The following is a 115,343-nucleotide window of genomic DNA, read 5'->3' as shown; positions in this document are numbered from 1 at the left end:
TAGTAGGTAAGTATTTTCCTGATATGGATTGAAAGTAAATGATTTGATCGTAAGCATATAGGTAAAATTACTGATTTTATTGATTTCTTACTATGGAAAGATTAACTATTCCAAATTTCCCAATTCTTTTCCGCTTGAAGGACCAACATTTCATATCCATTTTTGATTCTGGCTCCCATTTGTTTACCTTTTCGTAAAAATGTAGTTTCCTCTGGGTTGTAAATGAGATCATAACAAAGATGGTTCTCATTTAAAAATTCGTAAGGAATTGTTGGCGATTGTTCTGTATGGGGGAAAGTACCAACAGGTGAACAGTTAATAATCACCGTATGGTCTGCTAGGATAGCAGCATCCAATTCATCATAAGTCAATTGGTCTGCGCTCTTTGTTCTGCTTACGAGAGAATGCATTATTCCAAGTCTATTCAGCGCATAAATTACTGCCTTTGCAGCACCACCATTGCCTAATATTAAGGCTTTTTTATCAAATTGGGGATTGATTAACGGTTTTAATGAAGCCTCAAAACCATAGGCATCAGTATTGTAGCCTTTTAGCTTTGTTGTGCCATCTACAGTATGGCTGATTCGAATACAATTGACGGCTTGAATTGCGCTGGCCTCTTCCGAAAGCTCATCCAAATAATCCATAACTTCAATTTTGTAAGGAATGGTCACATTCACACCATAGAAATCTTTGTTGGAGGCAATTTTTGAAAAATCAGCTATTTGAGGGATGGGATATAAGTCATAATCCACATCGATTATTTGCTCTTGGCGGAATTTTTCTAAATAATATTTTTTTGAAAAAGAATGCCCTAATGGGTATCCTATTAGCCCTAGTTTTTTCATTTAAAGTGGGAAGATTAGATTGTTGGAATATGAATGGCGCTTTTATTTTGATATCCGGTCATACTTTGGCGATGACCGGATATAGTGCCTATACTATATTAATCTTTCGGCTTTGTATATTTTTTGACAATTTCAATAATAATCTGATTTCCCTGAAGCTGTGGGAGATAATCAAAAAGGATATGATACTTATCCGGGTCAGTTGCTAAACCAAGTTCCAAAAAGTTTAGTGCGTCGTTATATTGTCCATTGGCGAATAGATATGCAACAATCCGGTAGTATAACTCTGCCGCATTCGGATTCTGTGTGATCGCATCGGAAATTACATCTATAGCTTCTTCAATTTTACTTTGTTCAAATAGAATTGAGGAATAATCCAGCCATGCATCGATATCAGTTGGATTTAAGCTAACGACTCTTTTATAAGCTTCTTCTGCTAGGTCTATTTGCTGTAATTTATATCGTGCATCGGCGATTGCAAACCAGTAATCTGGATTTGTATCCTCCAGTTCCAATGCTTTTTTATAAAAGTGTAGCGATTCAAAGTAACGTTCTTCGAAATCTAGGGTAACCCCAATGCCAAACCAGGCATCCGCAAGTTCACCATCCAATTTGACTGCCTTTTTATAGTAGTTTCGAGCCTCTTCCATCTGCTCCAGTTTTTCATAACATTCACCTATTGCGCAATAGGTATCAGCACTGGGTTGCTCATATTCAAATGTTTGCTTGTATACGTCCAATGCTTCTTGGTAGCGATCTAAATTGACCAAGGCATTTCCCTTATTGAAATAAGCTGAAGAAAAGTCATCCTTGATCAATATTGCATAGTCATAAGCATCCAATGCTTCTTCAAACCGGCCGATCTTATGATATGAATTTCCCAAGTTATACCACGCGTAGTAGGAGTAAGGGTCTGAATCTATGTATTTCTTATAAAAGGAGATACTTTCTTCCTGTCTATCCAATACGTCATAACAATAAGCCAATTCATAAAGTGCTTCTTGGTAATCCATATTGAGTTCAAGAGCTTTTTTTAGATAAATGATGGCTTTATCATAATTCATTTGGGCCTGAAATATCATCGCAATATGGAAATACACCTCATCCTTATTGTCCAATAAAGGAAGAGCTTTAAACAGCTGTTCCAAGGCATCGTCGAATTTTCCAATACCTCCTAGTATACCGCCGCGGATCAAAAATATATCTCCTTCGGAGGCTTCTAATAGTTCCGCTTTATCCAATGCAGCGAGTGCATTCTGATATTGTTGAATCGTTGAAAACAGTTGCGCTTGTTTCAATAGAAATGTAATATCAAAGGGATGCTGGCTGATTGCGAATTCGGCGACCTGCAGCGCCTTAACAGGATCATTTTTTTCTGCGTAGTAATCAATAATTCCTTCAAAAGCTTTGGAGTCAAAAAAATACTGATCCTCGTTTCGAAGCATTTCCTCATATCTGTCCACCGAGATTTTTCTTTCTTCGGGGTTCTCAAATTCAAAATCCTCTTCCATTCTCAAAAGTTTAAAATCAGTATCCTGTTCTTTAATTCAAAATACTAATTTCTTATCTAATTTAATGGAACTAATTTTCCACAAATTGGATATCGTTCACAAAGTTAAGGATAAATACGTGTAAAATGTAAAAGCCGGCTTAATAGCCGGCTTTTACTATAATGGTATATATTGTATACAATTATTTTTTGATCTCAACGCGACGGTTTTGAACGCGACCTTCTTCAGTAGCATTAGATGCAACTGGATTTTTCTCTCCGTAACCGTTAGCAGTGATGCTTGATGAAGAAACACCAGCATTTACTAAGTATTGTTTTACAGAGTTAGCACGGTCTTTAGATAAAGTCATGTTATAAGCTTCAGAACCTTCAGCAGATGCATAACCATCTAATTGTACAGATGCATTGTTATCACGTAACTCTTTAGCCAATTTGTCTAATGTAGAGTAAGATGAAGTTTTCAATACTGAGCTATCAAATTCGAATTGAATTGGAGCATAGTAACCGTTAGAAGTAGTAGAGCTAACAACTGGCTCTGGGAATTTGATTGGACATCCTGAACCATCTACTGGAGTACCAGCTGGAGTTCCAGGGCATTTATCAAATTTATCAGATACACCGTCACCATCAGCATCAGCGCTTAATGTGTTAACTGTACCTTCTAAAGTGCTTACACGTTGTTTTAATGCTTCAACTTCGTTTCTCAATGAAGGATCTTTCAACTCATCGTACATTGTAGCAACTGGGTTAGCAAAAGTCAAGTTTTGTTTGTCTCTTGAACCTAGAGTGAATTCTAAACCAGCCATTACTGTAGAGAATTTACCTTTGTAGTCTGTACGAGCTGGACCATACAATAAGTTATCATCAGTGAAGTTCATCGTGTAACCTAAGTTCAACGCAACTACTTCAGATAATTTAAATTTAGCACCAACACCTACTGGAACGAAAGCTGTTAATTTGTTGTCGCGGTCGCCTTTGCGTTCGCGATCTCCAAAAATACTTGATCCCCATTTCTGACCATCAGGATTGTTCGCTACATTATATACTTCTGTACCTGTGAAGTCATTATTAGCAAATTGAATAGGATTATTTGCTAATACTCCTAAACCTACTTTAGCATAGAAGTTAACTGCATTTTCTCTTCTCAAGAAATCGATAGTACCTAATTGGAATACACCGTTCAAGCTAGCAGCCCAGTTTACGTCAGTTTGTACCGATTTTGCACCCAAAGAATTTTCTGCAATAGGTCCAGATTGATTGTGATTGTAAGTTTTGATCTTACCACGGTTTGCTTCTAATTCTAAACCGAAAGTGTGAGAGAATTGTTTACGAATAGTTAATCCGTAGTATTCACCAACTTTGTTTTGGAAGTAACCTACTTTTTGTCCAAAAGCATTTGATCCAGGAAGAATTGTGTTTGGTGTAGTAATACCACCTTGCACACCGATAGACCAAGTTCTGTATTGTGATCTACCACCGAATACTTGTTGAGCTTGTGCTGTACCAGCAAAACCTAAAGCGGCAACTAATGTAGCAGCAACAGCTGTTTTTTTAATTGTAGAATAGTTCATACTCTTGTTTTTAAGGTTATTATTAATTTTAATTGTTTTCAAACTTAATTATCTTTTATCAACACTTGGAACAGTACAATTGCCGTGCCAAAGTCTTAAAGTTATGTTAAATATTTTGTTTCCGCTATATTTTGTACTAAATTAAGGATTTAATGTGAAACAACAAAACAAAAATCCGCTACGAAAGTACCAAATTTTTGTTTTGTTTCAATACGTTTAAGAAAAAAATTAAGGTTTTTTTTTCTAAAGCAAATAATGTACAATCAATAGCGACAATCCACCTAACACGGCTGAAACCGGAATCGTTAATATCCAAGCCCATAACAAACTGATTGTGACACCCCAGCGTACGGCCGAAACACGTTTAACGACACCAACGCCTATGATTGCTCCTGTAATAGTATGTGTTGTAGAAGCCGGAATACCAAAATGTTCAGTAATACCTAATGTAACCGCTCCCGCTGATTCAGCACAAACACCTTCCAGTGGGGTAACCTTTGTGATTTTGGTTCCCATTGTTTTTACTATTTTCCATCCACCACTCATCGTTCCAGCTGCAATAGCCGCATAACAAGTTAATGGAATCCATTCCGGCATGTGTTCTGTCGTTGGGACATAACCACCCGCTACCATAGCCACCAGGATAATTCCCATTACTTTCTGAGCGTCGTTACCCCCGTGTGCAAAACTTAGTGCTGCAGAGGAAACAAGTTGTAATATTTTGAACCATTTTTCGGCAACACTTGGTCTGGAGTTTTTCGCCAGATTAATGACCAGTAGGGTAATGATGACGGAAATCGTCATACCTATGATCGGAGCGAGCACGATAAAAGCAATAATCTTTAGGGTAGCATCAATATTGATAGCATGAATTGGATCTGCACCCAGAATAAATGCATAAGCCATACCAGAACCAGCAAATCCCCCGATAAGCGTGTGTGAAGAACTTGATGGTACGCCGTAATACCATGTGAACAAGTTCCAGCCAATTGCTGCTAATAATCCCGCAAAAATTACTTCTAATGTAATGTATTCTTCCAATACTGTTTTTGCAATGGTATTGGCGACCTTATGGTCTGTAAAGTAGAAGTAAGCGGCAAAGTTGAATATTGCAGCCCATAAAACTGCCATTGCTGGCGTTAAAACTTTTGTTGATACAACTGTCGCAATGGAATTGGCTGCATCATGGAATCCATTGATGTAGTCAAAAGCAATTGCCAGGACAATCACGACAACGAGTAATGTTGACATCATAATCTCGTAGAATTTTTGTGCACTTATATCGAATGATTATGCGTTTTTAACTAGAATGCTTTCTAATACGTTAGCAACATCCTCACACTTATCCGTTGCATCTTCCATTGCAGATAACACTTCTTTGTGTTTAATTAATGAAATTGCATCTTTTTCAAACTCAAATAGGTCAGCTACAGCCTTATCAAAGATATAATCTGCTTTGTTTTCAACACTGTTGATTCGCACGCATGAATCTGTAATGTTTCGGATATTTTTTAAGTCTCTAAGCTCATGAATAGCTTTTGACACATGTTCAGTGGCTTCAACCAACAAGTCCGCAATTTCTATCATTGGTTCAGTCGCTTTTTCAACTTTGTAAAGGTCCATTCTGTTGGCAGCACCGTGAATAAAATCGGCTACATCATCCAATGAACTTGCCAAAGAGTGTATATCTTCGCGATCGAAAGGAGTGATGAAATTCTTTCCTAACTCCAAATGAATTTGATGTGTGATATTGTCGCCCTTGTGCTCCAAATCTTCCATCTTGCGCGTAAAATCTTTTTTCTTCTCAGGATTGCTTGAGTTTACAATATCTTTTAACAACTTTGACATCTCGATCAAATTGTTGCCGGCTTGTTCAAACAAAGGGAAGAATTTTTTGTCCTTTGGAACGAAGTACTGAAAAATGCTATTTAAAGACATATCTTAAAATTATTTTTACAAAAGTAATACCTTAATGTTAAGTTAATGTTAACATTGATTTTGTTTAAACACAAAAGTGTCATCATTGTTTAGTTTCCGGCTTGCACGTTTTGTAACGTAAACCCAAATGTGGTTCCGATACCTTCCGTACTGCGCACATTGACATTTTGCTGATGTGCTTCAACAATATGCTTAACGATTGCTAGCCCTAACCCAGACCCTCCTATATCGCGTGATCGGCTTTTGTCAGTTCGGAAAAAACGTTCAAATACGCGGCTGAGATTTTTTTCCTCAATGCCATAGCCGTCGTCTGTAATTTCGATAAGAACCTGCTCAAATAATGGGAAAATCTTAATTTTTGTTGTTCCACCTTCTTTTCCATATTTCAATGAGTTGTCTATCAAATTGTACAGTACTTGATGTATTTTATTGCGGTCTGCCTTCACCCAATGTGGTGTGCCGGCCTTAGGTCTGAATTCGATTTTGATGTTGTGCTGTTTGGCTTTGTCTTCAAGGGATTCTGAGGTGTCTTTGATCAGGTCGACAATATCAAATTTTTCGATATTAAGAACCATTTTGCCAGATTCCAATTTAGATATCTCATCCAGATCAAGAATTAGATAATTAAGGCGATCAAGATTTCGGGCAGCTTTGTTGAGGAAATTTTTTGCCATTTCCATATCCTCTTCCATAAGGCCGTCCTGCAGCGTCTCAATGTAGCCCTGTGTAGCAAAGAGTGGTGTTTTGAATTCATGGGAAATGTTGGATAGAAACTCTCTTCGAAATTTTTCCTGTGATTTTAATTGTTCTATCTCGTTTTTTTTATCTTTTGCCCATGCTTTGACTTCATTTTCAGCATCTGTAATGGGGTCCTCGCTGATATGTTCTCCGATGGCATCTTTAAGATCTTTGCCAAGTTTGAGATTGTGAATGAGTTTATACATGGTGTTGAGACGCCGATATATATACTTCTCAAATAAATAGTTAAATAGAAGAAAACTCGTTACCACCGCAACACAGAAAATGATCAATGCTGTCTGCAGCTCGTGTTTATAATAAAAGCTGATTGTGGATATTGCAACACCAACCGCTGCTGAGTTTGTCAATAATAATTGTCTAAAATTCATTTGTTGAATAAAAAAGGCCCCTAATTTGGAGCCTAAGTTACTTATAATGATATTAATAAATTGTTAAAATTTCCCAATGATGGTTTTAGCTCCTGTAACTTTATCACCAATGTTGACATTGATTTCAGTGCCCAAAGGGAGGAATAAATCTACGCGGGAACCAAATTTGATAAAACCAAACTCATTACCTTGCACCACTTCGTCATTTTCTTTTATATACCATACAATACGGCGCGCTAGGGCTCCCGCAATTTGACGGAAAAGAACCTCTCTCCCTGCTTTATCTTTGACAACGACCGTTGTTCTTTCGTTATCGGTGGATGATTTGGGATGCCAGGCCACTAAAAATTTTCCAGGATGATATTTAAAGAATGTAACCAAACCACTAATAGGATTTCTGTTAACGTGTACATTAACTGGCGACATAAAAATCGAAACTTGAATACGTTTATCGTGGAAATATTCATTTTCTTCAGTCTCTTCGATAACAACAACTTTCCCGTCAGCCGGACAAAGAATGACCCCATCTTCTGGATTGAACACTTTTTTAGGGCTTCTGAAGAACTGAACAACTGTAATAAACAAGAATGCTGATAGGGCATAAATAAACCATTTGACATATTGCGAAGCATCATAATAATCCGCAACTGCATTGATAATAAAGATAAAAAGTACAGCGATTGCTAATGTGGTGTATCCTTCTTTATGAAATTTCATATCTATTTATTTCTGCAAAGATAGTTATTTACTCGAATTGTCTATTTGTCTTTCAATTTTAATTGAATGGGTATATACTTTTCCATCATTCCCCGTTGTAATACTCCCAGAAACTTTAATGAGGTCATCCTGTGGCTTATTCTCTTTATATGTAGGAAAATAGAAGTCAATGCTTTTTGCAATTCCGCTTAAGATTCCATCGAAAGATTCACTCCCCGAATCTGAAACTAACTTAAGGTTTCTCAGATTAGCCATTCCTGTTTTCTTTACCTCCACCAGGTATGAGAAGTTTACTTGTTGGGTAATTTCAATCCCCTTTTTATTGAGATTATCGTTAAATCGTTTCGCGAGGAAAGCATAAAAGTTAGCATAGTCATCAAAGCTGCACGATTTGCTATTAAATAGTTCTGCCCGCATGAAATAGTCATAAGGGAGGATGCTTAGCGACAAAAAATCTTCACTGTTAAGTTCTCCATTGTCATCATACGTTGTCGTAAGCACACCATTTGAAAACCGTTGTGTCATAGCATACACAGGCTGCTGGCCAACATTATAAAAATACGTATTCCAGTTTCCCTGGGGCTTGCCATTTTTCACCTTCCCTTTACGTAGGTAAAAATCAAACCCAAATTCGGTAAAGCCTTCAAAAGGAATGGAAAATTCATAATTGCCCTCACCATCCGTTACTTCTTGCCTTCCCCTATTGTCCCAGTAATCTTTAATAAAGTAGCCTTGCTCGCTATATGTAATGGTTAACAACGGCTTTCCGTCAGGATAGTAAAATTTCCAGTCACCAGTAGGAAAATTATTTTGGAAAGTTACCTCCCATTTTAATACGCCGTTTGGATGATAAGCTTGAAACAAACCTTCTTTTTTACCGTCTGTGTAAGTTCCGACGAGTATTCTATTACCATTGGGCGCAAAATCGCGAAATTCACCGTCGAATGACTGTTTAGTGAAGTCGAATTTACTCACACGCTCAATGGATTTAAACTCGCACTCTTTCGACACCAGATAGTAGTATTTGTCGAAATAAAAACGAATCAGCCCCTGATCTAATTTTTCGTAGAATACAGGCTTCTCATCCTGTGCGTAAAGGGTTGTAAAACTGCACACAGAAATGAATAACAATAGATGGATGAGTTTTTTAATCATAATATTAGTGCGCTTCAAGCCAATTTTTGCCCTCTCCAATTTCTACAACCAAAGGTACATTTGTTTTGATTGCATTGGTCATTTTATCCTGTATGATTTCCTTAAAAAGCTGTATTTCGCTTTTAGGTATGTCAAAAACCAATTCGTCATGTACCTGCATGATCATTTTACCCGATAAGCCTTGCTGCTCAATTTCATTTTGAATGGCAATCATGGCAAGTTTAATCAAATCTGCGGCCGAACCCTGGATAGGTGCATTAATAGCATTTCTTTCCGCAAATCCCCGAACTGTCATATTTGCCGAATTGATATCTCTAAGATAACGCCTCCGCTTTAAAATTGTTTCAACATAACCCTTCTCTTTTGCAAACTCGATCGCATCACTCATATATCTTTTTATCCCTGTATATTGGTTAAAATACTCGTTGATGATATCCGATGCTTCTTTGCGTGAGATGCCAAGATTTTGGGAAAGACCAAATGCCGATTGACCATATATAATACCGAAGTTGACGGCTTTAGCGTTGCGGCGTTGTTCAGAAGTAACAGCATCAAAATCGGTATGATATACTTTTGCGGCTGTTGCCCGGTGGATATCATGACCTTGACTAAATGCCTCCATCATATTTTGATCGTTACTTAACTCGGCGATCAGGCGCAGTTCAATTTGCGAATAATCGGCTGATAGAATCACGTTCTCTTCAGATCGTGGAATAAACGCTTTTCTTACCTCTCTACCTCTTTCGGTACGTATCGGGATATTTTGTAAATTCGGATTAGTCGAACTCAGACGTCCAGTTGCAGCAACAGCTTGATTGTAAGATGTGTGAATTAATCCTGTTTCGGGGTTTATTAACTCCGGCAGTGCATCCACGTAAGTTGATTTTAGTTTTTGCATTTGCCTGAAGTTTAAAATATCTTGAACGATGTCTGATTTATGAGCTAACGCCAGTAATACATCTTCTCCCGTTTTGTACTGTCCCGTCTTTGTTTTTTTCGCTTTGGGATCCAACTGCAGTTTATCGAATAAAACTTCACCCAATTGTTTTGGGGAAGCAATGTTGAAATTTACACCTGCTTTTTCAAAAATAGATCCCTCGAGGTTTTTGATGTCCTGCTCCAAAGTTTTTGAAAATTCTTCGAGTGCCGGAACGTCAATTTTTACACCATTTCGTTCAATTTCAGCGAGTATATATACTAATGGGAATTCAACATCCTGAGCGAGTTCTATGGTGTCGGTCTCGATAAGGAGAGGTTGAAATATATTTTTTAACTGTAATGTGATATCTGCGTCTTCGGCTGCATATTCCTTAATTTTTTCAATCTCCACATCGCGCATGTTTCCTTGTTTCTTGCCTTTTTCCCCTATAAGCTCAGTGATGGATACTGGACTGTAATTAAGATAATTTTCTGCGAGGAGGTCCATACCATGACGGGTATCTGGATCAATCAGATAATGTGCAACCATCGTGTCAAAAAGAGGCCCTTTTACTTTTACACCATATCGTGCCAAAAGTAAAATATCATATTTGATATTTTGTCCCACTTTTTCGATGTTCGGATTTTCAAATACTGCCTTAAAAATATCGACTACAGCTTGTGCTCCTTCACGGTCTGCCGGAGTGGGAATATAGTAAGCTCTGGCATTTTCAAAGGAGAATGATAAGCCTACGATGTCCGCAAGATTAGCATCCAATCCTGTCGTTTCCGTATCGAAACAAAAACTATTCAAAGAAGACAGCTTTTCGGCAAGCTCTTTTTGTTTTTCTTGCGTATCGACCAAAACATATTCATGCGCGGTATTATGTATGTTATTTATTGCTGCATTTTCGACGCTTACTTCGGTAACAATTTCGGTCGTGGTAATTGTAGTTGTTGTTGTCGAAAATAAATCCATTTGGCCAGTTGTGGCGGCACTTCTGTCGAGAATGGAGAAATCTTCGCCGAAAACCCGCTTTCCAAGTGTTCTGAATTCTAGTTCCGCAAATAGTGGTTCAAGAATTTCTTTGTTTGGATCTTCCAGTTCAAGTGATTTTTCGTCAAGGTCAATTGGTACGTCCAATAAAATGGTAGCTAATTTTTTAGAGATAAGTCCTTGTTCAGCAAAGTTTTCCACGTTTTCGCGCATTTTTCCTTTGAGTTGATCCGCGTTAGCAATAATACCTTCGACAGATCCGTATTCCTGCACAAGTTTTTTTGCTGTTTTCTCACCGATGCCCGGTATACCCGGTATATTGTCTACAGCGTCACCCCAAAGGCCGAGGATATCGATGACTTGACAGACATTAGAAACTTCCCATTTTTCCAAAATTTCTTTGACACCTTGTACTTCTGCTCCGTTACCCATCCGGGCAGGTTTGTAGATAAAAATATTGTCCGATACGAGCTGGCCAAAATCTTTATCCGGTGTCATGCAATAGACCTGAAAATTTTGTTTTTCAGCTTTCTTTGCTAAGGTCCCGATAATATCATCTGCTTCGTACCCATCCATTGTAATAATCGGGATATTGAAGCCTTCGATTAAACGGTTTATATAGGGAATAGAGGACGCAAGATCCTCAGGCATAGACTCGCGGTGCGCTTTATAAGCTTCAAATTCAATATGTCGGGCGGTAGGAGCTGCGGTGTCAAACACTACTGCTATATGAGAAGGTTGCTGATTTTTCAATACGTCCAAAAGCGTATTGGTAAATCCCATGATTGCTCCTGTATTTAACCCATTTGAGGTAATTCGGGGAGTTTTGCTCAATGCAAAATAAGCTCTATATATAAGAGCCATTCCATCTAAAAGAAATAGTTTTTTCACAAAATTGAATTTTAGTGTCTATTGCAAAGGTAAGAAATTCATTAACGGGTAAGTTTAATAAATTTTTCCGATTTTTGCAGCATGACACATTTAATGCAGCAGGAGTTATGAGAGGATTGGTAACTAAATCGACCGGTAGTTGGTATCAGGTTTTGGGCGAAGATGATCGAAGATACGATTGTAGGATCAAAGGAAAATTTCGCACCAAAGGGATAAAAACAACGAATCCTGTCGCTGTTGGAGACTGGGTTCATTTTGAGGTGGAGCCGGATCGGGAAAGTGCCGTCATTTATGAATTGGAACCTCGTCGAAATTACATTATCCGTAAATCAGTCAATCTCTCCAAGCAAACCCAAATTATAGGAGCAAATTTGGATCAGGCATTTTTGGTGGTTACCTTGGCCTCTCCACCAACTTCCTTGGGATTTATTGATCGATTTTTAGTGACCACAGAAGCATATGGTATTCCGGCAGTAATAATATTCAATAAATTGGATCTGTTCAGTGATGAAGGATTGGAGGTTTTGGCAGACTATAAGGCAATTTATACGGGTGTCGGATATCCCTGCTTTGAGGTCTCTGCCTTAACGGGGATAAATATAGATGTGGTCAAGGAACTGCTTAAGGATAAAATAACATTAGTGTCAGGACATTCAGGAGTGGGTAAATCAACATTAATCAATGCGATTGTTCCAGCATATGGATTAAAGACCGGTGAAATCTCCGACTGGTCTGACAAGGGAAAGCATACGACCACTTTTGCTGAGATGTTCGATCTTCCTTTCGGCGGGAAGCTGATTGACACGCCAGGCATTCGTGAACTGGGCATTGTTGACATCGAGAAACAAGAACTATCTCATTTTTTTCCAGAGATGCGTGCTTTGATGAACCAGTGTCGATTTAATAATTGCAGACATATCAACGAACCTGGCTGTGTTATCATGGAAGCAGTGGAAGAAGGGCGGATCGAAAGTTCGCGCTACGATAGCTACCTCAGTATGTACCATAATGAAGATAGCAGAGCATAATTAACATAAAGGACTTCTTATTTTATCATCAGAAATGCCCCCAAAAAGTGGCTAACTTTTTGGGAACACTCCATACATGGGAAACAATTTCTATTCATGTGATTGAATCCTAATACAAAATGCCTAGCGTATCGCTTGGGTTAAATTTAAAAAGTCACGAAGATAGGTGCACTCTCGCGAAGCGATCGTAAAGAATGGTGTGTCTTTGTATTGTGCTCCCAACTCCTTGAAATATTTATTTTGCATCGCAAAGCGATAGAATGGATTCTTTAAAGGTGAGTCGTAGTATTGCCAACGGGACTCATTGGTATAAACAAAATCCTTCTGCTCACATTTGGCGAGCATAAAAGTGCATTTAGCTTTGAAATCCCTATCTGTACTGAGCGAACGGGCCTTGTTGTACCATTCTTTTGCTGATTTCGTTTGCAGGTAATTCCGTTGCCAGTGAAGTGTAGAAGCTGCGTGATTATCTATAGAAGACCATTCATAAGACACCATCGACCATGCATTTCCATAGGTACTTGTTTGGTAGATTCCTGTTGCCATTTGGAAATAATACTCGGCTTTTTTCTGGTTGTTCTTTTCCGTTTTTATGGCATTTTCCAAGCGTGCCATGCGTTCAGCATATTTTAGCTTAGTGGTGGACTGTTTGCCATATTTTTTTGGGTAATCATTTATAGTGACAATAAACGGATTGGGCTTGAGGTCTTCTTGCTCCTCGCTATACCAATTCTTAATTTCCATTTCCTTATGATCTTTAGGTAGCCCTGCAAGGGTTTTAGCGGCTTTCTGAAAGTCAAGTTCGCGCAAATAAGTCGTCCCTAATAATTCTGTGAGATAGTCTCGATTGAAATGCTTGATATCTTTCAGCAAAAATTTGGATAAGGTCTGCTGCTGGCCGTTATCTGTGAGCAAATTTCTGATCTTTAGTAACGTTTTGGGCGTTAGGCTATTTTCCCAGAAATGCATGGTTGACCATTGCATATTTTCCTCCAGTGAATCCTGCGCAAAACCATAGTTGTAAAAGATGTCAGCTTTCACCGCTGCCAAACTTGCCATGGCCGTATCCTGAGTATTCAAGTAATGTTTTACCACTAGGTTCTGTAAGATATTGCGGCATATTAAGCTATAGTTGCTGTGTTCAAAAGCATTATAATTCCATCTTGGTTCGTTAGTGTCATTTTTACCGTCAAGTTTGGCCTTCTCTTCCAACCAGGTCAATGTTTGGGTCAACTTGATCTCATCCAGTTGCTTGCTATTTTGCCAGTCGGTCAGTTGGGTCAATAAACGGGTAATTTGAAGCTGGTCAACCAATTTAGGGTTGAGTTCGGATTCTTTAATTTCTGAAAGATATTCCTTTGCCAATGTGTTTTCCTTATTTATCCAGCTTAAGTATGCTGCGGTAATAAGTCCTAGTTGCGGTTGCACATATTTTTTATCACGATAGAGCTGCAAGGCAAATGTGCGAACAGAATCCAGGTATTTTTTGGCGTCCCCTTTGTCCTCATTCCTTGAATAATAGGTATAGCTATCTCTATTGAGATAAAAAGACTCGTTCATTTCAGCTTCTATTTTGTTGACTTCGCGACCTAGTAAAACTGCATTTATGGGATTTGCTGGGTCAAGCTGATAACATTCGCTTAAATATTTCAGGGCACGACCGCTATTGCCGAAGCCTATAATGGCGTTAATGTTGAATTTGTCTGCATCATTTTTGGCGTATTGAAAAATCTCGGCATCACTCGCAGTGATATAGTGGAAATTGGAGTAAGCCAATATACGTCGTTCGGGACTCATGGTAAAGAGTTTAGAAAAGAGGTATGCAGCTTTTGCTCCATCACCATTTTTTCGCACAGCACCAGCATAATTCGACAGTGCCCAATTGAGAATGGCATCGTTCCCTTTTACAGGCCGCAGATACTTCTCATAGGTGGTCATACTGTTGGTATACTCATGCCCAAATAGGTATAAACGGGCTGCCTGATAAGCGTAGCGGATATAGAGGAAACTATTTTTTGGGTATTTGGCGATCTGCTGTTCGGCAAGTTCGGCAAATTGTATGATTTCTTTAAAATTTCGTGTATCAGGGTCCCAATAACTATGTTGGATATTGGTAATAGGCTCCTGTTTTTTGGTAAATATAAAATAAGCTCGCTCTGCCTCATGTTTTCCATCAATCAACGTCTTTAAGAAGGTGTTTCCACGAACAGAATCTGGCAAGTTTGACCAAGTAGATTTCTGTTGATTGCTCGCCAAATTGGCCGTTTCAGTATTACTCTTATACATCAATTGTTCGACATCACTAACTTTTACTGCCGATCCAAGATGCTTAACCCAAGCCTCCGCATTAATCAAGCTTTCTTTAACGGGCTCTTCATCACTATAGAGAAATTGGTACGGTATAAATTGAAAAGCCGAAAATCCATTGTCCTCAAGATGCGGCAAGTAATAAGTCGTTTGATTATCATAAGGGTCTATTTCTGGACCGCAGGCGATATTAGTTGCGATCTCTCCGAAGAAGAAAGCAAGTGTTGTGCTAGAAAGCAGCAATAATTTTTTGTAATTCGGCATTGCTATGTTTTGCTAGTGTAGCTTGATCTAAGTGATAAAAAATAATTCGATGTTCTTTTCCTTTCAATTCTCCCTTCAAAAATTTTGCCGTTTGTAAGAGATCTTCTTGGTTGACGGACTCAAATCGGATGATATCATCTTTTTTGAGATTGGCTTTAGGAAGGTCTTTTGTTAAGATGTAAAGATTGGTATTAGGGTTATGGGTGAATAAAGAAGTGTCTTTTATCTCTTCTTCACTGATATGTTTTGAAATGCCAATGTAGTTATTATTTCTAAAGACTACGAACCATTGAAATAAGGGTAAAGCAATGTCCATCTCAATAGGGTAACTGTGTAATGTTCCGCTGAGATAGGTTTTCAGATCTTTTTGGTTTATAATGGAATTCTGAGGGCCAAATTGTCTCAGATTTCCCATGTTATAACACATCAACATGACCTTTCGGACAGGGGGGACTCCACTCGTGACTATGTTTTTGACCTGATGTAGTCTTAATGTTGAGCTTACTAGAATATCTTTCAATGCGGGTAGATGCTGTAAGTAATTGAGAAGATAAAAGAATTTGTCACGCGAAGTTTTTGTCCAGTCGCAATCCAATTGGAGTTCCTTAAAATTCTCCTTTCCTGCCTGTTTTATTTTGGCTACAATAAATGGTACAATTTTATTAGCCAATGCCCGAATCTGAAGACTATCCATTTCCGTAAAAATACGCTGGTTGACAAATACTACGGGGATTACCTGCTGCTCTTTTGGTACGGGTTGGGTAAAGGTGATTGGGCTAATGGGAACGGCCTGTACACCCGAAGGGTCAAAGTCGATATCCATTATTCTCACATAAATAGATTGCGCATTAATTTCTTTTAGCGAGCGACTTTCTACAGTGTCTAACTGAAATACAGTCTTCCAAAAATAAAAACCTGTGTCATGCGATGTATTAGAACAGGATAGTGAAAAAAGTAATGTGGATAGTGCAAGAAATAAATATAGTTGTGATTTACGCAGCATATTTCCTTTATTTAGTCGTATGTCAAACAAAATGGGATTAATTTTGTTTGTTATTCAATAAAATAAAGACGAAATTACGAAGAGATTATGACTTTATGAAGCCTATTTTAAAATGGATCCTTGGTGTTATAGCATTTATCCTGTTGGTTTTGGCTGGGGGTATTTGGTATTTTAGCCACAAGTGGAAGCCACTTTTGGACACAAAACTCAAACAATTGGTGTCACAGGCAACAGACAGTCTGTATTCGATACAATACGATGATATCCATGTCAATTTAATCCTTGGAAATGTAACAATAGATAATTTGCATCTCGTTCCAGATAGTACAGTTTATAGGAAACTCGTATTGGCCCAGAAAGCACCCGACAATCGCTTTGAGGTCGCTGTAAATAGATTAAAAATAAAAAGCTTTGGCATCCGGAGGGTTCTGATGGACAAGGAGCTTTTCTTACATGATATTACAGTGGAGACGCCAAATATCCATGTGATCAATGAGGTTCATAGCTATAATGATACGGTTAGCAGCGGGCCCAAAAAGCCGCTTTATGAGAAGATAAAAGACAATCTTAAAAAAATCCAAGTGGAGGCGGTTAACCTCAATAATATTGATTTTAAATATACTCAGGTCCAAAAGGGAGTTCATCAGGATTTTGAGATTAAAAAGGTAATGGTCCGAATAGATGATGTATTGATAGATTCGACTTCCGAACAAGATAGCCAGCGGTTTTATCACAGTAAAATGGTGGATATTCAAGTACCTGGTTTTACGTATAAAACTCCGGATGGTTTTTATAAGGTGAACTTTGATCAGCTGAAAATCAATAGCAAAAGCCGGAATGTGCTGTTAACAAAAGTTGCTTATCAGCCAACATTGAATAAAGCTGCCTATTACAGGAAGAAAGGTGAAGGAGGAAGTTATATGGTGTTAAAAATGGACACCTTGCTCCTGACAGGCTTCAATTTTGCAGCGCTTTCGCGCGATAAAAAAGTTTACACAAAGCATGCGCTTGTCAAAAATGGAACACTTTCGATTTATAGTGACAAGCATTATAAAAGCGCACCGACCAGCCATATTGGACATGCTCCACACATGAAGTTGATGAAGATATCAACACGAATGGGAATTGATTCATTAATTCTCGAAAATATGGGTATTTCGTATTCCGAAATGAGCGATGAATACAGTCAGATCGGTACAATTACATTCGATCATACTTATGGGACAATATGTAATATCACAAATGACTCCACAAAACTAAAAAAGCAGAAGCTGATGCGTGCAAATCTGCACAGTAATTTTATGAATGCAGGTAGGCTAAACACCAACTTTGTATTTGATATGACTTCCAAAGTGGGCGCTTACACCTACAAGGGAACACTTGGAAAGATGGACCTACCTGTAATAAACAAGATGATTCGCCCATTGTTGAATGTTGAAGTCAAATCTGGAAATCTAAAGCAGATCAGTTTTGATATTTTTGCTAATGATTATCGGAGCAAAGGAACATTTAAAATGGATTATGACGACCTCAAGGTAAATATACTGACTGAGGTCGGCGACGACGGGCGGCGTGAAAAGAAAGGCCTGCTTTCTTTTATGATTAATCAGGTTCTGTTTAATCCCAGTAACCCTGATTTGTATGGAAAATATACGGTTGGGCATATTAATAAGCGGCGCGACCCGAATCATCCGTTTTTTAAAGCATTATGGCAGACTTTATTGGTTGGGATCAAACAATGTGTAGGTCTTGGCCCAGAACGTGAGGCCAAATTGATGAATACCGCTGGAAAGGTTGAAAAAGTCGTGAGTGGGGTGAGCAAGGCGAAAAAGATGATTTCAAGTATATTTAAAAAACATAAAACTCCTGAAGAGCTCCTGAAGGAAGAGAAGGAAGATGAGGCCAAAGCGGCTGCAAAGATTGAAGAGAAACGAAAGCGTAATCGTGAAAAAGCTGAAAAGGAACTTGAAAAAGAAGGTACAGATAATTGATTGCCCGTTTCACGTGAAAAGCTTTCGTAAGCGATGATTGAATGGAGAATTCAGTGGCTATGTTATGCATAGAAGATAGATTTGCATTTTTTGGCAGATTTGTCTAGTTTACGGTATCATGATAGATTCGATTTTAAGTTTTATCCGATTTGTTTTCAAGTACAAAAATGGCCTTGTGGACAAAATCATGTTTTATGCAAGCATGATTTGCGCTGTGATAGTCATCTTTAATGTGGGATATGTCACGGACAAAGTGCTGGGAGAGTTGCTGGGCACAATTATCCATCATCTTTTTTTTATCCTCTTTTTTATGATTGCTCTACGCGAATCGTCGGCCATTTATGCACTTCGAAAAATTGCCGTGGAGCATTATTCGGGAATAGTTATCCTCGCTTATTTTATATTTATTCTCATCGCGCGTTTTTCGGGATTTGGAGCGCTCGCAGTATTTTCCAGAGAACAATGGATCTATTTGGGAATCTATTTAATTTTCATTGCCGAACTGTCCAAAAGTACCCTTTTCTTTGATAATTTTTATTTTAATCCAACCATACTGTTTGTTATAAGTTTCCTGGTGCTAATCTTAATTGGAACAGTACTGCTGATGTTGCCAAGGACCACGGTAGAAGCTCCGCTGTCCTTCGTCGACGCATTGTTTATGGCGACGAGTGCCGTATGTATCACAGGTCTGTCCGTTGCCGATATTTCAACTAATTTTAGTATGTTCGGGCAGACAGTGGTGATTGTTCTAATACAGGTGGGCGGATTGGGCATTATGACCTTCACAGGCTTTTTTGGCTATTTTTTTTCCGGGGGATTTTCCTATAAGAACCAGTTGATGTTTGGTGAAATATTAGGCGAAAATAAGGTTGCCTCAGTGATTAAGACACTACTGACAATGATATTTATAACATTATTGTTTGAGTTTCTTGGTGCAATACTCATCTTCAGTACATTAGACCGTGCAAATTTTCCAAATTTGGGAAGTATGGTTTTCTTCTCGACCTTTCATTCCATATCTTCTTTCTGTAATGCTGGTTTTTCAATTCTATCAGGAGGAATTACCAATGATGCCTATAAATTTAACTATCCTTTTCAACTGGCTTTGTCCGCACTGTTCATACTTGGGGGGCTGGGCTTCGGAATTGTATTAAATTTTTACACCTATATCAAAGAGTCCATCCTGCTTTATTATCATCGCTGGGTGACAAAGAAAAACTATAAACACAAAGCCTGGAATTTTAGTTTTAATTCTAAGTTGGTCTTAGCATGTAACGCGGTTATTATTGTAGCAGCGACTTTATTCTTTTATTTTTTGGAACATGGAAACATACTTTCTCTCGAAAAAGGGCTTGAAGGCGAATGGGCGACTTCTTTTTTTATGGCAAATGCAGCACGCTCAGCGGGATACAATAGTGTCGACCTCAGTTTTGTAACTGCTCCTACCGTCTTTATCATCATGTTTCTAATGTGGGTGGGAGCTTCTCCGGGATCGACAGGAGGTGGGGTGAAAGTAACAACAGTGGCCGTGTCACTGATGAATATTATATCGTTGGCTAAGGGAAAGGAATACATCGAGATTTTCAAAAGACGGATAGCCAATGAATCTGTTCATAAAGCATTTGCAATTATCCTGCTTTCCCTGTTTGTTGTCGGATGTAGCTGCTTCTCTTTGATTTTTACGGATCCGGATAAGAGTATGAAAGCATTACTGTTTGAGGCGCTATCGGCCTATACTACCTGTGGGTTAAGTTTAGGAATCACAGCATCATTAAGTATGGGTGGTAAATTAATTATCGCTATTACTATGCTCATTGGACGGGTGGGAATGCTAACCTTGTTGGTCGCGTTCATTAAAAATTCAAAGCGGAGAAATATTGTATTTCCGGAAGAAAAGATCTTGTTTTAATCAGACTGAAAAGCGTTTTGACGAACTTTTGATTAACTTATCCCAGCAATTAGCCTATAGGTTGAAAGGAAGCTGTATGTCGAAATATAGCTTGGAAATAACAGTAAATTTATTTTAGTTTGGGATATGAAGTATATTGTTTTAGGATTGGGGCACTTTGGACGTTCTTTGGGGGTACACCTAACTGAACTTGGCCACGAGGTGATTGGAGCCGACCGAAAGCTCAGTATCGTTGAACAGTTAAAGGACAAGATAACACACACCGTTTGTTTAGATACAACCGATAGAGAAGCGGTTTCGTCATTGCCGCTTAAAGATGCGCATGCTGTTATTGTAGCTATCGGAGAAGATGAAGGAGCATCGCTCATGACCGTAGCGCTCTTAAAGCAATTGAAAGTAAAACGGATCATTGGGCGTATTGTTTCAGATCTTCAAAAAACTGTTCTGGAGGCAATGGAAATCAACGAGTATATAATGCCCGAAGAAGAAGCTGCCGAGCGACTAGCCATGCGATTGGATAATATTGATATCGTTGATTCGTTCAAGGTTTCGGATAAATATTCTATTGTAGAGACTAAAGTACCGGCCCGTTATGTGGGCATGACATTGCGTGAAGCGAATTTGACCAACATATACAAAGTGATTGTACTGACGACGGTCAAGATCACAGACGTAAAAAAGAATGGCGTGACGAAAGAGCAAAAGGAGGCTTCGGGAATAGCAATATCCGAAACGATGATGGAAGAAGGTGATATTTTGGTTGTTTTTGGCGAACTATCCGATATTAATAAGTTAATTCAAAAAGGAGAATAAAATATGTTATTGACGACAACAAGTACTATCGAAGGGCACCAAATTGAACGTTATTTGGGAATTGTCTCTTCCGAAGTCGTTTTGGGTGCAAATGCAATCAAAGACATGATGGCCGGATTTCGTGATTTTTTTGGAGGCAGATCCAATTCGTATGAACGCGCGTTTCAAGAGACCCGAGAAGCGGCGCTACGTGAGCTTGAAGACCGCGCGCGCGCATTGGGGGCGGATGCTGTTGTTGGCGTCCGGCTGGATTTTCAAACGGTTGGAACAGGGGGCATGATGATGGTAGGAGCGACTGGGACAGCTGTTAAAATGCGATCTTAAAATACAAAGCCCTGAATAATGTTAGGGCTTTTTAGGTATATTAAAGGAAGTCATATTGCGCATTCCGTGTTAATAGCGGGTATAAGTCGCTTTTGTTAGCAATCAATGCGATAATTATAATTGTATATAAAGCCAAATTTATCTAAGTTTGGCTTTTAAGACTTTTAAACAACCTAAGAGGATAAATGAAATCATCTTAATTTATCAGAATCACGTATAATGCGTTCATACCTACAGTGCAATATGAACGGCGAATGAACAATTATATCGTAAGTTGAATAAATTAGGTAGCTTCATCAACTTTAAAGACAAATTTATACGGATGAAAAATTGGTTTAAGGCAAATTCGGCGCATTTGATTGTTATAGCGATATTCATTGTGCTGGTATTTTTTTATTTTACTCCTGTTTGGCAAGGTAAAACACTCGCCCAGTCGGATGTGGTACAAGCACAAGCGGCGCAGAAGGAATTATTTGATTTTAAAGCAAAGGATGGACAAGCACCTTTGTGGACAAATTCCATGTTCGGGGGGATGCCGACCTATCAAATTTGGCAAGAAAATGAAAATAATATTGGTACCTATTTCTTAAAAGCCGTTAAGTTTGCCTTTCCGAGCCCAATGGATACGGTTCTGTTTTATTTGTTGGGAGCTTATTTTCTCTTTAGCGTGTTACGCATCAAGCCCTGGCTGGCTGCGGTTGGCGCTGTAGCCATTGCTTTTACATCCTACAATTTTATCTATATTGAGGCCGGGCACATCACTCGTGCAAATGCAATTGCATTTATTCCGCCTGTTATAGCCGCCGTCATTATGTGTTATCGCGGGAGTAAGTTGTGGGGACCTGTATTATTAGCCTTGTTTCTCTCCCTTGAAATTCGTGTTAATCACTTGCAAACTACCTATTATCTGTTGATGCTTCTTATGGTATATGTGATTTTTACATTCATAGATGCGCTGAAACAAAATCAACTGAGGGCATTTTTTATTGCCTCCGGGAGGCAGGTTTTGGCAGTCGTCATTGCTTTGATGGTCAATGCGTCTATTTTATTACCTACCTGGGAGTATAGTAAATTAAGTACCCGTGGGCATGCCAATATCACAAAGGTGGATAATGCCAATACCAAAGAGAAGGGACTTGATAAAGAGTATGCTTATGAGTGGAGCCAAGGAATTGGTGAGACGATTACCTTTTTGATTCCTAATGCCTATGGCGGCTCGACTGGCGGGCAGTTGAACGAGAAGTCACACGTGGCTAAATTTTTAATGGAAAAAGGAGGAGTCTCGGAAGTCCAGGCGGGGCAGTTTGCAGAAGGCATGCCAACCTATTGGGGCGATAAGCGCTTTACCTCAGGGCCATGGTATTTTGGCGCTGGGATCTTTTTCCTATTTGTTTTAGGTCTCGTTATTGTCAAAGACCGGTTTAAGTGGTGGATTTTGGCAACAACCATTCTAGCATTGTTGCTTTCATTTGGAAGAAATTTTACACTCGTATCGGATCTTTTCTTTGATTACTTCCCCATGTATAATAAGTTTAGGGCGGTTGAATCCATCTTGGTTTTGGTTTCTATTACGGTGCCTATGATGGCAATTATGGCTGTCAACGAGCTGTTGATACGTGCTAAGGAAATCCCCAACTTAGATAAAAAAGTACTGTATACCTTTATCGGAGTTGGTGGGTTCTGTTTGTTGATTGCTATTATGCCCGATCTATTTTTAAACTTTAGAAATGCCGGACATAGCAATCTGATAGAGATGCTCGAGCACAATATAGGCGATAAAGCCTTTGCAACAGAATTAGCAAACCAGTTGGTACTAGACCGCAAAGATATTGCGAGCAAAGATGCCTATCGTTCCTTTTTTATCATCCTATTAACATTCGGTTTTGTATGGGTATTTCTAAAGAAAAAGTTAAGCGAGGGGATGTTATTAGGGGCATTATTGGTGTTGTTCCTGTTTGATTTATGGAGTATTGATAAACGTTTCTTAAATGATAAATCGTTTATGGATAAAGGAACTACTGCACAACAGGTGTTCCAGCAACGTGAGGTAGATCAATTGATATTAATGGATAAAGATCTAAGTTATCGCGTACTTGATCTGACGTCTGATCCATTTTCGGATGCGCGCCCCTCTTATTTCCATAAATCACTGGGTGGATATCATGCGGCAAAATTGATGCGCTTTCAGGAAATTTTGGAAAATCAATTTAATGGGGCTCTGAATGAAGATGTTCTAGACATGTTTAACGTACGTTATTTGATTACGACAGATCCTCAGAATCAGTCCCAGCGTATTGTTAGAAGAAGTACAGCCGCAGGAAATGCATGGTTTGTGGATAAGGTGAATTTTGTAAAAGGGAATGCGGAAGAAATGCAAGCAATCAGTTCTTTTGATCCGCGTAAAGAGGCTTTCGTCAATCAACAATATCAGAATGAAATTAAGGCGAAGACTTCAAGTGCTTCAACAACTGGCCAAATCAAGCTAACGTCTTACCATCCAGATAAAATGCAATATGAATATACTGCAACAAATGATGCATTTGCTGTATTTTCGGAAGTATTTTATGATAAAGGATGGAAAGCATATGTGGATGGGAAGGAAACGCCTATCATTCGTGCCGACTATATCCTGAGAGCGTTACAGTTGCCGGCAGGTCAACATAAAGTTGAATTCATCTTTGATCCAGAGTCGCACAAAATGGGTAATCTATTGACTCTGATCTCCTCCTTCATTCTGGTTGCAGGAATAGGAGCAGCGGTTTATCTCACCTTTAAACGAAATCAAAAGGAAACAGCGGTTTAAAGCTGTTCCTTTTTATGCATGTTAGAGCTTTAGAATAATTTGAGCTGTGGATCGGTTATTCTAAAGCTCTTTCTATGATGTGGTGTAGAGCCGTGTGCCAATACAGCTGTTCTGTGCTTAATTGTAGGATACCCTTTGTTGTTGAGCCAGTCGTAATCTGGATAAGCTAATGCGATGTTGTTCATATACTCATCGCGATAAGTTTTGGCCAGAATTGAAGCTGCTGCGATGGATAGGTACTTGCCATCTCCCTTGACAATACAAGTATGCGGAATTTGCTGATAAGGAATAAACCTATTGCCATCGACAATGATATACTCCGCTTTTGTCTTCAAGAGATCAAGAGCCTTGTGCATCGCTAAGTAGCTCGCATTGTGAATATTTATGCGATCGATCTCTTCAGCAGAGACACTGGCAACTGCATAAGCAAGGGCTTCACGTTCAATAATTGGCCGTAGCGCCATTCTTTTTTTCTCGCTTAGTTGTTTGGAATCATTAAGTAGCTCGTGATGATAGTCTGTCGGAAAAATTACCGCGGCAGCGAAAACAGGTCCTGCCAAACAACCCCGACCCGCTTCGTCACAGCCAGCCTCTATGCACTCTTCCTGATAATATGATAATAGCATGTTCCGTCTTTAAAATAGCCGAAAGTACAAATAATTTTAGAGTTATCTATTGTAACTTCTGTGTGAAGATCGTCCATTTACATTAATTAACACTAATAATCCTTTTTTTTGTAAGAATTTGGAGCATCAAACTATGAATTGGAATAATTTCAATCATACAATTAAGGGTTGTTTCTTTTTGGATCATATTGGTTCATAAACTTAGACAATAGTTTTAGAGTCAAAAGTTTATCAATTATAGCAATATAAAAATACGTATTATGAGAGGCTATATGCTTTTTTTGTTTAGTATGCTGATGGGGTGGACTGTTTACGGCCAGACGAAAAGTGTACAAGGTATGTTGAAAGACGACAAGAATCGAATTGTCGCAGGTGCAACGGTGAAGTTGACATCGAGGTTAGATTCCATGACTACAGGGTCGAATATGGCGGGGATCTTTATCTTTGATAAAGTTAAAGCTGATACGTTTAAAATCACGGTTTCCAACCTTGGATTCGAACGTTTTGAGCAAGAATTTACAATTCCTAAAGGTGAATCAAAGCACATTATTCCAAGTTTAACCCTACATCAGAACTCGCAGATGCTGGAGGAAGTGGTGGTTGATGGAGTGCCTACTGTTGTTGTCAAAAGTGATACCCTCGAATATACGATGAAAGATCTAAAGCTCCGCGATGGGGCTGTTGCCGAGGATGCTTTGAAGAAGTTACAAGGCGTCGAAGTAGATAAGGATGGTAACGTCACAGCACAGGGTGAATCCGTCAAGCGCGTTCGTATTAATGGGAAGGACTTTTTTGGTGGGGATGTTAAGACTGCAACGCAGAATTTGCCGGCCAATATTATTCAAAAAATGCAAGTCATCGACGATTATGGTGATATGGCGAATGTGACCGGTAATAAAACGGGTGATTCTGAAAAGGTATTGAATATCCAAATTGACCCGAAATATAATACAGGTCATATGACCACACTTCGGGCGGGTGTGGGGACAGAAGATCGCTACCAGGCTACGGGGATGTGGATGGGTATGCGCGAAGGCGAACAAATTTCTGTATTGGGAAATTTAAATAATACCAATGCCCCATTATTTGATTTTAGTACTGTAGGTGGCGGTGCGCGTCGTGGCCAAGGTGGTGGCGGTCGCCGCGGTGGTGGTATGTTTGGCGGTTCGGACGGTTTGACTAAAATTGGCTCCATAGGACTGAATTACCGTAAAGACTTTAGTGATAAACTGACAGTTTACGGTAGCTATAGTTTTAGCCATAGCAATAATACCACGCTATCTCAACGTTTTCAGGAAAATACACTGCCAAATATTATGCAGACGGACAGTGTAACATCCAATTCGAACACCATTGGCGATAGCCATCGTTTTGAAGCTAACGTCGAATGGAAGCCAACTACAAAAGATTATATTAAAATTTCACCCCAGTTTGGATATGACAATAGCGATGTAACGACAGGTACCAATTCGCTCACTTACCGTAGTGGGGCATTCAATAATTCGCAGGTTCAAGATGTTTTTGCCAATTCCAGTGCACCGAGATTCGGTATTAGTGGATTGTTCAACCATAAGTTCAACGATAAGGGGCGTAATGTCTTTGTAAACATGAACTTTAACAATGCAAAAACAACGAAAGATCAAAACGCAATTTTAGACAGGCTATTGGCTGATCCCAACAATGCAAATGCTCCTTTAGATTCAATTTATGAAAAAACGATCCTAGAAGCAAAAAATAAGAGTTGGAATGGCGGGGCTTCGGTGAATTATACTGAACCTGTTTCTGAGAAGGGAAAAGTCGAATTTACCTATGACTTAAACAAAAATAAATATGACAATTCGAATAAACAGCAAGGGTTTGATCGAGATGGAAACCTTATTGCAGAAGATCCCAAGTTGAATTTTGATTATAATTATGATTATTCCTTCACAACACATAAAATCGGAGCAAACTATTTGTATAGTGGCGATAAAATAACCTATTCCATTGGAGCAGCGGCTCAGCCTTCTCAATTGAGAGGTGATGCCATCAGCTCAGGATTAGTGGTTCCAATTCGTCGAAATAACATGAACTGGATGCCTATTGCGCGATTTGAGTATAAGTTTTCTAGGCAATCGAATCTTACCGTCAATTATTCCGGAACACCTAACGAGCCTTCGGTCACCCAGATCTTGCCGTTTGATATGAGTACCAACCGGACCAGTATCGTAATAGGTAATGCAAATTTGAATCCGGAGTTCAGCCATCAATTGAACGTCAGATTTCGTAAGAATGACTTTCAAAAAGGAAACAATTTCTTCGCTTTTGTTAATGCTGGGCTGACCAACAATAAGATTGTAAGTTTGAGCAAAAGCTATTTTGATGATTTAATCGATTATCAAACAGGTCAGACAAACTCAACTTTAGTTTCCGAAACCCGTTATCTTAATGAAACAAGCGATAAACCATTTAATGTGAATTCTTTTTACCACTATGGGAAATCCTTAAAGGAAAAAACATATAATATTATGTTGATGGGGGGAATATCCTATAACAAAAATATTGGATATGTATCTACGGAGAAAGATGATGACATCGGTCAAAAGAATGTTGCACGCAACATCGTGTTGAATCAGGGGTTGATGTTTAGATATAACCCTTCGGAAAACCTAGAAATTAATCCAGGCGTTCGCTATCAATTTAATCATACAGAAAACTCAGTGACAAATCGTAATACGAATGTTTCGTCCTGGACGCCAACCTTAATCGGGTCGGTTAATATTACAAAAAATACGATTTTCGGAGCAGATCTATCCAAACAATTCAATAGTGGGTATGGGGCTGGTATCAATGCAAATCCTTTTGTCATAAATACGTACCTGGAACAGAAATTCTTAAGTCAGCAACGCGGGACTGTACGTCTACAGGCATTTGACTTGTTAAATCAGCAAACGAATGTCTCCCGGACCTTCAGTGAATCGATGATTACTGATAGCCGTACAAACCGTTTAGGACGATATTTTATGATTTTATTTACCTACAAATTCCAAAAATTCGCGATGGGTAATCCTGAAGGAGAGAACAGATTGCCAGGTGGAATGAGACCTCCGCGTATGTAATCTGATTGCTATAAGATATAAAAACGGTCATAGTGATTTCGCTATGACCGTTTTGCATTTAAAAATGCCTAGTTTTGTGACGACTTCATGCCCCATACGATTTGAAGATTGAGCAAAGTGGCAAAAATATCGTAAACATGGAGCGCACAAAAAGAGATAAACTAAAAGAAGCTACAGCAAGTTTGTACTGCATGGAATACGAAATTATTAGACTTTCAAACGGAATACGCGTAGTATTTCAATATCAAAATTTACCGGTTACACATGTCTGCATGGTCATCAACGCGGGGTCTCGGGACGAGTCTGCTGGAAAATATGGTGTAGCCCATTTTATTGAGCACCTTTTATTTAAGCGTACTGAAAGACGCTCTACACAACAGATTATAAATCATTTGGAATCCGTTGGCGGAGATTTGAATGCTTACACGACAAAAGAATATACCTGTGTGCATGCCTCTATTCTTCAGCCATATTTAAGTCGTGCGTTAGATCTTTTTGAAGATATCTTTTTTCATTCCACTTTCCCCGACATAGAATTGGATAAAGAAAAATCTGTCATTGTAGATGAAATGGCATCTTATCTGGATAGCCCGGAAGAGTCTATTGTGGACGATTTTGAAGATTTGGTTTTTCAGGGATCGGGTTTAGGGCATAATATTTTGGGTCTGGAAGATCAGCTTCTTGCACTGCAAAAGAGTGATATTGTCGATTTCATGCAGGCAAATTATGATACAAATGAAATGGTCATTGGTATCAGTGGAAATTATACGCTAAAGGAAGTGGAGCGATTGTTGCACAAAGTATTTGGGACCGTGCCTTCAAATACGATAGCACGTCTCCGCAATGACGTCAGACCACTTGTTGAACAGCATGTTGCCGTAGGCAAGCCAATCAATCAGGTGCATTATATGCTGGGTTCTTTAGCTTATAGTTATCGAGATGACCGTAAGACGGGGCTACTGCTTTTAAATAATATGCTTGGTGGAATGGGGATGGGGTCTATCTTGAATCTCTCCATACGGGAGAAATACGGAATAGCCTATACCATTGAATCTAATTATACTATTTTTTCGGATACAGGATTATTTAGTATTTACCTCGGTACTGATGAAGAAAAAGTTGAAAAAGCTAAAAAACTCGTCTTTAAAGAACTTGCGAAGCTGAGCGAGCAACCGCTATCTGAAACTGCAGTAAAAAAGGCGAAGCAGAAATTTATTGGACAGATTGCTTTGACCGAAGAAAATCGTATGAGTATGATTATCTCTGCCGCGAAAAACGTAATGGACTATGATCGTGTCATCTTATTGGACGAAGTAATTGAAAAAATTCAGGATTTGACGAATACAGGGCTGCTGGAAATAGCACAAGATGTATTTGACCCGAAGAAGATGTTGTCGCTAAGTTTTGTTCCCGAAGACTGAATTTAAGGACCGATTTAGACCCTTCAGAGGAGATAAATAATATGAGACCGATGGTCCTACAATAGGAATAATAGCTGGCTGACATGAATTTATATTGCATATAAAAAGCAATTTATCTAAGTTTGCGCTTACGGGAATTCGTTCTTCTCAACCATTGACTGCCGAAGGCAGATTCAATACCTATGGTAGCAGACAAATAAATGAATAAAAAATATAAGGGATGAAAACAGCATATGTATTTCCTGGTCAAGGGGCCCAATTTGTTGGAATGGGGCAAGACCTGTATAATTTAAATGATGAAACGAAAGCCTTGTTCGAACAGGCTAACGATATTTTAGGATTCCGCATCACGGATATCATGTTTTCCGGTACAGATGAGGAATTGAAACAAACGAAAGTAACCCAACCTGCTATTTTCTTGCATTCGGTTATTTTGGCGAAAGCCTTGGGAGAGTCTTTTCAGCCGGACATGGTTGCAGGTCACTCGTTAGGTGAGTTTTCGGCTTTGGTAGCGGCCGGTGCATTGAGCTTTGAAGATGGCTTGAAATTGGTTGCACAACGTGCTAATGCGATGCAAAAAGCATGTGAGCTTCAACCATCAACGATGGCTGCGATATTAGGACTGGAAGATGCTATAGTGGAAGATATCTGTGCTCAGGTTGATGAAGTTGTTGTGGCTGCAAATTATAACTGCCCTGGACAACTGGTTATTTCGGGATCTATCGAAGGTGTGGATAAGGCTTGTGCTTTGTTGACCGAGGCTGGTGCTAAACGGGCATTAAAACTAAACGTAGGTGGTGCATTCCACTCACCATTGATGGAATCAGCTAAAGTCGAATTGCAAGCAGCTATTGAAGCGGTAGAGGTGCTTTCGCCTAGCTGCCCGATTTATCAAAATATTGATGCTAAACCACAGACAGATCCAGTTGTTATCAAGCAAAATCTGATCGCACAGCTAACGGGACCTGTTCGATGGACACAAACGGTACAAAATATGCTGGCTGATGGTGCGACGGCATTTGTTGAAGTTGGTCCGGGTAATGTATTACAAGGATTGGTCAAAAAAGTCGATCGTCAGGCACAAACTTCTGCGGCTTCAGTAACGGGCTAAGGATAAAATCCGATAAAAAAGGTCGTATGATCCATTCGCGGTCGGAAGAAAAATCTTCCGACTTTTTTTGTGCCAGTAACAAGATAAAGTAAGAGTTTTTATTTTGATAGTGACGTATCAAATTGATACCTCTTTCGGCCTTTGTTCGGAGATTGTTCGGTCGCAACCGAACAATCTCCGTTGTATATACGTATGATGTACGTTAAAGAACCGGGCGAAAGGGCGAAGTTGGTAAGCGGGAAGTCTTTAGGGTTATTTATCTTTAAACATCGTATAATGATCTTTCATCACCTGTAAGACAAAATCATTGGGAGTCATTACTTCAGGGTGTTTAACGTCCATGACTTTTTCCAGGCGTTGAACTAAAGCCGTTAAAATTCCCACATCTCTTCTGTCAAAAGCTGTCTGATAAATCTCTTTAATCGAGTTGGCATCTTTGTCACTCAATTTAATTACTTGAGGAAATAGAATGGGGTGATTATCGAACGTTTCCTCATAGATAGTGTCGCTCAATTTTAAGGCTGGTTTTAGACTAATAACAGACGTTTCTCCGGCAATATCCCCAATGCGTTGCCCGTTTTTGGATAAAACTATAGCGGTAATTGCAACCCCGCCCATCGTCATCCAGATATCGATAATAGACAAGCTCCATCTAGACAAGTACTGATAAAAATTGGCCCGGGAGCCGTCGAGTTTGACAACTTTTATTTTCATTATTTTCTTTCCAACCGTTTGGCCGCCAAAAGCTGTTTCGGTAATCAATGTATAAAAAAAAGCCGGTAGAGTCAGTGCCATCATGATCCCATAAAACAGATAGGGGTCATTACTGGTGATATTTAAAGTGTCCAAGAGGAAAAAGCAAAAGAAATAATAGCAGACTATAATGAAATAATCTATTGCAAAGGCTATCATTCTTGAGCCAAGGCTGGCAAGATTATATTCGATTTTTACATTTTGCGCTGTATTTATCTCAAGCTTATTCATCTGTAAATGATTTGGATTTAGTGGCAATATAGAATATATAAGTCAATTTCGCAGTTATTTGTGCTTTTCAATGACGGATATTTCCTATATTTGGTTGAGCCAGTTAAAAAAATTAATGAGAGAAGCATCATTTGTAGAACGAAATAAAGAAAAATGGACGTTAATTGAAAATAATTTGTCAATTAATACAGCAGTTGATCCTGATGAGCTGGCTTCAAATTATATTGAGCTGACCAATGATCTGGCTTATGCGCAAACTTTCTATCCTGAAAGTAAAGTAAAAACTTACTTAAATGAATTGGCGGTGACTGTCCATCAAAAGATTTATAAAGATCAAAAAGCTTCCAATAATAAATTTAAATCTTTTATCACCGACGAGATACCGCAAGCAATTTGGTCTATCCGTAGACCGTTGTTATACTCCTTCTTAATTTTTGTTTTGGCTTCCGTTATCGGCTTTTTGTCCGCTATGTATGATATCGATTTTATTCGGCTTATTTTAGGGGACTATTATGTCGATTCAACGATAGAAAGTATAAAAGCCGGAGATCCTGCTGCGGTATATGGAAAGGGTAGTAACTTTGGATCTGCAATTTGGATTACGATAAATAATGTGCGGGTTGCTTTTATGGCTTTTGCTGCCGGACTATTTTTTACTGTTGGGACCGGGTATGTCTTGTTTAGCAATGGTATTATGCTAGGTGCATTTCATCATATGTTTTTTCAATATGACGTTATGGGGAAGGCTATGTCCGCAATCTGGATTCATGGTACCATCGAGATCTCGGTAATTATTGTGGCCGGGGGTTGCGGATTAGCAATCGGTAATAGCATCTTATTTCCAAAATCTTTCACGCGTTTAACATCTTTTGTCCGTACGGCAAAGATTGCGATGAAAGTGTTGGTCAGCACGATTCCTTTTTTTATTATTGCCGGTACATTGGAAGGCTTTGTAACAAGATATTATAATGTGTCAATTTGGTTATGTTTATTGATCATCATTTTATCCTCAATAGCCGTTCTTTATTTTTATGTTATTAATCCGTATCGACTAGCAAAACGATTTCGATGGAAATAGACTTTGAATTTCAAAAAGAACGGAAGGTAGGGGACTTTGTGCAAAGTTTTATAGATCTTTTTAAATTGATCTATAGGCATTTTGTATCTACTATTTTTGGTTTATCTGCTGTTCCGCTAGCCGGGATTGCCTTGGTTTATTATTTTCTGTCTACAAAAATTACGTTCTCTGCTAATAGTGATTCTTTTGAAGACATCGATGCTCTTACTTGGGCCGGTTTACTTATTGTGGCGCTGATCGCCTTGGGACTGTACGTTTACGGTATTTCTATCGAATATTTTGTACTGCTTAAGGAGCGCAAGAGTATAGCATTTTCGGGTGTGGACGTACTGAAGAATTTTAGATCAAACCTTGGGAAATACTTTATGTTTTTGATTGCCATGGTCTTGGCGTTAATTGTCGTCTTTATTCCCTTGGCCATCGTAGCTGCGATTTGTGCATTTATCCCTTTTGTCGGAAGTTTTGCTATCGGAATATTGGCGTCCATGGTTGGTATTTGGTTGTTTTGCTCATTTTTATTCTATCGCGAAGGCTATTCGGATCTCGGAAGTTGTTTTACAGATGCCTATGTAATGCTAAGCAAAAAATTGATTCAGTATGGTATTGCTACCTATATCGTAAATTTTATTTTCCAAATGGCTGTGATGATGATTTCTATTGTACCATTGGTTATCATGGGGTTACTGTCATTCAACTTCCTCGGAATAGATGCTGCTTTTTTTGACTCATCCTGGGGAAAACTGCTGATGACATTGGGCGGTTTATTTATCACATTATTTACGTTGTTTCTTTATATGTCAGGAGTTTTGGCCAACGGTATTATTTATGAAACAGCAAAGGATCTCAAATTTGGAGAACGGATTTATGGTATGATTGAAGAAATAGGAGGAAAAAGTGAATAAACTCTTGTCTTTTTTGTGCATTGCCGGTTTGTCAATGACGTTTGCTTGTGATCCGAAACCAGAGACCGTAGATTCCGACAGCAAAAGTGCGGATTCGCTCTATGTACAAAGAGATTCTACCTTAGTGACAGACGATTCTGTCGCTATTGACTCGATAATTTTAAAAGCACCAAATGGCCAGCAGGAAAAAGATAAAATTGACCTGTGGGATCCCACATTATTTGATTCAATCCCAAAATATACCAAAGAACGTTCATTTAAAATGGATCCTTATCAGGATATCATCAAAAGATACGAGACGGATGATTTTGTTTATTCAGAAAATATTAAAGATCGCGTAGGCGTATTACAGCGCATCCTTGCGCGGCTCGCGGATTGGATTGGAAGTATCATGCCAGATAATCCCTATAAATTTCGGGAAGAGTTCGGTTATGTATTTGCTTTTTTAGCTGTTATTGCATTGGCGTTTATCCTTTATAAAGTGCTCTACAACAGAAAACAATATTTTATTAAACATAGTGAAGAGGAGAGTGAACTTGACGTTTTAGCGTATGTAGAGCGAAATCTGATGAATAGCAACCTAGAACCTTATATTCAGGAGGCTATTGCCCAAAGGAATTATGCGTTGGGGATCCGATACTTACAGCTATTGAATATCCAGAAACTAGCGCAATCAGATCATATAAAATGGAAGCTGAGCAAAACAAATGCTGAATTTGCAGAAGAGATTCAAAACGAGGAGCTCCGTCGTGGATTTGCTGAATGTACAAGAATATTTGATTATGTCTGGTTTGGTCAATTTGAATTAACAGAGGACAATTTTGCCCAATACCAGCAATTGTTTACCCAATATCAAAATCAAATTAAATGAAGGGATCGGTAAAATTTGGACTGATATTATTGGCTGTTGTTTTAGTGCTCATTGCGCTTATCGATGCCACAAGTAAGAAGCCAATTATCTGGGATCGGACCTTTGATGCAAAAGATAAAAATCCCTTTGGAGCGTATGTATTGCGTCAAGAACTGAAGCATATCATTGATCAAAAGAATACAACGATTGAGCGACCATTGTATGAGTATCTGGATAGCACAAAGAAAACAGACGTTAACCTGTTTTTTTACACCTCCTATTTTTCAATGGGTGAAGCCGCGGAAGATAAATTACTGGATTATGTAAACCGGGGTGGGAAAGCAATGATTGTAGCCGAGGATATTGATAATTACCTATTGGATTCCCTGGGTTTGGAAGCAGATAATTTCTATGGTTTTAAAAAAGGTGTAAATATAAAAAGTCAGTTGCGCGTTCGGCTGATGAATGATAACAATAAAATTCATTACGGCAAATCGGAGCTTGGTGAAGTATTTAAAAAACTTCCAAAAAATGCAACTATTTTAGGTGCGATCACCTATAAAGAATTTGCACTACCTAACTTCGTGGCGATTCAATTTGGCAAAGGAACCATTTATCTGCACCTGACCCCCGATTTATTTGGGAACTATTATTTGCTGAATTCTGCTTCGCAGTATGCTTATGTTGCGAAATCTTTATCTTATTTAAATGATAAACCGCTCGCGTGGTATGATTTTAAAGCAAATATGGATCAGTATCGTACGCCTTTGCGTGTATTGCTGATGAATGATGGTCTTCGGCAAGCTTGGTACGTTTTGTTAGCGGGACTGGTGCTTTTACTCGTTTTTAGAAGTAGACGCGAACAGCGTGCGGTGGCGGTCGTGGCGCCAGAGCCGAATCTCTCGAAAGAATTCTGTGAGACGATAGCTACCTTATATTATGAAAATGGTGCGCCAGGAAACATGGTAGCCAAAAAAATAGATTACTTTCTTCACGACCTTCGGAGTCGTTTTCATGTGGACACACTAACCTTGCGGGAAAATGAGTTCAGTGAAGAATTGGCTGAACGGTCTGGCGTTTTTCTTGCGGAGACACAGGTTTTGGTCAGGTTGATTGTTCGTATGCAGGATGCGAAAGAGCATGACCTGGCTGATCTTAAATTGGTTAATGATACTATAGAAGAGTTTAAACATAAAGCAAAAATGATATGAGTGATTTCGATAAATATATATCTTTTGAAAACCGAATTGATGTATCGGTTTTGTCTGATAAAATGGCTCAGGTAAAGGCAGAAGTTAAAAAAGTAATCGTTGGGCAGGATCAATTGATCGATATGCTCTTGATTTCCATCTTAGCGTCGGGACATTCCCTGATTGAAGGATTGCCAGGGGTTGCAAAAACATTATCTGCAAAATTGGTCGCCAAAACCATCAATAGCGAATTCAAACGTATTCAATTTACACCAGATCTAATGCCTTCGGATGTAACGGGATCCTCGATATTGGATCTGAAAAGCAATGAATTTGTGTTTCGCAAGGGCCCCATTTTTGCAAACATCGTGTTAATCGATGAAATTAACCGGGCTCCGGCAAAAACGCAGGCCGCGCTTTTTGAAAGCATGGCCGAGCAGCAGGCATCAGTTGATGGAACTACTTATCGATTACCCGCTCCATTTGTTGTTTTTGCGACGCAAAATCCGATCGAACACGAAGGAACTTATCGCCTGCCAGAAGCTCAGCTCGATCGTTTCTTGTTTAAGATCAATGTGGATTATCCTGAACTTGAACAGGAACTGGAAATATTAAAGGAGCATCATGCTCAAAAGGCACTCAATAAAGAGAATCAGGTTCAGGCAGTAGTTTCCGCAGCTGAAATTTTGGGGTTCCAAAAATTGATCAAGTCTATTTTTGTTCATGAGGAGTTGTTAACTTACATTGCTCAAGTTATTATAAAGACAAGAACGAATCCAAGTTTGACCCTCGGAGCGTCTCCTAGAGCTTCTATTGCTTTACTGGAATCAGCCAAAGCTTCAGCAGCAGTCAGCGGTAGAGATTTTGTTACTCCTGAGGATATTAGGAGGGTAGCATCGGCCGTGTTAGGACATCGGGTTATGTTGACGCCAGAAAGAGAAATGGAAGGGTTTACTACCGCCTATGTCATCGACCAAATCATTAATTCTGTTGAAATTCCAAGATAATGAAGAAATTAAGTCAGCTCTTTCTAACAAATCAATTTTTCTACTCGCTATTAAGTATAGCAACCCTCTTTACATGGTCTTTTTTTGTTAAGGGGTTGTTGGTTGTAGCATGGATTGTTTTTTGGATATGGCTGGCGATTTTGGTCTTTGATTTTATAGTCTTATTTTCTGGAAAGGGGAAAATAGAAATCACTAGGGTATATCCTGAAAAGCTCTCCAACGGAGATGAGAACCCAATGAGACTGATTGTGCGTTCTTTTTATCCATTTAGTACGAAAGTGGAGATTTTGGAGGAGTTTCCTGTTCAGCTTCAAATTCGCGATAAGGACTTTATGAACCATCTACCGCGCTTTCAGCAATCGGAGATATCATTTTCGCTACGGCCGACCCAGCGGGGGATCTATACCTTTGGACGTTGTATGGCACTCGTGATGCGTCTTGGATTTTTCAAAAGAAGGTTTGTTACTAATCAAGAACAGGAAATACCTTGTTACCCATCTTATATACAATTAAGGAAATATCAGCTTTTGGCAACAAGTAATAGACTGAATGAACTCGGGATAAAACGTATTCGACGGATTGGTTCGGCCATGGAATTTGATCATGTTCGCGATTATGTTCAGGGCGATGACTACCGTCACATGAATTGGAAAGCATCTGCGAAAGTAAAAAAGTTGATGGTCAACCAATATGAGGAAGAGAGGTCGCAGCCAATCTATTCCTTTATCGATTTAGGGAGGGCGATGCGTATGCCTTTCAACGGCCTGAGCTTATTAGATTACGCTATCAATGCTTCGTTGGTTCTTTCAAATGCAACGATATTAAAGCAGGATCGTGCTGGCTTATTAACCTTTTCAAAGGATATCAATGCATTTATACCTGCTGAGAAAAGAAATAATCAGATGCTTAAAATTTCAGAGTCACTCTACCAGGTATCGACTAAATTTGAAGAATCGGAATTTGGAAAACTGTATAGTTATGCCAATGCGCATATCAACAAGCGTTCACTAGTTTTTCTTTACACCAATTTTGAGACCTTAGATTCCCTTAAACGTCAGATAAATTACCTGACTATGCTGAATAGAAGTCATATAATTGTAGTCGTCGTATTTAAAAATGTGGAGGTTGAGGATCTAGCTAAAAGTGTACCCAGAAAGACGATAGATATCTATAATCAAATCATTGCTGAGAAGTTTATCTATGAGAAGCAGCTTATTGTACAGGAGCTTATCCGTCATGGATTTCAGACTATTTATACTGCGCCGGAAAATTTAACCATCAATTCCATCAATAAATACCTTGAAATTAAGGCACGAGGCCTTATTTAATGATCGAGGTGTCTTTGACCATAACTTTCGTCCAGAGATGCTGGTATTTTTCAATTGCTTTTAAATGGATTGGATGTGTCTCATAGTTTGTTATATCTTTAAGATCTTTAAATGTAACAATCAACGTGTAGTCAAAACTATTGTCTACGACAGGTCTCGGGTTTGTTTGAGCAGGTACGCCATAATGAAGTGTTTTGATGACGTCGATTTTCCGAAGTTCCTCAAAAAACTGGGTAAAATTCATTTTATCCTTTTCACTGATATCTTTCTTAAGCCAGAAATTAACCACGTGGACGATGGTATTGGTCTGAATATCTTGGCTCGCGCGAACTGGATGGGCCCATGTTGGGGCAGTCATAAGCACCATAGGTGCCAGAAGAAAATTGCGTCTTTTCATGATTGAAACGGTTTAGAACTATGAAGATACAAAACGTTCCTGATTTCACCAGTATCAATTGTGAGGAAATCGCAAATGGACTTTTTTGTTCGTGAAAATTAGGCAAGTTCATTAAAATACAACGGGGGACATCATGTCCCCCGTTGTATTTTAATGAACTTGGTGTTCTTATAGACCAAATTCTGCTTTTACCTTCTCGATATAATCCAGTTTTTCCCAAGTAAATAGTTCAACTTCAACCTGCTTTTTCTCGCCAGTTGAGCTTTCAAATTCTTTTATTACTTTTTTTGGTGTTCTTCCCATGTGTCCATAAGCTGCTGTTTCCGAGTAAATGGGGTTCCTCAGTCCCAAACGCGTTTCAATTCCGTATGGAGTCATGTCAAATAAATGGGTAATTTTTTCAGCAATTTGACCATCGGTTAAATTTACTTTGCTCGTTCCATACGTGTTTACATAGATTCCCATCGGATCTTTTACACCAATCGCATAAGAAATTTGTACAAGAATTTCATCGGCTACACCTGCTGCCACTAAGTTTTTGGCAATATGGCGTGTCGCATACGCCGCAGACCGGTCCACTTTAGACGGATCTTTTCCAGAGAAAGCACCGCCACCATGTGCACCTCTACCGCCGTAGGTGTCCACAATTATTTTTCGGCCCGTAAGACCGGTGTCTCCATGAGGCCCGCCGATTACAAATTTTCCAGTAGGATTGATATGAAACTTAATTTCATCGTTAAATAACAATTGAAGTTCTGGCTTTAATTGTGCTTTAACACGAGGAATCAAAATAGTTTTGATGTCGTGTGTAATTTTGTCCAACATCGCTTGTTCGGTATCAAAGTCATCATGTTGCGTTGAGATGACAATGGCGTCAATCCTTTTGGGTTTGTGATCATCGCTATACTCAAGGGTAACCTGAGATTTTGCGTCCGGGCGCAAATACTTAATTTCGTTATTTTCGCGACGTAGCTCGGCCAATTCATAAAGTAAGCGATGAGATAGGTCTAATGCCAGAGGCATAAAATTTTCTGTTTCGTTATTCGCATAACCAAACATAATCCCTTGGTCACCCGCCCCTTGCTCCTGCCTTGTTTTACGGTCTACACCTTGATTAATGTCTGCAGATTGTTCGTGGATCGCCGATAATACGCCACAGGAATTCGCTTCAAACATATATTCAGATTTGGTATAGCCAATCTTTTGAATTACCGAACGTGCGATCTTCTGAACATCGAGGTATATGTTTGATTTAACTTCCCCGGCGAGGACTACTTGTCCTGTTGTTACCAACGTTTCAATAGCGACACGAGAATCCTCGTCCCATGCTAAAAAATTGTCTATTAATGCATCTGAAATTTGATCCGCAATTTTGTCTGGATGTCCTTCAGAAACAGATTCCGACGTAAATAAATAAGCCATGCTTTACCTGATTTTAAATATTGGATTTGCGCTAGAATGAATTAACAGCAAAGTGATAAGCGCCGTAATAGCGAAGGGTTTTTAGCACTTTTTTACTGTGGTTGCAATCTCCTTGTCGTTGCTTTTGTGACGCAACAGCACGCAAATCAGTCCACATTCTATTTTTTATGCGACAAAGCTACAATACTTTAAGGATTATTTAAAATCAAATCTATATTTTAATTTAAAAAGTATAGGTATATACTTTAAGATGGGTAAAGATTACATTATTTTAAGAAATTCGTAATTTCCGCTATCTTTGGGATATGTCAGAACGTAAACAAATATTGTTTGTTATTAATCCGATTTCAGGAGGAAAGCACAAGACATCCTTTAAAAAGCAGGTGTTGGATGTGCTTGATCTACAAAAATTTGATCCTACTTTTCAACAGACTGCGAGACCTAATCATGCCTATGAAATTGGTTTGAAAGCAATCGAAGAGGGTTACGATGCGGTTATAGCAGTGGGAGGCGATGGAACAATCAATGAATTGGGGTCAGCTTTGGTTGGGTCTGGAATTCCATTGGGGATTATTCCTGAGGGTTCTGGCAACGGTTTGGCGCTTTACTTGGGGGTACCTATGAATGAAGCTGCTGCTATCCGCCGGATTAATCGTTTTGAATCAATTGAGGTGGACTGTGGTGTTATCAATGAAAGGAGATTTTTTAATATTGCTGGTTTAGGGTTCGATGCGTCCGTGAGCGAAAATTTTGCTAATGAAAATATTCGTGGACCGTTGGGATACATGAAATCAGTGTTTAATGTGCTCAGTAAATATCAACCTGCACATTACAAATTGACCATCGATGGAAAAGTGTATGAAAGACAGGCTTTTATGATCAGTGTAGCGAATTCTCCCCAATATGGAAATAACGCTTATATTGCGCCTCAAGCTTCAGTCAATGATGGTATATTAGATGTCTGTATTGTGCACAAATTTCCACTCTATATTTTGCCAAAGATGATTTTTCATCTGTTTAACAAGTCGGCAGATCAATCCAGTTATGTAGAGATTATTCCCGGGAAGAATATACAGATTGAGGTGGATAAGATTTCGCCGGTACACGTCGATGGGGAACCCATCGAATTGGGAGATAAACTGGATATTTCCATTATGCCAAAAGCCTTAAAAATAATTTGCTAAAATTAAGATAATGAGTAAAAATAAAAAACAGTCTTATGAAGGGGTTGTCTATTCTACAGATGATAACTTCAATTATCAATTATCTGATTTTTTTCAGGAACAGGATACTTTACCAACGAATCAGCAAAACTTGAAAGTACAGCTTGATCGTAAAATGCGAAAAGGGAAAGTTGTTACGTTGATTACAGGTTTTGTAGGAAAAACCGAAGATCTGGAAATTTTAGGTAAATTGTTGAAACAGAAGTGTGGAGTGGGTGGAACTGTAAAGGATGGCGAGATCATCATACAGGGAGAGTTTAAACAAAAGATTTACGAGTTGTTACTTAAAGAGGGGTATCGCGTAAAATTGGTGGGTGGTTAAACAAGTATTATGGCAATATGCAGATTAAATCTAATGAATTGTTTATTAGGCAAGTATGGTTTGTGTACAGACTGTGTGTTTGTTTGGTAATATGAGTAATCACTTACTTTTTGTAATTTAAAATCTTCGATTTTCTTGCATATCAAAAAAAAAATGGCTTTCATTGTAAAATAATTATTGCGAATAAGCGATTTAGCAACGAGAAACAATGATTATATAACGGGAGCTGCTGAGAAAAATAACACACATTAACGGTGTTTCAGTTTAAAAAAACAAATTTGATTTTTTTTACATATTTAAGAGGAATATTTTAAATTTGACATTAGATATTAAATTTGCTTTGCAAATTGATTTCAAAAGCGAACAAGAGTGCATATAATTTAAACAACATTATATATTTAAACAACAGTAAAAAACTAAAAATTAGAAAAATGGCAAACGCACCTAAAACTGCTGCAAAACAAGAGAGCAACAACGGAGGATCTTTCTTTGCTCAAGCTGCAATCATCATCTGTTTCATCGTGGGTTTCTGTGTATGGAAATTTGTGATGGGTAATCCAACTAACTTCGTTGATAACAATCCGGAAAATGCTCCTAATCCAGGTAACTATTTAGGAATGGTTTACCATGCTGGGGCTATCGTACCTGTTTTGCTTGGTTTATTCTTAATGGTATGGGTTTTCTCGGTAGAACGTTTTATCGTTATCAACAAAGCTTCTGGTACTGGAAACGTTGGAAACTTTGTCCGTAAAATCCAAACGTTGATTAATGGTGGAAACATCGATTCAGCGATTGCTGAATGTGACAAACAAAAAGGTTCAGTAGCAAACGTTGTGAAAGCTGGTTTATTGAAGTACAAATCAGTATCTGTAGATCCTGAAGTGAACACTGAAAAAGCGGCTATTGCAATTCAAAAAGAAATCGAAGAAACAACTGCATTGGAAATGCCTATGTTAGAGAAAAACTTAAACGTTATCGCTACATTAGTTTCTATCGGTACATTATGTGGTCTATTGGGTACAGTAACAGGTATGATCAAAGCCTTCTCGGCATTGGCAACAGGTGGTGCTCCAGATTCAGCTAAATTGGCGAACGGTATCTCTGAGGCCTTGATCAATACAGCAACTGGTATCGCGACATCAACATTCGCTATCGTATTGTATAACATCTTTACTGCAAAAATCGATAAATTAACTTACTCTATCGACGAAGCTGGTTTCTCAATCGTACAAACATACGCTGCAAACCACAAATAAGAACTGTGATGAAAATATTTGATTTTTTTAAATTTATTTTATGGAAATCAAATATTAAAATCATCATAGGATAGAAGATTGAGTTTTTAATTTAAAAAGAAGAATTTAAAATGGGTAAAGCAAAAGTAAAAAGAGCCAGTACGTCGATCGATATGACAGCGATGTGTGACGTATCGTTCTTACTGCTTACGTTCTTCGTCTTAACGGCGACAGCGCGCCAACCGGAAGCATTGACGGTGGATACCCCAGCATCGACTACGAAAGATAAGTTACCTGATTCAAATGTAGGTATGATCACAATAGGCGATCAAGGTAAAGTTTTCTTCGGTACGACTGATCAACAGGTTCGCGTAAAAGCACTAGAAAGAATGTCAGCAAAGTATGGCGTTGGCTTTTCGCAAGAAGATTACGATCGTTTCAAATTGATGGAAAACTTTGGTGTACCAATGTCTAAATTGAAGGGTTTATTGGCCTTGGATGGAAGTAAGCGTACAGAAAAAGGCGTGCAAACTGGTATCCCGGTTGATAGTACAGAGAATACTTCAAATGAGCTGTATTATTGGGTTCAAAATGCCCGACTAGCCGCCGAAGAAGTAAATAAGGAAAAGGAGGCATCGGATAAAAACTTCGTGCACCCTGGGCCTTTGAAGATGGCTATCAAAGCAGATGCGAATGAGAAGTATCCTTCGGTTAATTTAGTTATTGAAACATTGCGTAATCAAAAGCAAAACAAATTTAGTTTCATAACAGGCATGCGTGCTGAGGACAAATAATTGACGATTTAATAAGAACAAACGATGGCAGAATTAAATCAGGATAGTGGTAAAAAAGGAAAAGGCGGGAAAGTTAGATCCAAGAAAAATGGGGGTAAGGTAGACCTTACAGCCATGGTAGATTTGGCATTCTTGTTGATTACCTTCTTCATGTTGACCACGTCCTTAAATAAACCGCAGGCAATGGATGTGGCTATGCCAGACAAAAATAAAATTAAAGAACAACAAAGCGATGAACTGCTTACGGCAGATAATCGTTCCCTTACAATTTTATTGGGTTCTGACAATAAAGTCTCGTGGGTATATGGTCAAGTAGCTAATCCGATCGAAGGTCCTACTGTTGCTGGTTATGGCGCAGATGGAATCCGTAAGGTCTTGATGGAGAAAAAGGCTTATGTACCTCGCGTTTCAGGCGGTAAAGACATGATTGTAATCATACGTCCTAGTGAAAAATGTACACAGCGCAATCTAGTTGATATTCTTGACGAGATGAAAATTGTAGACGTTAAACGCTATATGATCGGAAAGATTACACCAGAAGAAGTCGAAGTGTTAAAACGTGACAATATCTATAATGATTAGTTATTAGATTGACACATAAAACTAAAATAAAATGATAGGGTCAAAATTAGATATTTTTAAGAAAGAATGGCTTGATGTCGTTTTTCAGGGCCGTAACAGGGAGTATGGAGCTTACGAGCTTCGCAAACTTGCGCCCAAAGCGACTAACAGGGGGCTTCTTGTCGTTATCGGCATTGTAGCCATAGCTAGTTTCCTTAGTGTGTTTGGAAGTAAGCTGTTCCCGAAGAAAGCTGTTGAGGCACCTCCGGCTGTAACCGAAGTTACGTTGGAAGACCTTGAAGAAATCAAGCCACCAGAACCACCAGAAGAGGAGCCACTTCCACAAGAACCGGAAGAAAAACCTCAACAAGTGGCCATGGATGTACCAAAAGAGGATTTGGTTCGTTTCCCTGAACCTAAAGTAGCTCCTGCTAACAAAGTTGTAGAAGAAGTTGCTTCTCAGGAAGAATTGAAGGATCCAAATAAAACTCCAGCGCGTATTACTTTGAAAGGTAGTCCGACAGGTACTTCGGTTGCACGTGGCGAATTCGGTTCAAAGAAACAAGATGGTGCGATCACTGGTGCTGCAAAAGGAGATCCGAATGGTAATGGAGATGAAATTCTTCCATTTAATGCCATTGAGGTTCAACCAACACCTATCGGTGGTATGGCAGCATTTATGTCTTGGGTTGGGTCAAACTACGAGTATCCAGCAGCGGCAACAGAAAATGGTGTAAATGGTGTTGTTGAGGTATCCTTCGTTGTAGAAAAAGATGGTAGCTTAACAGACATCAATATCAAACGTGATTTGAAATATGGTACTGGCGATGCAGCCGTTAGGTTGCTTAAGAAAGCGAAGAAATGGAAACCGGGAATTCAAAATGGTCGTCCAGTTCGTGTAGCGTATACTTTACCAATTCGATTGAACCTTCAAAATTAGAATGACAAATTTTAATTCTAGTAATAGTTCAAATTATAGACAGAAATCGCCTCTGAAGCGGTTTCTGTCTATTTTAGGACTTTTCATGTTTGGCTTTTATTTTGTTTTGGGCCTTTTGATTATATTCTGGGACAATTTTCCGATTGAAATTAATCCAACTTACAAAACAATTTTTGGCGTCGTATTGATTCTGTATTCATTTATGCGGTTTGTACGGCTTTGGCAAAATAATTTTAATTAAGCGCCACTTTCTTTTAGTTTTAACCAACTCTCTCTTCAAAAGTTAAACTATTCTTTATTTAAACTGTCTTATTTTATGATGTATCGTATGAGAAAATATAAAATGGTTCTTATGATGCTAGGCATCTGTATGGGAGTATTTGTTTCGTGCAAAAATAAAACGAAGAGTACAAAGGAAGGAGAGGATATTCTAACGGGTAAACTTCCGGTTATTGTTGATCAGACTTTGTTGCCTATCATCCAAGAATCTGCCGATGTTTTTGAAAGTTCATACCCAAACTCAAGTTTGGAATTGATCGCCAGGCCCGAGATTAAAGCGGTAAATGCCTTGCTTTCTGATTCAGCTTATGTGGTTGTATTGACGAGAAAGTTGACGAACCAGGAAGGTAGCTATTTTCAGAAGCGCGGTATTCAGCCGAAAATCTTCCAAATAGCTTCCGATGCAGTTGTACTGATCAATAATCGGAATAGTAAAGATACTATTATGTCGCAAAAAGACGTTAAGTCTTTGTTGGAAGGTAATTTAGCAGGGCAACGCTTGATTTTTGATAATGCAAATTCGAGTACACTTCGTTATTTGAAAGATTATTTCAAATTAAACAAAATTGATCCGAAAGCTGTTTCTGCAATGAAGGATAGTGAAGAAGTGATGAAATATGTCAGTGAGAATGCGAATACAGTGGGTGTGATTGGGTACAATTGGTATCTGAAAGCTGTAGAAAAAAATTCGAATTTATTGGAGAAAATTCGTACATTGAGCATCGGAAGTAGTGATCAAGGGGGTGAAAAGGTCAATTTCTATAGACCATCTCAATCGACTATCGCCGATGGCGTATACCCCTTTGTGAGGCCTGTCTACATTATGAATTATCAGCCGAATATGGGCTTAGGTTTAGGTTTTAGTGCTTTTTTGACAGGCGATCGCGGACAGCGTATCGTTTTGAAAGCGGGATTGGTTCCAGCTACAATGCCTGGGCGTGAGATCATTATTAGAGATGAAAGTTATATTAAATAGATAATAAATAGTACAAAAATAGATTATGACAAACAGCAAATTATTATTTAGTCTTTTATTGGCCGGATCTGTGGGCACAGTAAGTGCACAAAGTTTGAAAGATGCTAGAGCAGCCATCGAGGCTGAAAATTATGGTAAAGCGAAAACTATCCTTCAACAGTTAGTGACTAAGCAACCTAAGAATGGAGATAATTATTTCTATTTGGGTCAAATTTATTTGGTAAACGACAGAGCGGATTCTGCCGCTACGATTTTCAACCAAGGTTTGGCCGCTGATCCAAAGGCTACAATTAATAATGTAGGTTTGGGTTATGTTGACTTAATGAAAAAGGATAAGGCAAGTGCGGAATCTAAATTCGCTTTGGCAACGGCAAAATTGGGTAAAAAGGATTATGAGCCATTATTGGAGATCGGTCGTGCATATATTAATGCACCTGAACCTGATTATGCAAAAGCGTTAGAATATCTAACACAGGCGAAGGAAAAAAACAAGAAGGATGTCGCTATTCCTATCGCGTTAGGTGATGCGTATCGCGGATTGAAAGAGGGATCTTTGGCTTATACAAGCTATGGTGACGCTACGGATATCGATCCAAATTCCGTTCAAGCTAAAGTTGGACAAGCGGTAATTGTACGGGGTGCACAAGCTTTTGATGAAGCCATCACGCAATTGGAAGCTATTGCGGCGGAGACGCCAACCTATGCTCCCACCTATCGTGAGTTAGCTGAGACTTACAACCAATGGTCGAGATTGCCAGGTACTTCTGATGAAAAATATGTTGAGTTAAATAAAAAGGGTGTTGAGCAATATAAGAAATATCTTGAAGTTGCTGGTGATAACTCGTTGGAAGCAAAAATTCGTTACGCCGATTTCCTTGTATATGCACGTCAGTACGACGATTTGAAGGTAGTTTCGGAGGAGTTAGCACAAAATCCTTCCGTAGATCCAAAAATCTACCGGTACTTAGGTTATATCGCTTTCCAAAAAGCTAAAGATTATCCAAAAGCATTGGAGTATTTGAATCAGATGTTCAGTAAAATGGAGAAAGATCGTGTAATTCCATTGGATTATATGTATTTGGGTATGTCTGAAATCGCTGCTAATAGTCCAAAGCATGCAGAAGGTGGTGCAGATAGCACAGCCACAGCAGCACCAGTGTTAACGGCAGAAAATACGGCAAATATCCAAAAAGGTATTGCTGATATTAAAAAAGCAATTGATTTAGACAAGGAGCTTTTGGGCGAAACAGCAGAGCTGGCGTTTGCTAAATATCAAGAGCAAGAATTGCAGACAGCGGCCTCTCTTTTCGAACTGGTAGCGTCTTACACAGATAATAAAACATATTTGTATGATGCAAATTATTATGCTGGTGAAGCATACTATCAAATAGGTGCTAAAGAAGATGCAGCTAGTAAAAATGAAGAGCAAGTTGTAGTTAATCAGGAACTTAGAGATAAAGCGATTGCTGATTTACAAAAAGCTCAGACATTCTTGACTGTAATCGAAACTACTGATAATAAAGAAGCACAGGATAAATATTTGATCAATGCGCTTTATTACAAAGCTTTTGCAGCATTGACGGCGGATAATTTGGAACAACCAAAAGGTGATTTCGTAGCGTCATTCCAAAAATTGATTGAAACAATCAATCAACGCGGTGCACAAGAGAAAAATAAGAATTATTTAATCGATGCAAATACGTATATCGGTCTTTACTATTATGTGAAACAAGATCTTCCTAAAGCGAAGGAAAGTTTCCAAAAAGTATTAGCTATAGACCCAGCGAACGAAGCTGTTAAAGGTTACTTGGAAGGTCTAAAGTAAGCTTAAGTAAAATCATTCTAAATTAGGCGTAGATAGTAATATCTACGCCTTTTTTGTTTTGTTTTTTACCATGGAATCTCTATATTTAAAGATAGTTACCAATATAAATTTTAGTTGAGATGGAGCAAGCCAATAGTATGCCGATAGACTACTTGCCGATATTTATACAGCTTTTAGTAGCTGTGGGATTTGGAGTAAGTACGATAATTATTACACATCTTATCGGACCAAAGGTCCGCACAGAAAACAAGCTTGGAGCTTTTGAGTCAGGAATAGAAGTGATCGGTAATGCGAGGCAGCCGTTCTCTATCAAATATTTCTTGGTGGCTATCCTATTTGTGATATTTGATGTTGAGGTCATTTTTATGTACCCATGGGCTGTAAACTTTCGTGATATGGGATTTCAAGGCTTGATAGAGATGTTTATTTTCATGGGACTTCTTTTATTAGGCTTTATCTATGTGATCAAGAAAAAAGCATTAAACTGGGATTAGATATCCTTATTATGATTGGTTTTTGGCCAACAATACTAAACCTATAAATCGACTTTTCATGAGTGATATAAAATTAGCAGAAGCTCCTCCAGGGGTAGAAGGCGCAGGTTTTTTTGCGACGAGTTTAGATAAAGCCATTGGCTTGGCGCGAGCCAACTCATTATGGCCTTTGCCGTTCGCCACATCCTGTTGTGGTATCGAGTTTATGGCAACAATGGGTTCAACCTATGACTTGGCAAGGTTCGGTGCCGAAAGGCCTAGCTTTTCACCGAGGCAGGCAGATATGCTATTGGTTATGGGTACTATTGCTAAGAAGATGGCGCCTGTGCTTAGGCAAGTGTATGTGCAGATGGCTGAGCCGCGTTGGGTAATCGCTGTGGGGGCCTGTGCCTCTAGTGGTGGTATTTTCGATACCTATTCTGTGCTGCAGGGGATCGATGAAATTATACCAGTCGATGTTTATGTGCCGGGTTGTCCACCCCGCCCTGAAGCAATTTTGGATGGCGTGTTGCGTTTACAGGACATCGTGAAGAATGAATCCTTGAACCGGAGAAATACGCCAGAATATAAGGCATTGCTTGAAAAGTACGGAATTCATACAAATAAATAAACGATGGAAAGCAGTTTTTTATTGGATAAGCTCGAAGAGAATTTTCCCGCAAAGATTCAGGAAATTCCGGATGCTCACGATTTATTGACCGTTATGGTTGAAAAGGAAGATCTGATTGAAGTGCTTCGTTTCCTGAAGTCGAGTGGTGAGTTGCAATTTATCCATCTAACCGATATTACAGCAGTACATTATCCGCATTTGGAAAAGGAATTTGCTGTCGTTTATCATATCCATAGTCTAGTTCATAATATACGGATACGGGTGAAAGTGTTTTTGCAAGGCCCGAATCCAGAGATTCCAACTGCGACTGTGGTTTGGAAAGGTGCAAATTGGATGGAGCGTGAGACTTTTGATTTTTTTGGCGTCAATTTTATAGGGCATCCGGATTTGAGAAGGATTTTGAATGTAGATGATATGGAGGTGTTTCCAATGCGTAAGGAATACCCTTTGGAGGATCCAAATCGCGTAGATAAAAAAGATTTGTATTTCGGCCGTTAAAGTATATACTATGAGCGAATTTATTAGCAAGATCACACCTAATCAACCCGTTTTTGAAGATAACGATCCACAAGATGAGTTGATTACCTTAAATATTGGGCCCACGCATCCCGCTACGCATGGCGTGTTTCAGAACGTGGTACAAATCGATGGCGAGCGTATTGTGAGTGGCGTATCGACGATCGGTTATATTCACCGCGCATTCGAAAAAATTGCTGAGCATCGACCGTTTTATCAAATTACTCCATTGACAGACCGTTTGAATTATTGTTCGGCGCCGATCAATAACATGGGCTGGCATATGACTGTTGAGAAGCTTCTTAAGATAGAGATTCCTAAACGGGTGCAATACATGCGTGTTATCGTTATGGAGCTTGCCCGTATTGCAGATCATATTATTTGTAATGGTATTTTGGGGGTAGATACGGGTGCTTTTTCGGGCTTTTTGTATGTGATGCAGGAGCGCGAGTTTATCTATGAAATCTTTGAAGAAATCTGTGGTGCTCGCCTGACAACGAATATTGGTCGTATCGGAGGCTTCGAGCGTGATTTTAACGCGATAGCCTTTGAGAAGATACGTGAATTTCTGAAACGCTATCCTCCGGTATTGCAAGAGTTTGAAGAGTTGTTTGTTCGTAACCGCATTTTTATCGAACGAACGTCGGGTGTTGCTGCTGTAACAGCAGAAGATGCCCTGGATTATGGCTGGTCTGGCCCTATTTTACGGGCAACAGGTGTCGATTATGATGTGCGCGTACAGAATCCTTATTGCTCGTATGATGAATTTGATTTCGATGTGCCTGTTGGTACGACAGGGGATGTCTATGACCGATTTATGGTACGGAATGCCGAAATGTGGCAATCTCTTCGGATTATAGAGCAGGCATTGGACAAAATAGAGAAAGAGCCTAAAGGGGTATTTCATGCCGAAGTGCCTGATTTTTATTTGCCTCCGAAAGAACAGGTGTATACCAATATGGAAGCTTTAATCTATCATTTTAAAATCGTCATGGGTGAGGTGGATACACCAAAAGCTGAAGTCTATCATGCCGTCGAAGGGGCAAATGGTGAACTTGGATTTTATTTAATTCATGATGGTGGACGCTCACCTTATCGTCTGCATTTCAGGAGACCTTCTTTTGTCAATTATCAGATGTTTGCGCCAATGAGTGCAGGAATGCTGATTTCTGATGCCATTATAAATATGAGTAGTCTTAACGTTATAGCTGGAGAATTAGATGCTTAGTGTAAAACAACATAATGTAAATGTAACGTTTTCTCCAGAATTGTTAGCCAAGTTTGGAGAAGTAGTAAGCCGTTACCCCGAAGGAAAGCAGAAATCGGGCTTATTGCCCATTTTACATCTGGTTCAGGCGGAATATGGCTGGGTCAGCGCAGATGCGATGGATAAGGTTGCTGCTTACCTGAATATATTACCGATTGAGGTATACGAGGTGGCAACTTTCTATACCATGTTCCTGTTGCAACCTAAAGGAAAATATGTCCTCGAGATTTGCCGTACAGGGCCTTGTTGTTTGGTCGGTGCAGAGCGTATTATGAAGCATTTAGAGCAAAAGCTTGGTGTGAAGGAAGGCGAGGTCACCAGCGATGGGCTTTTTTCCTGGCGTGGTGTGGAATGTTTGGCTGCCTGTGGCTTTGGCCCAGTCTTGCAGATCGGCCCTGAATATACATTCTATGAGCATCTGACAGAAGATAAAGTCGACGAATTGATTGATAATTTAAAAGCTAAAACAGAATAATATGGCACGTAAACTTTTGTTGACTCATATCGATGTTCCGGGCATCAATACCTTTGAGGTCTATCGGCAAAAAGGTGGTTATGTTGCTGTTGAAAAAGTATTAAAGACAATGTCTCCTGAGGAGGTTGTGGAGGAGGTTAAAAAGTCTGGATTACGTGGCCGTGGGGGAGCGGGCTTTCCGACAGGGATGAAGTGGTCCTTTTTGGCTAAACCCGAAGGAGTGCCCCGCTATTTAGTTTGTAATGCGGACGAATCTGAGCCGGGGACATTCAAAGATCGTTATTTAATGACGCATATTCCACATGCACTTATTGAGGGAATGATTGTATCCAGCTTCGCCTTGGGGGCTCATACGTCTTATATCTATGTGCGCGGAGAGATGATGCCACAGATCAGAATCCTAGAGCGTGCCATTGCTGAAGCTAAGGAAAAAGGGTTCTTGGGTAAAAATATTTTAGGTTCGGGGTATGATTTAGAGATCTATGTTCAACCGGGTGGCGGAGCCTATATCTGCGGTGAGGAAACGGCTTTATTAGAGTCCTTAGAAGGCAAACGAGGTAACCCACGTATAAAACCTCCTTTTCCCGCAATTGCTGGCTTATATAATTGCCCCACCGTGGTGAATAATGTGGAGTCAATCGCAGCGACGGTTCCGATTATAAATTTGGGTGGCGATGAGTATGCAAAGATCGGTATAGAACGTAGTACAGGAACAAAGTTGATTTCTGCGAGCGGAAATATTGTAAAACCAGGTGTCTATGAAATTGAACTTGGTCTGCCTGTGGAAGAGTTTATTTACTCGGACGAATATTGTGGTGGTATTGCCAATGGGAAACGGATGAAGGCTGTGGTGGCTGGGGGCTCCTCGGTTCCTATTTTACCAGCCAACTTAATTTTGAAAACTGCCGCTGGAAATAGTCGATTGATGACTTATGAGTCATTGGCGGATGGCGGCTTCCAGACGGGTACAATGCTTGGATCCGGTGGTTTCATCGTATTTGATGAGGATCAATGCGTGGTACGCAATACGTGGAACTTTGCGCGATTCTATCATCATGAAAGCTGTGGTCAGTGTTCGCCTTGTCGTGAAGGAACGGGTTGGATGGAGAAGGTGCTGCATAAGATCGAGAGCGGCCATGGCTCGATGTCAGACATTGATTTGCTGTGGGATGTGCAGCGAAAAATTGAAGGAAATACAATCTGTCCACTTGGTGATGCTGCGGCATGGCCTGTGGCAGCAGCAATAAGACACTTTAGGGATGAATTTGAATGGCATATCCTTCATCCGGAAGAGTCACAAACACGGAATTATGGACTGGCACATTATGCTGATCCTTTACAACCAATAGTATCATAATAGAAGCTGTAACGCTAAATAAATTATATCATGGCAGAAGCGGAAGATGTAAAGTTTAAGGTCACCATCGATGGTATACCTGTAGAGGTTGCTCCTGGGACAAGCATATTGAATGCTGCGAGACAGATCGGTGGTGATATTGTCCCTCCAGCAATGTGTTACTACTCCAAATTGGAGGGAAGTGGTGGTAAGTGCCGTACCTGCTTGGTAAAGGTATCCAAGGGATCGGAAAAAGATCCTCGGCCTATGCCAAAATTGGTTGCATCTTGCCGTACAACGGTGATGGACGGGATGGAAGTACAAAATATAACCTCTCCTGAAGTAATAGAAGCAAGAAAGGGGGTTGTTGAAATCCTATTGATTAATCATCCTTTGGACTGTCCAATCTGTGATCAGGCAGGTGAATGTAAATTGCAAGATCTAAGTTACGAACACGGCAGTGCGCATACGCGTTACGAATTCGACCGGCGGACTTTTGAACGTATCGATCTGGGTGATAAAATCCAATTGCATATGAATCGCTGTATCTTATGCTACCGTTGTGTGTATGTTGCCAATCAGTTAACCGATCAGCGTGTACATGGTATCTTAGGGCGAGGTGATCATTCAGAAATCTCTACTTATATCGAAAATGTGATTGATAATGATTTTTCTGGGAATGTCATTGATGTCTGTCCTGTGGGCGCTCTGACGGATAAAACCTTCAGATTTAAAAATAGAGTATGGTTTACCAAACCGGTTGATGCACATCGCAATTGCCCCACTTGTTCTGGTAAGGTAACGTTATGGTATAAAGGGGAAGAGGTTATTCGGGTGACCGCGCGAAAGGATGAATTTGGCGAAGTGGAAGAGTTTATTTGTAATACCTGCCGCTATGATCAGAAAAAAACAAGTGATTGGATATTGGAGGAACCAACAGAAATAGACCCACATTCGGTTATCTCAGCTAATCACTATGAGTTATTTAATCCGCCAAAAGTCGTTAAGGAAAATCCTGTACTGCAGGAAAAAAATCGCGAACAGTTAGCTAGAACAGAAAAATTGAAATAATCACGAATATGGAGTGGTCTTTTGTCATCGAAAAATTAATACTGGTGTTTATCATCTTCGTAGTTACGTTGTTAATTGCGATGTATTCTACGCTAGCAGAACGTAAAATTGCCGGTTTTATGCAGGATCGTTATGGTCCTGATCGAGCTGGTATTTTTGGAATTTTGCAACCCCTTTGCGATGGGGGAAAATTCTTTTTTAAGGAGGAAATTATCCCGGCAGGTGCGCATAAAGTACTTTTTATAGTAGGCCCTACGATAGCCATTATAACTGCCTGTATAAGTTCTGCCGTGATCCCTTGGGGACAGGAGTTGCAGATTGGAGATCGGATAATTTCCTTGCAGGTTACTGATGTTAATGTCGGTATTCTGTATATGTTTGGTGTCATAGCATTGGGTGTATATGGAATTATGTTGGGCGGCTGGGCGTCGAATAATAAGTTTTCTTTGATGGGTGCTATTCGTGCAGCATCACAGAGCATCAGTTATGAAATTGCCATGGGGCTTTCGATAATCGCTTTATTGATGGTGACACAAAGCCTCTCCCTGAAGGAAATCGTTGCGCAACAATCTGGTTTTGTCAATTGGAATATTTGGGCTCAGCCGTTAGGTTTTATTATTTTTATGGTGTGTGCCTTTGCTGAGTGTAACCGAGTCCCTTTTGACTTACCGGAATGTGAGACCGAGCTTGTTGGTGGTTATCATACGGAGTATTCTTCCATGAAATTGGGGCTCTATATGTTCTCCGAATACATCAATATGTTTGTCTCCTCGGCACTTATGGCTTCACTCTATTTTGGTGGTTATAATTTCCCTTTTATGAATGATCTGGGATTGTCTGCCAATATGATCACGATCATCGGGGTAGTTGTATTCTTTATCAAGATATTTTTGTTTATCTTTTTCTTTATGTGGGTGCGCTGGACATTGCCTCGCTTCCGCTATGATCAACTGATGAATCTGGGCTGGAAAATGCTGATCCCATTGGCGATTGCCAATATCGTACTTACAGGTGTATTTACATTGATTAAAGACACGTATTTCTCATAAGAAAGGACTTTTATGCAACTTACCAATCGTAAAAAAGTAATTGAACAAAAACCAATGACATTCGCCGAAAGAATCTACTTTCCGGCTATTGTAAAAGGTTTGCGAATTACATTAAGGCATTTTTTTAAAAAAATACCAACCGTTAAATATCCTGAGGAAATAAGACCTTATTCGAAAAATTTTAGAGGGCAGCACTCGCTCAAACGTGATGAAGAGGGGCGCGAACGTTGTACAGCCTGTGGATTGTGTGCCTTATCCTGTCCTGCGGAGGCGATCACTATGACCGCTGCTGAGCGTAAAAAAGGGGAGGAGCACCTTTATCGCGAGGAAAAATATGCGTCAGTATATGAAATCAATATGTTGCGCTGTATTTTCTGTGGCCTATGTGAAGAGGCTTGCCCAAAAGAAGCGATCTATTTGGACGGTCCCCATGTGACCGCAGATTATCTCCGTAAGGATTTTATCTATGGAAAAGACAAATTGGTTGAACCGACATTTGATATTACCAAATTAAAGAGCTAAACCAGGAAATTATGACCGTATTTTATTTTGTAGCCTTCTTGTCTATTTTCTTTGCGCTAATGACCATTTTTACCAAAAATCCTGTACACAGTGTATTGTATTTGGTGATTACGTTTTTCACATTTACCATACATTATATTCTTTTGAATGCCCAGTTTTTGGCTGTAGTGAATTTCATTGTGTATATGGGGGCCATTATGGTTTTGTTTCTATTTGTACTGATGTTGCTCAACCTCAATAAGGATACCGAGCCCATGAAATCCAATTTAGTTAAATTTATGGGCGTTATCGCAGGCTGTTGCTTACTGGTGACTTTTTTCGGCGTGTATCGTGTATTCGATATTTCAAATCCACTGACGGTCGTAAATCCAGAGATCGGATTGGTCAAGAATCTGGGTAAAGTGTTGTTTAACGAATTTTTGCTCCCATTTGAGTTATCGTCACTATTGTTATTGACAGCAATGATCGGAGCGATATTATTAGCTAAGAAAGAACCTAAACAAATCTAATGGAAACAGTTGTTCAACAGTTGCAAGGGGTGCCAATAAATCATTACTTGATTTTCTGCTCGATTATTTTTGCTATTGGTGTTATTGGTGTTCTTATTCGCCGTAACGTCATCATTATCATGATGTCTATTGAATTGATGCTTAATGCGGTCAATCTTCTTTTAGCAGCATTTTCTGTACAGCATGGCGATTCATCCGGACAGGTCTTTGTCTTTTTTATCATGGCGTTGGCAGCGGCAGAAGTTGCCGTAGGCCTAGCGATTATTATTATGGTATATCGGAATACGAAGTCTGTAGATATCGATTCCTTAAATAAACTGCGTTGGTAGAACTTAAGAAATAAATACGATGAGTGAATTAGTTTGGTTGATTCCCCTTTTGCCCTTAATCGGGTTTATTGTGAACGGATTGGGTAGGAATGCCTTATCCAAAGGTATGATAGGCACCGTTGGCAGTGCTGTAGTGCTTATTTCTTTCGTATGTAGCTGCTTTCTGTTTTCTGAAGTCTATCAAGCGAGACAGGCTGGACAAGCGGGCATCATTGAGCAACATGTATTTGATTGGATTGCCGTAGGTAACCTTAAGATAGGATTATCTTTTTTGGTAGATCCGCTTAGCGCGATCATGCTTCTGATCGTTACAGGAATCGGTTTTCTTATCCATGTATACTCCATGGGTTATATGCATCATGATATTGGATTTGGTAAGTTCTTCTCCTACTTGAATCTCTTTATCTTTTTTATGTTGTTATTGGTTTTAGGCTCCAATTACTTAGTCATGTTCATAGGCTGGGAAGGTGTAGGATTATGCTCGTATCTATTGATCGGCTTTTGGTATAAAAATACTTCGTATACAAATGCAGCAAAAAAAGCATTTGTGATGAATAGAATAGGTGATCTAGGTTTTCTGCTTGCCGTATTTTTAATACTAGGCACTTTCGGCTCGTTAGAATTTTCGACGGTATTTCCAGCAGCCAAGAATTTTGCTGTCGGTGATATTACTGTCGTTAGCATTACTATTTTGTTGTTTATTGCTGCAACGGGTAAATCGGCGCAAATCCCCTTGTTTACGTGGTTGCCCGATGCCATGGCTGGACCGACACCGGTATCGGCGCTGATCCATGCGGCGACCATGGTCACGGCGGGTATTTATATGATTGCACGTTCCAATATATTATTTATCCTTTCACCGTTCACCTTACACCTCATTACTGTCATCGCTATCTGTACTGCCCTGCTAGCTGCTGCGATTGCACTAACGCAAAATGATATTAAGAAAGTATTGGCTTATTCCACCGTTTCGCAATTGGGTTATATGTTTCTTGGCCTTGGTGTAGGTGCATTTACAGGAGCATTTTTCCATGTATTGACGCATGCCTTCTTTAAGGCATTGCTTTTCCTTGGGGCTGGATCTGTTATACATGGTATGAGTGATGAACAGGATATGCGTAAAATGGGCGGCTTGAAGAAAGCAATGCCTATTACTTATCTGACGATGTTGATGGGCACTATTGCGATTGCAGGAATTCCACCATTCTCTGGCTTCTTCTCCAAAGACGAAATATTAGCAGGGGCTTTTGCCGCTAGTCCAGTCTTATGGGGGTTAGGATTTATTGGTGCATTAATGACGGCATTCTATATGTTTAGGATGTTGTTTATGACATTTTCAGGAACATTTCGTGGTACGCAAGAGCAAATGCATCATTTGCATGAATCCCCAAAAAGTATGACCACACCACTCATTGTACTGGCTATACTTTCTGTGATTGGAGGTATAATCAACTTACCCGCTGTTTTGGGGGGCAATCATTGGCTTGAGGATTTCCTGGCGCCAGTATTCTCAGAGGGAAAAGCGATAATGCCTTCAACTCATCATTTGGAACACAGTACTGAATATTTACTAATGGGTGTTTCGGTAGTTGGGGTATTGATTATGGTTGCTTTGGCTTTTAATAAATACGTTAAAAGACAACAGCTACCGGAAGAGGGCGAAGGTACGCGTGGTTTCTTGGGCAATCTTTCTTACCATAAGTTTTACGTGGATGAACTTTATGATAGCCTCATTGTACGTCCAATCAATTGGCTTTCGGCTTTCTTTGGGAATGTCGTGGATCAACGTGGGATTGATGGTGTTGTTAATGGTGCCGGTAAAGCAACATTTGATACAGGAAAAGTATTGCGTTTGCTCCAGAATGGTAATGTTGGTTTTTATTTATTGATGATGGTAATTGGGGTGATTGCCATTTTCATCTATGGATTGTTGAGTCTTTAATTTTTGGTATAATCGATGGATAACTTGTTTTTACTTATTTTATTGCCGTTAATAAGCGCATTGATGCTAACTTTATTAAAGACCAATGCTGCCAAGTCTATTGCCTTGATTTTATCATTGATATCTTTGGCGTTGACGATTCCCTTCCTTTATGCTTTTGACGCGAATGGAGGGATGCAATTTGAACAAAATTGGCTATGGATTTCTTCGTTGCATATTCGTTTTCATATCGGCGTTGACGGAATTAGCTTGCCGTTGATATTATTGACGAATGGGCTGATGCCTTTAATTATTGCCACAACCTTTAAGAAGGATTATAAAGGAAGTTTCTATGCACTAATGGCTTTTATGCAAGCAGGATTGTTGCTGGTATTTATGGCCTTGGACGCTTTTAGTTTTTATGTGGGTTGGGAAATTGCCTTGATCCCGATCTACTTTATCTGTGCCCTTTGGGGCGAAGGAGATCGCATTCGTGTCAACTTGAAATTCTTCATCTATACGTTTTTGGGTAGTCTTTTGATGCTGATTGCGATTCTTTATCTCTATCAACAAGTACCTAACCGTGATTTTGAGTGGACTTCGTTTATCGCATTAGATTTAGGGGAAAATACACAGCGGTGGTTATTTTGGGCATTTTTTATCGCTTTCGCTATTAAAATTCCTATTTTCCCTTTTCATACTTGGCAACCTAACACCTATACTAATGCGCCTGCAGCAGGTACAATGTTGCTGGCAGGTATTATGCTCAAAATGGGGGTTTATGGTTTAATGCGTTGGCTGCTGCCTATTGCGCCTGCTGGCGTTGCACTATATGGTCATTTTGCGATGATCTTATGTGTAATTGGGATCGTTTATGCTTCCATTATTGCCATTAAACAAGATGATGTGAAGCGATTGATCGCCTATTCATCAATAGCCCACGTTGGCTTAATTAGTGCTGGTGTCTTCACATGGAATACCAATGGCCTGAGTGGAGCAACTATTCAAATGTTAAATCACGGTATTTTGGTGATCGGGCTTTTTTATGTGTTGGATATTATACAGCAGCGCACACAGACACGAAGTCTTTCTGAGCTCGGCGGAATAGCAAGCAAGGCGCCACGTTTGGCGATATTCTTTATGATTATTTGTATGGGAGCAGTTGGGCTGCCTCTTACGAACGGGTTTGTTGGCGAGTTTTTGTTATTGAAAGGCGTTTTTCAATATGGATTTTGGTTTGCTGTGTTTGCAGGTTTAACCTTAATTCTTGGGGCAGTATATATCCTTAGACTTTATCAAAAGACCATGTTAGGGGAAGCGACCGAAAGAACCAAACAATTTGAAGATGTGAAAAGTACCGAGCTTGTCGTGTTAACGATAGTCTCCGCCTTAATTCTTTATATTGGTATATTCCCAAATTTCCTATTGAACCTTTCTGCAAGTTCGGTGGAAGTTTTAAGTACATTTTTAGGCAGATAATAGATTTATTTAATTGTATGGGTGCAATAATTACACTTTCGATATTAGCATTGGTGGTCCTTTATCTTGGCTTATTCAAGGTAAAATCTATGCTACTGCCTGTTTCTATCCTTGGATTTCTTGTCGCTATCGGTTTTCTATGGTACGACTGGAATTCTACCAGCGGTCCTCTTTACAGCGGGATGGTTCATTTTGACCATTATGCTATTGTTTTTTCAATCTTATGTATTGCCGTTACCTTATGTATCTTTGTTGTTTCAAAAGGGTATTTTGACCAAGAGGGACAAGTCGCGGAATATTATTCACTATTAATATTTTCCCTCGCAGGAGCTGTTCTTGTAAATAGTTATCATAATTTTTCGATGCTCTTTTTAGGCATTGAAATTATGTCAGTAGCACTTTATATTTTGGTCGGAATACGTAAAAGAGATAAAGCATCAAATGAAGCTGCGCTAAAGTATTTTATTATGGGTGCTTTTTCAACCGGTTTTCTTTTGTTTGGAATTGCCCTCCTATACGGAGCAACAGGCTCATTTGATCTAAGTGCAGTGAAAGAATATGTTGTTAATAATCCTCAGGCGATTTCACCTTTATTTTATGGCGGAATATTATTTCTAATCGTAGGGCTGACTTTCAAAGTTGGAGCTGTTCCATTCCATTTCTGGACACCCGATGTTTACGATGGGGCTCCGATTTTGATTACAAGTTATATGAGTACAGTAGTTAAGGTAGCATCTTTTGCTGGATTATTGCGTTTATTCAATTATAGTCTATTGCCTTTACAAGATTTTTGGACACCCGTATTTTTAGTGATTGCCATTCTCACCTTATTTGTTGGAAATATTTCAGCGTTAATGCAGTCTTCTTTCAAACGAATGCTTGCCTATTCGAGTGTTTCTCATGCAGGTTATATGTTGTTTGCGATTATAGCCGTGGGTGCCACGTCAGCCAATAGCATCTTTGCGTATGGTCTTGCTTATTCGCTGGCAACGATTGTTGCTTTTACGGGATTGATCCTTGTCAAAAAGACAACAGGTTCCGAGCATTTTGAAGCGTTCAATGGATTGGGCAAACGTAATCCCATGCTGGCATTTGCAATTACAGTTGCCATGCTTTCTCTTGCCGGTATACCTTTGACTGCCGGATTTATTGGTAAATTTATGATGTTTTCTTCTGTGATGGAGAACTATCATATTGTATTGCTCGTGCTAGCCGTCGTCAACGCGGCAATTGCCGTATATTACTACTTAAAGGTTGTTGTTGCGATGTACTTTAGGGATAGTGAGGAATCTTGTGTCAATGTGCAGTGGAATTATTCACTTGTACTATTCCTTGCAGTCGTGCTTACAATTATAATTGGAGTATATCCAGATTATCTTTTAAAATTAATATAAAGTTTTTATTCAACATACATGTTTTAAATGCGCATAGCGACTTTTAGTAATCAGCATTGCGATTACGTGGATTAAAAGTGAAGATTTCTGTTAGAATACTTGTTGTTTATTAAGCATGGCGATTCGCTGTGCTTTTTTTACTTTTATTGGTATAACTCTTGCATACAAATTGTATATTGTAAAAAAGAAATCCTATCAATTTGCAGATGGTGTTTAAAGTGTGTGTTAAATCTTTTTCTATTCATTTTTTCGGTGTATTATTATTCCTCTTTATAGGAGGGCGGGTAATTGCGCAGGAATTTATTCGTGGAAAGGTAGTGGATGCGCATACAGGAAAAGGTATCGCAAGAGTCTCAATTAACTGGCTTGGGGAAGATCGAGGAGGTAGTAGTGATACGCTTGGAAATTTTAAAATTCAGGACATTAAGAAGTATCGCCAGTTAATCTTCGGTGCAGTGGGTTATGAACGCAGGACAATTGATGTTCGCCGACTGCAAGATTCGATTTTGACAGTTCGTTTAGTAGCCTCTAATAATACGTTAGAGGAGGTTGTCGTCAGTAGAAAAAATAAAAAATTCAAAGATCCTGCCATCGCCTTGATTGAAAAGGTGATAGCAAACCGTCCCCAGAACCATTACACCCGTATTCCTGAAATTCGTTTCGACGAATACGAGAAAACACAGTTTGGTTTTGTCAATCCGGAAGATAAAGCCAAGAAATTTCCAAAACCATTTCGGTTTCTTTTTGAGAATGTTGACTCTACTGCTTTCCGGGGGCTCACAATCGCGCCATTCTATCTGGAGGAAAACTATGCAAATGTCTATTCATCACATAATCCAGACCGAAGTAAGAAAATTATCATTAGCCACAATCAAACAGAATTAAATCCACGCTTTTTTAACAATGATAATTGGCAAACCCGGTTTCAGACGATACTCCGTGATGTTGATCTCTATGATAATACGATTCAGATCACTAACAAAGGTGTGTTGAGCCCAATTGCTACTGGTGCAACGGCATTTTATAACTATCAGATCAAAGATACAATTCAAATCGATGGTCAGGATTATATAGCACTCCATTTTGAAGGCAAATCTGCGATTGATTTGCTTTTCTACGGTGATCTCCTGATCTCGGATGATACGAGATATGCGGTCCATCGCGCGACATTGAATATAGGACGTGCCGCAAACATCAATTGGATAAATGACGTACAGATAGAGCTGAACTATCGCGAATTTAAAAATGGTGGTATGCTCCCTGTTCATGCAGATCTGAAAATGTTATTTGGCGGTAGTAAGTCCGATGTATTATATGGACGCAGAGAATCCCAATACCTAGGACATCGTACGGATTCAATTTCGAGTGAGAATTTTGCCGGAGTACCTATTGAAAAAAGGTATCTTCTCAAATCTGCTGCACAAGTGCCCCTAGTACGGATTAGACCGAGTCCCTTAAGGCATGCGGAATTAGGGGCCTACCAAAAAGTTGATTCGGTACAAAATATGCGATCTTTTAATCAGTTGGTTGCATTAGGTTATTTACTGGCAAAGGGCTATTATAATGCTGGGAAAGTTGAATTTGGACCTCTTGAATATCTATACAGCCGTAATAATTATGAAGGTAATCGGTTCCGCTTAAGTGGTCGAACAACTCGTTTATTCTCCGAAAAAGCTTATATTGAAGGATATACTGCTTATGGAGATAAAGATAAAGAACTTAAATATTACTTGAGTACGGCCTTTACGTTGAATGGTGAACGTATTGTTCAGTTTCCTGCAAATTATTTGCGCTTTACTGTACAACATGATGTGATGGAACCAGGGCGGGGCTTGGGCTTCTTGAAAGGCGATGGATTCTTCCGTTCTTTTGGGAGAAATAGGCCTAACAAATGGCAATTTAATGACATCTATCGCTTAGATCATCTGATCGAATTTGGGAATCATGTTAGCGTCGGAACGGCATTTACGCACACCCGAAGACAGCCCCGTGGTGATTTGTTTTATATCAATAGTCTACCTTTGCCCGATACAGTTCGCCAGGTAAATACAAATGATCTGCAGCTGATTTTACGCTGGGCTCCAAATGAAGAATTTACCTATCATAATTTAGACAGGGGTACTGTAGAAAATAAGTATCCCATCTTTACCCTGCAATATAACAAAGGTTTGAAAGGCTTTTGGGGAGCTGATTATAGGTATGATGCATTGCGGTTCAGTATTTTTAAACGATTATTCTTATCTCCGGCAGGTCAGGCCGATCTCGAATTTTCAGGAGGAAGAATTTGGGGTAAGCACCTGCCTTATACCTTGCTTGAACTTCCAGAGGTCACAAAAGATAAGCAGGGACCTTTGGTGAACTTTGATCTGATGGCGACTTCGGAATTTGCTTCCGACCAGTTTTTGAAGCTAACTTATTATCACAATTGGAACGGTTTCTTTTTCAATAGAATTCCCTTGTTCAGAAGGTTAAAGTGGCGTGAAGTAACAGGCTTTAAGGCTTTTTATGGAAAGCTGAGTGATGCAAACAATCCATTTGTTACTCCCGAAAATATTCAATTTGAGGCAGATAAAGAAGGCATTATTCAAACAAAGGCATTCCGTAACAAACCTTATGTGGAAGGGCTTGTGGGGGTAGATAATATCTTTAAATTGATTAGATTAGAGTATAAAAAGAGATTAAGCTATAGAGGTGGCGAAGGCGTACCTTCAGATACTTTTACGGCATCTTTACATTTTAATTTTTAGCAATATGGTTCAATATTCAAGTTTAAAATACGCTATTAAAGATAGTATAGGCTATATCTTTATTAATCGCGAACCGCAGCTGAACGCCTTGAATCAGCAAACACTGGATGATTTACAAGATCTTTTCAAACATTTCAATTCCGACAATCAAGTACGAGGTATAATCCTGACTGGCGCTGGAAACAAAGCATTTGCAGCAGGAGCAGATATCAAGGAATTTTTGGATTTGTCTGTTATTCAGGCGCGATGGCTGAGTGAAAGGGGGCATATTATTTTTTCGGATCTTATTGAGGACTCTCCAAAGCCAGTTATTGCTGCTATCAATGGGTATGCCCTAGGCGGAGGGCTTGAACTCGCTTTGGCCTGTCACATGCGTATAGCTTCTGAGAATGCTAAAATGGGTCTTCCAGAGGTTTCGTTGGGCTTAATTCCAGGTTATGGCGGTACACAACGTTTACCCAAATTAATCGGAAAAGGACGAGCCATGCAACTAATTTTAACGGGTGATATGATTGACGCTCAGCAGGCTTATGAAATAGGATTGGTAAACGAGGTGGTCGTACAGGATAAACTCATTGCCCGAGCGGAGGAAATACTTCAAAAGATATTTACGCGCTCTCGCGTTGCAGTAGCAAATGCAATAGCTGCAATTAACGCTGCAGAAGATAAACAACAAAATGGAAGCAAAGTTGAAATGGATGCCTTTGGACATTTATTCGGTACAGAAGATTTCAAAGAAGGTATTTCTGCATTTTTAGCGAAAAGGACACCCAATTTTGAGTAGCGGCCTAAAGCAATTTTTTATTATCCTTTTAGGTTACAGTTTTATACTGATTCCGTAGCTTATATTAAATGGTATTCATACTATTTTTTTTGTTAAATCGTTTTTAATTGAACCATGTTGGTTTCGTGTTTAGATTAACACCAGTAAAAAAATGACAAATAACGAACTAAGAGCACTTGCTGAATTTTCGCGCAAAGATGAAATTGCAAAGATGGAACAGATTGTCGCAGCAGCAGACAGCAGAATTGAGTTTCAGGAGTACGAATTGAATAGTTTAGTGAGCCAATTGATTCGATCTCAGCATTATGGAATCCTAGATCGGTTTTTACTAAAGGGGCTAATCTCAACTGATCTATACGATTACGATCGTTTGAGCACATCTGTCATCAATACCTTATTTAAGCCTCAGCTAACATCCGAAGCACAACTTGACATCCATCTAAATTGGATCAAAAGTTATTTGGCTCAGGTTGATGATATTGATGAAGAAGTGGACGGTAGTACCTTATTGGAATATGCTGTGCAGGAAAATGTGGCAATGCCTTTCTTAAAACTTATTTATGAGGCAGGTGCTGACTTGCAGCGAATGGACAAATATGGACAAACATTGCTTTTTAAAGTGTGTATTTTACGTATGCAGCCCAACGAGCGTATTAGCGAGCTTGTCGATTGGTTATTAGCGGAGGGCTTAGATCCGAATATTGCCAATGTTGAACAGAAGACAGCGTTACATATGGCTGTTGATACGTTGAAAACTGACGCTGTAGTTAAATTACTGGATGCTGGAGCAGACCCAGGCTTAAAGGATTGGCATGGGGAAAGTGCTTTTCATTATGCCGCGATTAGGCATTTTAATCCAGATTTACTGCTGACTCTCTTCAATTATGGAAAGCCAGATTTTCATAGCGTCGATAAGCAAGGTGAAAACTTGCTCAATGCATTCCTTCGCAGAATGCATACCGACAGTGAGACTAATCTAACCGTTCTAGTCGTGCTTTTGGAACACGGTGCTGATCTGACGGCAGCCTCCATGTGGTACCAGAGAGAAAAAACAGGAGTTGATTGGCTGGCAGAAAAGTCTCTTTTGGTTATACAAGAAATTGTGGACAAAGGATTTTTAGATCTAAATTATATGGATAATGAGGGTAATACGTTATTGCATAAGGTTTGTCAAGAAAATCTCAATCACGATGAAAATAAAGCCCGTGAGCTGTACAGAAAGGTGAAATATCTTGTTGGTGAGGGGGTCGACCCTCAATCAGAAAATAGATTGGATAAAAAGGCTGTTGATTACGCTATGGATGATAATCTCAAGATAAAGACAGTCGAATGGTTATTAAAACAATAAATAAGTTTAGAAAAGAGTTATGTCTCAATCATTTATAATTGCTTGTGAAAGTGGGAAACGTAAGATAGCGGAGATATTACTGGAAAAGCATCAAGTGGATGTATCTTACACCGATGAAATGGGGCGTACAGCATTGCATTATGCTGCGCATCGGGGGTATCTAGATTTGGTGAAAAAGTTAGTTGACGCAGGTGCTACCTTGGACTACGAAGATCATCGGGGTGAAACCCCTTTGTATTTTGCCCTGTTACAAAAGCAAAAGCAAACGGCAGTCTATTTATTGGAAAATAACGCCAATATTTTAATCAATGATTTTTTGGGGAATAGCTTGCTTCATATCGCAGCGCGCACAGGGCAACAGGAAATGGTTGAAAAACTGATTACACATGGCTTGGATGTAAATGCTTTAAATAACAGCGCTGAATCCCCCTTACTATTGGCTGTCCAAGCAAAATATCCACCTGTAGTACAATTGCTTGTTGAAAATGGCGCTCGTGTAGACACAACAGACAAAGAAGGCAACACAGCTTTAAATTTGGCAGTGGCTTTGGGCTCTGTTCCTATTGTGAACATGTTGTTAGATAATGGTGCTTCTGTCAATATACTCAATGACTTAAGCGAGGGGCCTTTACTGCTTGCCGTAAAAAACGGGAATCGTATTCTTGCCCAAAAATTGTTGGAGCAGGGAAGTGATATTTTTGCTGAATCTGCTGAGGGTATTTCGCCAGTATGGTATGTATGTAATAGTAATCAAAAGGAGTTGCTTGCATTATTTTTAGAAAAAGGTCTTTCTGCGGATTACGCGCGTCCTGTGGATTCATTTGACGGAAAGGATGGACAATATTTGGAGAAGTTGATTGCTAGAACAGGAGGGCGTACTTTTATACTTGGATTTGAACCACATTATGCTGGGGAGACATTATTACATACGGCTACAAAAATGGGCTACCTATCTTTGGTCAAACAGCTTTTGGATAGTGGCGCAACGATCGATAAACAGGATGCAACAGGCAATACCGCGCTTCATTATGCTGCCGCTTATGGTAAAAAAGATGTGTTGCGGTATCTTCTTTCCAACGGAGCAGTGACAGATATAGCGAATGTATTGGAACAGAAAGCAATAGATTATTCCAATATGCAAGGATATAACGAAATAACAGCCTTATTGATTGATTTCGGTGCGCAAACCAACGCTGTGGGAGACGGGCCGGTCAGCGCCAATAAAAAGGTAATACCTGAAAGGCCTACAGGAATGGATATGACACAAAAAAAGCAGGCGCTATTTGATCTGAAGGATTTATTAGACGCAGGCATTATCAATCAAGAAGAATTTGATACAGAGAAAGCGAAAATTTTAAAGAGTTAGCGTTTTGACCGATCGTTTTAAATTTGTACTGCTAAATTCTTCTCAATCAGTTTCAAATAGAACTTTTATCCGATCGGTCATTACTGTTTCATATCTACTATTTCATGATTATGTTGAAGCTGGTTAAGTTCATCTTATCTTAAACAGTCTTTTAAGAAACCAGGGTATTCCTTGTTTGCGATAAGGTATAGATTTAGTTAACAGCATATAATCACAGTCCACATGGATTAATGGATTTTTAAAAGGATCCCAGTTGTTTAAACAGGCATGGCATTGGGAAGATAAGTGAATAAACTAAAAAAGCGACTCCTTGGAAGTCGCTTTTTGTAGCCCGTAGGGGAATCGAACCCCTGTTTCAAGAATGAAAATCTTGCGTCCTAACCCCTAGACGAACGGGCCATATCGTTTTCGATGATGCAAATATAGAAGCTTTTTCAAAAAGCGCAAAAAAAAAGTGCAGTTAGAAAGCTAATTCATTGAAATTGAGAAAAATTATTTTTTTAAATGTCCTATTCCACAGCATAAGCAAGCATATACGCATTGAATTTTTCGTAATACACATCATAAATATGCTTCTTTTGATTGCTGTCTAGTTCAAGTTTTAACATACCTTGCGATTGATAGGTGAATGGTTGTATGGTCATGTTGTTCAGGAAAGAAACACCCGCATTCCCTTGAAGTTTGTAAATAGCCTCTTTGGCACACCAGCATGCATAAAGTTGCTCATATTGGTTCTCATCACGGGTGATGAAAGCGAGCTCTTCAGGCTTTAGAAATTTGTGTTGGATGCGCTCTACTTTTGTGTTGATGATTTCCATATCGATCCCAACCTCTCCCTTTGTACTGATCATTGCAGCCGCATAGTCAAATGAGTGCGAAAGTGATATTTTCTGAGGAAAATTAGCGAGATAAGGTTTGCCATTCGGATCGGAAGGACATTCAATATAGCGGGATGTATTTAATAGCGTTCGCAATAACACACGTGTTGCAAGCCAGTGGAGCCTTCTTTTTCCAATATTGAAGGAACCCAAAATTGCTTTTTCACGTTCATCCAACTGAAGCTTCGACATCAAATCATCGTCAGATTCTTCAATTCGCCAAATAGCAAATTTGGTTTGGCTATCAATTTCACGTAGATATACTAGACTCATGTCCAAATTTAAAAACAAATCGCAGATTTTTGTTTTGAAAAATGAAGTAAAATTAGTGGGAGAACTGTATTTTTGAATTTGTATAGCATGGCCTGATGCCTTTGCTATTTTGAAATACATGATTTTATCTGATAAAAGAATTCTCGAAGAGATTGAAAATGGCAGTATTGTCATTAAACCATTTGATCGTAAGTGTTTGGGCACAAATTCATACGATGTACATTTGGGAAAATATTTGGCAACGTACGCAGACCGTGTACTGGATGCAAAAAAGCACAATGAAATTCAACATTTTGAAATTCCTGAAGAGGGATTCGTTTTAGAACCCAATACGCTCTATTTAGGTGTTACACAAGAATATACCGAGACGCATAAGCATGTCCCTTTTTTAGAGGGTAAATCGAGTACTGGTCGCTTAGGGATTGATATCCATGCAACCGCAGGAAAGGGCGACGTCGGTTTCTGCAATACCTGGACATTGGAAATTTCGGTAGCTCAACCGGTCCGCGTTTATGCTGGGATGCCTATAGGACAGTTAATCTATTTTGCGGTAGAGGGGGAGATCGAAACATTTTATAATACCAAAGGTAATGCAAAATATAACGGTAAGACAATCCGTCCGGTCGAATCCATGATGTGGAAGAATAATTTCTAATGAGAACGATTGGGTGGATTATATTAGCGACGCTATTGATTATCCTTATCAGCGGCGTACTTTATTATTTTATCCATCCTATCTTTGGTGGAAGTTTCAAGGGTGCTCGACTGGAGCGGATGAAACAGTCTCCAAATTTTAAAAATGGTACTTTTCATAATCTTGAAGTAACGCCATCGTTGAAAAGCGATGTCAATGTAGTCGCTTTGTTTTGGGGTTTCCTTTTCAATAAAAATCCCCACTTGAAACCTATCGATGTGTTGCCTGTTGTTGCCTGCGATTTAGAAAATCTCCCTCCAGACGATGTTCTTATCTGGTTCGGCCACTCCTCATATCTGTTAAAATTAGATGGAAAACTAATATTAGTGGATCCTGTTTTTAGCGAAAATGCTTCCCCTATGCCAGGTAGCAATAATCCCTTTAAGATGTCGGTTGACTATGCAACGATGCTTTTTCCTAAAATGGACTATTTGTTTATCACGCATGATCATTATGATCACTTGGACTATGAGACCGTTGCGAAATTGAGCAATAAAGTTGGCCAGGTTATTTGTGGTCTTGGTGTTGGAGCACATATTGAATCTTGGGGGTATAATGCTGATCAGGTTATAGAGGGTGATTGGTACGACCGCATACAACTAGGACCTAATTTTCAGGTCACCTTTACCCCAGCGAGGCACTTCTCGGGGCGAAGAATCACACGGAATAATACCTTGTGGACATCCTTTGTGTTAAAGACCTCCAAGTATACTATTTTCTTGGGTGGCGATAGTGGCTATGGCAAGCATTTCAAAAAAATAGGTGATCAATTCGGGCCATTTGATTTAGCAATCTTAGAAAGTGGGCAGTATAACGATGCTTGGCATTATATCCATTCTTTACCAGATGAATGGGCTGCTGAAACGAAGGATTTGAAGGCCCAAGCTATTTTACCCGTACATTCTTCGAAATTCGCTTTGGCTATGCACGATTGGAAAGAACCGATGGAGAAATTTTACGAAATAGCTGATGAAGAAAATATCAATCTGCTTACGCCTAAAATAGGACAATTGGTGTATTTTAATAGATTGGATAGCGTATATCCACCTTGGTGGCGTGAAGTCCAATAAAGATCTATTTGTTTTTTTCCTCAATCCATAGTGACATATATTTTGTGCTCTGCATCGTGTGGTGTAATAAAATCTGACTAATAAAATTTTGTTGACGATGTTTGTCAATCTGCGCCTTTAATAAGGATAGATTTGTCATAAAGTCATCTTGGTACTTTCGTTTTTCATACCGTTCGTTGATGATTCGGATGCCATTTTCCTGAGCAGTATACCAAATCTTTTTGTTTTCATATAGCTCAACAGTTTTGACACAAAATGTTTCGGGATCATCTTCTATAAAACCATTCCAGTCCAAATTTCCCTTCATGGCTTCTGCTCCGATAGTCGTCGTGACCGATGGAGTGCCGGTCTGCATGGCGTCAATAAATTTCCCTTTTACACCTGCACCAAATTGAATCGGTGCGAGGAGGACCCGGTAGTTTTCCATAGTAACACGAGCAGATTCTGCCCGCCCCTTAATCAAGAATTGCTCTTTTGGATTGTTTAACTGTAGTACTTTCTGCGTCGCATAGGCCCCATAGATGTGTAATTCCGCTTTAGGAAGCGTCTTTCTTAACTGTGGCCATATTTGTGTTTTTAGATATTGCACGGTATGCCAGTTGGGTTCATGAATGAAATTCCCAATAAATAATAAATTCTTGCGTTCTTTGAAAGGCTTCCATTGTGCCACCTCAGAGGGAGTGATCTCCTTCTCAAGGAACGGAAGATAATAAAGGATATCCGGTGAAATTCGAAATTCTTCGATAAGAATCTTCATTTCAGATTCGGAGATAATCAATGAGAGATCACTCCGCAGTATGGCGGCAAGTTCTCGTTTGGCGGTATCGGTAAATAATGCTTGAAAGGAAAAATTATCTTTACTCTTAACAGATGTCTGTCTTGCTTGGCGCAAGAAATGTAAATCTTCTGTATCAAGTACACGAAGTGCGTTGGGACATTGCTGAGCAACACGCCAGCCATATTGCTCTTCGACCATAAAACGATCAAATACAACAATGTCAGGCTGAAGCTGCGTAATAAAATCATCAAAGCTGCTGCTATTAAGCACAATTGTCTGTTCTTGTATCCCCAGAGATTGCAAAAAGGCGCTATAGGGTGATTTGGCCGCGGCCGAAGCAAATGTAATCTGGTAGGAGCTTGCATGGAATGTTTCAATCAATTGCATCATGCGAAAGCCCGCCGCAGAAGATGTTGGCTCTGGCCACACAAGTCCGATGAACAAAACCTTTTTCTCTTTCATGTCGGTAAATTACTGATTAATGTGAAAAGAATTGACGAAAAATTAACAATTAGTCATTTTCAAACGATTAGCTTTATTCAGTGTATATAAAATATGTAAGGTTATCCACCATTAAACAACTATATGGTCAAAACTATTGCTCAACGGATTCGACATTTTTCACCAAAAACCTATTGGAAGGAACTAATAGCTGTTTTGGTAATCTTATTAGCCTTTGTATTTTTTAGAAATGAGCGAAAAGAGCTTGCTGCAATTATTCCGCAATTGCGTGCGGCCAATTTAACCTGGGTATCCGTTGGGGTGGCCATAACCATCATCTATATTGTGCTCCAGGGATTGATGTATGTACAGAGTTTTAAGGCTATTGGTCTTTCCATTAATCTGCGGATTGCAATTGATCTTTTCTTAAAGCGCAATTTACTCAGTGTGTTTTTGCCCGCGGGTGGAATTAGTTCGCTTGCCTACACAACGACTCAGTTGCGGAAAAGAAATTTAAATACCACTCAAATTCATCAGGCTGGCGCTCTTTATGGTTATGTTGGTTTATTGACTGTCTTTATAATTGGCGTACCCGTAATATTATACACAATCTGGCACAACAAAAATTTTGGCGATGCCTGGATTTCACTGGTGATTTTAGGATTGCTGTTGGGTATTGTATTTTGGATAGTCTGGTCTTTTAGAACCCACAGAGGGATCTACAACTGGGTAGAATCAAAGTTTCCTGCTGTTTCTTCCAATATTGATGAAATATTTTCCGGAGAAGTCAAGCTGAAGTATCTGTTGGGGACTATGATCGCCTCCATGGTGGTGGAATTTTGCGGTATAGCACATGCATTTGTAAGTATGTATGCCCTAGGTTTGGATCATTCCTTTGAAGCTGCGGCTATTGCTTACACTGTATCAGTTGTATTAATGATCGTTTCTCCTTTCTTGCGCGGGCTTGGGGCTGTCGAACTAACCATGTTATATATTTTTAAAGCATATGGCTATTCCCAGGCAGAGGGTTTAGGCATCACTATCCTCTATCGGGCATTCGAATTTTGGCTACCCTTAATTTTGGGACTTTTGGCTTTTGCATGGCGTGGCAAGCAATTGCTGGCGAGGATTGGACCTGCCTTGCTTATTTTCTTTTTGGGCGTGGTGAACCTCGTCTCCGTACTGACACCACCGTTGGCCGATCGTATGAAACTTGATCGATTTTATTTGCCGCTGGAAGCAATTCACGCATCTAAATTTATGGTATTAGTGTTGGGATTGGGTTTACTGGTCACTTCGGCCTATTTGATTAAAGGCTTCCGTATTGCATTTTGGATAGCTGTAGTATTCAGCGCACTATCCCTTTTGGGGCATGTCTTTAAAGCCCTGGACTACGAAGAAGCTTCGGTGGCTTTATTGACCTTGGTTTTATTGGCGATGAGCTATAAGCAATATCGCATTAAAAGTAATATTCGATGGATGCGCATTGGGTTTATCACATTTTTTGTTGCTCTCTTGGCCATATGCCTATTTGATGTGCTGAGCTTTTACTTTATTGATAAGCAACATTTCGGGGTCGATTTTACGTGGGGACAATCCATTTACCATACCGCAAGAAGCTTCTTATTGTTTGCCGACGATGAACTGATGCCACAAACAAACTTTGGTCAAGAACTCTTGCGGATCACTCAGGTACTTGGCCTTTTTTGCTGGTTTCTCTTGATCTATGCGTTAGCACGCCCCCGTCTTCTAGCAGATGAGGACGCGAACCAATCTGAATTTGAGCGTGCGGAGCAGCTGCTGCTCGAATTTGGACAGTCTCCGATGGATTTTTTTAAACTCGGAAAAGATAAGAGCCTATTTTTTTCGGAAATTTCAGAAGGATTTACGGCTTACCGCTTGGCTAACGAATTTGCAATTGTATTGGATGAACCTGTGTGTGAACAAGGGGATAAGGAAGAGTTGATTCGGGAATTTGATGCATATTGCTATGCAAATGGATTGAAAGCCATTTATTATCGTGTTGATGAAAATAGCTTGGTCCACTTTTCTTCCCTTCGCAAACAGAAGATTACAATTGGACAGGAGGCAGTATTAGAACTCGAGGTATTTAAGCTGGAGGGTAAGGAGCGTAAGTCATTGCGTAACGGACTGAATGCAATTCATAAAAAGGGGTTTACCACAGAAGTGTTGACAGCACCGCATAACAAGGAAATTATAGATCAATTGAAAGCGATCTCCGATGAGTGGTTGAAAGCATTTGATAAAAAGGAAATGGTTTTTTCACAGGGTATGTTCGACGGGGAAGGTCTTGTCTCACAGGATATTATTGTTCTGAAAAATGAAGCAAGTCGAGTCGTTGCTTTTCTCAATATTATTCCTGACTATGCAAAAGATGAATGTACCTATGATATGATTCGAAAGTCTTCGGAAGCTCCAGGTGGAAGTATGGATGCGTTGATCGTTGAACTTATTGCCTATGCGAAAGCCAGAAAATACGTGTATTTAAATTTGGGCATGGTACCAATGACGGGTTTAGGAGCGACGGAGAGCCCCGCAGAGAAAATTATGAAATTTGCCTCAAAGCGATTAGGTAATTTCAAACATTATCATAGCCTGCGCGATTTTAAAGAAAAATATGCGACATTTTGGGAAAATAAATACCTTGTATTTGATAACGATTTTGATCTCATACAACTTCCCGCAGCACTGATAAAAGTAATGAAGCCAAATGAATAGCTTCATATAGAGCTCATACAGATGAAAAAATTAGCCACTTTATTTATAATTGGAAGCATAGCGTTTCATGCTTTTGCTCAACAACGTTTGATTGACATGAAATATTGGAATAATAAAGCTGTACTACCTTTGGTTCTCTATCTGAGTGGAGATGGCGGGTTCAATTCGTTTTCAAATAAACTCTGTGAGCTGATTGCTGGAGCGGGATATACGGTGGCTGCTATCGATTCAAAAAGCTATTTCTGGAAGAAAAAAAGTCCAAATGAAATTGCTACGGATGTGTCAAGCACGCTTAAAAATTTGCTTGGAGGACGACATAATACCCGCCTTTTTGTGGTTGGTTATTCATTCGGTGCGGATGCAGTTCCTTTTATTATTAATCGCTTGGATCTTGCCGTTAAAAAAAACCTTAAAAGTGTAGTACTTTTGGAACCTTCGGGGTCGACTGATCTTGAGATCCATATTGCAGATATTTTGGGGCGGAGTAATGCAAAACGAAGTCTTGATGTCGTGTCGGAAATCAACAGAATGGATGGCGTGAAAACGAGTGTTATTCTTGGTGACGATGAAGCCGATTTTGCTGTAAAGAAGGTAACCCTTAGGAATTTTAGCAAAGTATACCTTTCTGGCGGACATCATTTTAGTGGAAATGCAGAACAGGTAGCGAAGAATACTGTCGCACTATTTTAATGGAGCAGCCTTAATATACGCAAGCTCCTTGCTACGGTGGTAGTACGCTACCAACGGTCTTTATAGTTTTAAGGAAGGTAAAAGCTTTGATGCTCTTCGTATTTCTTGTCCTACATCAATTTAATTAAATTATGAAGGGCTTAATTTTGATTTAGAATTTAAATAGACAATTATGGAATTAGGAATAGGAATGTTTGGTGACTCTCGGATAGATCCAGTTACGGGTCAGATCCAGGCAGCACAAGACCGAATGAAGGAAATTATTGAAGAAATCAAACTCATGGATCAAGTGGGCTTAGATTTCTTTGGAATAGGAGAACATCATCGCGCAGATTATGCAGTAGCGGCACCAGAGATAGTCTTGGCGGCGGCTTCTACCGTGACCAAGAATATTAAATTGGGTAGTGCAGTTTCGGTATTGAGTTCTGCTGATCCTGTCAAATTATTTCAGGATTTCGCTGCAGTTGATCTGTTGTCAGATGGAAGGGCCGAGCTAATGGCCGGGAGGGGATCTTTCATCGAATCCTTTCCCTTATTTGGTTATGATCTAAAAGATTATTCCGAGTTATTTGAAGAGAAGTTAGCGCTTTTGCTTAGCTTGAATAAGCAAAATCCAATCACATGGCGTGGAAATTTTAGAGCTCCTCTAATCAATCAAGAAGTTTTCCCACGGCCTAAGAACGGATCACTGCCAATTTGGGTTGCCGTCGGGGGCACAACTTCTTCTGTTATCCGTGCAGGAAAATTGGGTTTACCTGTCATGTTTGCTATCATTGGTGGTATGTATGAAAGTTTCGATCATTTATTTGACATGTATCGCCAAGCGTATGAGGATAATGGTCATGATATGGCTAATTTTCAAGTTGGAGTACACATGCATGCATTTTTTGGCGACAACAGCACTCAGGTAGCAGATTATTACTATCCGATTTATTCCGCACAGATGGATCGTATAGGGGCAAGTCGAGGCTGGCCTCCATATCAACGCACGCAATATGATTTCGGAAGGTCTTCCAGAGGCCACCTGATTGTTGGAGATGCTAATTATGCTGTAGATAAAATCTTGCAGATTCAGGAGAAATTTAAGCTGACACGTTTCTCTGCTCATATGGATGTAGGTGCCCCTGGACATAAAGAAATGTTGCGATCTATAGAGATTTATGGCGAGAAAATAGCACCAGAAATTAGGAGGGCATTACACAGAGATATTTAGCGATATTATCATTTTTTTAACGTTTAGATATTACATACCTTTGTGAAATAAATCATTTTAGAGAGTAAGATGCTTGGATTAAAGTTATTGACAGATCCGCGGTGGGCAAACATCGCAGAAGGTAATTTAGAGGAGATTTTGACAGATCATGCATGGTGTGAACAAAAAGCTGCTTCAAATGCAATATCCTTAATTACAAACAACTCAGAGCACGAGGATTTAGTACATGAATTGACCGCAATCGCTATCGAAGAAATGGAACATTTTAAGATGGTCATTGATATCATTAAAGAACGAGGATATACTTTAGGGCGTGAGCGAAAAGATGATTATGTAGGTCAGTTGATGAAATTCTCTAAAAAGGACGGGAGCCGTAACATGGCTTTTATAGACCGTTTATTATTTGCAGCGATGATTGAAGCTCGTAGTTGTGAACGTTTTAGAGTGCTGTCGCAAAATATTCAAGATAAAGAATTGGCAAAGTTTTATTACGATTTAATGGTTTCCGAAGCAAATCATTATACCACATTTTTAAATTTTGCACGTAAATATAGCGTAGATGTTGATGTAGAAAAGCGTTGGAAAGAGTGGCTGGATTTTGAAGGTAAGCTTATTCAGTCATATGGAAATAAAGAGGCCATTCATGGCTAATTGGATATCGCCCTACCTATTTTAAAACACATACATAACAGTTGTCCCGTTCTATTTCGTAGAACGGGATTTTTTGTCACTTAATTATTCTTATCTTTGTACCGTGATTGAAAAAAGTAAAAGAATAGATATCAGGAGTTTGTCTTTGGATCAGATCAAAGACCAACTTACAGCGTTGGGGGAGCAAGGTTTTCGTGCAAAACAGATCTATGAATGGATTTGGGTTAAATCTTGTGTAGATTTTGATCAGATGAGCAATCTAAGTAAATCCCTTCGCGAGAAGCTAAAAGAGCATTTTACAATCAATGCAGTTACAGTTAAAGAATCACAGATCAGTTCGGATAAAACCATTAAAAGTAGTTTTTGGCTCTATGATAATAATATCATTGAGGGCGTGTTAATCCCTGCTCCCGAGCGTATGACAGCCTGTGTCAGTTCACAAGTAGGCTGTAGTCTGACCTGTAAGTTCTGTGCAACAGGCTATATGGATCGAAAAAGGAACCTCAATGCCGATGAGATCTATGATCAGGTTGTTCTAATCAGCAAGCAAGCCGAAGAGAATTATGGTCAGCCTCTGACAAATATTGTCTATATGGGGATGGGAGAGCCCTTGTTGAATTATGCCAATATGATGAAATCGGTAGAACGTATTACGGCTCCAGATGGATTGAATATGGCTGCCAAGCGGATTACGGTGTCCACGGCCGGTATTGCAAAAATGATTAAGAAATTGGGTGATGATCAAGTGCGTTTCAACTTAGCGCTTTCTTTGCATGCCGCAAATGATAAAAAGCGAAATGAAATTATGCCGATTAACGAGCAGAATTCCCTAAAAGCGCTGGCTGAAGCCCTTAAATATTTCTATGCCAAAACAAAGAGCCCGATCACATTTGAATATATTGTCTTTAATAATTTCAATGATGAATTGGAAGATGCTAAAGAACTGGCCAAATTCTGTAAACATGTACCGTGTAAGGTCAATCTAATTGAATATAATCCTATTGCATTAGCAGACTTCCTAAATGCCGAGGCAGATAAAATCGAAATTTTTGCAAATTATCTTAAAAGTCAAGGAATCATCACGAATGTGAGACGTAGCCGTGGAAAGGATATTGATGCCGCTTGTGGGCAATTAGCTATCAAGGATAAGAAAGAAGAGGAATCTGAAGCATAATCTGGGGGATTATTTCTATCTTTAATAGGATAGTTAACCAGATGAAGTCCGAACTAAATAAGCTTTTTGGCGATTTTTTATCTATATTTTTTCCGAGAGAATGTGGATGTTGCGGTTGTGTGCTAAAATATCAGGAAAAGTTTATCTGCATAGCATGCGATTTTCATTTGCCCTATACGAACTATCACGAATATTCAGATAATGATACCGCAAGACAGCTCTGGGGAAAAGCACCGTTAGAAGAAGCATGCTCTTTTTTGTTCATGCAAAAGGATAGCCGTGTAGAGCGTCTAATCTATCAGATTAAATACAATAACCAACCTTTTCTTGCGGAATATTTTGGCTATCAATATGGCTTAAAATTAATCGAAGTAAAGGCATACCGAGATATCGATTTTGTGATTCCCGTGCCTTTACATCGTAGTAAACTACGAAAAAGAGGATATAATCAATCTACCTACTTTGGAAGGGGAATAGCCAGAGCGATGGAAATTCCATTGCGGGAGGATATTTTGGTTAGGAAGAAAGCAACCATCAGTCAAACGGGCAAGGGAAGGCTCGAGCGCTATGAAAACGTCAGCGATATCTTTGATTGTCAAACCACTGTTTTAATGGATAATGTGCACATACTACTGGTGGACGATGTGTTAACAACCGGCGCAACAGTTATTTCAGCAGCGTTAATGCTTTTCGAATCTTTTGACTGTCGGATTTCTGTTGCTACTTTGGCCAGGGCCTAGTTCATTCTCCAAGCCTAGCTTATTGGGGCAACCTATCGAAATAAACCCATCTACCGATCTATGACCTTCGGTTAACATAATTCAGAAGATAAGCAAATCCTGCCATGCCTATTCCGACAGTGTCAGCAAATAAATCCCACCAATCGCCACTGCGATATGTGAAAATGTAAAGCTGAAGTAATTCCGTTAGCCCTGCAAATAAGAATCCGAGTAAAGACACAATAAAGAATGGAACCCAACGTGTAGGTTTGCCGCTGAATTGTTGGATCACCCCATTATATAACAGCGTGCAGAAAACAAAGAACATACCGCAATGGACTAATTTATCCATACCTGGATAAGAAGGAACTGCGTCGAAATTGTTGCCCGGGAGTGTGCATAAAACGATAACTATGATGGCCCAAATAAAACACCATTTATAGTCTAGCAAGATTTTAATCATGGCCATAAATATCCAAAAATTTCCTGATAGAAATTAAATTATTATTTTTTTAAAAATTATTTTACTGTAAATCAGTCATTTGTATATTTTTATTGTTTTGGATGGTACTATGTATTGCATGGTACCATAAAATACATATATCTTTGTATTGTTATGATAGCTGAAAATACACAAATACAAATGAGGAAAGGGATACTTGAATATTGTATCCTATCCATAATTTCTCGAGGAGAAATTTATGCCTCTGATATTATCAGCGAACTGAAGAAAGCTCAATTATTAGTAGTAGAAGGTACCTTATATCCGCTTTTGACCCGTCTAAAAAACAACGGACTGTTAAGCTATATATGGAAAGAGTCAACTTCAGGTCCGCCTAGAAAATATTATGAAATCACACAAGAAGGATTGGAAGTCCTTTCTAGATTAGATGTTACCTGGAATGAGTTGGTGTTTGCTGTAAACACTTCATTGGTAGGTAGAAACAATGATTCAACTAAACCGGTTAAAGATAATAACGATGAATAAGACAATAATAATCAACATAAATAGTATCGTCTTTCATATCGAAGAGGATGCGTATGAGGTGCTTCGATCGTACATGATTGATATAAAGAAGCACTTTGGACAATCAGAAGATAGTCGCGAAATTTTAGAAGATATCGAGAATCGTATTGCTGAAATGTTTACCGAGAAGATTCAGGCAGGTAGCAAGGAAGTGCTTAATATGGATGACGTAAATGCAGTGATCGAGCAAATGGGAAGCGTTAGCGATTTTGAATCCGAAGATCAGGATGGTTATGCGTCTTTCCAGCAACAGTCGAATGCAGATGGGTTTAAAGTGGGAAAAAAATTGATGCGCGACCCTGATGATAAGGTTTTTAGTGGAGTATGTAGTGGACTTGGGCACTTTTTTGGCATTGAGGCTAAATGGGTACGTTTACTTTTTGCTTTATTTGTTGTGATCGGTGGATCAGGCGTATTGGTCTATGTCATACTATGGATTGTAATGCCGTTGGCTATCACACGTGCAGATAAAATGGAGATGCGTGGTGAGGCGCCAAATATTCATAATTTTAAACGTTCTTTCGACGAAGAAATGAGTGGAGTACGTGACTCATTTTCAAGGGGTATGGATCGTACAGGCGATAGTGTTGCTAAATTATTGCAGATTATTGTAAAAGTCATTGGCGTATTCTTTGTTATAATAGTTGGTTTGACCCTCATTGGTTTGATCATTGGACTTATTTTCTTTGCATTAGCTATTCTAAACATCATTCCGGACGTTATGGATAATTCTGGACCATTTTATTTAATGGATCCGAGCGATGTACCTTTTGCATTGATAGCAGGTTTCTTGGCCATTTTTATCCCGTTTGCTGGATTGTTCTATTTACTTCTCCGTGTTCTTTTCGAGAAAAAGCCAATGAGCAATTATTTGACTACAACGTTATTTTTGGTGTGGTTGGCTTCGATAGGTGCTATTATTTACTATTCTACATCCGTAGCAAAAGAATTCAAAGAGTCAAGTACAATTGTTGAAGAGAAGCCGCTGCAAAAGCAAGCTGTTTATTACTTAAATGAAAATGATATTCGGGTGATTCGTTTAAAGAACGGTGTAAAAAGCGGTCTGGGCATAAAAAGCGAAAACCTGTCTACCTATTTAAGACGTAATATTCGCATCCGCATCGAACGTATCGACTCCTTACAAGAACCTTACGTACGCTATGAATATTCGGCTAAAGGAAACTCCTATAAAGTTGCAACGGATAGAGCAAGTAACATTCATTATACGTTGAGGCAAGATAGTACATCTCTAGTATTTGACAATGCTTTTCAATTAAATGAAGGTGAACTCTATCGGGACCAAGAAGTCAATATAACATTGTTTCTTCCAGTCGGAACCAAACTGATCATTAACGATAAACTGGAAGATAAATTAAGGGATATTTCATTTTATGAATGTCGTGACCGGTACAGTGAGGATTTAAGTGAAGTAAAGGATGTCGAATTTATGGTTACTTCACTTGGGTTGAAATGTGCCCTGCCACCGAAAAAATCTGATGACAACGACGAAGCAGATGCAGAAGACAGTGAAGTAGCGGCAAATGATACGTCTATTGTCATCCGCCGTGATACCATTATTAAGGTGAAAAAAGATGGTGTCATAGTAGAAACAAAAAAGAAATAATCGATACCGTGTCTTCTGCCTGCGGGCGGAAGGCAAGGTAGCTTTAGCCAATCGAAAGTCAGTACGCAACCCCGTGTGATAAGCCTATTGAATACCACCAACGTAACTGCTTTTGCATCTATTTTATAAACGAATGAAAAGATTTTTTTACCTCTTACTCTTAAATTTATTGATTGCTTCCTTCGCCTGTGCGCAAGTTAAAGTCACAGGGAAAGTACAGCTGGAAAACAACGCGCCTTTGGCTTCTGCAACGGTTTACCTCATGAGCGCCAAGATGGACGTTATGTTGAAAACAGGGGTTACAGATGATAATGGAAAATACCAATTTTCAGATATAACACCTGGACGTTATTATGTCAACATCAAGATGGTCGGGTATATAAGCCATAAAAGTAATGTTTTTGATATTGGTAGGTCAGATTACAATGCTCCGATAATTCTGTTGAACACCGATACACGAAAACTGCAGGAAGTTGCTGTTGAAGGTAAGCGGCCGATGGTTGAAAGCAAGCCCGGTAAATTGGTCCTAAATGTGGATAATTCTCCCTTGGCAGCAGGTAATAATGCCCTAGATATTGTGCAACGAGCTCCAGGAGTAAGTTTGGATAACAACAATAATTTACAGTTGATGGGCCAATCTGGTGTGTCCGTTACTATCGATGGACGGCAGACCTATATGTCGGGTGAACAGTTGTTGAATTTTTTGAAAAGTACAGACGGCAATCAGATTAAGTCAGTCGAAGTCATAACCGCTCGCGCAGCTAAGGATGATGCTGAGGGGGCAGTAGGAACTATAAATATCGTTCTAAAAAAAAATCGGATGGAAGGGTTTAACGGCACCTTTAACATGACGGCAGGGAGGGGAGAAAAATTCAGAGGGAATAGCTCTTTGTTGTTAAACTACAAAAAGAACAATACAACCCTATTCGGATCGTATGCCTATTCCGATGAAAAAAGCTACCGGAAGCTTCTGCTCGACCGTATCATACAGAATGAAGGAATAAAGACTTATTTCAATCAACGGTCGCTATTAAACGAAAAGGAAAGAAACCATTCTTATCGTTTTGGGATAGAGCAAAAGACATCAGCTAGAAACACAGTCACGGTACAGTTTAATGGATCAAATAATGTCGAATACAATGATAACGATAGTAAAACCAATGTGGGAAAATCTTTTACAACATTGGATTCCCTTTTGATTTCCACGTCTGCATTCAAAGAATTATTTGATCGTTACTCTGCTAATTTGAACAACGAGTTTCGAATTGATTCTAATGGACGAAAACTCACGCTCGACCTGGATTGGAGTAAATTCAATAGCAGTAAACGTGTTAGTTACAATAATCAATATTTTGATGGTCAGATGGACGCAATTACGCCTGAAGAGATCCAACGAAGTAGAATGCCCATCGGAATTGATATTTATGTCGCCAAACTGGATTATGAACAACCACTATCTAAGGTCTCCAAGATTGAAATGGGAGCTAAATACTCCAATGTTATGTCGGATAACGATTTAACTTTTGAAGATTTTTTGAATAATTCTTGGATTAACAATGAAAAGCGTACAAATCATTTTGTGTATAAAGAGCAGATTGCCGCGGCATACATAGACTATAACAATACGATTGGAAAATGGGGAATGAAGGTAGGAGTGAGAGGGGAATATACGTTTTCCGACGGAAATTCATTAACATTAAATAAGCAGGTGAAACGGAATTACTTTAAGCTTTTTCCGAATGCAAACCTAACGTATACCCTCCATGCAAACCACATTTTTTCCTTGGGTTATGCGAGGAAAATCACCCGCCCGAATTACCGTCAGCTCAATCCTTTTGATTATTTCATTGATAAATTAACCTTTGAGCGTGGTAATCCGTATCTAAATCCGCAATATTCCAATGAATTTACCTTCAATTATACGTTGATGCAGCGTTATAATGTGACATTGGGTATTAACGATGTAAGGGACGCTATTGTAGAAAGCATGGGACAAGATTCGGTACTGAAACAAACTTGGGTTATACGTGAAAATTTAGGTAAAAATTTAACGGCTTATCTGAATCTCAACATTCCGGTTACAGTATCCACTATTTGGAGCATGAATAACAATGTTACAGGTATCTATTTTAACTTTGATGGTATGGTGGGCGGTCGTCCACTAAAAAGAAAATCTTTTCTTTTGCAAGCTACATCCATGCACAATCTTAAGCTAACAAAAAGTCTGTCGGCGAATGTCAACTTAAGGTATTTCTCTCCTTTCAAATATAATGTCTACGACATGGAGAGCCGTTGGGATATGGAAGTTGGAGCGACAAAAACATTTAAAGATCAACGAAGTTCATTAAAGTTCGCTGTGACCGATGTGTTTAATACAGGCAATCAGAATCTGAAAACTAATTTTGGAGATTTTGACTCCAGTATTAGGCAATACCAAGACCGGCGTGTGCTGCGACTGACCTATTCCTATAAATTTGGAAATTTAAAAAATAACTACCGTAAGAAAGATACAAGTAACGAAGAGAAGGAAAGGGCGCAATAGGACAACAATGTCTTATTATCCAACCGTAAGAATATCATTTCTTACGGTTTTTTTGTTTGATGTAAGTTCAGCGCCCCATTGATTTAATCGTTGTTGATCAATTCAGTAGGTAATACACGTGTTTCAAATTCAGCGATTGGATATTTGGTTTCTATCAACTTAATAAGCAATTCTGTCGCGATTTTCCCCATTTCGAAAGCAGGCTGTCTAATTGCTGTTACTTTGGAAGAAAATAAGTCGACAACATTTGAGTTTGTAAATCCAGCAATAGCGATATCTTGTTGTATTGCTAAAGGCCTTTTTTTTATTACATGAAGATATCCTGTGGTTAATTTGTCGCCCGAAATGAAAATAGCATCAAAACCAATGCGGATAAGTTCCTCAACAGCTTTCTCAATTTCTTCTGCGTGTAGTCCGCCATGTTGGCAATACTTGACCAAATTTGGATCGAAATCCATATGATTCGCCATTAGCGCCTTTTTATAGCCAATTAATCGATCCTTCGTTATAGATAATGATTTGGAGTTTGTCAGGTGTGCAATTTTTTTCTTTCCAAGTTTTATAAGGTGTTGCGTCGCATCATAGGCTCCTTGTTGATTGTTTACAACGACTTTGTAAGTGTCAAACTGCTGCGGCACGCGATCAAAAAAGACAATTGGAAATCCCCGCTCCTTCAGCTGCTGCAAATAGGATATATCTTCGGTTTCCGAAGATAATGCAATCAATAGTCCGTCAATGGATCTGGAAGTTAAATATTCAACATTTAGTCGTTCACGTACAGACGATTCATGCGTTTGTGATATTATAATTTGAAAGTTCTTGTCATAAGCAACAGATTCTACACCGTTGATGACCTGTGAGAAAAAATTATTGGCTATTTCGCTAACAATAACACCGATTGAATGACTACGACGCTCTTTCAAACTTCTAGCAATCGGGTTGGCACGATAGTTTATTTTTTCGGCATATTCCAATACAATCTTTTTTGTTTCGGGGCTTATTTCATAACTATCTCTTAGGGCTCTCGAGATCGTGGAAGTGGATAAATTAAGCGCCTTAGCGATATCTTTAATTGTATAGTTTTCGAATCTCATAATCGGCAAAATAAACTATAATATTAGTCAAAAAAAATTACAAAACCTAATTTATCAGGATATGCAAACGTTGCCGGCAACGTTTGCATAACTTTTTAATGATACTTGCATGAACAAGTGAAATATACTTTGTAAACTTGATTGTATGATAACCAATTAAATTTTGATGCAGTTCCTGCAACAGCAATTTAATCATTAAAATTTTAAACCCTAAAAATATGAGTAAAGCCTTAGTAATCTCTACTGCTATCTGTGCTTCGTTATTCACATTGAATGCACACGCTCAAACCCGAAAAGTCCAAGGAACAGTCGTTGGTACGGATCAAAAAGCATTGGTGGGTGTTAGTGTGACCGTGCCTGGGACAAAAGTTGTTGCTGTGACCGACCAGCGAGGGAAGTTCAGTATCGAGATACCTGGTAACAATCACGAACTTCAATTTACCTATGTCGGATTTCAGACTAAAAAAGTTGCAATTCCTACGAATCAGAACATGCTAAGTATTGTTCTAGAAGAAAAGTCTAATACGCTCGAGGAAGTAACCGTTAATATCGGATATGGAACCGTTAAGAAAAAAGATCTGACAGGGGCTGTAACTTCCGTAGGTGCAGAAACTATCTCCAAAGCTCCAGTATCTTCTGCTCTTGAAGCGATTGCAGGGAGAATGGCAGGTATACAAATTTCTTCAACAGAAGGCTCCCCTGATGCCGAGATGAAGGTTCGTGTGCGTGGCGGTGGCTCCGTTACGGGAGATAACGCACCTTTATATATCGTGGATGGATTTCCCATGTCTTCGATATCAGATATCGCACCTGCTGATATTGAATCGATTGATGTATTAAAAGATGCATCTTCTGCAGCTATATACGGCTCCCGAGGTGCAAATGGGGTTGTCATCGTAACTACTAAAAGTGCCAAATCTGGGAAAACATCAATTAGTTATAGTGCGTTTGGGGGAATTCGAAATTTGGCAAAAAAGCTTGATATATTGTCTCCATACGATTATGTAACATGGCAATACGAGCAGGCCTTATTGGAAAATAATCTGGATACCTATGTCAAATACTTCGGTAACTTTCAGGATATAGATCTCTATAAAGACGTAAAACCAAACGATTGGCAGGAACTTGTATTCGGAAGGACAGGAAATACTTTCAATCAGAATTTCAACCTCTCCGGAGGGACTGATAAAACGAAATATTCTATTTCACATTCGTTTGTAAAAGATAAGGCAATTATGGAAATGTCAGGCTTTCGGAGACAAAATATTAATTTTAAACTCAACCATAAACCATCAAAAAGCACTTCAATAGATCTAGGAGCACGATTTTCTGACGTTCGCATTTCAGGTGGAGGCATGAATGAACAGAATGAAGCCTCATCAGCAGACTCCCGATTAAAATTCGCAATGATTTATCCTCCCTTTCCGGTGGGAGGTTTGACAAATAGTGACGAAACCGATGATGAATTTAATTTATATAATCCACTAGAATCCTTGGTCGATAATGATCAGTTGCAGCGAAGACGAACATATAACCTAAATGCTGCATTTAGCTGGGATATTGTTAAAAACTTGCGGTTTAGGACAGAATTTGGCTTTGATGATTACCGCAATTATAACGATCGATTCTACGGAACAACCACTTATTATGTACGGAATGTTCCCGCTGCGTTAGAACAAAACAAGCCTGCTCTTATCTCATTGAATACTTCTACCCAAGGAATACGTTCAACAAATACACTGAACTATAACTTTCAAGATTTTCTCCCTAAAGGACATAGTTTAAGTGTGTTGGTTGGTCAGGAATATCTGTTTACACAAAAAACATTAAATACGAATACAACACACGGTTTTCCGAAAAGCTTTAAATTGGATGATACCCGCAGATTAACACCACAAGGCGCCTCCAGTACGATAAACAATTATATGTTTGCTGACGAAAAATTACTGTCATTTTTTGGCCGGGTAAATTATGATCTAGATTCGAAGTATTTATTTAATGCAACTTTTCGGGCAGATGGTTCGTCGAAGTTTTCTGCAAATAATTATTGGGGATATTTCCCATCCATGGCAGCAGCTTGGCGGATTTCATCAGAACCATTTATGAACAATACGCAATCTTGGCTGGATGACCTGAAGCTAAGGGCAAGTTTGGGTACATCCGGAAATAATAATATTCCATTAGAGCAGATCTATCCCATATTCTCGGTTAAGAATACAGAATGGGTTAACGGGTATAAAAATTATTGGGCTACGTCAAAAACAATGTCTAATCCAGATTTAAAATGGGAAACGACCATTTCAAGGAATATAGGGCTGGACTTTACCCTGTTCAAGAAGAAGCTATCGGGAACGATTGATGTCTATAAAAACAAAACGAAAGATCTTTTGATCCTTTTCCCAATTGCCGGATCAGGCTATGATGATCAATACCGCAACTTGGGAGAGACCCAAAATAAAGGTATTGAGCTTACGCTAAACTGGTCCGCAATAAATAAGAAAAACTTTGATCTTAATTTTAGCGGTAATATTAGTTTCAATCAAACGAAAGTTAATTCTTTGGGGACCTTGACTTCGATTCCAATGGCTTCGGGCTGGGCTTCAACAGAAATTGGAACGGATTACATTGTGGAGACTGGTGGACGAGTTGGAAAAATGTATGGTTACATGAGTGATGGGCGCTATGAAGTTTCAGATTTTACAGGCTATGACGCAGCATCAAAAAAATGGATTTTGAGGGATGGCGTCGCAGATGCCTCTGCTGTCGTTGGAACCATAAGACCGGGGACAATGAAATTGAAAAATTTAGCCGGTGAAGATAACAAGATAAATGCGAGCGATCAAACCATTATTGGCGATGCAAACCCTTTGCATACAGGAGGCTTCTCAATCAATACGCGTGTCTATAACTTTGATATGACGGCATTATTTAACTGGAGCTATGGAAATGATATTTACAATGCAAATAAGATTGAATACACATCCACAAGCAAGTATAATAACCGAAACATGCTTACTGTGATGGAAGAAGGACAACGCTGGACCAATTTGCTGCCCGATGGAACAATCAGTAACGATCCTAACCAATTGGACGATATGAATAAAAATACAAGTCTTTGGTCTCCCCTTACCAATAAATTTATATTCAGCGACTGGGCTGTGGAGGATGGTTCATTTTTGCGCTTAGGAACTGTTACAATTGGTTATACACTCCCTAAGGCATTTACAGAAAAGTTAAAAATCCGGAACTTCAGAGTATATGTGTCTGGATATAATCTTGCCGTTTGGACAAATTATAGTGGTTTTGATCCTGAAGTCTCTACACGAAGGAGAACAAACCTTACTCCGGGAGTGGATTATTCAGCTTATCCAAAAAGCAGAACTTTCGTAGCAGGTCTTAATTTAAACTTCTAGTCTTATGAAAAAAACACTTTTGCATATAACAATAGCTTTAATTTTTGCAGGATCTATATCTTCTTGTAATAAAATATTGGAAGCACCGTCTAAATCTGCATTGGATGAATCCGTTATATTTTCTAATCAAGATCTTGCGGAGGGGGCAGTTGCAGGAATTATTCAATCTTTTGGTGAAACAAACTCCTACCGGGGGAGGTACCTCGTATTTTATGGCGTCAATACAGACACAGAAGTCAATAATAGCTTGAAGAATACTGGCGATGAAAAGTCACGATTGTCAAACTATAACACAAACGTGAATAACACCCAGATGAATACAGATAATAATGCCTGGGCGAAGTTCTATGAAGGAATAGAACGAGCGAACTTGGCGATTAGAGGGTTACGTAAGTATGGCGAAATAGAACAACGTCCAGAAATGGCCTACATTCTAGGGGAGATACTAACTTTAAGAGCTGTTGTGTACAATGATCTCATCAAGGCTTGGGGAGATGTACCAGCCCGTTTTGAACCGCTTAGTACAGCAACCATCTATATCGAACGTAGTGACCGTGACGTAATTTACAAGCAATTACTAGCCGATTTAGAGGAAGCACAAAAATATTTGCCTTGGCCAAATCAAAGTGCTAAAACGGCCAATGTTGAACATGTCAACAAAGCGTTCGCTAAGGGGCTGCGTGCTCGTTTGGCTTTGGCCGCCGGAGGTTATTCGCAACGTGCAGATGGAATTCGAAAAAGTAATGATCCAGAACTGGATTCAAAAAAGATGTATGCGATAGCAAAACAAGAATGCTTGGATATTATTACTAGTGGCACTGCAAAACTTCTGGGATTTGAAGAAGTTTTTAAAACATTATGTCAAGAAAAAGGTCAGGCCGGATTAGAATCGTTATGGGAAATTCCGTTTAGTGAAGGCCGTGGCCGCGTGATATTTGACCTTGGCGTTAAGCATACCACAACAGATAAGTATACCGGACAAAATAAAGGTGGGACAAATGGACCTAATCCAATCATGTTCTATGAGTATGAGAAAGAAGATGTGCGCCGGGATGTGAGTTGCGTTCCCTATGAATGGACGAGCGGGGTACAGGTGCCAACAAATCTGGGGAAATGGTATTTTGGAAAGTACCGCTATGAGTGGATGTCCAGATTTGTTACTTCTACAAATGATGATGGATTAAATTGGATGTATATGCGGTATGCGGATGTACTTCTTATGGCTGCAGAATCTATTAATGAATTGGATGGTCCGAGTGCTGCAGCCCCTTACTTTAAAATGATCCGTGATCGAGCATATCCAAACAATCCAGAGAAAGTTACAGCTTACATGCAGGAAATTACAGCAGATAAGGATGTTTTCTTTAATGCAATTGTCCATGAACGTGCACTGGAATTTACGGGAGAAATGTTGCGTAAAGGGGATTTGATTCGATGGAATCTGCTGGGGGACAAATTGGCTGAAGCTAAACAAAAACTACAGCAGCTGGAAAATAGGCAGGGTAAATATGCGACATTGCCAGCCAATATTTACTACAAGACAGCCGCTGATGGTGAAAAAGTGGAAATATATGGCTTAAACTATGGCGATACAGATGCAGCGGGTGCCGCAGCAGGATACCCTTCATCGAAAAAATGGACAATGGTTGCAAGTAGCGACCTAGCAACCTTTTGGGATGCTTTGTATCTACGTGATCCCAATACACAGCAATTCTGGCCTATTTGGCAATATTTTCTGGATAACAGCAACGGTAAGTTGACAAATAATGGTTTTAGTTTTCAATAGAAAGACAAGCAGACGCATGAAAAGAATCAATATATTGCTATATCTCGGTATTGGACTTATAGCGACAGGTATAAGTTGTTCCGATGATCGTGTAAAAGAATTAACGGAACTAACGACAGACCGTTATTTTTCTCCTACTGGAATGAGTGCCCAAATAGTCAATCAAACAGGAGTCCGATTAACCTGGAAGAAGAATTCAGCAGCCGAGAGTTATACCTTAGAACTATTTGCGAATGGTGAACTCAATTTTGAAGGTAGCCCGGACAAAAAAATTGAAGGGATTACCAATGACCAGATTCCCTATACTATTGTTGGGCTGGATGGGGCAACAAATTATTCTGTCCGCATCAAGGCTATCGGACCGAAGATTGCAGAATCCAAATGGAGTACCATTACTTTTAAGACAAACGAAGAACAGATTATGAAAGCTGTCAGCCCAGAGGGTATACAGGCAACTTCGGTTCGTCTTAATTGGACCCCAGGGGAAGAGGCTACGACAATAAGTGTTAATCCCGGGAATATCATCCATACCGTCACTCCGCAAGAGATTGCAGCAGGGGAGGCAACAGTCACAGGGCTAACCGCAGAAACAAGCTATACAGCGACATTGTTGAAAGGGAACAAAATCCGCGGGTCCGTCACATTTATGACATTGCTTGACTTGGGTGATGCAGTTGTTGTGCAGCCTACAGATAATTTAGCGGCTGTGATCGGTACAGCCAAAGCGGGGGATGTGCTCGCTCTAATGCCGGGGGTCTATTCGTTAGCGGCGGATGTACTAATCGACAAGGCGATATCCATCAAAGGGGCAAAACCCACCGATCGTCCAATGGTAAAATCTGCTTATTTTAATTTGGATAAGGGCGCTTCATTGGCATTAAAAGATCTGATACTTGATGGAGAAAATAAGGCGGGGGGAAATTCTTTCATTAACTTGCAGACAGGTGCATTCGGAAGTATCCGCCTAGAAGATAGTAAATTGATAAATTATCCGAAAGGAATCATTTCTGGTAGCGTCAATGCTGTGATTGAGAGCGTAAGCATAAATAATACTATTTTTGATAATATTGTTGGTAATGGAAATGATTTCATTGATTTTAGAAACGCGATTACCAAAACGCTTGAATTTACAAATAATACCGTTTCTAATGCTCTTTTGTCAGGGCGTGATTTTTTTCGCATGGATGCAGGTGGATCTACAGCTTACCCGGCTATTACGAGTATCATTAAAGTAAACAATAATACTTTTTATAACGTCATACAAGATGCTTCTAAACGCTTTCTATATGTCCGTTTAGCAAAGAATGAAATTACATTCTCCAAAAATTTAATGGTGAAGTCGCTGGCAATGACTGCTAATCAGTCTGCTACTAATCTGGTCGAGCGCAAAAGCAATAATTACTTTGATGCGGTAAACTTCTACAACAGTTCTGCTTCTGGAGTGAAAAACGATGCAGTAGCCAACGGCTATACACTTTTGGACCCTGGATTTAAGGACGCTGCCAAGGGAGATTTCACAGTAACAAACCAGACCTTAAAAGAGAATGGTATTGGCGACCCGAGGTGGGTAAAATAAAGGATTTGAGTAAAATTTAGGACGACTCGCCTTCGATAATAAGAAGGCGATTGTTTTTTGACAGATGTAATGAAAAAACAATTTTTACTAATTTCGGGAGGGCTTATTCTCATTTTTCTATTTGCTTTCCAGCGCGAAAAACCAGTTACAATCTATATCATTGGCGATTCTACGGCTGCCAACAAAGACAATAGTACCTTTCCTGAAACTGGATGGGGAATGGCCTTTGCAAAGCTGTTCAATCAACAGGTTAAAGTCGATAACCGAGCTCTAAATGGGCGTAGTACAAAATCCTTTAAACGGGATGTGAGCAAAGATGGAAGCTTTGTGAATCATTGGAAACCTATTTTTGAGCATCTCCGAAGCGGAGATTATGTATTCATCCAGTTTGGGCATAATGACGAAAAGATCGATAAGCCTAACGTGGGAACATCGCTGGATGAGTTCGAACAAAATCTTATTTTTTATATTGATCAAACGCGCGAGAAAGGAGGCGTCCCAATTCTATTAACACCAATCGCAAGACGTAAGTTTGAAAATGGCACGCTCATGAATACCCATGGACAATATCCTGCCATTGTACGTAAGGTAGCCGATCATACGCACACCGCATGGATTGACATGGAAAGTAAAACAACGGAACTTTTAACGCAATATGGAGAGGAAGGGAGCCGGCAATTGTTTTTATATGTAAATAGCGGCGATAGAAATTACCCCCACGGTAAGAAAGATGATACGCATCTAAACACTTTTGGAGCAGACGAAGTGGCGAAGCTTGTGGTCGACGGAATTCGAGAATTAGCACTGCCTATCCAAAAAGAGTTGATTCTGAAGTAACCTAAGGGTGTTTCATGATCAGAAAAAAAGTAGACGCCAATCAATTGGATAGATAGGGAGGATTTTCATAAAAAAAAGCGACATCAATAGCTGACAAATGCCAGTCAGATCGATGTCGCTTTTTCAACGATGTCTTAAGAGACTAGAAAATGTATTTCGTACTTAAGAAATTGGATTCATTTTCGCTAACAATATCGTTCAGCAACTTTTTGTTTTCCTCAGTAAACTTTGTTGCCACTAGCGAACGAATAGAGAACGAACGCAATGCGTCGACTACCGATAATGTTCCTTCAGCACTATCTTTTCTACCGGTGAAAGGAAAAGTATCTGGACCACGCTGACATTGGCAGTTGATGTTAACACGGCTTACTTGATTGACTAATGGATCAATCAATGAAGATACAACAGCAGCATTGTTACTGAAAATACTCACCTGCTGGCCGTGAGAGGAACCAATTAAATATTCAATAGGTTCTTCGAGGTCATCAAAAGGAACAACAGGGATCACTGGCCCAAATTGTTCTTCTCTGTAAAGTTTCATCTGTGAGTTGACAGGGTATACAATTGCCGGGTAGAAGAATGATTCTGCAACCTGCCCCCCGTGCTCATTAATAACTTTTGCGCCGTAGGCTTTTGCATCTTCGATGCATTCCGTTAAATAAGCAGGTTTATTGACTTCTGGAAGAGGGGTAAGCGACACACCCTTTTCCCAAGGCATCCCATATTTTAATTTTGCCACTTCTGCCGAAAGGCGTTTTAAAAACTCTTGTGCTAGGCTCCGGTGTACGTAGATAATCTTAAGTGCTGTACAGCGTTGACCATTGAAAGAAAGAGAGCCTAGAACGGTTTCCGAAACCGCTAAATTCAAATCCGCATCTTTCGTAATGATAGCTGCATTTTTAGCATCCAGTCCAAGGATAGCGCGAAGACGGTTAACTTTTGGGTGCAATTTTTTAAGTTCATCAGCAACACGGCTTGAACCGATCAAAGTCAATACGTTGATCTTTCCAGATTGCATTAAACTAGGAACAATCTTATTTCCACGGCCATAGATTGTATTGACAACGCCTTTCGGGAAGCTTGTTCTGAAAGCCTCTAATAGAGGATAATGTAATAACGTACCATGCTTAGGTGGTTTGAATAACATGGTGTTTCCCATGATTAATGCTGGGATCAATGTGGTAAAGGTCTCATTCAACGGATAATTGAATGGGCCCATACAGAGTACTACTCCTAAAGGAGATCTCCTGATTTGCGCAACGATACCTTGTTCGATTTGGAAACGGGAAGAGTCGCGGTCTATATCTTTCAATGCGTCGATCGTTGCGTAAATATATTCTACAGTACGATCAAACTCTTTTACGGAGTCTGCATAGGATTTGCCAATTTCCCACATAATGAGCTTGACAACAATGTCTTTCTTGGCAATCATCTTTTGTGTGAAATTTTCAACACAGGTAATACGATCGGCAACGCTCATTGTCGGCCATTCTCCACGGCCGTTGTCGTATGCTTTAACAGCAGCTTCCAAGGCTTCCATGGACTCTTTTTCTGTACAAACAGGAAAACTACCGATGCGCTTACGTTTCAAGCCATCCTTAGTCTTTACACAGATTGGTGAAAAAACCTCGTTTACCTGACCCGTCCAAGAAATCATTTCTCCATTGGAAAGGAACTCTCTTTGATCGACCTGTTCGTCTAGCGTAAATTCTGCGGGAATGTTATTCTCCTCGTAGAAGATACCTTCTAAGTTTAAGCTCATTGTTTTTAAAAATGGTTTAGATTGATATTTATAAAGATATTGCTAATATAATATAAATTTCGCAATATATGTTAATTTTTTATTAAAATTAGTTTAGGTACTAGTGTTTTCATTACAACCCATGCAATTAGATACGCTATGGCGCAAAAAGAAAAGATAATGAAGTATCCTGCTTCCTCCCCTTTAAAACCCATAAAAATGAGCTGCGTTTCATTTGCATAATCGAATAGCCAGCCTGATGTTTTGTTAATTATAAATGCGCCTATGCCCCCAGCAAGGCCTCCAATCCCTGTAACGGTCGCAATAGCACGTTTGGGAAAAGAATCTCCTATGGTTGAAAAAATGTTGGCAGACCACGATTGGTGTGCTGCTCCTGCAAAACCGATTAGAATGACAGGTATCCAATACGATATGTGACCCAGAGGTTGAGCAAAAAGTACAACTAATGGGACAAAAGCAAACAATAACATCGCTTTCATACGCCCTTCATAAGCATTCATCCCCTTTTTGTCAACAAAATAGGTGGGTAACCAGCCCCCATAAATGGATAACATGGTGATGGCATAAAGCACAAAAATGGCCAGCTGACCTTCAGTATCTGATGATTTGATGTCGTATACTGCCGAAAGATAGGCTGGCATCCAAAATAAGAAGAACCACCATACACCATCCGTCATAAATTTACCAAAAACAAAAGCCCAGGTTTGCTTATATTTTAGACATTCAGCTATCGTCGTTCGGGGTTGCTTTGTTAGACCAGTTTGCTCCGGCGCATGTTCATGATCATCCTGGTGGATGTAAGCCAGTTCGGCAGCGTTTACTTTCGGGTTTTCATGTGGTTTTTTATACAGAAAGATCCAAAAACCCATCCATACAAACCCCAATGCACCAATGATGATAAAGGACATTTCCCAGCCCCAATGCGCTGCGATAACTGGGATGGTCAATGGAGCCGCTAATGCCCCAATGGTTGCTCCTGAATTGAAAATACTGGTGGATAGAGCCCGATCTTTTTTAGGAAAATACTCTGCCGTAGCTTTAATCGCCGCCGGAAAATTACCCGCTTCACCCACAGCAAGAACAAACCGGGCAAAGATAAATAGATTGACACTGACGCTCAATACCAAACCCACGTTGTTCACATGCGATATTGCTTCTTTTGCCCCTTCAAAACCAACAAACCATTCTCCAGCCACGATGCCTGAAGTAGCGATACCACAAAATGCATGTAATATCGCGCCAATGGACCAGATCCCGATTGCCCATAAAAATCCCTTTTTTGTATCCATCCAATCTACAAATCGACCTGCAAAAAGCATACTGACTGCATAAAAAATCGAAAATAATGCGGTAATATTGCCATAGTCGGTGTTTGTCCAATGAAATTCAGGACTGATAAAATCCTTCCACGTTAAGGAAAGTACCTGGCGATCCAGGTAGTTGATGGTAGTGGCAAAAAATAGTAGCGAGCATATTACCCAACGGTAATTACCCTTTTTCTCCGTGTTAATCATAATGGGTTTAATAGTTTATTTTTAATGTACGTGTCTGTTTGCCCCTGCCAGTATACGCGCTTAGTACGCCCGCTTTTTAAGGGTAACACCCGAGTTTTTATTGTCTTGCTTCTGCAACGAATTCAAGCGCTTTTTGTGTGTTTTCGACTAAATTACTTGTGTCTTTAGGGTCAATTAACTTGCTCCCCATGCCCACAGCACATACGCCTGATTTGAACCATGCCTTTAAGTTATCCATTTCGATTTCTACACCCCCGGTCGGCATAAATTTCTGACCTTTAAATAGGTCCCGGATTGATGACATGAATGCTGGCCCCAAGATATTTGCAGGAAACAATTTGATAAGTGCCGCGTCTTGTTCTTGAGCCGTATAGATTTCTGTCGGTGTCATACATCCGGGAATCCATAGCTTACGCTGTTCGTGCACTAGCGATCCAACCAGCGGGTTGACCAGTGGTGAAACGATAAAATCCGCACCAATTTGTAGAAATTGTTGTGCTTCGTTAACGGATTTAATCGTCCCAATACCTAAATAAAGATCCGGCATCTCTAGGTCTCTTGTGGCAACTAATCGCTCGAAAACTGCCAAAGCTTCGGGACCTCGATTTGTAAATTCAAAAACACGTATACCAGCTTGATATAATGTGCGTAGAATCGCGATGCTTTCTGCTTTATCGTGATGGAAGAACAGGGGAAGCATCCCCTGTTCGATGATTTTGTCTAATACGATCTTTTTTAAATTCATGCTGTCATTCTATTTTTTATATCGTCTACAGAACTTGTTGTTGCATCGCTTGCAATAAATAGTTTATCAAATGCGGCAAGCGTTGCAAACTCTAATGTCGCTTTTGGAGAAAGATTGGAGTATAGCCCATAAATCAGGCCTGCCATAAAGCAGTCGCCGCTGCCTACTTTATCCAAAATCTCGTCCGCAATATATGTTGTTGATTTAATGAGGCTGTCTTTGTCAAACAGTGTTGTATAATACTTTATTCCTTTATTGTTATGGTCAAAACGAAACGTATTGGCTACATATTGACATATCGGATTGGTAGCAATGATTTCTCTGCTTGTACGATCCGCCTGCGCTAATAAATCTTCTTCTAAATAGTCCGAAGAAGAGTTTAGAAACCTTTCATCTAGTGGGGTACCAAGCATTTGATGTGCTGCCCAGATATTTCCCATGATTAAATTGCAATACTTGGCAATCGCAGGCATAATCTCCTTCGGAGATTTTCCGTATTTCCAAAGCTTTGCACGATAATTCAGGTCTAGTGACACAAAAATACCCTTCTCTTGTGCTTTTGCTACAGCTTCTAAACAGAGGTCAGCAATATCTTGGTTGATTGCAGGGCATATCGCAGAAAAATGAAACCATTTGACGTCAACAAATACCTCGTCCCAATTGACACTGCCTACTTTGAGATTGGAAAACGATGAGTTTGCACGATCATAAATTACTCCTGCATTTTTTAAATCTTTCCCCTTGGGAAGATAGTATATGCCCAATCGTTCTCCACCCCATAGCATTGCTGATGTATCGATATTTCTACGTGTTAGGTAGTTGTCAATACTCTCGCAGATGGCATTTTGGGGCACAGCAGAAAGATAGGCTGATGGCACATCCCACAATGCCAAAGCTGTGGCTACATTCAATTCTGCACCGCCCACATAGAACGGCAACTGATGCTGTTCGATCCAATCCTGTTCGATATCGGGGCAGATTCTTAGCAGCAATTCCCCAAAGCTTAAAACTTTACCCTGCATGTTCATTAAAATTCAAAATATTCTTTCGCATTATTATAGCTGATATCCTGTATGATTTTCCCTACCCATTGAATATCATTTGGTATTTCTCCCTTTTCGATGTCTTCCCCAAATATGTCACAGACTAATCTCCTGAAATATTCATGCCTAGGGAATGAAAGGAAACTTCTGGAATCGGTCAGCATACCCACAAGTCGGCTTAGTAGCCCCATATTTGATAGTGTATTGAGTTGTTTTGTCATGCCATCTTTTTGGTCCAAAAACCACCAAGCTGAGCCAAATTGAATCTTCCCTTTGATAGAACCATCATTGAAATTACCGATCATGGTGGCAATAAGTTCGTTGTCTGCAGGATTGAGATTGTACAAGATGGTTTTGGTTAGCTTATCTTGATTGTCTAATTTATTCAAAAATTTTGACAATGCACGCGCCTGACTAAAATCTCCAATAGAATCCCATCCAGTATCTGGGCCTATCAAACGATGCATACGCGCATTGTTATTGCGTAGTGCGCCCAGATGGTATTGCTGAACCCATCCTTTTTCATGGTCCCATTCGGCAAAATAAATCAGCATCGCAGATTTAAATTTTAGGTTTTCTGCGATAGAAATTTCCTTTTTTGTCCGAATTTTATCAAAGATTGCTACGATTTCTGTCTCGGTATAGTCTTCCGCGTAGATTTGTTCCAATCCGTGATCCGATACTTTGCATCCGTTGGCAGCAAAGAAATCATGTCTTGATTTTAATGCTTTTAGGTATGTTCCTAGGCTATTGATTTGAATGTCACTTACCTCTTCAAGTTTATCGATGTATTGATTTAAAGCAATAATATCGTCCGAGTTCATTGCTTTGTCGGGGCGAAATGCAGGTAGCATCTTGAACGATTCGTGCTCTTTTGCAAACTGTTGATGAAATGCTAGGCTATCGATCGGGTCGTCTGTTGTGCAGACAACTTCTACGTTCATCATTTTAAGCAGACCACGTACAGAATAGCTGTCTTGGCTCAATTTGGAAGCAGTATCTGCATATATTTTAGAAGCGGTTTTTGGCGATAAGATATCAGTAATTCCAAAATAACGCTGTAATTCAAGATGCGTCCAATGATAGAGTGGATTACGCAAAGTATAAGGTACTGTCTCTGCCCATTTCGCAAATTTTTCTTCATCTGGGGCATCGCCAGTGATAAAATGCTCATCGACCCCATTTGCGCGCATGGCCCGCCATTTATAATGATCACCATTTAACCAAACCTGGCTGATATTTTCAAATTTAACATCGTTTGCGATCTGCTCCGGAATCAAGTGATTATGGTAATCAATGATGGGCAGCTGTTTTGAATAATTGTGATACAGTTCAATCGCTGTATTCGTGTTCAATAAAAAATTGTCGTCTAAAAAAGTTTTCATGCTATATGCTGATTTATAAGCTTACACCTCTTTTCCAAGGTATAAAGTCATCCTGATTTAATAACACAGCTTTAGGAGTTACTTCCCCGCTGGCTGCCTTGATACAATATTCTAATATGTCTTCTCCCATCGTTTGGATCGATTTATCTCCATCTATAATAGGACCGGTATTGATATCGATAATGTCAGCCATTCTAGCTGCCAGGACATTATTTGTCGCCACTTTGATGACGGGGCATATCGGGTTACCAGTAGGAGTGCCCAAGCCTGTGGTAAACAGAATAAGTGTTGCACCTGCGGCAGCTTTTCCTGTAGTAGCTTCCACATCATTACCAGGAGTGCAAACTAGATTAAGACCTGGCTTCGTCGCCTCTTCTGTATAGTCCAGAACATCAACCACGGGAGATGTCCCGCCCTTTTTTGCTGCACCATTGCTTTTGATTGCATCGGTAATAAGACCGTCACGAATATTTCCTGGAGAGGGATTCATGTAAAATCCAGAACCAACAGCTTCGGCGGCATGGCTATAGGCTGTCATCAGATCAATGAATTTATTCGCTGCTTTGGGGTCGATAGTGCGGTCTATTAAATTCTGCTCGGCTCCGCATAACTCCGGAAATTCAGCTAAGAGAACTTTGCCGCCCAGCGCAACTAGAAGGTCGGCTGTGTAACCAACGGCAGGGTTGGCAGAGATACCACTAAATCCGTCACTGCCGCCACATTTTACCCCTAGCGTCAATTTACTCAATGGAACAGGCTGTCTTGAGAATTTATTGATTTCCGTCAGTCCAACAAAAGTCTGCAAGATCGCTTCTTTAATGAGCAGTTCTTCGCTTTTGGATTGTTGTTGTTCAAATACAAAGAGGGGTTTATCGAAAGCAGGATTGCGTAATTTGATGTCATTAACAAGGTCGTTGAGTTGAAGGTTCTGACAACCCAAGCTTAATATCGTCACGCCGGCCACATTTGGATGATCAGCATAGGCAGCCAATAATTTGCTCAATATGGCTGCATCTTGGCGTATTCCGCCACAACCTCCTTGATGGTTTAGGAATTTTATACCATCAACGTTTTTAAAAATGCGATCACTTTGGTCTGTTGTACTATTTAGCCGTTCCAGAGCGGCGACAGATAACTCTTCCCCTTTTTCGTAGGCTGTTAATAACTGGTGAGTAAAGTTTTTATATTTTCCAGTCACAGAATACCCAAGTTCATTATACAGTGCTTCTTTGATGACATCAAGATTTCTATTTTCGCAAAAAACAGTCGGAATGAATAACCAGTAATTTGCAGTTCCAGCACGACCATCTGAACGTAAGTAGCCTTGGAAAGTTCGACCCTCAAACTTGGAAACATCGGGCTTTTCCCAATGATAATTTGATGGTCTGAAATGATAGGGCTCCGCAGCATGTTTTGTATTGTCCGTATTCATGATACTTCCTTGCGGGATATCAAATTGCGCTTTCCCTACCAGTAAACCATACATGTAGATTTCATCACCAAAGTGCATGTCTTGCATAAAAAATTTATGCTTGGCAGGAATATCCTCCTGCAAAATATAATGATTTCCCTCAAACGAGATCGTATCACCCTTTTGAAGATCTTGTAAGGCAACTAAGACGTTGTCTTTGGGGTGTATTTTTAATACTTTATTTTTCATTAAAGCTTCTTTTTTTAGTCCACTTTGAAATACACGGTTGTTTTGATTTGCATATCGGATTTTTAAGCGAGCGTATTTCATGTGGTAACTTGTTATACTTTCTTATTATCAAAGGCTAACGAAAGCTCAATTGCTTTTAAAGCTCCTTTTTCAGCGATCAGTTGTAATTTTTCTTTGACTGTTTCTTCAAAACGTGAAAATTCCGTTAAATCTTCACCCCATAGGTCTATTGCAGAAAGTAGGGTATGCACAATCTGATCCTGATTCGCCCATGCGGCGTATATTTTTGGCGCCAACTCATCTTGAAGCTCAATGGTATGCCCATTGACTACACGGATATAATGATCATCTTTCTGCTCGGATTTTAGCAAATAAAGATAGGCCGCAAAACCAAGCGCAAAAAGCTCCGGTGCTTCATGATGCTTTGCATACCATTTTTTTAATAAAGGGATATTCCGCATGGCCATTTTTGAACTGTAATTCAAAGCAATGGATTCCCATTTGTGTTCAAGATGTGGATTAGCAAAGCGATCAATCACTTTGGATGAAAAATCGTTAATATCTGAAACGGAAATAGTTTCACTTACGATAGCGGGACCGATTTCATCGCGCATTAAGGAACTGACAAATTGATGGAAAGCATGATTTTTCATCGCTTCTTTTACCGTATTGAAGCCTGAAAGAAGGGCAAGAGCACAACTCAACGTATGTGTGCCATTAAGCAGTCTAAGCTTGATTTCCTTGTATTTTTCAATGGACGGAACCAATAATACATTGGAGTCTGCTAAAGCAAAAGAAAGACGTTGATTCACACGCTCAGACAATGATTCGATTGCCCACAAGCGAAAGGGTTCTGCCATAATCATCAATTGATCCTCATAACCTAATAGCTCGCAGGTTTTTTCATACGCTGTTAAGGGGAGCGCTCCGGGAACGATACGGTCAACTAAGGTGTTGCAGAAATCGTTGGCGGTATCAAGCCAATCCATAAATGAATCGGGTAACTCGTTAAGTTTCGCTAGCGCAGTGATGATAGATTTTAGTTTACTCCCGTTTTCAGTAATCAATTCGGTAGGAACTATAGTTAAACCCTTGTTTGTGTCACCATTAAAATAGACAAATCTCCGGTACAGAACGGCGAGAAGTTTACCTGGAAAAGAGGCCGGTGGCATTGCATTGACGTTGTCATCGCTCATGGTAATACCAACCTCCGTTGTGTTGGAAAAGACAATTTCAAGATCTGGATTTTCTGCGCTTTTTAATATTTCTTCCCAATGCTGATTTGCAGATAGCACACGAGAAATAGCATTGTTTATTTCATAATGAGCGACTTCCAACCCCTCTTCTATACCTTTGATACATAATGTATATAAACTATTCTGCTGTTCGAAGGCATCGGCACCAGCGGATGCGGTCGACTTCACAACCAACACTCTTCCTTGGAACAAGTTCTGCTGATTGGCTTTATGAACAAAATAGTCAGGTAGACCCCTGAGCAGTACACCCGTACCAAACTGTAGTATCTTTTCCGGATAGGAGAAAGAAATTGCTGTGGGCTTGTGCACCAGGTCAGCATTAATCGTTTGTATAGTATGTTGCGTTAGTAACATGTGATGCTATTTTTAGTTATTGAATGTGATGTTGTTTTTTCCACTTTGGATAATCTTTTTGTATAAGTTTTTCGGGCCAATTTCCAAACCATGCATATCCATTTCTCCGTTCTTCAGATACTTCATCGAAACGGTATTTGACCGTATTGTCTCGATCACCAAAAAGTGGGCGATTGTCCTCTAGATGATAAAATCTGGCCCATATCGTGGACGAACTATCAGCGATAAGTTTACGTTCACTCTTGCCTGTCAACTTATTTTTGACGTGATCAAAACGGTAACCTTCGATATCATTTCGTTGAAACCAATTTATGGCCTGTTCAATGGCCTGTTTAATCTCGGGCGTTAAAGGCTGCAGCATTAAAAAACGGATGATAGCAACCGATTCACTGGTACTCAATGAAGGCGGCTCGAATTTTCGGGCTTGGGCAGGTATTAATGTTTGCTCATCGTATTGAGCAGCCCATATAGTCCGCTCTCCCTCTTGGATGACCTGAGTTTTTAGAATACAAGCTATTCCCCTCGCTACGGCATGTTGAGCTTTGGATATAAAAGTAGGATTAACAGCGTCAAAACCAGGCCGCTTATTGGCCACATGGTATAGAACCGTCAATGCATTGATCATCGCATTATCGTTATAGGTAATCTCAGCTCTATAAAGCGATTTATTGGGATAATACTGTGGGAACCCGCCGTTTTCATATTGAGCTGATAGGAGATATGAAATGCCTTTTTCGGCAGCCTTCAGGTAAATGTCATTGTTTGTTTTCGTAAAAGCATTTATTAACCCATTTATTTCCCGGGTTGTCGCACCATTGTCAAGCGTGGCATGATTAATATCCGTCTTTTTGATCTTTTGCAGCAGCTCTTTTGTAAGTGGAAGCTTATAGTCGACGACACTTTTGTCGGCCAACTGCTTAGGCCAGGCACCATTTGTTAGCTGATATACAAGCATCTTCTCTGCAAGTGAATCTTTGGCAGCGAGGCCTTGTGCAACGCATGGTCTACACAATAAGAAAGCCGCGATGAAACTTACAATAGCGATTTTTTTCATAGTCCTTAGTTATTGACCTGTTTAAATAACCACTTTACTAAGTCATTGGCCGCAGTAAAATTTTCGTATTCTTTCGGTAACTTTCGCCCATCTGTATACTCGTTATACAACCAAGGATCTCCGATGGCAAATACCGTTCCTTTTCCATATTTTGCTGTAGCAATGATCGTGTCACCATGGTCTTGAATCAATGTCTGAGCGGGAGATTTTACCTGTAATGTTGAAATCTCCTTGATATATATTTTGGATGTATTTGGAAATACGATATTACCTTTCGGGATAGGTATTGCGCCTGTTTGAAATTCATTTCCTTTTACGCGATTACGGCTATCTTCATTGAATGTAATGCCGAACTTTTGCGCAAGCATATTGAATTTCTTAATCTCGCAATTACCGCTATCATTTAAGAAAAGAACAAGTACGCCCCCCCTGTCCACCCATTGAGCAATCTGCTGTGCATGGGTTTCGTTCATAAAATGCGGCTGTTCGGTTTCTTTCTCTGTGTCAGGATCCACAATAATGTAAATATTGGATTTCAAGAGATTATTTAATGTGGGTGCTGTCTTTAAAGTATTTAACTTCCCTCCATTTTTTTCAAATATCCTGCCCAATAAGGAAAAACCGTTGTTGTCATCTCCATCCCAAAGGTAGTGATAGGGTTTAAGCTCACCTGATGCCGTCTTTTTATACTCATTGTTGAAATAATTATCCAGTGTGACGACATGTTGTTTTCTGCCTTTTTTTCCCGCGCCAATTCAACTTCTGATGCGGCAAGGATAAAGGCACCAATACCTTTTGGATCGTTAGTAACAACGGGTTCACTCATGTAATATGCAAAACTACCGTCGCGATATTTTTTTCCTCCTAAACCAGAAACCTGCACCGTTTTGTTGAGGTCTACACGGTTATCTCCAGCAACGCTAATAAATTCCTTTACGATCCCTTGATAGCCCCGATCCAAATACTTCTGAAACGATGTTCGAATATACCCCTTACGTAATGATTTCGCTAATCCAAATACGAACATACTGGAAGCTGAAGACTCTAAATAATTTCCCTTTCTCGTTCCCAAATCCACAATATCGTACCAAACACCAGTTTTGGTGTCCTGGTATTTAACAACGGCTGATAGGGTTCGATCTAAGATTGCGATCAGTTCCTGTCTGCGCGGGTGATCTTCCGGAAAATAATCCAATACGTCTACCAGAGCCATAACATACCAGCCCATACCGCGGGCCCAAAAATGTGGTGATAGACCTGTTTTTGGATCGGACCAGCGTTCCTTCTTTGATTCGTCCCAACCATGATACAAAAGCCCAGTTTTTGGATCACGGGCATTTTTTTCCATGTAGACAAATTGGTTTGCGATATCATCAAAAGCGGATGGAATATTCATAAGGCTAGCGTATTCAGCATAGAAGGGCTGGGCCATGTAAAGGCCATCTAACCACATCTGATAAGGATAAATCTTCTTATGCCAAAAACCGCCCTCATGAGTACGTGGATGTTTTTGAAGTTGTGCATATAACCGATGGCATGCCTGAAGATATTTTTCTTTGCCTGTTACTTTATATAGCATTAATAGGGTTGTGCCGTTTTTGATGTTGTCAATATTGAAGTCTTCGACATCATAATTTTTAATAGAATCAGGTATACTCAGGTAAGCATCCATGCGGGATTGCATATAGTTAAAATAATCTGCATTTCCTGTATTGCGCCATACCGCTGTTAAGCCTTCAAAAATAACCCCCATATCGTACGACCATTTTGGAAACTTGTCCGTCTTATTAAATAAAGAATCTGGATAAAGTTTTTCAAGTACTGTGTTGGCCATTTGTTCAGAAAGAGGTTTCTGTTGTCCAAATCCTGCGAATGGAATAAGTATCGGCAGGACTAAAAAAAATAAAAATAACTTTCTCATCACGTTCCTAATTTTTAATTGTTAAGGACTTTTCTGTACTTCCTGCAATAAATTGACTGACAACTTTAGCCGAGGATGTATTGGATTTTGTTAGTCGTATATTGTCACTTCTATCACCAGAAACTTGGACATACACCTCAGGAGCATCCAGTGCCTGGATATTGTCCAAATGTATGCCGCTGCTGTTTTCAATAGTAATGAGTGGATTACTTTGCTGTGTTTTTAATACAATATTTTTAAGATTGATTTGCGAAGCTTCAATGATCTCAATTCCTTTATTTGCCTGCAGTGTTGCATGCTCAATCCAGATGTTCTGAATGTGCATTTCAGGAAGACCTCGGAAGAAAATCCCTTTTGAAGCTCCCTTAGCTACAATATTTTTGATATAGAAATTCTTGAATTGGGGTGTCTCTTCTGTGACTGGAATGCTGACTGATTTTATCGCGGGTCTCTTTTCTCCAGCAAGCGGTACCGGATCTACAGCAGCATAATACATATCGAATAAGATCGCTTCACCGGGGATATCAACCATATTGATGTTATTGATAAATATATTTTCAACGATTCCACCTCTTCCACGTGTTGTTTTGAAACGAAGTCCAATGTCAGTACCAATAAATGAACAGTCTTCAACCCATATATTGCGCGCCCCGCCACTCATCTCACTGCCAATCACAAAGCCCCCATGAGCGTGATAAACAACACTGTTGCGGATAATGACATTTTCTGTTGGTTTACCCCGTTCTCGCCCCGCTTTATCGCGGCCGGACTTAATACAAATGCCGTCATCACCAACATCGAAAGTGCAATCTTCAATGAGGACGTTCTTACAAGATTCAACATCTACACCATCCCCATTCTGGCCATACCAAGGGTTGCGGACAGATACTTTGCGTAAGGTAAGGTCTTGACATAAAAGGGGATGTATATTCCAGGCTGGGGAGTTTTGGATTGTAACCCCTTCTATTAATACTTTTTTACAATTTGTAAATACCAAAAGATTGGGACGTAAAAAATCTTTAACATCTTTGAAGTCTTCGGAGGTCGTACCCGGACGGATTACGCCCGCCTTTTTTTGTTTTGAACCTCTAAGAGAACTTTCCGAGGGGTACCATATTGCGGCATCGCTATCGACTGTCCCGCCAGATGCTACAAGGTTTTTCCATTGAGAGCTTGTGAGTTTGCTTTTTTTGACCATCCGCCAAGCATCGCCGCTTCCATCAATAATACCAGCACCTGTAATAGCAATATTGCTTAGATTTTTACCCGATATTGGGTTTTGATTTCGCCATGCTGGCTCTCCTTCCCAATTTGATTCAACAAGTTTGTACTGATCAAAATCCTTGGTAAATAGCAAGACGGCATCTCGTTTAAGGTGTAGATTTACATTACTCTGCATCTCAATAGGGCCTGTGAGCCAAATTCCTGCAGGGATCAATACCACGCCCCCACCACGTTCACTACACGTGCGTATGGTTTGGTTAATAGTCGCCGTATTCAGAAATTGACCATTTCCTTTGGCTCCATAATTACTAATATTTAAAGTGTCTTTTTTAAATTCGACCTGCTGTATAACTGGACGAGCCGGTTCTTGCGACATGCCAATCTGTGGAAGCATAAGAAACAAACCGAGTGCGAATTGTAATGTACGGGAATAGTACCTTTTAAACGGAGTCATTTTTTTACATTTTGGTTTAAAAATGGTTATTTGCAAAAGCAATTGTACATTCTTTGTTTGTAACTTGGATGAAAAACTTATGCAATCGTTACCGGCCATCACTTAGGCTATCGAATGAGAGATTTGGCGTCCAATCCTTGAAAATATGCTGAATAGTAATGTTCTTTACTTCTCTATCTGTTAGGATATGACTCCATTTGACACGACTTTGTGACATGGAACCTGCTCCTTTACTGTTATATTCTGCAAAATAGGCTGTCTTTTCGTTCGATTCCTTTCCCCAGTTGTGCCACCCTTTGCTTTCTATAAATTTTGGTAGGTTACAATTCATGAAGATTACTTTGGCATAAGGCCGCCAAGGCCGACCTAAGTAGAAACTCTTTGTGTCTTTATTTCCAGTTACCTTGCAGTTGTTAAAAATATAGCCAAAGTCTGCTTGCTCTGGAGTTGCGGCGGCGGTAATATATCCGCTGTTTTTGCAATGTAGTTCGCAGTCCTCGAACCAAGCTGTGGACGCACCAAAGATAAAATCCACCGTTCCTTCGATATAGCATTGAAAATAAAACTGCCTTGCACCTTTCCCATAGGTATACAAGGTGTCTTGAAAACCCAAGAAGCGACAATGGAGAAACAGGTTGCGATCGCCTGCTATCCAGGCTGCAACAGCCTGCCCCACCGGGCCAGATACGTTCTCAAAAGAAAGGTTTATAGCTGTAAAGTCATCGCCATAACAATAGAATGTTGCAGAGCCAGAGGTACCCATTTCTTCACCAAAACGATTTTTCTTTTGTGCGTAATCATCGTGACTGATAACCGTTCGAAATTTATCTTCACCAATCAAGGTGACAAACTGCTTACTGCCCGGCACAATGATTTTTTCGCGATAGGTTCCATTTTTGATAAATATTTTAGTCTCCTTTTTTCGAAAATCAGGAACAGCATTGATGGCGTCTTGAACCGTGGTGAAATCTCCAGTACCATCCGCCGCCACGGTAAAGTCATAACGCTTTACGTCCACAGCAAAAAGAAAAAAAGGGATTAAAAAAAGAGAAAGTATAGTTGCTCGCATTCCAGATTGTTTAATTGGTGAATGAAATTACCAATATTAAAGCCTTCGTTAAAGAAAATCCCTCAAAATAAATGCGCAAACGTTATCGGTCACGTTTGCGGAAAGGAGTTAGATGCTAAATTGTTTAGACGAAAGATAATTGTATTGCATATAAAAAGCAATTTCTCTAAGTTTGTTCAACAAATTGCTCAACATGGATATCCAATCACTCTATCAGATTTATAAACAGTATCCGAATATTACAACAGATACACGTAAAATTGGAAAAGATAGTATCTTTTTCGCTTTAAAAGGGGCTAATTTCAATGGCAATACGTTCGCAGAAAATGCGATTGAAATGGGCGCTAAATATGTTGTTATTGACGAAGATATTTACCAAAAAGATGAAAGGTATATTCTTGTTGATGATGTTCTTAATACATTGCAGCAGCTTGCGAATTATCACCGGCATCAATTGCATATTCCCATTATTGGCGTGACTGGTACGAATGGAAAAACAACAACCAAAGAGCTGTTATATGCGGTGGTTTCACAAAAGTTCAAGGCATATGCAACGAAAGGAAATTTAAATAACCACATTGGAGTTCCGTTAACTTTATTAGCAATAGACGATTCGTTCGAACTGGCAATCATAGAAATGGGAGCAAATCATTTAAAAGAAATTGCTTTTTTATGTGGAATTGCCGAACCGACACATGGTTTGATTTCCAACGTTGGTAAAGCACATCTCGAGGGTTTTGGATCTTTTGAAGGTGTAAAGACAACCAAAGGCGAACTGTACGACTGGTTGCAGGACCATCAGGGTGTATTATTTTTGCAGGCGGATAATCCACATCTTAAGGAAATGGCTGCCGCCCGCCAGATAACCGATATTGTTACTTATGGTTTTTCGGAAAATAATCAGGTCATAGGGAAGCTTCTTAAAGCAAATCCTCTGTTGCAAATTGAATGGCAAAAGAAGGGTACGACCGACTCTTATATAGTAAATACCCAATTAACAGGATCTTATAATACCGAAAATTTTCTAGCTGCTATTGCCGTAGGGCTGCATTTTGACATTTCTGCTGAAGCGATCAATCAGGGGATTGAAGGGTACACCCCAACGAACAATCGTTCTCAGGTGATGAAAACTGCACACAATACACTGATCTGCGATTATTATAATGCAAATGCAACGAGCATGTCCGCTGCACTAGATAATATCCGTATTATTGATGCAGATAAGAAAGCAATTGTATTGGGAGATATGTTCGAATTGGGAGAAGAATCTTTTGAAGAGCATAAAAAAATTGTCGAAAACGTAAGATCTATCCCAGCTGATCGCAAGATCTTTGTTGGAAAAGAGTTTTTTGTGCATCGATACGAGGGGGGAGAGTTTTATGAAACTACTGCCGAAGCAAAACAAGCCATCCGTGACACGCCAGTAATGAACAGCACGGTTTTACTGAAAGCCTCAAGGGGCATGGCGTTTGAAAATTTAGTCGAATTACTATAGCCTTTTTAGCTTTGTGTTATGCACAACTAGGGGATAAGTTTGGCGTGCAACCATATTGCGACCATGGTGCTCCCGCATTGAATGTACTTTAAAAGGTGGACTCAACGTGGACTCACGGTGGACTTACCGTGGTCGCATGGCGAAGATAGTAGGTGTTTACTGTGGCTTTGGTGCCGCTGAATACCAAATTACCCATCAGGCAGATTTGAGTAAAAAGGAAGTGCAAAACAAACAGTTTTGTCATGTAAGAATTAAATAATGAGTAAAATGAGCAAATTCGTTCTACTGAGAAATGATGCTCATTTGGAAAAACGTACCTTTGTTACATATAATGGATAAAAGACGTTTTTTTTTAGAAATAGCCTATTTTGGGCAGGCTTATCATGGTTGGCAGATTCAGAATAATGCAATTTCCGTGCAAGAAGTACTGAATAATGCGCTTGAAATCCTATTGCGGGAACCCATCGAAACAACTGGTGCTGGCCGCACAGATACCGGTGTTCATGCGAAACAATTGTATGCACATTTTGATGTTGTTCCTGTGGGCATTTTGCAAAAAGCAGATCGATTTATTCATTCACTTAACGCCTTATTGCCTTTTGATGTGGCAGTAAAGCGCTTGATTGAAGTGGAGCCTGAAGCGCATGCACGCTTTGATGCGACACAAAGATCATATGAGTACCATCTTCATTTTCATAAAGATCCTTTCCTATATCCCTATTCATGTTTTATGCGCGATCGCCCGGATGTAGAAAAGATGAATGAAGCGGCACAGTTTTTATTGGGTAAGCAAGATTTCGAATGCTTTAGTAAGTCTCATACGCAGGTGTTTACAAATATTTGCGATATTCGTAGAGCAGAATGGGTATGGCATAATGAGCAACAATTGGTTTTCCACATTTCAGCAGATCGTTTTTTGCGTAATATGGTGCGTGCTATTGTGGGCACATCGTTAGAAATCGGAATAAAAGGGAAGCCAATTTCGTTTATGCAAGAGGTAATTCATAGCAAGAACCGAGGGAAAGCTGGCGTTTCCGTGCCGGCACATGGCTTGTATTTAACAGAAGTAGCATATCCTTATTTATAGTATTTAATACATATAGAATTTAACGTGAGTCAAGATAAAATAACTGGTAAAACCTACGATATCAATTTGGTAAAGCGCATGAGTCGCTATATGCGGCCGTATCATGTCGCATTTTGGATATCGGTCGTTCTAACGATATTGTTAGCCGCTGTGGCGCCCGCTTTGCCCATGCTAATTCAGCATACACTGGATAACTATATCTTAAACTTCGATACACGCGGATTATCTTTTATGTTGATAGCGATGTTGGCCCTGGTCATCCTGCAGACTTTGATCCGTTATTATCATACCCTAATGACGAATACCTTGGGGCAGTCCGTAATTCGCGATATCCGAATTCAGGTATTTAATCACATCGTACAACTCAGGTTGAAATATTTCGATCGTACGGCATTGGGGAAATTGATAACACGTACCATCTCTGATCTGGAAACCCTTTCGAATATTTTTTCTGAAGGGTTGATTCAAATTATTGGTGATCTATTACAGCTGATTGTTATTCTAGTTGTCATGTTTTACTCCGACTGGAAACTGACATTGATTGTTTTGATTCCAATGCCTTTGATGGTGGGAGCGACTTATGTGTTTAAAGAGGCGATGAAGTCTGCTTTTATTGATGTTAGAAAATGGGTTTCCAACTTGAACACTTTTCTGCAAGAACACATTACGGGAGTCGGTATTATCCAATATTTTGCGCGCGAAAGGCAAGAAATGGATAAGTTTAAGGAGATTAATGCACAACATCGAAATGCACATATCCGGACGAATTGGTACTTCTCCATCTTTTTCCCCGTATTGGAAATTATCATGGCCATTGCCCTGGGTTTATTGGTCTGGTTCGGTTCCAAGCAGATTATGGGGGATGTGATCTCTCCAGGTGTCGTGGTCGCTTTTATCATGTATATCAATATGATCTTTAGACCCATTCGGGAGCTTATAGATAAGTTTAATACCCTTCAAATGGGGATGGTGAGCGCTGAGCGCATCTTTGAAGTCCTGGACACTGACGAAAAGACACCAAATTTAGGAATCTTGAAACCCCGTCATATCAACGGAGAAATTGTGTTTAAGCAAGTTTGGTTCGCCTATAATGAAGAAAACTGGGTGCTGAAGGATGTGAATTTCAATGTCAATCCAGGGGAGACTTTGGCTTTAGTGGGAGCTACTGGTGCCGGAAAGTCTTCGACGATCAACATTCTGAGCCGGTTTTATGAAATAAATAAAGGTGAAATTCTGTTGGACGGCCGTAATATCCGCGATTATGACCTTGATTATTTGAGAAATACAATAGCAACGGTATTGCAGGATGTATTCCTTTTTTCAGATAGTGTTCTCAACAATATTACGCTCGGTGATCCAACGATTTCTAGGGAGCAGGTAATCGCAGCCGCGAAGGAAGTAGGAGCGCATAATTTTATTATGCGGCTGCCCGGGGGCTATGATTATGATGTGAAAGAGCGGGGAGCGACTTTGTCTGCCGGACAGGCACAGTTGATTTCTTTTATACGGGCGCTGGTGCACGATCCGCGGATTCTTATCTTGGATGAAGCGACCTCTTCGGTAGATACCGAAACGGAAGAGCTAATCCAGTATGCAATTGACAATTTAATGAAGGGTAGAACATCAATTGTTATTGCTCACCGCTTGTCCACCATTCAGAAGGCGGACAAGATTATTGTGTTGGATAAAGGCGAGATAAAAGAAATCGGAACACATCAAGAGTTGTTATCTTTTGATGGTTACTATAAGAAACTATACGACTTGCAATTTCATTCCGCAGGAATTTAATTAAACAATAATACTCTCTTTAGGAATAGTTTCTTCATCCTCAATACGTGTATTTGCTTTAATTTCGGAACCTCGTCCTACAAGAACATTTGATCCAATTGAAACATTTGGTCCGATATTAACGAAATCTTCAATAATGGTATTACTTTCGATAACTGCAGAGCCCGAGATAACGCAGTGGTCGCCTATCTGTACATCAGGAGCGACAGAAGCGCCAGGAAGGATAATGGTACCTTCTCCAATTTCGGCTCTCTTTGATACGAAAGCTTTCGGATGGATGAGCGTCTTGTAGTTCCAGCCAGCATTTTCCGATACAATCCGTTGACGAAGACCCGGATTTTTGACTGCAATAAAGAAATCTTCTTCCGTTTCTTTAACTTGATGATGAAGTTGAACCTCATAATCAAATACATCTTCAATGAGCAGCGATTTGTCGATAAGGCCACCAATTTCAATCGCGAGGTCTTCTGCTACATCGACTGCAGTTTTTGCGTGGGCAGTTGCGCCGTAAATATATAACATGTTTTTTTTCGCAAAGATAAAGCTTTCTATAAAGATGCCCTTTGGTATCCGGTAAAAAATTACAACAAAATGGAGATTTGATTGTTTTTCTACTTAAAGAGTTATAAAGTTGATTGTTTTTCGCAAGCAATTATATTGCATATAAAGATCAATTTATCTAAGTTTGTTGCTATACAAAAATTAAACTATGATTCAACGTATCCAAACTGTTTATTTGCTGATAGCAGGACTAGTTATATTCGGCTTGTTTCTATTTCCCTATGTTAATTATAGTGATTTAGTGGGTTTAGGAAAAAATGTAAAAGTAACTGGCGTGTATGGTGTGGCTGCAGGCCAGTCTGTACATGAAGGGGGCTTCGTGTACATCCTTCAGACTGTAGCAACCGTTTTGTTGGGAGGGCTTCCGATATTTACGATATTTAAGTTTAAAAAACGTAAAGTTCAACTTTTGCTAATCTGGGTGGAGATTGTGGCGATTATATTATTTGCAATATGGTTATATTCATCTGCAAGTACCCATCTAGCCACAGTAAGCCAATTTTTGGGTGCTGGAAATATCGGCGTGGGATTCTTTTTATTGCCAATTTCGATTATTTTCTGTGCGTTAGCCATGGGAGGCGTGCGTAAAGATGAAAAGTTAATCCGATCTGCGGATCGCTTACGGGCATAATTTTAAAATAATAGTACAATAATAATCAAAGCTACGGTCTTCGTGGCTTTTTTAAGTATATATGATATGAATATTTTTGTTCGATATATTTCCATCTTCATACTTTTCCTTGGGGGCAGAATAGTACATGCGCAGTCTGCAGATTCCTTGCTGGTTGTTGACGATATTCAGTTTGATGTCAAGGGATATTATGTAGATGAATCTAAGAAAGAATTGGTGGTTAATCTATTTGCTATATCGTACAGTACTGATCCGAGGGAATATAAAATGAATACCTTTTCAACGCAGGTGTTCGATCAGAAAAAACAGCCTCATTTTTTTTCAGAGATCCAAATGGGAAATGTTTTGGTTAAGTTCGAAGATAAACAGAATTATCTGCATTATTTATTAGAAGAAGATAAGCCTGTGGATATACAGGTGGTTGTTAAGGATTGGAAGAAAACGGATAAGCCGGTTATGATCAAGCTGGTGTTCGAGAGCAGTACAGAAGAAGGCGAGTTTTTAGATGTTCCTATTCTATTAAAGAATTAGTTGATTGATGTATCGTTCAAAAAAAGCTTCGAAGTTATAACTTTGAAGCTTTTTTTATTTGATTAATATTATCGATTATATCGGATCTGCTGCCTATCCATCATGCCCATCTGATCTTTCATCATCTTGATCTGATCCGCCAATAATTTGTTTTTATCTGCTTTTTTCGCTTCTTGAAGAAGTTTTTCTGCTTCACGCTTATTGCGTTTTGCCATTGCTACCCCGGCCAGGCTTAATTTTGCTAAAGCAATATTATGGTCCATATGTAAACCCAGCGCCAATGCTTTCTTAAAATATTTTTCAGATTGCATGGGTGCACGTTGTGATTCGATCAGCCCAATCAGCATATTGTAGTAACCGTGCTGTTGTGGAATCAATTGCTTTTCGTAGTTGGTGATTTTTCCTAGCCATTTTTCTGCTGCGACCATATTTTGTTTACGCATATGCCATTGCGCAATCAGCATATATTCATGGAAAAATACAGTAACGAAGCCTAAAATTGTGACGAAAATACCTAATATTCCCCAGCCCCAGTTCCCAGTCCAGAATAAGGCAACTGTTCCGATAAGCAATGCACTGCAAATAATGATTCTAACGAGATTTGACATAAATCTTTGTTTAAAATATTTTTATTCAATTTAATCTTGCAAATATCCGTTTATTTCACCGTTTAAGCAACTTGTTCAGGTGGTTATTTTGTAAAAATGTATTTTTATAGAAGTCAGCGGCCTTAAACTAGTTGCGCATCTCGAAAGAGAAAGGGGGGCGGATAAATTTGCCTTTGTATTTAACTTTATCTATGTTTGAATTATGGAAAAGCAATATGATGATTCTTGGGCGCCTGTGTTAAAGCCGTTGTTCGCCCAACCTTATATGAAACAGTTGTCTACTTTTGTACAAGGGGAGCGTCGACAAAAGAAAGTGTTTCCACCGGCAGGTCTTGTGATGAATGCTTTTAAACTGACCCCACTGGATGAAGTGAAAGTTGTCATTTTAGGACAAGATCCTTACCATAATGACGGACAGGCGCATGGACTATCTTTTTCTGTTCCGGAAGGAATTGCGGTGCCGCCGTCCTTAAAAAATATTTTCAAGGAATTGCAAGATGACATCCCTGGTTTTGTTGAGCCACAATCTGGCAATTTGACTTCTTGGGCCAAACAAGGAGTGCTGCTATTGAATGCGACGTTGACCGTAGAAGCACATCGCGCAGCATCCCATCAAAAGAAAGGTTGGGAGATTTTTACAGACAGCATTATTCACGCCATTTCGGAGCATTGTGATCACGTCGTATTTCTATTATGGGGAAGTTATGCCCAAAAGAAAAATGTGCTTATTGATGCGAAAAAACACCTTATCCTAACGACGGTACACCCCTCACCCTTATCTGTTTATCGCGGTTTTTTTGGTAGCAAGCACTTTTCGAAAGCAAACGAATACTTGGTTGCGCAGGGTAAAACTGCAATTGATTGGCGACTGGTTTAAATTTTGCAAGGAGCTTCTTTATACCGTTGCCCGCGTTCGCCTGGAAAAGTGGATGTTCTTTAAAGGTAAGCTGCTGGTAAAGATGTTTTTGATAGAGACTAGGTGTCGTTGCCTAATAATTCATATAACACTTAATATTCCAAAGGAATAATAGGCTCTTTTTTACTTGTAGACATAATCATCATGGTTTGGAATGTCTTTACAA

Annotated in this window: 98 protein-coding genes and 1 tRNA gene (2 of these 99 running past the window's edge); 63 read left to right on the top strand and 36 right to left on the bottom strand. The window is 39.5% G+C overall.

Annotated features, from left to right (window positions below; translation table 11 throughout):
• From VXM68_RS04775 to polA, 10 genes are all read right to left on the bottom strand, one after another.
• Positions 1 to 57 carry the 5' portion of an MBL fold metallo-hydrolase gene (locus VXM68_RS04775; RefSeq protein WP_367210598.1) on the bottom strand. 585 nt of this gene lie to the left of the window's left edge, so only the first 57 of its 642 coding nucleotides appear in the window; the start codon lies at positions 55 to 57; its stop codon lies off the left edge, out of view.
• A 44-nt stretch (positions 58 to 101) separates the two neighbouring features.
• Positions 102 to 848 carry a shikimate dehydrogenase gene (locus tag VXM68_RS04770; protein ID WP_367210597.1) on the bottom strand — a complete coding sequence of 249 codons (747 nt, stop codon included), beginning with the start codon at positions 846 to 848 and terminating at the stop codon, positions 102 to 104.
• Between the two features lie 98 nt (positions 849 to 946).
• Complete coding sequence (locus tag VXM68_RS04765) at positions 947 to 2,359, bottom strand: tetratricopeptide repeat protein (RefSeq protein WP_293957338.1); 1,413 nt, start codon at positions 2,357 to 2,359, stop codon at positions 947 to 949.
• A gap of 181 nt (positions 2,360 to 2,540) precedes the next feature.
• Complete coding sequence (locus tag VXM68_RS04760; protein WP_293957337.1) at positions 2,541 to 3,929, bottom strand: OmpA family protein; 1,389 nt, start codon at positions 3,927 to 3,929, stop codon at positions 2,541 to 2,543.
• Positions 3,930 to 4,172: 243 nt separating this feature from the next.
• Positions 4,173 to 5,183 carry an inorganic phosphate transporter gene (locus VXM68_RS04755; RefSeq protein WP_293957336.1) on the bottom strand — a complete coding sequence of 337 codons (1,011 nt, stop codon included), beginning with the start codon at positions 5,181 to 5,183 and terminating at the stop codon, positions 4,173 to 4,175.
• Between the two features lie 36 nt (positions 5,184 to 5,219).
• Positions 5,220 to 5,867 (bottom strand): DUF47 domain-containing protein, encoded by a 648-nt coding sequence (locus tag VXM68_RS04750; RefSeq protein WP_209582087.1) that lies wholly within the window; start codon positions 5,865 to 5,867, stop codon positions 5,220 to 5,222.
• An 89-nt stretch (positions 5,868 to 5,956) separates the two neighbouring features.
• The gene (locus tag VXM68_RS04745) at positions 5,957 to 6,994 is read right to left on the bottom strand and encodes an ATP-binding protein (RefSeq protein ID WP_293957335.1); all 1,038 of its coding nucleotides are present in this window, start codon (positions 6,992 to 6,994) and stop codon (positions 5,957 to 5,959) included.
• A 63-nt stretch (positions 6,995 to 7,057) separates the two neighbouring features.
• Positions 7,058 to 7,711 (bottom strand): phosphatidylserine decarboxylase family protein, encoded by a 654-nt coding sequence (locus tag VXM68_RS04740; RefSeq protein ID WP_294186133.1) that lies wholly within the window; start codon positions 7,709 to 7,711, stop codon positions 7,058 to 7,060.
• Positions 7,712 to 7,735: 24 nt separating this feature from the next.
• Positions 7,736 to 8,866, bottom strand: a complete 1,131-nt coding sequence (locus VXM68_RS04735) for a toxin-antitoxin system YwqK family antitoxin (protein ID WP_294186131.1) — start codon at positions 8,864 to 8,866, stop codon at positions 7,736 to 7,738.
• A 4-nt stretch (positions 8,867 to 8,870) separates the two neighbouring features.
• Positions 8,871 to 11,672, bottom strand: coding sequence for a DNA polymerase I (gene polA, locus VXM68_RS04730; RefSeq protein ID WP_367210596.1), 2,802 nt, complete (start codon positions 11,670 to 11,672; stop codon positions 8,871 to 8,873).
• A 107-nt stretch (positions 11,673 to 11,779) separates the two neighbouring features.
• On the opposite strand from polA, the gene rsgA reads away from it, so the two are divergent.
• On the top strand, positions 11,780 to 12,700 hold the full coding sequence (rsgA, locus tag VXM68_RS04725) for a ribosome small subunit-dependent GTPase A (RefSeq protein ID WP_294186127.1): 921 nt from the start codon (positions 11,780 to 11,782) through the stop codon (positions 12,698 to 12,700).
• Positions 12,701 to 12,823: 123 nt separating this feature from the next.
• On the opposite strand, the gene VXM68_RS04720 is transcribed toward rsgA, so the two are convergent.
• Positions 12,824 to 15,271, bottom strand: a complete 2,448-nt coding sequence (locus VXM68_RS04720; protein ID WP_367210595.1) for a hypothetical protein — start codon at positions 15,269 to 15,271, stop codon at positions 12,824 to 12,826.
• Positions 15,237 to 16,274 carry a hypothetical protein gene (locus VXM68_RS04715; RefSeq protein ID WP_294186123.1) on the bottom strand — a complete coding sequence of 346 codons (1,038 nt, stop codon included), beginning with the start codon at positions 16,272 to 16,274 and terminating at the stop codon, positions 15,237 to 15,239. Before VXM68_RS04715 ends, VXM68_RS04720 begins: the two co-directional genes overlap by 35 nt.
• A 95-nt stretch (positions 16,275 to 16,369) precedes the next feature.
• Here VXM68_RS04715 and VXM68_RS04710 point away from each other — a divergent pair, with 95 nt between their 5' ends.
• The 5 genes from VXM68_RS04710 to VXM68_RS04690 all read left to right on the top strand — a co-directional run bounded on the left by VXM68_RS04710 (position 16,370) and on the right by VXM68_RS04690 (position 24,114).
• Positions 16,370 to 18,265, top strand: a complete 1,896-nt coding sequence (locus tag VXM68_RS04710; RefSeq protein WP_312362304.1) for a hypothetical protein — start codon at positions 16,370 to 16,372, stop codon at positions 18,263 to 18,265.
• 118 nt (positions 18,266 to 18,383) lie between these two features.
• Entirely contained in the window at positions 18,384 to 20,174 is a 1,791-nt protein-coding gene (locus VXM68_RS04705; protein ID WP_367210594.1) for a TrkH family potassium uptake protein, read from the top strand.
• A gap of 126 nt (positions 20,175 to 20,300) precedes the next feature.
• Complete coding sequence (locus VXM68_RS04700) at positions 20,301 to 20,987, top strand: TrkA family potassium uptake protein (RefSeq protein WP_294348661.1); 687 nt, start codon at positions 20,301 to 20,303, stop codon at positions 20,985 to 20,987.
• Positions 20,988 to 20,990: 3 nt separating this feature from the next.
• Positions 20,991 to 21,311, top strand: coding sequence for a YbjQ family protein (locus tag VXM68_RS04695; protein WP_209582059.1), 321 nt, complete (start codon positions 20,991 to 20,993; stop codon positions 21,309 to 21,311).
• A gap of 322 nt (positions 21,312 to 21,633) precedes the next feature.
• Positions 21,634 to 24,114, top strand: coding sequence for a YfhO family protein (locus VXM68_RS04690; RefSeq protein WP_312362307.1), 2,481 nt, complete (start codon positions 21,634 to 21,636; stop codon positions 24,112 to 24,114).
• Positions 24,115 to 24,143: 29 nt separating this feature from the next.
• Here the strand turns inward: VXM68_RS04690 and VXM68_RS04685 are convergent, their stop codons facing one another.
• Entirely contained in the window at positions 24,144 to 24,740 is a 597-nt protein-coding gene (locus tag VXM68_RS04685) for a ribonuclease HII (protein ID WP_293957325.1), read from the bottom strand.
• Positions 24,741 to 25,000: 260 nt separating this feature from the next.
• Here VXM68_RS04685 and VXM68_RS04680 point away from each other — a divergent pair, with 260 nt between their 5' ends.
• The 3 genes from VXM68_RS04680 to fabD all read left to right on the top strand — a co-directional run bounded on the left by VXM68_RS04680 (position 25,001) and on the right by fabD (position 30,370).
• Positions 25,001 to 27,838 carry an outer membrane beta-barrel protein gene (locus tag VXM68_RS04680; RefSeq protein ID WP_367210593.1) on the top strand — a complete coding sequence of 946 codons (2,838 nt, stop codon included), beginning with the start codon at positions 25,001 to 25,003 and terminating at the stop codon, positions 27,836 to 27,838.
• A 137-nt stretch (positions 27,839 to 27,975) separates the two neighbouring features.
• Positions 27,976 to 29,259 carry a M16 family metallopeptidase gene (locus tag VXM68_RS04675; RefSeq protein ID WP_367210592.1) on the top strand — a complete coding sequence of 428 codons (1,284 nt, stop codon included), beginning with the start codon at positions 27,976 to 27,978 and terminating at the stop codon, positions 29,257 to 29,259.
• Between the two features lie 220 nt (positions 29,260 to 29,479).
• Entirely contained in the window at positions 29,480 to 30,370 is an 891-nt protein-coding gene (fabD, locus tag VXM68_RS04670) for an ACP S-malonyltransferase (RefSeq protein ID WP_293957322.1), read from the top strand.
• 252 nt (positions 30,371 to 30,622) lie between these two features.
• On the opposite strand, the gene VXM68_RS04665 is transcribed toward fabD, so the two are convergent.
• Positions 30,623 to 31,354, bottom strand: a complete 732-nt coding sequence (locus tag VXM68_RS04665) for an RDD family protein (RefSeq protein ID WP_293957321.1) — start codon at positions 31,352 to 31,354, stop codon at positions 30,623 to 30,625.
• A 115-nt stretch (positions 31,355 to 31,469) separates the two neighbouring features.
• Here VXM68_RS04665 and VXM68_RS04660 point away from each other — a divergent pair, with 115 nt between their 5' ends.
• Genes VXM68_RS04660 through VXM68_RS04635 form a run of 6 tightly spaced genes read left to right on the top strand, consistent with a single transcriptional unit; the run spans position 31,470 to position 37,709 of the window.
• Positions 31,470 to 32,432, top strand: a complete 963-nt coding sequence (locus tag VXM68_RS04660) for a stage II sporulation protein M (protein WP_367210591.1) — start codon at positions 31,470 to 31,472, stop codon at positions 32,430 to 32,432.
• Positions 32,423 to 33,334 (top strand): ABC transporter permease, encoded by a 912-nt coding sequence (locus VXM68_RS04655; RefSeq protein ID WP_367210590.1) that lies wholly within the window; start codon positions 32,423 to 32,425, stop codon positions 33,332 to 33,334. The genes VXM68_RS04660 and VXM68_RS04655 overlap by 10 nt, the downstream gene beginning before the upstream one ends.
• A 34-nt stretch (positions 33,335 to 33,368) precedes the next feature.
• Positions 33,369 to 34,205, top strand: a complete 837-nt coding sequence (locus tag VXM68_RS04650; protein WP_367210589.1) for a DUF4129 domain-containing protein — start codon at positions 33,369 to 33,371, stop codon at positions 34,203 to 34,205.
• Entirely contained in the window at positions 34,202 to 35,395 is a 1,194-nt protein-coding gene (locus VXM68_RS04645) for a DUF4350 domain-containing protein (RefSeq protein ID WP_312329897.1), read from the top strand. Before VXM68_RS04650 ends, VXM68_RS04645 begins: the two co-directional genes overlap by 4 nt.
• Positions 35,392 to 36,381 carry an AAA family ATPase gene (locus VXM68_RS04640; RefSeq protein ID WP_367210588.1) on the top strand — a complete coding sequence of 330 codons (990 nt, stop codon included), beginning with the start codon at positions 35,392 to 35,394 and terminating at the stop codon, positions 36,379 to 36,381. Before VXM68_RS04645 ends, VXM68_RS04640 begins: the two co-directional genes overlap by 4 nt.
• A complete protein-coding gene (locus VXM68_RS04635) occupies positions 36,381 to 37,709 on the top strand; it encodes a DUF58 domain-containing protein (protein WP_367210587.1) in 1,329 nt (442 codons plus the stop codon). The genes VXM68_RS04640 and VXM68_RS04635 overlap by 1 nt, the downstream gene beginning before the upstream one ends.
• Here VXM68_RS04635 and VXM68_RS04630 read toward each other — a convergent pair.
• Complete coding sequence (locus VXM68_RS04630; RefSeq protein WP_293957314.1) at positions 37,702 to 38,106, bottom strand: Dabb family protein; 405 nt, start codon at positions 38,104 to 38,106, stop codon at positions 37,702 to 37,704. The genes VXM68_RS04635 and VXM68_RS04630 overlap by 8 nt on opposite strands.
• 168 nt (positions 38,107 to 38,274) lie before the next feature.
• On the bottom strand, positions 38,275 to 39,528 hold the full coding sequence (gene metK / locus VXM68_RS04625) for a methionine adenosyltransferase (RefSeq protein ID WP_293957313.1): 1,254 nt from the start codon (positions 39,526 to 39,528) through the stop codon (positions 38,275 to 38,277).
• A gap of 305 nt (positions 39,529 to 39,833) precedes the next feature.
• On the opposite strand from metK, the gene VXM68_RS04620 reads away from it, so the two are divergent.
• The 26 genes from VXM68_RS04620 (at position 39,834) to VXM68_RS04495 (ending at position 66,900) form a co-directional block, all read left to right on the top strand.
• Positions 39,834 to 40,712: a diacylglycerol kinase family protein gene (locus VXM68_RS04620; protein ID WP_293957312.1), complete on the top strand. Its 879-nt coding sequence runs from the start codon at positions 39,834 to 39,836 to the stop codon at positions 40,710 to 40,712.
• A 10-nt stretch (positions 40,713 to 40,722) separates the two neighbouring features.
• Entirely contained in the window at positions 40,723 to 41,073 is a 351-nt protein-coding gene (locus VXM68_RS04615; RefSeq protein WP_293957311.1) for a translation initiation factor, read from the top strand.
• Positions 41,074 to 41,504: 431 nt separating this feature from the next.
• Positions 41,505 to 42,329, top strand: a complete 825-nt coding sequence (locus tag VXM68_RS04610; protein WP_209578290.1) for a MotA/TolQ/ExbB proton channel family protein — start codon at positions 41,505 to 41,507, stop codon at positions 42,327 to 42,329.
• A 110-nt stretch (positions 42,330 to 42,439) separates the two neighbouring features.
• A complete protein-coding gene (locus VXM68_RS04605) occupies positions 42,440 to 43,102 on the top strand; it encodes a biopolymer transporter ExbD (RefSeq protein WP_293957310.1) in 663 nt (220 codons plus the stop codon).
• 24 nt (positions 43,103 to 43,126) lie between these two features.
• Entirely contained in the window at positions 43,127 to 43,684 is a 558-nt protein-coding gene (locus tag VXM68_RS04600; RefSeq protein ID WP_293957309.1) for a biopolymer transporter ExbD, read from the top strand.
• Between the two features lie 31 nt (positions 43,685 to 43,715).
• Positions 43,716 to 44,603: an energy transducer TonB gene (locus VXM68_RS04595; protein WP_293957308.1), complete on the top strand. Its 888-nt coding sequence runs from the start codon at positions 43,716 to 43,718 to the stop codon at positions 44,601 to 44,603.
• Positions 44,604 to 44,931: 328 nt separating this feature from the next.
• Positions 44,932 to 45,858 carry a PstS family phosphate ABC transporter substrate-binding protein gene (locus VXM68_RS04590; protein WP_367210586.1) on the top strand — a complete coding sequence of 309 codons (927 nt, stop codon included), beginning with the start codon at positions 44,932 to 44,934 and terminating at the stop codon, positions 45,856 to 45,858.
• A gap of 25 nt (positions 45,859 to 45,883) precedes the next feature.
• A complete protein-coding gene (locus tag VXM68_RS04585; RefSeq protein WP_293957306.1) occupies positions 45,884 to 47,683 on the top strand; it encodes a tetratricopeptide repeat protein in 1,800 nt (599 codons plus the stop codon).
• A 119-nt stretch (positions 47,684 to 47,802) separates the two neighbouring features.
• Positions 47,803 to 48,177 (top strand): NADH-quinone oxidoreductase subunit A, encoded by a 375-nt coding sequence (locus VXM68_RS04580; protein ID WP_293957305.1) that lies wholly within the window; start codon positions 47,803 to 47,805, stop codon positions 48,175 to 48,177.
• 58 nt (positions 48,178 to 48,235) lie between these two features.
• Positions 48,236 to 48,787 carry an NADH-quinone oxidoreductase subunit B gene (locus tag VXM68_RS04575; RefSeq protein WP_046673075.1) on the top strand — a complete coding sequence of 184 codons (552 nt, stop codon included), beginning with the start codon at positions 48,236 to 48,238 and terminating at the stop codon, positions 48,785 to 48,787.
• 3 nt (positions 48,788 to 48,790) lie between these two features.
• Positions 48,791 to 49,285 carry an NADH-quinone oxidoreductase subunit C gene (locus VXM68_RS04570; protein WP_293957304.1) on the top strand — a complete coding sequence of 165 codons (495 nt, stop codon included), beginning with the start codon at positions 48,791 to 48,793 and terminating at the stop codon, positions 49,283 to 49,285.
• 10 nt (positions 49,286 to 49,295) lie between these two features.
• Positions 49,296 to 50,531 (top strand): NADH-quinone oxidoreductase subunit D, encoded by a 1,236-nt coding sequence (locus tag VXM68_RS04565; RefSeq protein WP_293957303.1) that lies wholly within the window; start codon positions 49,296 to 49,298, stop codon positions 50,529 to 50,531.
• Positions 50,524 to 51,045, top strand: coding sequence for an NAD(P)H-dependent oxidoreductase subunit E (gene nuoE, locus VXM68_RS04560; protein WP_293957302.1), 522 nt, complete (start codon positions 50,524 to 50,526; stop codon positions 51,043 to 51,045). Before VXM68_RS04565 ends, nuoE begins: the two co-directional genes overlap by 8 nt.
• Before the next feature lies 1 nt (position 51,046).
• The gene (gene nuoF, locus VXM68_RS04555; protein ID WP_367210585.1) at positions 51,047 to 52,402 is read left to right on the top strand and encodes an NADH-quinone oxidoreductase subunit NuoF; all 1,356 of its coding nucleotides are present in this window, start codon (positions 51,047 to 51,049) and stop codon (positions 52,400 to 52,402) included.
• 30 nt (positions 52,403 to 52,432) lie between these two features.
• Complete coding sequence (locus tag VXM68_RS04550) at positions 52,433 to 53,452, top strand: 2Fe-2S iron-sulfur cluster-binding protein (protein WP_293957300.1); 1,020 nt, start codon at positions 52,433 to 52,435, stop codon at positions 53,450 to 53,452.
• Between the two features lie 8 nt (positions 53,453 to 53,460).
• Positions 53,461 to 54,501 (top strand): NADH-quinone oxidoreductase subunit NuoH, encoded by a 1,041-nt coding sequence (gene nuoH / locus VXM68_RS04545; RefSeq protein WP_293957299.1) that lies wholly within the window; start codon positions 53,461 to 53,463, stop codon positions 54,499 to 54,501.
• Positions 54,502 to 54,513: 12 nt separating this feature from the next.
• Complete coding sequence (locus VXM68_RS04540) at positions 54,514 to 55,023, top strand: NADH-quinone oxidoreductase subunit I (protein ID WP_294348626.1); 510 nt, start codon at positions 54,514 to 54,516, stop codon at positions 55,021 to 55,023.
• Positions 55,024 to 55,034: 11 nt separating this feature from the next.
• On the top strand, positions 55,035 to 55,532 hold the full coding sequence (locus VXM68_RS04535; protein ID WP_209578303.1) for an NADH-quinone oxidoreductase subunit J: 498 nt from the start codon (positions 55,035 to 55,037) through the stop codon (positions 55,530 to 55,532).
• On the top strand, positions 55,532 to 55,861 hold the full coding sequence (gene nuoK, locus VXM68_RS04530; protein ID WP_209578304.1) for an NADH-quinone oxidoreductase subunit NuoK: 330 nt from the start codon (positions 55,532 to 55,534) through the stop codon (positions 55,859 to 55,861). Before VXM68_RS04535 ends, nuoK begins: the two co-directional genes overlap by 1 nt.
• A 19-nt stretch (positions 55,862 to 55,880) precedes the next feature.
• The gene (nuoL, locus tag VXM68_RS04525) at positions 55,881 to 57,803 is read left to right on the top strand and encodes an NADH-quinone oxidoreductase subunit L (protein ID WP_367210584.1); all 1,923 of its coding nucleotides are present in this window, start codon (positions 55,881 to 55,883) and stop codon (positions 57,801 to 57,803) included.
• A 15-nt stretch (positions 57,804 to 57,818) separates the two neighbouring features.
• A complete protein-coding gene (locus VXM68_RS04520) occupies positions 57,819 to 59,261 on the top strand; it encodes a NuoM family protein (RefSeq protein ID WP_367210583.1) in 1,443 nt (480 codons plus the stop codon).
• A 17-nt stretch (positions 59,262 to 59,278) separates the two neighbouring features.
• The gene (locus tag VXM68_RS04515; RefSeq protein WP_367210582.1) at positions 59,279 to 60,655 is read left to right on the top strand and encodes an NADH-quinone oxidoreductase subunit N; all 1,377 of its coding nucleotides are present in this window, start codon (positions 59,279 to 59,281) and stop codon (positions 60,653 to 60,655) included.
• Between the two features lie 206 nt (positions 60,656 to 60,861).
• A complete protein-coding gene (locus tag VXM68_RS04510) occupies positions 60,862 to 63,402 on the top strand; it encodes a DUF5686 family protein (RefSeq protein WP_294186063.1) in 2,541 nt (846 codons plus the stop codon).
• A gap of 4 nt (positions 63,403 to 63,406) precedes the next feature.
• The gene (locus VXM68_RS04505; protein WP_367210581.1) at positions 63,407 to 64,186 is read left to right on the top strand and encodes an enoyl-CoA hydratase/isomerase family protein; all 780 of its coding nucleotides are present in this window, start codon (positions 63,407 to 63,409) and stop codon (positions 64,184 to 64,186) included.
• Positions 64,187 to 64,337: 151 nt separating this feature from the next.
• Positions 64,338 to 65,534, top strand: a complete 1,197-nt coding sequence (locus VXM68_RS04500; protein WP_367210580.1) for an ankyrin repeat domain-containing protein — start codon at positions 64,338 to 64,340, stop codon at positions 65,532 to 65,534.
• Between the two features lie 19 nt (positions 65,535 to 65,553).
• A complete protein-coding gene (locus tag VXM68_RS04495; RefSeq protein ID WP_367210579.1) occupies positions 65,554 to 66,900 on the top strand; it encodes an ankyrin repeat domain-containing protein in 1,347 nt (448 codons plus the stop codon).
• A 327-nt stretch (positions 66,901 to 67,227) separates the two neighbouring features.
• On the opposite strand, the gene VXM68_RS04490 is transcribed toward VXM68_RS04495, so the two are convergent.
• Positions 67,228 to 67,299: transfer RNA gene (locus VXM68_RS04490), tRNA-Glu, on the bottom strand.
• Positions 67,300 to 67,409: 110 nt separating this feature from the next.
• On the bottom strand, positions 67,410 to 68,051 hold the full coding sequence (locus tag VXM68_RS04485; RefSeq protein ID WP_293957290.1) for a 4'-phosphopantetheinyl transferase superfamily protein: 642 nt from the start codon (positions 68,049 to 68,051) through the stop codon (positions 67,410 to 67,412).
• A gap of 118 nt (positions 68,052 to 68,169) precedes the next feature.
• Here VXM68_RS04485 and dcd point away from each other — a divergent pair, with 118 nt between their 5' ends.
• Both dcd and VXM68_RS04475 read left to right on the top strand, forming a co-directional pair.
• Positions 68,170 to 68,706 carry a dCTP deaminase gene (gene dcd, locus VXM68_RS04480; RefSeq protein ID WP_367210578.1) on the top strand — a complete coding sequence of 179 codons (537 nt, stop codon included), beginning with the start codon at positions 68,170 to 68,172 and terminating at the stop codon, positions 68,704 to 68,706.
• Positions 68,706 to 69,815, top strand: a complete 1,110-nt coding sequence (locus VXM68_RS04475) for an MBL fold metallo-hydrolase (RefSeq protein ID WP_367210577.1) — start codon at positions 68,706 to 68,708, stop codon at positions 69,813 to 69,815. Before dcd ends, VXM68_RS04475 begins: the two co-directional genes overlap by 1 nt.
• A gap of 4 nt (positions 69,816 to 69,819) precedes the next feature.
• On the opposite strand, the gene VXM68_RS04470 is transcribed toward VXM68_RS04475, so the two are convergent.
• On the bottom strand, positions 69,820 to 71,055 hold the full coding sequence (locus VXM68_RS04470) for a glycosyltransferase (protein ID WP_367210576.1): 1,236 nt from the start codon (positions 71,053 to 71,055) through the stop codon (positions 69,820 to 69,822).
• Positions 71,056 to 71,178: 123 nt separating this feature from the next.
• Here VXM68_RS04470 and VXM68_RS04465 point away from each other — a divergent pair, with 123 nt between their 5' ends.
• The 6 genes from VXM68_RS04465 (at position 71,179) to VXM68_RS04440 (ending at position 78,241) form a co-directional block, all read left to right on the top strand.
• Positions 71,179 to 73,773, top strand: coding sequence for a phosphatidylglycerol lysyltransferase domain-containing protein (locus tag VXM68_RS04465; protein ID WP_367210574.1), 2,595 nt, complete (start codon positions 71,179 to 71,181; stop codon positions 73,771 to 73,773).
• A gap of 21 nt (positions 73,774 to 73,794) precedes the next feature.
• Positions 73,795 to 74,463 (top strand): AcvB/VirJ family lysyl-phosphatidylglycerol hydrolase, encoded by a 669-nt coding sequence (locus VXM68_RS04460; RefSeq protein ID WP_293957286.1) that lies wholly within the window; start codon positions 73,795 to 73,797, stop codon positions 74,461 to 74,463.
• A gap of 172 nt (positions 74,464 to 74,635) precedes the next feature.
• Positions 74,636 to 75,676 (top strand): LLM class flavin-dependent oxidoreductase, encoded by a 1,041-nt coding sequence (locus tag VXM68_RS04455; protein ID WP_367210573.1) that lies wholly within the window; start codon positions 74,636 to 74,638, stop codon positions 75,674 to 75,676.
• Between the two features lie 69 nt (positions 75,677 to 75,745).
• Positions 75,746 to 76,327 (top strand): tRNA-(ms[2]io[6]A)-hydroxylase, encoded by a 582-nt coding sequence (locus tag VXM68_RS04450; protein WP_293957284.1) that lies wholly within the window; start codon positions 75,746 to 75,748, stop codon positions 76,325 to 76,327.
• 106 nt (positions 76,328 to 76,433) lie between these two features.
• Complete coding sequence (gene rlmN, locus VXM68_RS04445; protein WP_293957358.1) at positions 76,434 to 77,501, top strand: 23S rRNA (adenine(2503)-C(2))-methyltransferase RlmN; 1,068 nt, start codon at positions 76,434 to 76,436, stop codon at positions 77,499 to 77,501.
• Positions 77,502 to 77,542: 41 nt separating this feature from the next.
• Positions 77,543 to 78,241, top strand: coding sequence for a ComF family protein (locus tag VXM68_RS04440; protein WP_294186049.1), 699 nt, complete (start codon positions 77,543 to 77,545; stop codon positions 78,239 to 78,241).
• Between the two features lie 58 nt (positions 78,242 to 78,299).
• On the opposite strand, the gene VXM68_RS04435 is transcribed toward VXM68_RS04440, so the two are convergent.
• Positions 78,300 to 78,689, bottom strand: a complete 390-nt coding sequence (locus VXM68_RS04435; RefSeq protein WP_294186045.1) for a VanZ family protein — start codon at positions 78,687 to 78,689, stop codon at positions 78,300 to 78,302.
• A gap of 147 nt (positions 78,690 to 78,836) precedes the next feature.
• Here VXM68_RS04435 and VXM68_RS04430 point away from each other — a divergent pair, with 147 nt between their 5' ends.
• The 3 genes from VXM68_RS04430 (at position 78,837) to VXM68_RS04420 (ending at position 83,413) form a co-directional block, all read left to right on the top strand.
• Entirely contained in the window at positions 78,837 to 79,208 is a 372-nt protein-coding gene (locus VXM68_RS04430; protein ID WP_046673104.1) for a PadR family transcriptional regulator, read from the top strand.
• The gene (locus VXM68_RS04425) at positions 79,201 to 80,871 is read left to right on the top strand and encodes a PspC domain-containing protein (RefSeq protein ID WP_294186043.1); all 1,671 of its coding nucleotides are present in this window, start codon (positions 79,201 to 79,203) and stop codon (positions 80,869 to 80,871) included. The genes VXM68_RS04430 and VXM68_RS04425 overlap by 8 nt, the downstream gene beginning before the upstream one ends.
• Positions 80,872 to 81,004: 133 nt before the next feature.
• Positions 81,005 to 83,413 carry an outer membrane beta-barrel family protein gene (locus VXM68_RS04420; protein WP_294186040.1) on the top strand — a complete coding sequence of 803 codons (2,409 nt, stop codon included), beginning with the start codon at positions 81,005 to 81,007 and terminating at the stop codon, positions 83,411 to 83,413.
• Positions 83,414 to 83,496: 83 nt separating this feature from the next.
• Here VXM68_RS04420 and VXM68_RS04415 read toward each other — a convergent pair whose 3' ends face one another.
• A complete protein-coding gene (locus tag VXM68_RS04415; RefSeq protein WP_293957279.1) occupies positions 83,497 to 84,507 on the bottom strand; it encodes a LacI family DNA-binding transcriptional regulator in 1,011 nt (336 codons plus the stop codon).
• Positions 84,508 to 84,725: 218 nt separating this feature from the next.
• Here VXM68_RS04415 and VXM68_RS04410 point away from each other — a divergent pair, with 218 nt between their 5' ends.
• The 4 genes from VXM68_RS04410 to VXM68_RS04395 all read left to right on the top strand — a co-directional run bounded on the left by VXM68_RS04410 (position 84,726) and on the right by VXM68_RS04395 (position 92,119).
• Complete coding sequence (locus VXM68_RS04410; RefSeq protein ID WP_367210572.1) at positions 84,726 to 87,920, top strand: SusC/RagA family TonB-linked outer membrane protein; 3,195 nt, start codon at positions 84,726 to 84,728, stop codon at positions 87,918 to 87,920.
• A gap of 4 nt (positions 87,921 to 87,924) precedes the next feature.
• Positions 87,925 to 89,706 (top strand): RagB/SusD family nutrient uptake outer membrane protein, encoded by a 1,782-nt coding sequence (locus tag VXM68_RS04405; protein ID WP_367210571.1) that lies wholly within the window; start codon positions 87,925 to 87,927, stop codon positions 89,704 to 89,706.
• Between the two features lie 16 nt (positions 89,707 to 89,722).
• Positions 89,723 to 91,282 carry a DUF4957 domain-containing protein gene (locus tag VXM68_RS04400; protein WP_367210570.1) on the top strand — a complete coding sequence of 520 codons (1,560 nt, stop codon included), beginning with the start codon at positions 89,723 to 89,725 and terminating at the stop codon, positions 91,280 to 91,282.
• A 69-nt stretch (positions 91,283 to 91,351) separates the two neighbouring features.
• Complete coding sequence (locus VXM68_RS04395) at positions 91,352 to 92,119, top strand: rhamnogalacturonan acetylesterase (protein ID WP_367210569.1); 768 nt, start codon at positions 91,352 to 91,354, stop codon at positions 92,117 to 92,119.
• Positions 92,120 to 92,261: 142 nt separating this feature from the next.
• Here the strand turns inward: VXM68_RS04395 and VXM68_RS04390 are convergent, their stop codons facing one another.
• The 12 genes from VXM68_RS04390 to VXM68_RS04335 all read right to left on the bottom strand — a co-directional run bounded on the left by VXM68_RS04390 (position 92,262) and on the right by VXM68_RS04335 (position 107,560).
• Positions 92,262 to 93,881 carry an NADP-dependent glyceraldehyde-3-phosphate dehydrogenase gene (locus VXM68_RS04390; RefSeq protein ID WP_209578345.1) on the bottom strand — a complete coding sequence of 540 codons (1,620 nt, stop codon included), beginning with the start codon at positions 93,879 to 93,881 and terminating at the stop codon, positions 92,262 to 92,264.
• Between the two features lie 71 nt (positions 93,882 to 93,952).
• Positions 93,953 to 95,392, bottom strand: a complete 1,440-nt coding sequence (locus VXM68_RS04385; protein WP_293957357.1) for an MFS transporter — start codon at positions 95,390 to 95,392, stop codon at positions 93,953 to 93,955.
• 100 nt (positions 95,393 to 95,492) lie between these two features.
• The gene (locus VXM68_RS04380) at positions 95,493 to 96,140 is read right to left on the bottom strand and encodes a bifunctional 4-hydroxy-2-oxoglutarate aldolase/2-dehydro-3-deoxy-phosphogluconate aldolase (RefSeq protein WP_293957274.1); all 648 of its coding nucleotides are present in this window, start codon (positions 96,138 to 96,140) and stop codon (positions 95,493 to 95,495) included.
• Positions 96,137 to 97,162, bottom strand: a complete 1,026-nt coding sequence (locus VXM68_RS04375; RefSeq protein ID WP_367210568.1) for a PfkB family carbohydrate kinase — start codon at positions 97,160 to 97,162, stop codon at positions 96,137 to 96,139. Before VXM68_RS04375 ends, VXM68_RS04380 begins: the two co-directional genes overlap by 4 nt.
• Before the next feature lie 5 nt (positions 97,163 to 97,167).
• Positions 97,168 to 98,568: a glucuronate isomerase gene (gene uxaC / locus VXM68_RS04370; RefSeq protein ID WP_367210567.1), complete on the bottom strand. Its 1,401-nt coding sequence runs from the start codon at positions 98,566 to 98,568 to the stop codon at positions 97,168 to 97,170.
• Between the two features lie 13 nt (positions 98,569 to 98,581).
• On the bottom strand, positions 98,582 to 100,228 hold the full coding sequence (locus VXM68_RS04365) for a UxaA family hydrolase (RefSeq protein ID WP_367210566.1): 1,647 nt from the start codon (positions 100,226 to 100,228) through the stop codon (positions 98,582 to 98,584).
• A 92-nt stretch (positions 100,229 to 100,320) separates the two neighbouring features.
• Entirely contained in the window at positions 100,321 to 101,838 is a 1,518-nt protein-coding gene (locus VXM68_RS04360; RefSeq protein ID WP_367210565.1) for a tagaturonate reductase, read from the bottom strand.
• A gap of 16 nt (positions 101,839 to 101,854) precedes the next feature.
• Entirely contained in the window at positions 101,855 to 102,892 is a 1,038-nt protein-coding gene (gene pelA / locus VXM68_RS04355) for a pectate lyase (protein WP_294186023.1), read from the bottom strand.
• A 5-nt stretch (positions 102,893 to 102,897) separates the two neighbouring features.
• The gene (locus tag VXM68_RS04350; protein ID WP_367210564.1) at positions 102,898 to 103,431 is read right to left on the bottom strand and encodes a hypothetical protein; all 534 of its coding nucleotides are present in this window, start codon (positions 103,429 to 103,431) and stop codon (positions 102,898 to 102,900) included.
• Between the two features lie 35 nt (positions 103,432 to 103,466).
• The gene (locus VXM68_RS04345; RefSeq protein WP_367210563.1) at positions 103,467 to 104,813 is read right to left on the bottom strand and encodes a glycoside hydrolase family 105 protein; all 1,347 of its coding nucleotides are present in this window, start codon (positions 104,811 to 104,813) and stop codon (positions 103,467 to 103,469) included.
• A gap of 7 nt (positions 104,814 to 104,820) precedes the next feature.
• Positions 104,821 to 106,491, bottom strand: a complete 1,671-nt coding sequence (locus VXM68_RS04340) for a glycoside hydrolase family 28 protein (RefSeq protein WP_367210562.1) — start codon at positions 106,489 to 106,491, stop codon at positions 104,821 to 104,823.
• 88 nt (positions 106,492 to 106,579) lie between these two features.
• A complete protein-coding gene (locus tag VXM68_RS04335) occupies positions 106,580 to 107,560 on the bottom strand; it encodes a pectinesterase family protein (protein WP_367210561.1) in 981 nt (326 codons plus the stop codon).
• A gap of 193 nt (positions 107,561 to 107,753) precedes the next feature.
• Here VXM68_RS04335 and murF point away from each other — a divergent pair, with 193 nt between their 5' ends.
• The 4 genes from murF (at position 107,754) to VXM68_RS04315 (ending at position 111,930) form a co-directional block, all read left to right on the top strand.
• Entirely contained in the window at positions 107,754 to 109,055 is a 1,302-nt protein-coding gene (gene murF, locus VXM68_RS04330; protein ID WP_367210560.1) for a UDP-N-acetylmuramoyl-tripeptide--D-alanyl-D-alanine ligase, read from the top strand.
• Between the two features lie 136 nt (positions 109,056 to 109,191).
• A complete protein-coding gene (locus tag VXM68_RS04325; RefSeq protein ID WP_293957265.1) occupies positions 109,192 to 109,314 on the top strand; it encodes a hypothetical protein in 123 nt (40 codons plus the stop codon).
• A 72-nt stretch (positions 109,315 to 109,386) separates the two neighbouring features.
• Entirely contained in the window at positions 109,387 to 110,142 is a 756-nt protein-coding gene (gene truA / locus VXM68_RS04320; RefSeq protein ID WP_293957264.1) for a tRNA pseudouridine(38-40) synthase TruA, read from the top strand.
• 24 nt (positions 110,143 to 110,166) lie between these two features.
• Positions 110,167 to 111,930, top strand: a complete 1,764-nt coding sequence (locus tag VXM68_RS04315) for an ABC transporter ATP-binding protein (RefSeq protein ID WP_367210559.1) — start codon at positions 110,167 to 110,169, stop codon at positions 111,928 to 111,930.
• Here the strand turns inward: VXM68_RS04315 and VXM68_RS04310 are convergent, their stop codons facing one another.
• A complete protein-coding gene (locus VXM68_RS04310; protein ID WP_293957262.1) occupies positions 111,931 to 112,452 on the bottom strand; it encodes a hypothetical protein in 522 nt (173 codons plus the stop codon).
• A gap of 187 nt (positions 112,453 to 112,639) precedes the next feature.
• On the opposite strand from VXM68_RS04310, the gene VXM68_RS04305 reads away from it, so the two are divergent.
• Positions 112,640 to 113,122 carry a DUF4293 domain-containing protein gene (locus VXM68_RS04305; protein WP_294186011.1) on the top strand — a complete coding sequence of 161 codons (483 nt, stop codon included), beginning with the start codon at positions 112,640 to 112,642 and terminating at the stop codon, positions 113,120 to 113,122.
• A gap of 66 nt (positions 113,123 to 113,188) precedes the next feature.
• Positions 113,189 to 113,653, top strand: a complete 465-nt coding sequence (locus tag VXM68_RS04300) for a hypothetical protein (protein ID WP_293957261.1) — start codon at positions 113,189 to 113,191, stop codon at positions 113,651 to 113,653.
• Positions 113,654 to 113,721: 68 nt separating this feature from the next.
• On the opposite strand, the gene VXM68_RS04295 is transcribed toward VXM68_RS04300, so the two are convergent.
• Positions 113,722 to 114,261 carry a DUF2892 domain-containing protein gene (locus tag VXM68_RS04295; protein WP_209578373.1) on the bottom strand — a complete coding sequence of 180 codons (540 nt, stop codon included), beginning with the start codon at positions 114,259 to 114,261 and terminating at the stop codon, positions 113,722 to 113,724.
• A 202-nt stretch (positions 114,262 to 114,463) separates the two neighbouring features.
• Here VXM68_RS04295 and ung point away from each other — a divergent pair, with 202 nt between their 5' ends.
• Positions 114,464 to 115,138 (top strand): uracil-DNA glycosylase, encoded by a 675-nt coding sequence (ung, locus tag VXM68_RS04290; protein WP_294186008.1) that lies wholly within the window; start codon positions 114,464 to 114,466, stop codon positions 115,136 to 115,138.
• A 131-nt stretch (positions 115,139 to 115,269) separates the two neighbouring features.
• Here the strand turns inward: ung and VXM68_RS04285 are convergent, their stop codons facing one another.
• A protein-coding gene (locus VXM68_RS04285; RefSeq protein WP_046673117.1) for an Lrp/AsnC family transcriptional regulator crosses the window boundary here: on the bottom strand, positions 115,270 to 115,343 show its 3' portion. The gene runs 397 nt beyond the window's last position; the window shows 74 of its 471 coding nt (coding positions 398-471); its start codon lies beyond the right edge, outside the window — the gene reads right to left on this strand; its stop codon occupies positions 115,270 to 115,272.

Origin of the sequence: Sphingobacterium sp. R2, from assembly GCF_040760075.1 — a bacterium.
Lineage (GTDB): Bacteria > Bacteroidota > Bacteroidia > Sphingobacteriales > Sphingobacteriaceae > Sphingobacterium.
This window is presented reverse-complemented; position numbering and strand designations above follow the sequence as displayed.

Bases quoted from the DNA above. Each gene is read 5' to 3' on its own strand.
- VXM68_RS04665 (WP_293957321.1), bottom strand. From the start codon at position 31,354: ATGAATAAGCTTGAGATAAATACAGCGCAAAATGTAAAAATCGAATAT.
- fabD (WP_293957322.1), top strand. From the start codon at position 29,480: ATGAAAACAGCATATGTATTTCCTGGTCAAGGGGCCCAATTTGTTGGA.
- VXM68_RS04430 (WP_046673104.1), top strand. From the start codon at position 78,837: ATGATAGCTGAAAATACACAAATACAAATGAGGAAAGGGATACTTGAA.
- VXM68_RS04675 (WP_367210592.1), top strand. From the start codon at position 27,976: ATGGAGCGCACAAAAAGAGATAAACTAAAAGAAGCTACAGCAAGTTTG.
- VXM68_RS04520 (WP_367210583.1), top strand. From the start codon at position 57,819: ATGGATAACTTGTTTTTACTTATTTTATTGCCGTTAATAAGCGCATTG.
- VXM68_RS04645 (WP_312329897.1), top strand. From the start codon at position 34,202: ATGAAGGGATCGGTAAAATTTGGACTGATATTATTGGCTGTTGTTTTA.
- nuoK (WP_209578304.1), top strand. From the start codon at position 55,532: ATGGAAACAGTTGTTCAACAGTTGCAAGGGGTGCCAATAAATCATTAC.
- nuoL (WP_367210584.1), top strand. From the start codon at position 55,881: ATGAGTGAATTAGTTTGGTTGATTCCCCTTTTGCCCTTAATCGGGTTT.
- VXM68_RS04345 (WP_367210563.1), bottom strand. From the start codon at position 104,813: ATGAGAAAGTTATTTTTATTTTTTTTAGTCCTGCCGATACTTATTCCA.
- VXM68_RS04585 (WP_293957306.1), top strand. From the start codon at position 45,884: ATGACAAACAGCAAATTATTATTTAGTCTTTTATTGGCCGGATCTGTG.
- VXM68_RS04570 (WP_293957304.1), top strand. From the start codon at position 48,791: ATGGAAAGCAGTTTTTTATTGGATAAGCTCGAAGAGAATTTTCCCGCA.
- VXM68_RS04325 (WP_293957265.1), top strand. From the start codon at position 109,192: ATGGCGAAGATAGTAGGTGTTTACTGTGGCTTTGGTGCCGCTGAATAC.
- pelA (WP_294186023.1), bottom strand. From the start codon at position 102,892: ATGAAAAAAATCGCTATTGTAAGTTTCATCGCGGCTTTCTTATTGTGT.
- VXM68_RS04750 (WP_209582087.1), bottom strand. From the start codon at position 5,867: ATGTCTTTAAATAGCATTTTTCAGTACTTCGTTCCAAAGGACAAAAAA.
- metK (WP_293957313.1), bottom strand. From the start codon at position 39,528: ATGGCTTATTTATTTACGTCGGAATCTGTTTCTGAAGGACATCCAGAC.
- VXM68_RS04735 (WP_294186131.1), bottom strand. From the start codon at position 8,866: ATGATTAAAAAACTCATCCATCTATTGTTATTCATTTCTGTGTGCAGT.
- VXM68_RS04365 (WP_367210566.1), bottom strand. From the start codon at position 100,228: ATGAAAAATAAAGTATTAAAAATACACCCCAAAGACAACGTCTTAGTT.
- VXM68_RS04605 (WP_293957310.1), top strand. From the start codon at position 42,440: ATGGGTAAAGCAAAAGTAAAAAGAGCCAGTACGTCGATCGATATGACA.
- VXM68_RS04465 (WP_367210574.1), top strand. From the start codon at position 71,179: ATGGTCAAAACTATTGCTCAACGGATTCGACATTTTTCACCAAAAACC.
- VXM68_RS04755 (WP_293957336.1), bottom strand. From the start codon at position 5,183: ATGATGTCAACATTACTCGTTGTCGTGATTGTCCTGGCAATTGCTTTT.
- VXM68_RS04425 (WP_294186043.1), top strand. From the start codon at position 79,201: ATGAATAAGACAATAATAATCAACATAAATAGTATCGTCTTTCATATC.
- VXM68_RS04540 (WP_294348626.1), top strand. From the start codon at position 54,514: ATGCAACTTACCAATCGTAAAAAAGTAATTGAACAAAAACCAATGACA.
- VXM68_RS04590 (WP_367210586.1), top strand. From the start codon at position 44,932: ATGAGAAAATATAAAATGGTTCTTATGATGCTAGGCATCTGTATGGGA.
- VXM68_RS04440 (WP_294186049.1), top strand. From the start codon at position 77,543: ATGAAGTCCGAACTAAATAAGCTTTTTGGCGATTTTTTATCTATATTT.
- VXM68_RS04685 (WP_293957325.1), bottom strand. From the start codon at position 24,740: ATGCTATTATCATATTATCAGGAAGAGTGCATAGAGGCTGGCTGTGAC.
- VXM68_RS04550 (WP_293957300.1), top strand. From the start codon at position 52,433: ATGGCAGAAGCGGAAGATGTAAAGTTTAAGGTCACCATCGATGGTATA.
- VXM68_RS04650 (WP_367210589.1), top strand. From the start codon at position 33,369: ATGACGTTTGCTTGTGATCCGAAACCAGAGACCGTAGATTCCGACAGC.
- VXM68_RS04690 (WP_312362307.1), top strand. From the start codon at position 21,634: ATGAAAAATTGGTTTAAGGCAAATTCGGCGCATTTGATTGTTATAGCG.
- nuoE (WP_293957302.1), top strand. From the start codon at position 50,524: ATGCTTAGTGTAAAACAACATAATGTAAATGTAACGTTTTCTCCAGAA.
- VXM68_RS04510 (WP_294186063.1), top strand. From the start codon at position 60,862: ATGGTGTTTAAAGTGTGTGTTAAATCTTTTTCTATTCATTTTTTCGGT.
- VXM68_RS04610 (WP_209578290.1), top strand. From the start codon at position 41,505: ATGGCAAACGCACCTAAAACTGCTGCAAAACAAGAGAGCAACAACGGA.
- VXM68_RS04475 (WP_367210577.1), top strand. From the start codon at position 68,706: ATGAGAACGATTGGGTGGATTATATTAGCGACGCTATTGATTATCCTT.
- truA (WP_293957264.1), top strand. From the start codon at position 109,387: ATGGATAAAAGACGTTTTTTTTTAGAAATAGCCTATTTTGGGCAGGCT.
- VXM68_RS04340 (WP_367210562.1), bottom strand. From the start codon at position 106,491: ATGACTCCGTTTAAAAGGTACTATTCCCGTACATTACAATTCGCACTC.
- VXM68_RS04595 (WP_293957308.1), top strand. From the start codon at position 43,716: ATGATAGGGTCAAAATTAGATATTTTTAAGAAAGAATGGCTTGATGTC.
- VXM68_RS04715 (WP_294186123.1), bottom strand. From the start codon at position 16,274: ATGCTGCGTAAATCACAACTATATTTATTTCTTGCACTATCCACATTA.
- VXM68_RS04620 (WP_293957312.1), top strand. From the start codon at position 39,834: ATGTCAGAACGTAAACAAATATTGTTTGTTATTAATCCGATTTCAGGA.
- VXM68_RS04405 (WP_367210571.1), top strand. From the start codon at position 87,925: ATGAAAAAAACACTTTTGCATATAACAATAGCTTTAATTTTTGCAGGA.
- VXM68_RS04500 (WP_367210580.1), top strand. From the start codon at position 64,338: ATGACAAATAACGAACTAAGAGCACTTGCTGAATTTTCGCGCAAAGAT.
- dcd (WP_367210578.1), top strand. From the start codon at position 68,170: ATGATTTTATCTGATAAAAGAATTCTCGAAGAGATTGAAAATGGCAGT.
- VXM68_RS04630 (WP_293957314.1), bottom strand. From the start codon at position 38,106: ATGAAAAGACGCAATTTTCTTCTGGCACCTATGGTGCTTATGACTGCC.
- VXM68_RS04640 (WP_367210588.1), top strand. From the start codon at position 35,392: ATGAGTGATTTCGATAAATATATATCTTTTGAAAACCGAATTGATGTA.
- VXM68_RS04710 (WP_312362304.1), top strand. From the start codon at position 16,370: ATGAAGCCTATTTTAAAATGGATCCTTGGTGTTATAGCATTTATCCTG.
- VXM68_RS04410 (WP_367210572.1), top strand. From the start codon at position 84,726: ATGAGTAAAGCCTTAGTAATCTCTACTGCTATCTGTGCTTCGTTATTC.
- VXM68_RS04765 (WP_293957338.1), bottom strand. From the start codon at position 2,359: ATGGAAGAGGATTTTGAATTTGAGAACCCCGAAGAAAGAAAAATCTCG.
- VXM68_RS04655 (WP_367210590.1), top strand. From the start codon at position 32,423: ATGGAAATAGACTTTGAATTTCAAAAAGAACGGAAGGTAGGGGACTTT.
- VXM68_RS04295 (WP_209578373.1), bottom strand. From the start codon at position 114,261: ATGTCAAATCTCGTTAGAATCATTATTTGCAGTGCATTGCTTATCGGA.
- VXM68_RS04390 (WP_209578345.1), bottom strand. From the start codon at position 93,881: ATGAGCTTAAACTTAGAAGGTATCTTCTACGAGGAGAATAACATTCCC.
- VXM68_RS04745 (WP_293957335.1), bottom strand. From the start codon at position 6,994: ATGAATTTTAGACAATTATTATTGACAAACTCAGCAGCGGTTGGTGTT.
- VXM68_RS04415 (WP_293957279.1), bottom strand. From the start codon at position 84,507: ATGAGATTCGAAAACTATACAATTAAAGATATCGCTAAGGCGCTTAAT.
- VXM68_RS04680 (WP_367210593.1), top strand. From the start codon at position 25,001: ATGAGAGGCTATATGCTTTTTTTGTTTAGTATGCTGATGGGGTGGACT.
- VXM68_RS04395 (WP_367210569.1), top strand. From the start codon at position 91,352: ATGAAAAAACAATTTTTACTAATTTCGGGAGGGCTTATTCTCATTTTT.
- VXM68_RS04470 (WP_367210576.1), bottom strand. From the start codon at position 71,055: ATGAAAGAGAAAAAGGTTTTGTTCATCGGACTTGTGTGGCCAGAGCCA.
- VXM68_RS04535 (WP_209578303.1), top strand. From the start codon at position 55,035: ATGACCGTATTTTATTTTGTAGCCTTCTTGTCTATTTTCTTTGCGCTA.
- VXM68_RS04740 (WP_294186133.1), bottom strand. From the start codon at position 7,711: ATGAAATTTCATAAAGAAGGATACACCACATTAGCAATCGCTGTACTT.
- nuoH (WP_293957299.1), top strand. From the start codon at position 53,461: ATGGAGTGGTCTTTTGTCATCGAAAAATTAATACTGGTGTTTATCATC.
- VXM68_RS04310 (WP_293957262.1), bottom strand. From the start codon at position 112,452: ATGTTATATATTTACGGCGCAACTGCCCACGCAAAAACTGCAGTCGAT.
- VXM68_RS04635 (WP_367210587.1), top strand. From the start codon at position 36,381: ATGAAGAAATTAAGTCAGCTCTTTCTAACAAATCAATTTTTCTACTCG.
- VXM68_RS04495 (WP_367210579.1), top strand. From the start codon at position 65,554: ATGTCTCAATCATTTATAATTGCTTGTGAAAGTGGGAAACGTAAGATA.
- rsgA (WP_294186127.1), top strand. From the start codon at position 11,780: ATGAGAGGATTGGTAACTAAATCGACCGGTAGTTGGTATCAGGTTTTG.
- VXM68_RS04720 (WP_367210595.1), bottom strand. From the start codon at position 15,271: ATGCCGAATTACAAAAAATTATTGCTGCTTTCTAGCACAACACTTGCT.
- murF (WP_367210560.1), top strand. From the start codon at position 107,754: ATGGATATCCAATCACTCTATCAGATTTATAAACAGTATCCGAATATT.
- VXM68_RS04335 (WP_367210561.1), bottom strand. From the start codon at position 107,560: ATGCGAGCAACTATACTTTCTCTTTTTTTAATCCCTTTTTTTCTTTTT.
- VXM68_RS04485 (WP_293957290.1), bottom strand. From the start codon at position 68,051: ATGAGTCTAGTATATCTACGTGAAATTGATAGCCAAACCAAATTTGCT.
- VXM68_RS04400 (WP_367210570.1), top strand. From the start codon at position 89,723: ATGAAAAGAATCAATATATTGCTATATCTCGGTATTGGACTTATAGCG.
- VXM68_RS04460 (WP_293957286.1), top strand. From the start codon at position 73,795: ATGAAAAAATTAGCCACTTTATTTATAATTGGAAGCATAGCGTTTCAT.
- VXM68_RS04380 (WP_293957274.1), bottom strand. From the start codon at position 96,140: ATGAATTTAAAAAAGATCGTATTAGACAAAATCATCGAACAGGGGATG.
- VXM68_RS04695 (WP_209582059.1), top strand. From the start codon at position 20,991: ATGTTATTGACGACAACAAGTACTATCGAAGGGCACCAAATTGAACGT.
- VXM68_RS04420 (WP_294186040.1), top strand. From the start codon at position 81,005: ATGAAAAGATTTTTTTACCTCTTACTCTTAAATTTATTGATTGCTTCC.
- VXM68_RS04705 (WP_367210594.1), top strand. From the start codon at position 18,384: ATGATAGATTCGATTTTAAGTTTTATCCGATTTGTTTTCAAGTACAAA.
- VXM68_RS04600 (WP_293957309.1), top strand. From the start codon at position 43,127: ATGGCAGAATTAAATCAGGATAGTGGTAAAAAAGGAAAAGGCGGGAAA.
- VXM68_RS04615 (WP_293957311.1), top strand. From the start codon at position 40,723: ATGAGTAAAAATAAAAAACAGTCTTATGAAGGGGTTGTCTATTCTACA.
- VXM68_RS04575 (WP_046673075.1), top strand. From the start codon at position 48,236: ATGAGTGATATAAAATTAGCAGAAGCTCCTCCAGGGGTAGAAGGCGCA.
- VXM68_RS04700 (WP_294348661.1), top strand. From the start codon at position 20,301: ATGAAGTATATTGTTTTAGGATTGGGGCACTTTGGACGTTCTTTGGGG.
- VXM68_RS04505 (WP_367210581.1), top strand. From the start codon at position 63,407: ATGGTTCAATATTCAAGTTTAAAATACGCTATTAAAGATAGTATAGGC.
- VXM68_RS04450 (WP_293957284.1), top strand. From the start codon at position 75,746: ATGCTTGGATTAAAGTTATTGACAGATCCGCGGTGGGCAAACATCGCA.
- VXM68_RS04770 (WP_367210597.1), bottom strand. From the start codon at position 848: ATGAAAAAACTAGGGCTAATAGGATACCCATTAGGGCATTCTTTTTCA.
- VXM68_RS04360 (WP_367210565.1), bottom strand. From the start codon at position 101,838: ATGTTACTAACGCAACATACTATACAAACGATTAATGCTGACCTGGTG.
- uxaC (WP_367210567.1), bottom strand. From the start codon at position 98,568: ATGAAAACTTTTTTAGACGACAATTTTTTATTGAACACGAATACAGCG.
- VXM68_RS04565 (WP_293957303.1), top strand. From the start codon at position 49,296: ATGAGCGAATTTATTAGCAAGATCACACCTAATCAACCCGTTTTTGAA.
- VXM68_RS04305 (WP_294186011.1), top strand. From the start codon at position 112,640: ATGATTCAACGTATCCAAACTGTTTATTTGCTGATAGCAGGACTAGTT.
- VXM68_RS04300 (WP_293957261.1), top strand. From the start codon at position 113,189: ATGAATATTTTTGTTCGATATATTTCCATCTTCATACTTTTCCTTGGG.
- VXM68_RS04435 (WP_294186045.1), bottom strand. From the start codon at position 78,689: ATGGCCATGATTAAAATCTTGCTAGACTATAAATGGTGTTTTATTTGG.
- VXM68_RS04515 (WP_367210582.1), top strand. From the start codon at position 59,279: ATGGGTGCAATAATTACACTTTCGATATTAGCATTGGTGGTCCTTTAT.
- VXM68_RS04580 (WP_293957305.1), top strand. From the start codon at position 47,803: ATGGAGCAAGCCAATAGTATGCCGATAGACTACTTGCCGATATTTATA.
- VXM68_RS04375 (WP_367210568.1), bottom strand. From the start codon at position 97,162: ATGCAGGGTAAAGTTTTAAGCTTTGGGGAATTGCTGCTAAGAATCTGC.
- VXM68_RS04455 (WP_367210573.1), top strand. From the start codon at position 74,636: ATGGAATTAGGAATAGGAATGTTTGGTGACTCTCGGATAGATCCAGTT.
- ung (WP_294186008.1), top strand. From the start codon at position 114,464: ATGGAAAAGCAATATGATGATTCTTGGGCGCCTGTGTTAAAGCCGTTG.
- VXM68_RS04760 (WP_293957337.1), bottom strand. From the start codon at position 3,929: ATGAACTATTCTACAATTAAAAAAACAGCTGTTGCTGCTACATTAGTT.
- nuoF (WP_367210585.1), top strand. From the start codon at position 51,047: ATGGCACGTAAACTTTTGTTGACTCATATCGATGTTCCGGGCATCAAT.
- VXM68_RS04660 (WP_367210591.1), top strand. From the start codon at position 31,470: ATGAGAGAAGCATCATTTGTAGAACGAAATAAAGAAAAATGGACGTTA.